Annotated in this window: 106 protein-coding genes, 1 pseudogene and 1 riboswitch (1 of these 108 cut by a window edge); of the genes and pseudogenes, 54 read left to right on the forward strand and 53 right to left on the reverse strand. The window is 57.1% G+C overall.

All coding sequences use genetic code 11. From position 1 onward, the window contains the following. Positions 1 to 8 precede the first annotated feature (8 nt). Positions 9 to 2,222: a heavy metal translocating P-type ATPase gene (locus IFT53_RS15850; RefSeq protein ID WP_192066165.1), complete on the reverse strand. Its 2,214-nt coding sequence runs from the start codon at positions 2,220 to 2,222 to the stop codon at positions 9 to 11. A gap of 210 nt (positions 2,223 to 2,432) precedes the next feature. Next, a riboswitch (FMN riboswitch) is annotated at positions 2,433 to 2,579 on the forward strand. A gap of 112 nt (positions 2,580 to 2,691) precedes the next feature. Between IFT53_RS15850 and ribB the strand changes: the two genes are divergently transcribed. Beyond that, positions 2,692 to 3,333 (forward strand): 3,4-dihydroxy-2-butanone-4-phosphate synthase, encoded by a 642-nt coding sequence (ribB, locus tag IFT53_RS15855; protein WP_192066163.1) that lies wholly within the window; start codon positions 2,692 to 2,694, stop codon positions 3,331 to 3,333. 72 nt (positions 3,334 to 3,405) lie between these two features. Here the strand turns inward: ribB and IFT53_RS15860 are convergent, their stop codons facing one another. Continuing rightward, positions 3,406 to 4,341 carry a dihydrodipicolinate synthase family protein gene (locus IFT53_RS15860; protein ID WP_192066161.1) on the reverse strand — a complete coding sequence of 312 codons (936 nt, stop codon included), beginning with the start codon at positions 4,339 to 4,341 and terminating at the stop codon, positions 3,406 to 3,408. Between the two features lie 147 nt (positions 4,342 to 4,488). Continuing rightward, entirely contained in the window at positions 4,489 to 5,208 is a 720-nt protein-coding gene (locus IFT53_RS15865) for a GntR family transcriptional regulator (protein WP_192066160.1), read from the reverse strand. A 233-nt stretch (positions 5,209 to 5,441) separates the two neighbouring features. On the opposite strand from IFT53_RS15865, the gene ugpB reads away from it, so the two are divergent. The 4 genes from ugpB to IFT53_RS15885 all read left to right on the forward strand — a co-directional run bounded on the left by ugpB (position 5,442) and on the right by IFT53_RS15885 (position 9,671). Further along, positions 5,442 to 6,746 (forward strand): sn-glycerol-3-phosphate ABC transporter substrate-binding protein UgpB, encoded by a 1,305-nt coding sequence (ugpB, locus tag IFT53_RS15870; protein ID WP_192066158.1) that lies wholly within the window; start codon positions 5,442 to 5,444, stop codon positions 6,744 to 6,746. 144 nt (positions 6,747 to 6,890) lie between these two features. Further along, positions 6,891 to 7,772 (forward strand): sn-glycerol-3-phosphate ABC transporter permease UgpA, encoded by an 882-nt coding sequence (gene ugpA, locus IFT53_RS15875; RefSeq protein ID WP_192066156.1) that lies wholly within the window; start codon positions 6,891 to 6,893, stop codon positions 7,770 to 7,772. 10 nt (positions 7,773 to 7,782) lie between these two features. Beyond that, positions 7,783 to 8,631, forward strand: a complete 849-nt coding sequence (gene ugpE / locus IFT53_RS15880; protein WP_192066155.1) for a sn-glycerol-3-phosphate ABC transporter permease UgpE — start codon at positions 7,783 to 7,785, stop codon at positions 8,629 to 8,631. Beyond that, a complete protein-coding gene (locus tag IFT53_RS15885; protein ID WP_192066153.1) occupies positions 8,631 to 9,671 on the forward strand; it encodes a sn-glycerol-3-phosphate import ATP-binding protein UgpC in 1,041 nt (346 codons plus the stop codon). Before ugpE ends, IFT53_RS15885 begins: the two co-directional genes overlap by 1 nt. Positions 9,672 to 9,729: 58 nt before the next feature. On the opposite strand, the gene IFT53_RS15890 is transcribed toward IFT53_RS15885, so the two are convergent. The 6 genes from IFT53_RS15890 to IFT53_RS15915 all read right to left on the reverse strand — a co-directional run bounded on the left by IFT53_RS15890 (position 9,730) and on the right by IFT53_RS15915 (position 19,127). Then, complete coding sequence (locus tag IFT53_RS15890; RefSeq protein ID WP_192066151.1) at positions 9,730 to 12,828, reverse strand: efflux RND transporter permease subunit; 3,099 nt, start codon at positions 12,826 to 12,828, stop codon at positions 9,730 to 9,732. Beyond that, a complete protein-coding gene (locus IFT53_RS15895) occupies positions 12,825 to 14,072 on the reverse strand; it encodes an efflux RND transporter periplasmic adaptor subunit (protein WP_192066150.1) in 1,248 nt (415 codons plus the stop codon). Before IFT53_RS15895 ends, IFT53_RS15890 begins: the two co-directional genes overlap by 4 nt. Before the next feature lie 331 nt (positions 14,073 to 14,403). Further along, complete coding sequence (locus IFT53_RS15900; protein ID WP_192066304.1) at positions 14,404 to 15,384, reverse strand: esterase-like activity of phytase family protein; 981 nt, start codon at positions 15,382 to 15,384, stop codon at positions 14,404 to 14,406. A gap of 52 nt (positions 15,385 to 15,436) precedes the next feature. Then, positions 15,437 to 17,341: a cobaltochelatase subunit CobT gene (gene cobT / locus IFT53_RS15905; RefSeq protein ID WP_192066148.1), complete on the reverse strand. Its 1,905-nt coding sequence runs from the start codon at positions 17,339 to 17,341 to the stop codon at positions 15,437 to 15,439. Between the two features lie 101 nt (positions 17,342 to 17,442). Next, positions 17,443 to 18,432, reverse strand: a complete 990-nt coding sequence (cobS, locus tag IFT53_RS15910) for a cobaltochelatase subunit CobS (protein ID WP_042616868.1) — start codon at positions 18,430 to 18,432, stop codon at positions 17,443 to 17,445. Positions 18,433 to 18,497: 65 nt separating this feature from the next. Then, positions 18,498 to 19,127 carry a J domain-containing protein gene (locus tag IFT53_RS15915; protein ID WP_042616867.1) on the reverse strand — a complete coding sequence of 210 codons (630 nt, stop codon included), beginning with the start codon at positions 19,125 to 19,127 and terminating at the stop codon, positions 18,498 to 18,500. A 113-nt stretch (positions 19,128 to 19,240) separates the two neighbouring features. Here IFT53_RS15915 and IFT53_RS15920 point away from each other — a divergent pair, with 113 nt between their 5' ends. After that, complete coding sequence (locus IFT53_RS15920) at positions 19,241 to 19,522, forward strand: BolA family protein (protein ID WP_192066147.1); 282 nt, start codon at positions 19,241 to 19,243, stop codon at positions 19,520 to 19,522. A 2-nt stretch (positions 19,523 to 19,524) separates the two neighbouring features. Here the strand turns inward: IFT53_RS15920 and aroB are convergent, their stop codons facing one another. Continuing rightward, a complete protein-coding gene (aroB, locus tag IFT53_RS15925; RefSeq protein ID WP_192066145.1) occupies positions 19,525 to 20,658 on the reverse strand; it encodes a 3-dehydroquinate synthase in 1,134 nt (377 codons plus the stop codon). A 3-nt stretch (positions 20,659 to 20,661) separates the two neighbouring features. Further along, entirely contained in the window at positions 20,662 to 21,258 is a 597-nt protein-coding gene (locus tag IFT53_RS15930; RefSeq protein ID WP_042616864.1) for a shikimate kinase, read from the reverse strand. A gap of 172 nt (positions 21,259 to 21,430) precedes the next feature. Between IFT53_RS15930 and IFT53_RS15935 the strand changes: the two genes are divergently transcribed. The 6 genes from IFT53_RS15935 (at position 21,431) to IFT53_RS15960 (ending at position 26,745) form a co-directional block, all read left to right on the forward strand. Continuing rightward, on the forward strand, positions 21,431 to 21,583 hold the full coding sequence (locus IFT53_RS15935) for a hypothetical protein (protein ID WP_042617019.1): 153 nt from the start codon (positions 21,431 to 21,433) through the stop codon (positions 21,581 to 21,583). A 17-nt stretch (positions 21,584 to 21,600) separates the two neighbouring features. Then, positions 21,601 to 22,554, forward strand: a complete 954-nt coding sequence (gene xerD / locus IFT53_RS15940; protein WP_192066143.1) for a site-specific tyrosine recombinase XerD — start codon at positions 21,601 to 21,603, stop codon at positions 22,552 to 22,554. Positions 22,555 to 22,617: 63 nt separating this feature from the next. Next, complete coding sequence (locus IFT53_RS15945) at positions 22,618 to 23,571, forward strand: acetyl-CoA carboxylase carboxyltransferase subunit alpha (protein WP_042616862.1); 954 nt, start codon at positions 22,618 to 22,620, stop codon at positions 23,569 to 23,571. 237 nt (positions 23,572 to 23,808) lie between these two features. Beyond that, positions 23,809 to 25,263: a sensor histidine kinase gene (locus IFT53_RS15950; RefSeq protein WP_192066302.1), complete on the forward strand. Its 1,455-nt coding sequence runs from the start codon at positions 23,809 to 23,811 to the stop codon at positions 25,261 to 25,263. Further along, entirely contained in the window at positions 25,260 to 25,697 is a 438-nt protein-coding gene (locus IFT53_RS15955; RefSeq protein ID WP_042616860.1) for a response regulator, read from the forward strand. Before IFT53_RS15950 ends, IFT53_RS15955 begins: the two co-directional genes overlap by 4 nt. Positions 25,698 to 25,704: 7 nt before the next feature. After that, a complete protein-coding gene (locus IFT53_RS15960) occupies positions 25,705 to 26,745 on the forward strand; it encodes a sensor histidine kinase (protein ID WP_192066141.1) in 1,041 nt (346 codons plus the stop codon). 13 nt (positions 26,746 to 26,758) lie between these two features. Here the strand turns inward: IFT53_RS15960 and IFT53_RS15965 are convergent, their stop codons facing one another. Continuing rightward, the gene (locus IFT53_RS15965; RefSeq protein WP_192066139.1) at positions 26,759 to 27,481 is read right to left on the reverse strand and encodes a L,D-transpeptidase; all 723 of its coding nucleotides are present in this window, start codon (positions 27,479 to 27,481) and stop codon (positions 26,759 to 26,761) included. Between the two features lie 23 nt (positions 27,482 to 27,504). Next, complete coding sequence (locus IFT53_RS15970) at positions 27,505 to 28,500, reverse strand: L,D-transpeptidase family protein (RefSeq protein ID WP_192066137.1); 996 nt, start codon at positions 28,498 to 28,500, stop codon at positions 27,505 to 27,507. 218 nt (positions 28,501 to 28,718) lie between these two features. Here IFT53_RS15970 and IFT53_RS15975 point away from each other — a divergent pair, with 218 nt between their 5' ends. The 3 genes from IFT53_RS15975 to IFT53_RS15985 all read left to right on the forward strand — a co-directional run bounded on the left by IFT53_RS15975 (position 28,719) and on the right by IFT53_RS15985 (position 31,674). Next, complete coding sequence (locus IFT53_RS15975; protein WP_192066135.1) at positions 28,719 to 29,276, forward strand: DNA-3-methyladenine glycosylase; 558 nt, start codon at positions 28,719 to 28,721, stop codon at positions 29,274 to 29,276. 162 nt (positions 29,277 to 29,438) lie between these two features. Then, on the forward strand, positions 29,439 to 30,794 hold the full coding sequence (locus tag IFT53_RS15980) for an aspartate aminotransferase family protein (protein WP_192066133.1): 1,356 nt from the start codon (positions 29,439 to 29,441) through the stop codon (positions 30,792 to 30,794). 139 nt (positions 30,795 to 30,933) lie between these two features. After that, positions 30,934 to 31,674, forward strand: a complete 741-nt coding sequence (locus tag IFT53_RS15985) for an SDR family NAD(P)-dependent oxidoreductase (protein WP_192066131.1) — start codon at positions 30,934 to 30,936, stop codon at positions 31,672 to 31,674. A 53-nt stretch (positions 31,675 to 31,727) separates the two neighbouring features. On the opposite strand, the gene IFT53_RS15990 is transcribed toward IFT53_RS15985, so the two are convergent. After that, the gene (locus tag IFT53_RS15990) at positions 31,728 to 32,051 is read right to left on the reverse strand and encodes a hypothetical protein (RefSeq protein ID WP_192066130.1); all 324 of its coding nucleotides are present in this window, start codon (positions 32,049 to 32,051) and stop codon (positions 31,728 to 31,730) included. Between the two features lie 225 nt (positions 32,052 to 32,276). Then, positions 32,277 to 33,215 carry a LysR family transcriptional regulator gene (locus IFT53_RS15995; protein WP_192066128.1) on the reverse strand — a complete coding sequence of 313 codons (939 nt, stop codon included), beginning with the start codon at positions 33,213 to 33,215 and terminating at the stop codon, positions 32,277 to 32,279. A 271-nt stretch (positions 33,216 to 33,486) separates the two neighbouring features. Between IFT53_RS15995 and IFT53_RS16000 the strand changes: the two genes are divergently transcribed. From IFT53_RS16000 to IFT53_RS16010, 3 genes are all read left to right on the forward strand, one after another. After that, positions 33,487 to 34,566: a maleylacetate reductase gene (locus IFT53_RS16000; RefSeq protein ID WP_192066126.1), complete on the forward strand. Its 1,080-nt coding sequence runs from the start codon at positions 33,487 to 33,489 to the stop codon at positions 34,564 to 34,566. Next, positions 34,563 to 35,405 carry an intradiol ring-cleavage dioxygenase gene (locus tag IFT53_RS16005; protein WP_192066125.1) on the forward strand — a complete coding sequence of 281 codons (843 nt, stop codon included), beginning with the start codon at positions 34,563 to 34,565 and terminating at the stop codon, positions 35,403 to 35,405. Before IFT53_RS16000 ends, IFT53_RS16005 begins: the two co-directional genes overlap by 4 nt. A gap of 61 nt (positions 35,406 to 35,466) precedes the next feature. Next, complete coding sequence (locus IFT53_RS16010; RefSeq protein ID WP_192066123.1) at positions 35,467 to 36,975, forward strand: aldehyde dehydrogenase family protein; 1,509 nt, start codon at positions 35,467 to 35,469, stop codon at positions 36,973 to 36,975. A gap of 4 nt (positions 36,976 to 36,979) precedes the next feature. On the opposite strand, the gene IFT53_RS16015 is transcribed toward IFT53_RS16010, so the two are convergent. Then, the gene (locus IFT53_RS16015) at positions 36,980 to 37,969 is read right to left on the reverse strand and encodes an AraC family transcriptional regulator (protein WP_192066121.1); all 990 of its coding nucleotides are present in this window, start codon (positions 37,967 to 37,969) and stop codon (positions 36,980 to 36,982) included. 242 nt (positions 37,970 to 38,211) lie between these two features. Between IFT53_RS16015 and IFT53_RS16020 the strand changes: the two genes are divergently transcribed. From IFT53_RS16020 to IFT53_RS16030, 3 genes are all read left to right on the forward strand, one after another. After that, on the forward strand, positions 38,212 to 39,660 hold the full coding sequence (locus IFT53_RS16020; protein WP_192066119.1) for an APC family permease: 1,449 nt from the start codon (positions 38,212 to 38,214) through the stop codon (positions 39,658 to 39,660). Positions 39,661 to 39,843: 183 nt separating this feature from the next. Beyond that, entirely contained in the window at positions 39,844 to 40,842 is a 999-nt protein-coding gene (locus tag IFT53_RS16025; protein ID WP_192066118.1) for an FUSC family protein, read from the forward strand. A gap of 119 nt (positions 40,843 to 40,961) precedes the next feature. Beyond that, positions 40,962 to 41,444, forward strand: a complete 483-nt coding sequence (locus IFT53_RS16030) for a MarR family winged helix-turn-helix transcriptional regulator (RefSeq protein ID WP_192066116.1) — start codon at positions 40,962 to 40,964, stop codon at positions 41,442 to 41,444. A 15-nt stretch (positions 41,445 to 41,459) separates the two neighbouring features. Here the strand turns inward: IFT53_RS16030 and IFT53_RS16035 are convergent, their stop codons facing one another. From IFT53_RS16035 to IFT53_RS16070, 8 genes are read right to left on the reverse strand one after another with little or no spacing between them, the layout of a single operon-like run. Continuing rightward, the gene (locus tag IFT53_RS16035; protein WP_192066114.1) at positions 41,460 to 41,978 is read right to left on the reverse strand and encodes a flavin reductase; all 519 of its coding nucleotides are present in this window, start codon (positions 41,976 to 41,978) and stop codon (positions 41,460 to 41,462) included. A gap of 12 nt (positions 41,979 to 41,990) precedes the next feature. Further along, a complete protein-coding gene (locus IFT53_RS16040) occupies positions 41,991 to 42,965 on the reverse strand; it encodes a PDR/VanB family oxidoreductase (protein WP_192066112.1) in 975 nt (324 codons plus the stop codon). After that, positions 42,962 to 43,723 (reverse strand): SDR family NAD(P)-dependent oxidoreductase, encoded by a 762-nt coding sequence (locus tag IFT53_RS16045; protein ID WP_192066110.1) that lies wholly within the window; start codon positions 43,721 to 43,723, stop codon positions 42,962 to 42,964. Before IFT53_RS16045 ends, IFT53_RS16040 begins: the two co-directional genes overlap by 4 nt. Next, on the reverse strand, positions 43,723 to 44,220 hold the full coding sequence (locus IFT53_RS16050; RefSeq protein ID WP_192066109.1) for an aromatic-ring-hydroxylating dioxygenase subunit beta: 498 nt from the start codon (positions 44,218 to 44,220) through the stop codon (positions 43,723 to 43,725). The genes IFT53_RS16045 and IFT53_RS16050 overlap by 1 nt, the downstream gene beginning before the upstream one ends. Then, positions 44,217 to 45,473, reverse strand: a complete 1,257-nt coding sequence (locus IFT53_RS16055) for an aromatic ring-hydroxylating oxygenase subunit alpha (protein WP_192066107.1) — start codon at positions 45,471 to 45,473, stop codon at positions 44,217 to 44,219. Before IFT53_RS16055 ends, IFT53_RS16050 begins: the two co-directional genes overlap by 4 nt. Before the next feature lie 26 nt (positions 45,474 to 45,499). Continuing rightward, the gene (locus IFT53_RS16060) at positions 45,500 to 45,865 is read right to left on the reverse strand and encodes a hypothetical protein (RefSeq protein ID WP_192066105.1); all 366 of its coding nucleotides are present in this window, start codon (positions 45,863 to 45,865) and stop codon (positions 45,500 to 45,502) included. Positions 45,866 to 45,909: 44 nt separating this feature from the next. After that, positions 45,910 to 47,049: an acyl-CoA dehydrogenase family protein gene (locus tag IFT53_RS16065; RefSeq protein WP_192066103.1), complete on the reverse strand. Its 1,140-nt coding sequence runs from the start codon at positions 47,047 to 47,049 to the stop codon at positions 45,910 to 45,912. 24 nt (positions 47,050 to 47,073) lie between these two features. Beyond that, entirely contained in the window at positions 47,074 to 48,207 is a 1,134-nt protein-coding gene (locus IFT53_RS16070) for an amidase (RefSeq protein ID WP_192066102.1), read from the reverse strand. A gap of 438 nt (positions 48,208 to 48,645) precedes the next feature. Between IFT53_RS16070 and IFT53_RS16075 the strand changes: the two genes are divergently transcribed. Next, the gene (locus IFT53_RS16075; RefSeq protein WP_042616840.1) at positions 48,646 to 49,215 is read left to right on the forward strand and encodes a nuclear transport factor 2 family protein; all 570 of its coding nucleotides are present in this window, start codon (positions 48,646 to 48,648) and stop codon (positions 49,213 to 49,215) included. Positions 49,216 to 49,300: 85 nt separating this feature from the next. On the opposite strand, the gene IFT53_RS16080 is transcribed toward IFT53_RS16075, so the two are convergent. Then, entirely contained in the window at positions 49,301 to 49,615 is a 315-nt protein-coding gene (locus IFT53_RS16080; RefSeq protein ID WP_192066100.1) for a Dabb family protein, read from the reverse strand. A gap of 189 nt (positions 49,616 to 49,804) precedes the next feature. Here IFT53_RS16080 and IFT53_RS16085 point away from each other — a divergent pair, with 189 nt between their 5' ends. Continuing rightward, complete coding sequence (locus IFT53_RS16085) at positions 49,805 to 50,188, forward strand: VOC family protein (RefSeq protein ID WP_192066098.1); 384 nt, start codon at positions 49,805 to 49,807, stop codon at positions 50,186 to 50,188. A 19-nt stretch (positions 50,189 to 50,207) separates the two neighbouring features. Here IFT53_RS16085 and IFT53_RS16090 read toward each other — a convergent pair whose 3' ends face one another. From IFT53_RS16090 to IFT53_RS16100, 3 genes are all read right to left on the reverse strand, one after another. Then, positions 50,208 to 51,506, reverse strand: coding sequence for an NAD(P)/FAD-dependent oxidoreductase (locus IFT53_RS16090; protein ID WP_192066097.1), 1,299 nt, complete (start codon positions 51,504 to 51,506; stop codon positions 50,208 to 50,210). Between the two features lie 70 nt (positions 51,507 to 51,576). Continuing rightward, positions 51,577 to 51,999: a RidA family protein gene (locus tag IFT53_RS16095; RefSeq protein ID WP_192066095.1), complete on the reverse strand. Its 423-nt coding sequence runs from the start codon at positions 51,997 to 51,999 to the stop codon at positions 51,577 to 51,579. Between the two features lie 58 nt (positions 52,000 to 52,057). After that, positions 52,058 to 53,197, reverse strand: coding sequence for a tyramine oxidase subunit B (locus IFT53_RS16100; protein ID WP_042616836.1), 1,140 nt, complete (start codon positions 53,195 to 53,197; stop codon positions 52,058 to 52,060). A gap of 368 nt (positions 53,198 to 53,565) precedes the next feature. Between IFT53_RS16100 and IFT53_RS16105 the strand changes: the two genes are divergently transcribed. After that, a complete protein-coding gene (locus IFT53_RS16105; RefSeq protein ID WP_192066094.1) occupies positions 53,566 to 54,606 on the forward strand; it encodes an AraC family transcriptional regulator in 1,041 nt (346 codons plus the stop codon). 58 nt (positions 54,607 to 54,664) lie between these two features. Here IFT53_RS16105 and IFT53_RS16110 read toward each other — a convergent pair whose 3' ends face one another. From IFT53_RS16110 to IFT53_RS16145, 9 genes and pseudogenes are all read right to left on the reverse strand, one after another. Continuing rightward, positions 54,665 to 55,378, reverse strand: coding sequence for an ATP-binding cassette domain-containing protein (locus IFT53_RS16110; protein ID WP_192066092.1), 714 nt, complete (start codon positions 55,376 to 55,378; stop codon positions 54,665 to 54,667). After that, positions 55,375 to 57,144: a branched-chain amino acid ABC transporter ATP-binding protein/permease gene (locus tag IFT53_RS16115; protein WP_192066091.1), complete on the reverse strand. Its 1,770-nt coding sequence runs from the start codon at positions 57,142 to 57,144 to the stop codon at positions 55,375 to 55,377. The genes IFT53_RS16110 and IFT53_RS16115 overlap by 4 nt, the downstream gene beginning before the upstream one ends. Next, the gene (locus tag IFT53_RS16120) at positions 57,141 to 58,187 is read right to left on the reverse strand and encodes a branched-chain amino acid ABC transporter permease (protein WP_192066089.1); all 1,047 of its coding nucleotides are present in this window, start codon (positions 58,185 to 58,187) and stop codon (positions 57,141 to 57,143) included. The genes IFT53_RS16115 and IFT53_RS16120 overlap by 4 nt, the downstream gene beginning before the upstream one ends. Before the next feature lie 87 nt (positions 58,188 to 58,274). Next, positions 58,275 to 59,420, reverse strand: a complete 1,146-nt coding sequence (locus IFT53_RS16125) for an ABC transporter substrate-binding protein (RefSeq protein WP_192066087.1) — start codon at positions 59,418 to 59,420, stop codon at positions 58,275 to 58,277. A 426-nt stretch (positions 59,421 to 59,846) separates the two neighbouring features. After that, the gene (locus IFT53_RS16130; protein ID WP_192066085.1) at positions 59,847 to 62,840 is read right to left on the reverse strand and encodes a TonB-dependent receptor domain-containing protein; all 2,994 of its coding nucleotides are present in this window, start codon (positions 62,838 to 62,840) and stop codon (positions 59,847 to 59,849) included. A gap of 33 nt (positions 62,841 to 62,873) precedes the next feature. Then, positions 62,874 to 63,203 (reverse strand): annotated as a pseudogene (locus tag IFT53_RS24155) (STN domain-containing protein); the annotation flags it as partial. Positions 63,204 to 63,328: 125 nt separating this feature from the next. Continuing rightward, positions 63,329 to 64,300, reverse strand: coding sequence for a FecR family protein (locus IFT53_RS16135; RefSeq protein WP_192066084.1), 972 nt, complete (start codon positions 64,298 to 64,300; stop codon positions 63,329 to 63,331). 77 nt (positions 64,301 to 64,377) lie between these two features. After that, positions 64,378 to 64,878: a sigma-70 family RNA polymerase sigma factor gene (locus tag IFT53_RS16140; RefSeq protein ID WP_192066082.1), complete on the reverse strand. Its 501-nt coding sequence runs from the start codon at positions 64,876 to 64,878 to the stop codon at positions 64,378 to 64,380. A gap of 287 nt (positions 64,879 to 65,165) precedes the next feature. Next, entirely contained in the window at positions 65,166 to 65,816 is a 651-nt protein-coding gene (locus IFT53_RS16145) for a GntR family transcriptional regulator (protein ID WP_192066080.1), read from the reverse strand. Between the two features lie 143 nt (positions 65,817 to 65,959). Here IFT53_RS16145 and IFT53_RS16150 point away from each other — a divergent pair, with 143 nt between their 5' ends. The 3 genes from IFT53_RS16150 to IFT53_RS16160 all read left to right on the forward strand — a co-directional run bounded on the left by IFT53_RS16150 (position 65,960) and on the right by IFT53_RS16160 (position 70,321). Continuing rightward, complete coding sequence (locus IFT53_RS16150) at positions 65,960 to 67,375, forward strand: malonyl-CoA decarboxylase (RefSeq protein WP_192066079.1); 1,416 nt, start codon at positions 65,960 to 65,962, stop codon at positions 67,373 to 67,375. Further along, positions 67,372 to 68,886, forward strand: a complete 1,515-nt coding sequence (locus IFT53_RS16155; protein ID WP_192066078.1) for an AMP-binding protein — start codon at positions 67,372 to 67,374, stop codon at positions 68,884 to 68,886. Before IFT53_RS16150 ends, IFT53_RS16155 begins: the two co-directional genes overlap by 4 nt. 88 nt (positions 68,887 to 68,974) lie before the next feature. Next, positions 68,975 to 70,321, forward strand: coding sequence for an SLC13 family permease (locus tag IFT53_RS16160; RefSeq protein ID WP_192066076.1), 1,347 nt, complete (start codon positions 68,975 to 68,977; stop codon positions 70,319 to 70,321). 118 nt (positions 70,322 to 70,439) lie between these two features. Here IFT53_RS16160 and IFT53_RS16165 read toward each other — a convergent pair whose 3' ends face one another. The 3 genes from IFT53_RS16165 to IFT53_RS16175 all read right to left on the reverse strand — a co-directional run bounded on the left by IFT53_RS16165 (position 70,440) and on the right by IFT53_RS16175 (position 72,637). Beyond that, entirely contained in the window at positions 70,440 to 71,288 is an 849-nt protein-coding gene (locus IFT53_RS16165; protein WP_192066074.1) for a TIM barrel protein, read from the reverse strand. 56 nt (positions 71,289 to 71,344) lie between these two features. Then, positions 71,345 to 71,890: a hypoxanthine phosphoribosyltransferase gene (gene hpt / locus IFT53_RS16170; protein ID WP_042616823.1), complete on the reverse strand. Its 546-nt coding sequence runs from the start codon at positions 71,888 to 71,890 to the stop codon at positions 71,345 to 71,347. A 78-nt stretch (positions 71,891 to 71,968) separates the two neighbouring features. Continuing rightward, positions 71,969 to 72,637, reverse strand: coding sequence for a hypothetical protein (locus IFT53_RS16175; protein WP_192066300.1), 669 nt, complete (start codon positions 72,635 to 72,637; stop codon positions 71,969 to 71,971). A 198-nt stretch (positions 72,638 to 72,835) separates the two neighbouring features. On the opposite strand from IFT53_RS16175, the gene ftsE reads away from it, so the two are divergent. The 4 genes from ftsE to IFT53_RS16195 all read left to right on the forward strand — a co-directional run bounded on the left by ftsE (position 72,836) and on the right by IFT53_RS16195 (position 76,179). Continuing rightward, positions 72,836 to 73,495 carry a cell division ATP-binding protein FtsE gene (gene ftsE, locus IFT53_RS16180; RefSeq protein WP_042616821.1) on the forward strand — a complete coding sequence of 220 codons (660 nt, stop codon included), beginning with the start codon at positions 72,836 to 72,838 and terminating at the stop codon, positions 73,493 to 73,495. Further along, entirely contained in the window at positions 73,488 to 74,492 is a 1,005-nt protein-coding gene (locus tag IFT53_RS16185; protein WP_042616820.1) for a cell division protein FtsX, read from the forward strand. Before ftsE ends, IFT53_RS16185 begins: the two co-directional genes overlap by 8 nt. A 60-nt stretch (positions 74,493 to 74,552) precedes the next feature. Continuing rightward, complete coding sequence (locus IFT53_RS16190) at positions 74,553 to 75,254, forward strand: YdcF family protein (RefSeq protein WP_192066072.1); 702 nt, start codon at positions 74,553 to 74,555, stop codon at positions 75,252 to 75,254. A 133-nt stretch (positions 75,255 to 75,387) separates the two neighbouring features. Then, positions 75,388 to 76,179: a lysophospholipid acyltransferase family protein gene (locus IFT53_RS16195; protein ID WP_192066071.1), complete on the forward strand. Its 792-nt coding sequence runs from the start codon at positions 75,388 to 75,390 to the stop codon at positions 76,177 to 76,179. Here IFT53_RS16195 and IFT53_RS16200 read toward each other — a convergent pair. Then, positions 76,158 to 76,694 (reverse strand): gamma-glutamylcyclotransferase, encoded by a 537-nt coding sequence (locus IFT53_RS16200; protein WP_192066069.1) that lies wholly within the window; start codon positions 76,692 to 76,694, stop codon positions 76,158 to 76,160. The genes IFT53_RS16195 and IFT53_RS16200 overlap by 22 nt on opposite strands. A gap of 46 nt (positions 76,695 to 76,740) precedes the next feature. On the opposite strand from IFT53_RS16200, the gene IFT53_RS16205 reads away from it, so the two are divergent. Then, a complete protein-coding gene (locus tag IFT53_RS16205; RefSeq protein WP_192066067.1) occupies positions 76,741 to 77,742 on the forward strand; it encodes a DUF2125 domain-containing protein in 1,002 nt (333 codons plus the stop codon). Between the two features lie 61 nt (positions 77,743 to 77,803). On the opposite strand, the gene IFT53_RS16210 is transcribed toward IFT53_RS16205, so the two are convergent. From IFT53_RS16210 to IFT53_RS16220, 3 genes are all read right to left on the reverse strand, one after another. Next, positions 77,804 to 78,733: a prephenate/arogenate dehydrogenase family protein gene (locus tag IFT53_RS16210; RefSeq protein ID WP_192066066.1), complete on the reverse strand. Its 930-nt coding sequence runs from the start codon at positions 78,731 to 78,733 to the stop codon at positions 77,804 to 77,806. Further along, positions 78,730 to 79,839: a histidinol-phosphate transaminase gene (gene hisC / locus IFT53_RS16215; protein ID WP_192066064.1), complete on the reverse strand. Its 1,110-nt coding sequence runs from the start codon at positions 79,837 to 79,839 to the stop codon at positions 78,730 to 78,732. The genes IFT53_RS16210 and hisC overlap by 4 nt, the downstream gene beginning before the upstream one ends. A gap of 72 nt (positions 79,840 to 79,911) precedes the next feature. Continuing rightward, complete coding sequence (locus tag IFT53_RS16220; RefSeq protein ID WP_192066062.1) at positions 79,912 to 80,673, reverse strand: class I SAM-dependent methyltransferase; 762 nt, start codon at positions 80,671 to 80,673, stop codon at positions 79,912 to 79,914. Positions 80,674 to 80,767: 94 nt separating this feature from the next. Here IFT53_RS16220 and gloB point away from each other — a divergent pair, with 94 nt between their 5' ends. Together gloB and IFT53_RS16230 are read left to right on the forward strand one after the other, a co-directional pair. Continuing rightward, a complete protein-coding gene (gloB, locus tag IFT53_RS16225; RefSeq protein ID WP_192066060.1) occupies positions 80,768 to 81,538 on the forward strand; it encodes a hydroxyacylglutathione hydrolase in 771 nt (256 codons plus the stop codon). Continuing rightward, complete coding sequence (locus IFT53_RS16230) at positions 81,538 to 81,972, forward strand: cupin domain-containing protein (protein WP_192066058.1); 435 nt, start codon at positions 81,538 to 81,540, stop codon at positions 81,970 to 81,972. Before gloB ends, IFT53_RS16230 begins: the two co-directional genes overlap by 1 nt. 12 nt (positions 81,973 to 81,984) lie before the next feature. On the opposite strand, the gene IFT53_RS16235 is transcribed toward IFT53_RS16230, so the two are convergent. Further along, entirely contained in the window at positions 81,985 to 82,758 is a 774-nt protein-coding gene (locus IFT53_RS16235) for a DUF3108 domain-containing protein (protein WP_192066056.1), read from the reverse strand. 252 nt (positions 82,759 to 83,010) lie between these two features. On the opposite strand from IFT53_RS16235, the gene rpmB reads away from it, so the two are divergent. The 8 genes from rpmB to IFT53_RS16275 all read left to right on the forward strand — a co-directional run bounded on the left by rpmB (position 83,011) and on the right by IFT53_RS16275 (position 88,963). Then, on the forward strand, positions 83,011 to 83,313 hold the full coding sequence (gene rpmB, locus IFT53_RS16240; RefSeq protein WP_042616811.1) for a 50S ribosomal protein L28: 303 nt from the start codon (positions 83,011 to 83,013) through the stop codon (positions 83,311 to 83,313). Positions 83,314 to 83,422: 109 nt separating this feature from the next. After that, positions 83,423 to 84,058 (forward strand): queuosine precursor transporter, encoded by a 636-nt coding sequence (locus IFT53_RS16245; protein ID WP_192066055.1) that lies wholly within the window; start codon positions 83,423 to 83,425, stop codon positions 84,056 to 84,058. Positions 84,059 to 84,245: 187 nt separating this feature from the next. Further along, positions 84,246 to 84,680: a helix-turn-helix domain-containing protein gene (locus IFT53_RS16250; protein ID WP_042616810.1), complete on the forward strand. Its 435-nt coding sequence runs from the start codon at positions 84,246 to 84,248 to the stop codon at positions 84,678 to 84,680. A gap of 113 nt (positions 84,681 to 84,793) precedes the next feature. Beyond that, positions 84,794 to 86,497 (forward strand): hypothetical protein, encoded by a 1,704-nt coding sequence (locus IFT53_RS16255; RefSeq protein ID WP_244656546.1) that lies wholly within the window; start codon positions 84,794 to 84,796, stop codon positions 86,495 to 86,497. A gap of 10 nt (positions 86,498 to 86,507) precedes the next feature. After that, positions 86,508 to 86,732, forward strand: coding sequence for a hypothetical protein (locus tag IFT53_RS16260; protein WP_192066053.1), 225 nt, complete (start codon positions 86,508 to 86,510; stop codon positions 86,730 to 86,732). Positions 86,733 to 86,734: 2 nt separating this feature from the next. Beyond that, positions 86,735 to 87,913, forward strand: coding sequence for a YcaO-like family protein (locus IFT53_RS16265; RefSeq protein WP_192066051.1), 1,179 nt, complete (start codon positions 86,735 to 86,737; stop codon positions 87,911 to 87,913). Then, on the forward strand, positions 87,913 to 88,611 hold the full coding sequence (locus IFT53_RS16270) for a TfuA-like protein (RefSeq protein ID WP_192066297.1): 699 nt from the start codon (positions 87,913 to 87,915) through the stop codon (positions 88,609 to 88,611). Before IFT53_RS16265 ends, IFT53_RS16270 begins: the two co-directional genes overlap by 1 nt. A gap of 115 nt (positions 88,612 to 88,726) precedes the next feature. Continuing rightward, the gene (locus IFT53_RS16275) at positions 88,727 to 88,963 is read left to right on the forward strand and encodes a hypothetical protein (protein ID WP_042616805.1); all 237 of its coding nucleotides are present in this window, start codon (positions 88,727 to 88,729) and stop codon (positions 88,961 to 88,963) included. Between the two features lie 111 nt (positions 88,964 to 89,074). Here IFT53_RS16275 and IFT53_RS16280 read toward each other — a convergent pair whose 3' ends face one another. From IFT53_RS16280 to IFT53_RS16295, 4 genes are all read right to left on the reverse strand, one after another. Then, a complete protein-coding gene (locus IFT53_RS16280; protein WP_192066049.1) occupies positions 89,075 to 90,916 on the reverse strand; it encodes an alpha/beta hydrolase in 1,842 nt (613 codons plus the stop codon). A gap of 80 nt (positions 90,917 to 90,996) precedes the next feature. Next, positions 90,997 to 92,277 carry a glycosyltransferase gene (locus IFT53_RS16285; RefSeq protein WP_192066047.1) on the reverse strand — a complete coding sequence of 427 codons (1,281 nt, stop codon included), beginning with the start codon at positions 92,275 to 92,277 and terminating at the stop codon, positions 90,997 to 90,999. A gap of 80 nt (positions 92,278 to 92,357) precedes the next feature. Further along, positions 92,358 to 93,434, reverse strand: coding sequence for a glycosyltransferase family 4 protein (locus IFT53_RS16290; protein WP_192066045.1), 1,077 nt, complete (start codon positions 93,432 to 93,434; stop codon positions 92,358 to 92,360). Then, entirely contained in the window at positions 93,431 to 94,537 is a 1,107-nt protein-coding gene (locus IFT53_RS16295; RefSeq protein WP_192066043.1) for a glycosyltransferase family 4 protein, read from the reverse strand. Before IFT53_RS16295 ends, IFT53_RS16290 begins: the two co-directional genes overlap by 4 nt. A 288-nt stretch (positions 94,538 to 94,825) precedes the next feature. Here IFT53_RS16295 and IFT53_RS16300 point away from each other — a divergent pair, with 288 nt between their 5' ends. After that, positions 94,826 to 96,061 (forward strand): glycosyltransferase, encoded by a 1,236-nt coding sequence (locus IFT53_RS16300; protein WP_192066041.1) that lies wholly within the window; start codon positions 94,826 to 94,828, stop codon positions 96,059 to 96,061. A gap of 129 nt (positions 96,062 to 96,190) precedes the next feature. Continuing rightward, positions 96,191 to 97,489: an O-antigen polymerase gene (locus tag IFT53_RS16305; RefSeq protein WP_192066039.1), complete on the forward strand. Its 1,299-nt coding sequence runs from the start codon at positions 96,191 to 96,193 to the stop codon at positions 97,487 to 97,489. 2 nt (positions 97,490 to 97,491) lie between these two features. Here the strand turns inward: IFT53_RS16305 and IFT53_RS16310 are convergent, their stop codons facing one another. From IFT53_RS16310 to IFT53_RS16325, 4 genes are all read right to left on the reverse strand, one after another. Further along, positions 97,492 to 98,406: an ATP-grasp fold amidoligase family protein gene (locus IFT53_RS16310; protein WP_192066038.1), complete on the reverse strand. Its 915-nt coding sequence runs from the start codon at positions 98,404 to 98,406 to the stop codon at positions 97,492 to 97,494. A gap of 49 nt (positions 98,407 to 98,455) precedes the next feature. Beyond that, positions 98,456 to 99,721 carry a lipopolysaccharide biosynthesis protein gene (locus IFT53_RS16315; protein ID WP_192066036.1) on the reverse strand — a complete coding sequence of 422 codons (1,266 nt, stop codon included), beginning with the start codon at positions 99,719 to 99,721 and terminating at the stop codon, positions 98,456 to 98,458. A 36-nt stretch (positions 99,722 to 99,757) separates the two neighbouring features. Continuing rightward, positions 99,758 to 101,830: a GumC family protein gene (locus tag IFT53_RS16320; protein ID WP_192066034.1), complete on the reverse strand. Its 2,073-nt coding sequence runs from the start codon at positions 101,828 to 101,830 to the stop codon at positions 99,758 to 99,760. A 319-nt stretch (positions 101,831 to 102,149) separates the two neighbouring features. Further along, on the reverse strand, positions 102,150 to 102,698 hold the full coding sequence (locus IFT53_RS16325; RefSeq protein ID WP_042616796.1) for a cupin domain-containing protein: 549 nt from the start codon (positions 102,696 to 102,698) through the stop codon (positions 102,150 to 102,152). A gap of 145 nt (positions 102,699 to 102,843) precedes the next feature. Here IFT53_RS16325 and IFT53_RS16330 point away from each other — a divergent pair, with 145 nt between their 5' ends. The 10 genes from IFT53_RS16330 to rutD all read left to right on the forward strand — a co-directional run. Further along, positions 102,844 to 104,178, forward strand: a complete 1,335-nt coding sequence (locus IFT53_RS16330) for an aspartate aminotransferase family protein (RefSeq protein WP_192066032.1) — start codon at positions 102,844 to 102,846, stop codon at positions 104,176 to 104,178. A gap of 1,311 nt (positions 104,179 to 105,489) precedes the next feature. Beyond that, positions 105,490 to 106,704, forward strand: a complete 1,215-nt coding sequence (gene repA, locus IFT53_RS16335; RefSeq protein WP_192066031.1) for a plasmid partitioning protein RepA — start codon at positions 105,490 to 105,492, stop codon at positions 106,702 to 106,704. Then, positions 106,701 to 107,714, forward strand: coding sequence for a plasmid partitioning protein RepB (gene repB, locus IFT53_RS16340; protein WP_192066029.1), 1,014 nt, complete (start codon positions 106,701 to 106,703; stop codon positions 107,712 to 107,714). The genes repA and repB overlap by 4 nt, the downstream gene beginning before the upstream one ends. Positions 107,715 to 107,908: 194 nt before the next feature. After that, entirely contained in the window at positions 107,909 to 109,177 is a 1,269-nt protein-coding gene (gene repC, locus IFT53_RS16345; RefSeq protein ID WP_192066027.1) for a plasmid replication protein RepC, read from the forward strand. Positions 109,178 to 109,263: 86 nt separating this feature from the next. Beyond that, the gene (locus tag IFT53_RS16350) at positions 109,264 to 109,878 is read left to right on the forward strand and encodes a biliverdin-producing heme oxygenase (RefSeq protein WP_192066025.1); all 615 of its coding nucleotides are present in this window, start codon (positions 109,264 to 109,266) and stop codon (positions 109,876 to 109,878) included. Between the two features lie 98 nt (positions 109,879 to 109,976). Then, positions 109,977 to 110,966: a Bug family tripartite tricarboxylate transporter substrate binding protein gene (locus IFT53_RS16355; RefSeq protein WP_192066023.1), complete on the forward strand. Its 990-nt coding sequence runs from the start codon at positions 109,977 to 109,979 to the stop codon at positions 110,964 to 110,966. Positions 110,967 to 111,222: 256 nt separating this feature from the next. Further along, positions 111,223 to 112,314 (forward strand): pyrimidine utilization protein A, encoded by a 1,092-nt coding sequence (rutA, locus tag IFT53_RS16360; protein WP_192066022.1) that lies wholly within the window; start codon positions 111,223 to 111,225, stop codon positions 112,312 to 112,314. Beyond that, positions 112,311 to 113,048 (forward strand): pyrimidine utilization protein B, encoded by a 738-nt coding sequence (gene rutB, locus IFT53_RS16365; protein ID WP_192066020.1) that lies wholly within the window; start codon positions 112,311 to 112,313, stop codon positions 113,046 to 113,048. Before rutA ends, rutB begins: the two co-directional genes overlap by 4 nt. 27 nt (positions 113,049 to 113,075) lie before the next feature. Continuing rightward, on the forward strand, positions 113,076 to 113,462 hold the full coding sequence (gene rutC / locus IFT53_RS16370; protein ID WP_042616789.1) for a pyrimidine utilization protein C: 387 nt from the start codon (positions 113,076 to 113,078) through the stop codon (positions 113,460 to 113,462). Between the two features lie 15 nt (positions 113,463 to 113,477). Continuing rightward, positions 113,478 to 113,483, forward strand: partial view of a pyrimidine utilization protein D gene (gene rutD, locus IFT53_RS16375; protein WP_192066018.1) — the beginning only. 783 nt of this gene lie beyond the right edge of the window; 6 of the gene's 789 nt are visible here — the first part of the coding sequence; the start codon lies at positions 113,478 to 113,480; its stop codon lies beyond the right edge, outside the window.

The raw sequence follows: 113,483 nt of genomic DNA on the forward strand, positions 1-113,483 counted from the left end.
CTCACACTTTACGCTGCCGGGTTGCGCAGCAAGCGCAACGCGTTGATCGTGACCAGAACGGTGGCGCCGGTATCTGCAAGGATCGCGGGCCATAGGCCTGTGATGCCGAGAATGGTCGTGACCAGAAACACGGCTTTCAGACCAAGCGATATGGCGATGTTCTGCCTGATATTGCGCATAGTGCGTTTGGAAAGCGCGATCATGTGCGCCACGTCGCTGACGCGGCCATGCAGAATAGCGGCATAGGCCGTTTCCAGCGCCACATCCGTGCCGCCACCCATGGCAATGCCGATATCAGCCGCCGCAAGTGCCGGTGCATCATTGATGCCATCGCCAACCTTGCCGACCACATAGCCTTCAGCCTTCAATTCGCCAACAATCCGCTGCTTGTCCTCCGGCATCAGCTCCGCACGAACCTCGATGCCAAGTGTCTGGCCGATGGCATCCGCCGTGCGCTTGTTATCGCCTGTTAGCATGATGATCTTGACGCCGCTCTCCTTCAGCATCGCCAGACCCTGCACGGCGTCAGTACGAGGCTCATCCCGCATGGCGATGGCACCGGCCAGCTGTCCGCCTGCAATCAGAACAGAGACCGTCTTGCCTTCATCGTTCAATGCGGAGATCGTCTTCAGATGCTGTTGCGGGATGGCAATCAGATCATTGGCAGCTTTTGGCGAACCGAGAAAAATCTCCCTCCCCTCGACAACAGCCGTCACGCCCTTGCCACCCAATGCCTTGGCATCCGTGGCGGATGGAATGGTGATGCCATCTTGCTTGGCCTTTGCGAGAATGGAGAGCGCAAGCGGATGGCTTGAACCTGTCTCGAGTGCGGCTGCCAGACGCAGAATGTCGGCCTGAGCAAACGCGAACGGCACGATATCGGTGACGACAGGCTTTCCTTCGGTCAGGGTACCCGTCTTATCCAGCGCAACGGCGGTCAGCTTGCCAAGCCCTTCCAGCACCGCGCCGCCTTTCATGAGAAGGCCGCGCCTTGCACCTGAAGACAGGGATGCGGCGATGGCGGCAGGTGTCGAGATAACCAGTGCGCAGGGGCACCCGATCAACAGAATGGCCAGCCCCTTGTAGATCCATTCATTCCAGTCACCGCCAAGAAACAAGGGCGGGAGGATGGCTACGAGGGCTGCGATGGCAACGACCGCTGGCGTGTAATAGGTAGAAAAGCGGTCGATGAAACGCTCGGTCGGCGCTTTCTTCTCCTGCGCTTCCTCCACGAGCTTCACGACACGGGCAATGGTGTTGTCCTCAGCCGTGGCTGTTACCCGAACGCGCAGAGCAGCATTGCCGTTGACCGTGCCAGCGAAGACGAGATCATCAGGCCCCTTGTTAACCGGCACGCTTTCGCCGGTCATAGGCGCTTCGTCCACCGCACTTTCACCTGAAAGAATAACGCCATCTGCCGAGATGCGGTCGCCGGGGCGAACGAGAATGACGGAGCCGATCGCAAGGGTCTCAGCCTTCACTTCACGCGTCTGCCCCATTTCTTCCAGAAATGCCGTCTTTGGAACGAGTGCGGCGAGCGACTTGATGCTGTCTCGCGCCTTGCCCGCAGCCACGCCTTCCAGCAGCTCACCCACCAGAAACAGAAAGACAACCGCTGCCGCCTCTTCCGTGGCGTTGATGGCGAGCGCCCCTATCGCCGCAATCGTCATCAGCATTTCAATAGAAAACGGCGTTCCGGCACGAGCAGCCATGAAGGCCCGGCGCGCAATCGGCACCAGACCAACCAGCATCGCCAGCGTAAAGGCATAAAGCTGAATGGCCGGAAACAGATGCCCGACACCATAGGCCACAGCAAGCGTCACGCCTGCCAGAATGGTTGCGCGACCCTTCTTGCTGTTCCACCAGGGTCCGGTGGAAGGCCCATGATCGTGACCGTGCAAGCCCTCGACCGATGCCTGTTCTGGCTTCTGGTGTTCGTGATGGTCATGGGAGCAGGCGGGGCCGTGTTCATGCGGAGCATCAGGCTTTGCGGCGGCACCAGATGGGATTTGCGTCGCGTCATAACCGAGGCCCGTCACTTGTCTGCCGATCGCGGCCAGATCGCTTGTCGGATCATGGCTGACGGTCATGGTGCCTGATGTGACGGAGACGGAGACATCTTCGACGCCCGACAAGCGGCGCACCGCTGTGTCGATCTTGGCTGCGCAGGATGCGCAGTCCATTCCCTCTACCCGAAATCTGGTCTGCAATGACGCGCTCATATCGTGTTTCCCTTGTTCACGACACCAGTGCTACGACCTACAGCCACTAGAGCTGCAAGAGGAAAATTCCGAGATCGGCATCTTTCTGATAAAAAGAAGGCAGGGCGATAAACGGTACGCCACCCTAGCCCGCGCAAATTCATTTCCGTAACGCCGCTTTGCAGGCAATCTTTGCCCCTTGCCTACCGGCTATTTCATGCCATATGCTCGATCTGTTCTCAGGGCGGGGTGCAATTCCCCACCGGCGGTATCGGGATTTTTCCCGGAGCCCGCGAGCGCTTCCGGCCTGGCCGGAAGGTCAGCAGATCCGGTGAGATGCCGGAGCCGACGGTATAGTCCGGATGGAAGAGAACAAGGTGGCATCTCCTGCACGCAGCGGGGGAGCGTTGCGTTGTTCGCCCAAGGGAGATTTGGCGTTTTGAAAAAACGCGAAAGTGCTGGCAACGGCATAACCCTTGAAAGGCAAGACATGACTATTTCTAAAATTGAAGAGGCGGTGGCAGCCATTGCGCGCGGTGACATGGTCATCGTGGTGGATGATGAGGACCGCGAAAACGAGGGCGACATTATCGTCGCCTCCGACAGCATAACCGCCGAGCAGGTTGCTTTCATGATGAACCACGCCCGTGGCTTGATCTGTGTTGCCATGCCCGGCGAACGGCTGGATGAGCTGGATATTCCACTGATGGTGCCGCGCAACACGGAGTTCCACAAAACGGCCTTTACCGTTTCTGTGGACTATATTCCGGGCACCACGACAGGCATTTCGGCCAGCGACCGTGCCAACACGGTTCGTGCGCTGATATCGGCTGACGCAAAACCTGACGATTTTGCCCGGCCTGGCCACATCTTTCCGCTGCGCGCCAATCCCCTCGGCGTCCTCGGCCGCACCGGGCATACGGAAGCAGCGGTCGATCTGTGCCGCCTTGCGGGCAGGTTCCCGAGCGGCACGATCTGCGAAGTGGCCAATGATGATGGGACCATGGCACGGCTGCCTCAACTCAAGGTGTTTGCGGCACGCCACGGGCTTCACCTCGTCACGATCAAGGATCTTGTCGACTATCTGACCGAAAGGGAGCCGGCAGAGTTGTTGGAAATGGCTGTCGCCTGAGCGCACAAGGCTGCATGACGAACAAAAAATGCGCCTCACCGGGCGCATTTTTCGTTTCAAACCATCGAAATATCAGTTCGGATAGCGTGAGGCGTACCAGGCCTTGAACAGCGCATACTGATTTTCCAGCTGGCGGCGCTGCGAAGCGCTGAGTTCGTCGCTCTCGTTGAAATGCAGCGAATATTCCTCGGCACCATTCAGCACCATCAGATATTTGTAGTGAAGCACCAGATCCGGGCCTTCATCATAGGACGACAGCACGGTGAGAGCTTCTTCGAGCTCAAGCGCCTCACGGCGCGCCGCGGCATCGCCCTTGGCGGCTTTTTCGCACAGCGAAACGAGGTGGAGAACCTCACGTGGCAGCGCGTTGCCGATGCCGGTGATGGCACCGCCTGCGCCGCAATTGACGAAACCGTGGTAGACGCCGGTATCCACACCCACCATCAAGGTCAGGTCATCATCGCCTGCGGTGATGTTTTCTGCCGCATAGGTCATATCCGCCTTGCCGCCAAATTCCTTGAAGCCGATCAGGTTGGAATAGCGCGACCGCAGGTCAAAGAACAGATCGGCGCGGGTGGCGAAACCGTAATAGGGGCTGTTGTAGATGACCGCAGGCAGGCCGTTTGCAGCTTCGAGAATGGCCGAGAAATGCGCCTTCTGCGCGGAAGAAGACGAGCCGCGCGACAGAACGCGCGGAATGACCATCAAGCCCTTTGCGCCAACCTTTGCGGCATGGGCTGCATGGCTGACCGCCGATTGGGTGTTGATGGCACCGGTGCCGACAATCACGGGAATGCCCGCTTCGGCAAGCCGACGCACACCTTCCTGGCGCTGCTCATCGCTCAGAAGCGGCCAATCGCCCATCGATCCGCAATAGACAACCGCAGACATGCCAGCCGCGATCAATTCCTTGCCTGTCTTTACCAGGCCGTCGAAGTCCGGTGTCCGGTCCGGGTTGCACGGCGTCATGAGAGCGGGGATGCAGCCGGAGAAGATCGTATCTGCCATGTGTTCAGCCTCGTTTAAACTCAGGCGCGAGCGCCCTATTCATCATGGATAAATGAATTATCACAGGACATCAGCTCTGTCGACAAATAAAATACAAAAGGCGTGAGCACGAGTAAGGTGCTTCGTCATGACCACAGAACGCAGGATTTAAAGCGGCATGTTGGTGGTCTGGCGCGTATCGGCAGCGATATAGGAGCGGATCTGCTGGACGATCTGGTCAGCATGGGCCACGGCGATGCGGTCTGCTTTCTCGATATCACGCTCGATGATGGCGGCGATCATATCCTCATGCTCCGTAACATAGTGGCGCGGCAGGACATCATTGAACGATGAATAATAGAGACGCAGAATGCGTCTGCCCTCATCCAGCAGACGGGTGAACAATTCCGTGTAATGGCGGTTGCGCCCAGCAAGTGCGATGGCCACGTGGAAGTCTCGGTTGGTGGAAATCATGCCAAGTACATCGCGCTCGTTGACGGCGCTTTCGAAAGCCGCCTGAGACGACAGGATGAGCGGAATATCCGCCTCTTCGTGCCGGGCCGCCGCAAGCCGCGTGGTGACCCGGTACATCAGCGTCAAGGCATCGAAAAATTCCGGCAGGCCAAGAAAGTCGATCTGGGACACGATCGTGGCGCGGTTGGTGAGCGTCGTGATCAGGCCCTCGGAAGACAGCTTGACCAGAGCCTCACGGATGGGCGTTCTGGAAAGCTCGAAACGTTCGGAAAGCTGCACCTCGTCAATGGGGCTTCCGGGGGCGAGCTTCAGTTCGATGATCTCGTTGCGCAGCGTTTCATAGACGGTGGAAACACCAAAACCCCGGCGGTGGGTCTGCTTTTCCCTGTCATCAAGTTTTTCTTTCGCAGCCATCTGCCCTGCACCCCGCAACCCTGTCGATGATGTTCACTTACGATATTAGCCGGGATAACAAAACGCCTAAAAAAGAGTGCCTGCCTTTGCATTTCCACCAGTTTCCACTGTCGCGCCTGCTATTGTGACAGTTTTATGACAGAAATCAGTTGCGGCTAATGTTTGAAAGTGATCATGAAGAACGTGGCGATTCATGATCGCCCAAAATCAGTTCATGGTAGGGAGGAAATTCCATGAAAGCCGTCTTCACTTCGGTCACCGTTGCCACATCTGCACTGCTGATGGCGTCCAGCGCCATGGCCGCCACGGAAATTCAATGGTGGCATGCCATGACTGGCGCCAACAATGAGGTTGTCGAGCAGCTTTCAAAGGAATTCAACGAAAGCCAGAAGGATTACAAGGTCCTGCCGGTCTTCAAGGGAACCTACCCGGAAACGCTGAATGCGGGCATTGCCGCCTTCCGCGCCAAGCAGCCTCCAGCCATCATTCAGGTGTTTGATGCAGGCAGCGGCGTGATGATGGGCGCGCAGGGTGCCATCGTTCCCGTGGCGGAGGTTCTGGAAAAAGCCGGTCTGACCTTCAACAAGGCGGACTATCTGCCAGGAATCGTCTCCTATTATTCCAAGCCTGACGGCACCATGCTGTCCTTCCCCTACAACTCCTCTTCGCCGATTATGTACTACAACAAGGACATCTTCAAAAAGGCCGGGCTGGACGCTGAGAACCCGCCAAAGACATGGCCTGCCGTGTTTGAAGCCGCAAAGAAGATCAAGTCCAGCGGTGCAGCGCCTTGCGGCTTTACCTCAACATGGCTGACCTGGATCCAGACCGAAAACTTTGCCGCCTGGAACAACCTGTCCTATGGCAGCAATGAAAATGGTCTTGCCGGAACAGACGTCAAGCTGGCCTTCAATTCCGAGCCATTCGTCAAGCATTTCCAGGCCATTGCCGATCTGGCCAAGGATGGCACATTCCGTTACGGCGGCAGAACATCCGAAGCAAAGCAGCTGTTCACATCAAGCGAATGCGGCATTCTCACGGAATCTTCGGGCGGCCTTGGCGATATCGTCAAGAGCGGCATGAATTACGGCATCGGCCAGCTGCCTTATTACGAAGGCGAAGGACGCCCGCAGAACACGATACCGGGCGGCGCGAGCCTCTGGGTCTTCGGCGGCAAATCCGACGATGAGTATAAGGGCACGGCGGCGTTCTTCCAGTTCCTGTCGCAGACCAAGATCCAGTCTCGCCTGCATCAGGTTTCGGGCTATATGCCGGTTACGCTGGCCGCCTATGAAGACACCAAGGCATCGGGCTTTTATGGCAAGAACCCGGCCCGCGAAACGCCGCTTCTCCAGATGATGGGCAAGCCGCCGACAGCAAACTCCAAGGGTGTTCGTCTGGTTAACCTGCCGCAGGTCCGCGATATCATGAACGAAGAGTTCGAGACGATGCTTGCGGGCAAGCAGGATGCCAAGGCAGCGCTTGATAAGGCTGTCGAGCGCGGCAATGCGGCCATTCAGCAGGCCGTTGGCCGATAACCAACCTGGCTGCTGGTGCTTAAAGGTGCTGGCAGCCATGATACCATTGCGGTGTGCACTGCGCGGCACCGCCTGACTACACAAGCATCCGACTATTGTGAGACATCCGACATGACCTGTCGGATGCTCTAAAGGAGCCCGCCTTTGCAAAGCGTCGTCTTTCCCAACAAGATACTGCCCTATTTTCTGGTCGCCCCGCAAATCGTGCTGACCGTGGTGTTTTTCTTCTGGCCGGCCAGTCAGGCACTGTATCAATCTGCCATGAGCGAGGACCCCTTCGGTCTGCAGAGCCGCTTTGTCGGCTTTGACAATTTCTCCGCCATTCTGTCTGATCCGAATTATCTGCGCGCCTTGCAGGTCACCGTCGTCTTCAGCATTGCCACGGCCCTCGTTTCCATGGGTGCTGCCCTTTTGCTGGCAACGGCTGCGGATCTCGTGGTGCGCGGCAAGGGCTTCTACCGCACCATGATGATCATTCCCTATGCGGTCGCACCTGCCGTTGCCGGCATGCTCTGGCTGTTCATGTTCAACCCGGCCATGGGCACCTTCGCCTATATCCTGCGCAGAAACGGCATTGACTGGGATCCGCTGCTGAATGGCAACCAGGCCATGACGCTGGTGGTTGCGGCGGCCGCGTGGAAACAGATCAGCTATAACTTCCTGTTCTTCGTCGCGGGGCTGCAAGCCATTCCAAAATCGCTTCTCGAAGCCGCCGCCATCGATGGTGCCCGCGGTGCGCGCCGTTTCTGGACCATCATCTTCCCGCTCTTGGCACCCACGACCTTCTTCCTGCTGGTGGTCAACACGGTCTATGCCTTCTTCGATACGTTCGGCATCATTCATTCCGTGACGGGTGGCGGTCCGGCAAAGGCCACGGAAACGCTGGTCTACAAGGTTTACAATGACGGCTTCGTCAATCTCGACCTTGGTTCATCGGCGGCGCAATCCGTTATCCTGATGGTGATCGTCATTGCGCTCACAGCCTTCCAGTTCCGCTTCGTTGAGCGGCGCGTGCATTACGGTTGAGGAAAACAGAATGATCCAGAACCGTCCCATCGCAACTCTCATGGCGCATCTGATGCTGGTCCTCGGCATCGTGATCGTCGCCTTTCCGATCTATTACACCTTCATCGCATCGTCAGCGACATCGACCGACATCCTGCGCCCGCCGCTTTCTCTTCTGCCATCAGGGCACCTTGCGGAAAATTACGGGGAAGCCATTTCAGGTGGTGTCGAGCGGGTGGTTGGCGTCAGTCTTGAACGGCTGCTGTTCAACAGCTTCGTGGTTGCGCTGGCCATTGCCGTCGGCAAGATCATCATTTCGTTCCTGTCGGCTTTCGCCATCGTCTTCTTCCGCTTTCCCTTCCGCATGGGCTTTTTCTGGATGATCTTCATCACCCTCATGCTGCCGGTGGAGGTTCGCATTCTGCCGACCTACAAGGTGATCGTCGATCTTGGCATGTTGAACACCTATGCGGGATTGACCCTGCCGCTCATGGCATCGGCCACGGCAACCTTCCTGTTCAGGCAGTTCTTCCTGACCATTCCCGGCGAGATGGTGGAGGCAGCCCGCATCGACAATGCAGGACCCTTCCGCTTCATGCGCGATATTCTGCTGCCGCTATCGACAACGAACATAGCGGCCCTGTTCGTGATCCTCTTCATCTATGGCTGGACACAGTATCTGTGGCCGCTTCTGGTGACGGATCGCGCGGAAATGAACACGATCATTATCGGCCTGCGCCGCATGGTGGATTTCACCGACGCCTCGACCCCCTGGAATTATGTGATGGTAACGGCAATTCTCGCCATCATCCCTCCGGTTATCGTCGTGGTGCTGATGCAGCGCTGGTTTGTCAAAGGCTTGGTGGAGACTGAAAAATAATGGCAACAATCGAACTCAAGGACGTTCGCAAGGTATATGGCGGCAATGTCGAGGCGATCAAAGGCGTATCGCTGAGCATTCAGGACGGCGAGATGATCGTGCTCGTTGGCCCTTCCGGCTGCGGCAAATCCACCCTGCTGCGCATGGTGGCCGGGCTTGAAAGCATCAGTTCCGGCGATGTCGATATTGGGAGCAAGCGCGTCAACGATCTGGAACCGGCGGAACGGGATATCGCCATGGTTTTCCAGAATTATGCGCTCTATCCGCATATGACCGTGCGGCAAAATCTGGCCTATGGGCTGAAGAACCGCAACACGCCCAAGGACGAGATCGACAGGCGCATCAATGATGCCGCCCGCGCACTCGAAATCGAGCAATATCTGGAGCGCAAGCCCAGACAATTGTCCGGCGGACAGCGCCAGCGCGTGGCCATGGGCCGCGCAATCGTGCGCAAGCCATCCGTGTTTCTGTTCGATGAGCCGCTGTCCAATCTGGATGCGAAGCTGCGCGTGCAGATGCGGGTGGAAATCCGGCGCTTGCAACGCTCTCTGGCAACCACCAGCATCTACGTCACCCACGACCAGATGGAGGCAATGACGCTGGCTGACAGACTAGTCGTGTTGAATGCCGGGCGCATCGAACAGGTCGGAACGCCCATCGAGCTTTACGAGAAGCCGGCGACATCCTTCGTTGCCACCTTCATCGGCTCACCCTCCATGAACCTCTTGCCCCTAGACGGCAAGGTGTGGAAAGCACCCGAGAATGGCAGCATTCCTGCCGGTGCCGCGACAATCGGCATACGCCCTGAGGATCTCACCATTGCAGAGGCATCATCCGCAAGCCCATTCAATATCCCGGTGACTGTCGCCGCCGTGGAGCTTGTGGGCGCGGAAAGCTATGTTCACGCGGAGATGTCGGACGGGAACCCGATCGTCTTTCGTGTTGCCGGTCGCTCGGCAATAGAGATTGGCGACACAATGGCCATCACAGCGGACGCCTCCCGCTTCCATCTGTTCGATGCAGCCGGGAACCGTCTCTAAAACTTTTCAAAGCAACTGGCCCCGATTCGTCAGGGCCAGTTGCCAGTACAGCATAGTCTCAAGCGCCGGTCGGCTCCATTTCCGGTTGATGCCGGTCTTTCCTGAAGAGGAACTTCAGAAAGTCTGAAAACCGCTCGATCTCCACGAAGATTACGGGCGTCATGAACAATGTGAGGATCTGGCTAACAATCAGCCCGCCCACCACGGCGATACCCAGCGGCTGGCGCAGCTCCGAGCTGGCACCCGTTCCCAAAGCGATGGGAAGCGCCCCGAACAGCGCGCAGAATGTTGTCATCATGATCGGGCGCAGGCGACGAACCGCCGCCTCGTGGATCGCCTCAAGCGTCGGCATCTTTTCCTCCCGCTGCAAGGTCAGCGCAACGTCGATCATCATGATGGCGTTCTTCTTGACGATTCCGATCAGCATCAGAAGACCGATGAGGGCGATGATCGACAGGTCGAAACCAAAGAGTTTCAGCGTCAGCAACGCGCCGAAGGCGGCAGATGGCAGACCGGAGAGGATTGTCAGCGGATGCAGAAAGCTCTCATAGAACACGCCCAGCACGATGTAGATGGTGAGGATTGCAGCACCGATGAGCAGCCCGGTGCTGTCACTCGTCTGCTTGAAGATTTGTGCGGCACCGGCAAGATTGGTCGTGACCGTCGATGGAAGCGCGATCTTTTGCTTCAGCGCATCAAGCTGCTGCGTGGCTTGGCCCAACGACACGCCAGCGGGCAGGTTGAAGGAGAGCGTGACCGATGTCAGCTGCCCCGTCTGGTTCACCGTAACAGGCCCCGGCTTGCGGCTGATCGTGGCAAAACTCGATAGCGGCACCAACGCGCCGGATGACGAAGCAACCCGCAAGGAACGCAGCGATTGCTCTGTCCAGTCAACGGACTGATCATATTCCAGAATGACATCGTAGCTGTTGCCCGTCGTTTGAATTTGCGTCGCGACATAGCTGCCAAAGGCTGCTTCCAGCGTCTTGCGCAGGGACTGTGAGGAAACGCCGAGACTGTTTGCTCGGTCCTTATCGACCTCGACATGGGCCTGCAGGGCATTGTCCTGCAAATCCGAGGCGACATCGATGAAGGTGCCGCTCTCTGCCCGCATGGCATCGGCCAGCGTTTGCGACCATTGGCGCGCCGCGTTGGCATCAATGGATTGCAGCACCACCTGATAGAGGCTCTGGGTGCTGCGTCCGCCAAAGCGCAGGCTCTGCTGCGGTGTGATAAAGGTCTTGAGGCCTGCAATGCCTGCCAGAGAGTGTCTCAAGCTGCCAAGCGTCGCCTGAAGGTCCGGGCGCTGGTCGGCTGGTTTGAGCTGAACCAGCAGCGTGCCGGAGTTGAGCGCCGAGCCCCCCGGACCTGAGCCGAGGGTCGAGGTGACGTGGGCGACAGCCGGATCGGCAGACAATATGCTGGCGGCCTGGGCCTGAAGGCCGCTCATGGCCTTATAGGAAATATCCTGTCGCGCCTGCGTGGAGACCGTTAGCAAACCGAGATCCTCGGTTGGAAAGAAGCTGCGGGCAAGGCTTGAAAACATCCAGCCCGAACCGACCAGCGTGAGCAGGAACATGATGATGACCACCGGCCTGTGAACAAGGCACCAGCCAACGGAGCGACCATAGGCATCCGTTGCCCGGTCGAACATGGTCCTTTTGGGGTTCTCTGATGGCGCATGGTGCGGCAGACGCGCGGCCAGCATGGGCGTGACTGTCAGGGACACGATTGCCGATGCCATAATCGCCAAGGTGACGACCACGCCGAACTCATTCAGGACACGTCCGACGATGCCGCCCATGAGGAGGATCGGCAGAAACACAGCAACCAGCGATATCGACATGGAGATGATGGTGCCCGTCACCTCGCGGCTGCCTTCGATGGCCGCCTGAAACGGCGGCATGCCCTCCTCGACCTTGCGGACGATGTTTTCCAGCATCACGATGGCATCATCCACCACAAGACCGACCGAGAGCGTGAGCCCGAGGAGCGATATGTTGTCGATGGAAAAACCCAGCGCATACATGGCGCCAAGGGTGGCAACCAGTGACAGGGGCACGGCAAGGCCGGGAATAAGCGTGGCCCAGACCTGACGTAAAAACAGGTAGATGACCAGAATGACGAGGCCAAGCGTCACCATCAGTGTTGTTTCAACATCATCCACGGCGGCACGGATCGAGACCGATGCGTCATTGACAACATTGATATGCATGTTGGCGGGCAGGCTTGCCTGCAACTCGGGAAGCTTGGCCTTGATAGCATCCACCACCGCCACCGTGTTTGCGCCGGGTTGCCGCTGGACCGACAGAACGATAGCCGGCGTACCATCTAGCCAGCTTCCCTGATTGACGACCTCCACGCTGTCCTTCACCGTTGCCACATCCTGAAGCCGGACGATACGGTTGTCTGGATTGGCAATGATGAGTGTGCGGAACGAAGCCGCGTCGGTTCGCTGCGTGGAGGCATCGAGCGTCAGTGCCTGCGAGGAATTCTGCAGGGTGCCGATGGGGGACTGGTCGTTTGCGGCGGCAAGTGTGCTGGAAAGCCCGTCCAGCGAAAGGCCTCGGCTTGCGAGTTTGGCAGGATCGACCTCCACGCGCACTGCATAGGTCTTCGCACCGAAGATCTGTGCCTGCGCCACACCTGAAATGGTGGACAGAGCCGGGGAAATCACATTCTCGGCAAGGTCGTCCATCTTGGTCAACTCGGCACCATCGCTGGTCAGCGCCAGAATGATGACGGCAGCATCGGCCGGGTTCACTTTCCGATAGCTGGGCGGCGATGTCATATTATCAGGCAATTGCCGCTGCGTTCGCGCAATCGCGGCCTGAACATCGGCTGCGGCGGCATCGATATTGCGAGAGAGATTGAACTGGATGGTGATCTGGGTATTACCGAGCGATGAGCTTGCGGTGATCGTATCGATACCGGCTATCGTTTGAAACTGCTTGATCAGCGGCGTCGCCACCGAACTTGCCATCGTATCCGGTGCAGCACCGGCCAGTTGGGCGGAGACATTGATGGTGGGGAAATCCGCCTGCGGCAGTGCGGCGACGGGCAGGTTTCGATAGGCGGAGAAACCGGCAAGCACCACGCCGATCATCAAAAGGATTGTTGCGACCGGGCGACGGATGAAAATCTCGGAAATGTTCATGGCGCGACACCGATTTGGGAAATTCGGGTCTCGGTTACGGCATCGCCATCCGTCTGCTTGACCGTGACCTGGCTTCCATTGGCCAAGCTGGCCTGTCCTTCGATGACGACCTTTTCACCCTCGGCAAGCCCCGCAGAAACGCCTGCAAGATCACCATTGCTGAGTGCCACCGTTACCTTGCGCTGTTCGACGGTATTGTCGGCCCGCACGACATAGCAAACATATCCACCTGCCTGCGGCTGGAGCGCCACAAAAGGTACAACGGCCAGATTGTCGGCCTTGCCAGCGGTGACTGCCACTTTCAGCGACTGTCCCGGCCAGAAGTCTTCGGCGTTGTTCTCCAGCAGCATTCGCAGTTTGAAGGTGCCAGAGGCTGCATCGACATTGTTATCGATGAAGGCGATGGGTCCGGTTGCACTGTGGTTTTTCGCGTCTGCCTGGGTGGGAGAGACCGTGGCGGACAGGCTCTTGGTGGCCATGGTGGCGCGGATCAACGCGAGGTCCGGTTCCGGCAGCATGAACTCGGCATAGACAGGTTTCATCTGTGTCAGTTGCACAACATTGGCACCCGGCGCGACATAAGCACCTGCAGACAAAAGCACGGCCCCCAGCCTGCCATCAAAAGGAGCGCGGATTTGCGTTTGCGACAGCGTGACATGATCGGCGGCAAGGCTGGCCTGATCGACCAGCAATGTGGCGGCGGCCTGCCGGGCCGTGGCGCTGGCATCGCTGACCTGCTGCTGCGTATCTACGCCGGTTCTAGCCAATGTCTCGGTGCGGCTGAGGGTGGCGTTGGCGGAATCCAGCGTTGCCTGATCCTTGGCAAGCTGTGCCTCATCACGCTGAATATTGGCTTTGATCGTCCGGTCATCCAGCTGAACCAGCAGATCGCCAGCCTTCACTTCAGCACCATCCTTGGCCAGCACATTTGCCACAATGCCGGAGATCGGGCTCGTCAAGGCGGTCGAGGCCACGGGAACGATAGTGCCGATGGTTTCCCGCTCAACCGGCAAAGACCCTGACGTAACGACAGCAATTTTTACGGCCACCGTGCGCGACCCCGACTGCGACAACCCTCGTCTTTCACCATGCCTGGATGGCCCGTCTGCTGATGCGCGGATGCCATCGGATGCTGAGGGAGCCTCGGCCGCCCAGGCCGGAAGGTAGGCTGCAAAGTCACTACGGTAGACGAAGAGGAGGATCGAAATGGCTGCGACCACCACGAGCGTTGAAATATACTTCATGCAGAAGTCCTCTGGAGAGGTTAATCCGGGTAGATGTCAACTGAACTTAGGGAAAACAGGAAATATTAAAGCATCACAGGAACTGTATTTTTCCCAAATTCGGTAAATAAATCCTGCTATGGAAGTATATTCATAGCTCAATAGCCTCGCGTGCTGCGGTAATGCGGAGAACCGATTGCAATCATACATGCACAAACAGCCGATGGCGCGACCGTCACTGTTTCTTGACACACTTAACGCGCCAAACACTGAAAATGGAAGATGATGGGAGATTAAATTACTGTAATACGGCGACAGTGCCTTAGGCGCGGCTGAGACCCTGCGCCATGGCTCAGTCGGCCAACTTGAATTCCAGCATGATGTTTCGCTGCAGGAAGGAGTGGTTATTATCCGAAACGAGGATCAGGCGCGTGGACCCATCTGCCGCCTTGATGACATCGATGCCTTCGATATTGTCGATCTGGTCGGACAAGTCCGCCTGGAGCAAAACCCCACCATCCACGACAGCACCGGGCTTGATCGCATCAGCTTCAATAAGGCGGATGCGCATGCCGACACCGAGCGCCAGATCGAACATGCGCTCCAGGAGCAGCAGATCGCCATTGGGCAGGAACGCCCCGTCTGTGACGGAAAACGCACTGTGCTTTGCAACGGTGAAGAGCCCCTTACGCGGCCCTTCCAGAACAGCGGCAAGGAGATGACCTCTGCTATCGACGCTGGCCTCGGCAATGGTCACCATCGCGCCCTTCAGAGGACCATCGGTTGGCGATAGGGCAAGCGTTTCCATGCCCGCATTGCTGCGGAACTCGCCGTCCGGAATGAGATGCGGCAAGCGTCCAATCGGCTTTGCCGCCGCCCTGCCCTCATAGGGGTAGATATCGATACGGGGCTGCTGTTCGAAGCTGACGAAGGCCTTGCCGGCGCGAAGGGCGAGCCCTTCGGCATCCATATCCACCTTGCGCTTGGCTTCGCGCCCATTTCGGTCCAGCATCGGGTCGATATGAACGTTCGACAGGCCTGAGAGTACACCGGATGCCCCGCGCTCGATAGCGCCACTCATCCAGTGGCCCGTGTCGAGAACAGCCAGAAAGTTCGTTCCATCCGGCAGAAAGCGAATGCTTGAAATGGCCCCGAACAAGGGTTCGGGCGAGCGCATGACAAGCCCACCCACAAATTCCAACCTGCCGAACCGCGTCTCGGTCGAGCCGACCTTGAACACATCAATCGGACGCGATGTGACTGATACATCGACCGTGGCAGCGGCCATGCCGGAGGGGCACAGCGCAGCCACTGACGCGACGGTGGCGACCATTGCACGGCGGAAAAATCTGGCAGACCATATTGAGGCTAAGGCCAGCGTCGACCTAGCTGGCACGGCGCATCCTGCCGGAGCGGCGGGGGGCTGCGCTTGTATCTTCGAACAATGCGGCGAGTTGCTCTGTCATCGCGCCTGCCAGTTCGTCGGCATCCACAATGGTCACGGCGCGGCGATAGTAGCGTGTCACGTCATGGCCGATACCGATGGCAAGCAGCTCCACCGACGAGCGTGTCTCGATCTGCTCGATGACGGCGCGCAGGTGGCGCTCCAGATAGTTGCCGGGATTGACCGAAAGCGTTGAATCATCCACCGGCGCACCGTCAGAGATCATCATCATGATCTTGCGCTGTTCAGGCCGGTTGATGAGGCGGTTATGCGCCCACATCAGTGCTTCGCCGTCGATATTTTCCTTGAGCAAGCCTTCACGCATCATGAGGCCGAGATTGCGGCGCGAACGGCGCCATGGTGCGTCTGCCGACTTGTAGACAATGTGGCGAAGATCGTTGAGGCGGCCCGGAGATGGCGGCTTGCCATTGGCCAGCCACTGCTCACGCGACTGACCGCCCTTCCAGGCCTTCGTTGTAAAGCCGAGAATTTCGACCTTGACGCCCGAACGTTCCAGAGTGCGCGCCAGAATATCGGCGCAGGTGGCCGCAACCGTAATCGGGCGGCCACGCATGGAGCCGGAATTGTCGATGACCAGCGAGACAACCGTGTCGCGGAACTTGGTGTCGCGTTCCTTCTTGAAGGACAGCGGTTGCATGGGGTCGATCACCAGACGCACCAGACGCGCCGGATCGAGATAGCCCTCTTCCAGATCGAAATCCCACGACCGGTTCTGCTGCGCCATCAGGCGACGTTGCAAACGGTTGGCTAGGCGCCCGACGGCACCCTGCAAATGCGCGAGCTGCTTGTCGAGGAAAGCGCGCAGGCGATCCAGCTCGGCTTCGTCGCACAGTTCTTCGGCGGAAATCTCTTCATCGAATTCCTGCGTGAAGATGCGGTAATCCACCTTCTCGTTGAAATCGTCAAATGGGCTGTTGGGACGACGGGTTTCGCCGGGCGTTTCGGAATCTTCATCGAGATCGTCGGACATTTCGTCCTCCGACATCTCGGCACCATCCATCTCGCCGTCTTCCATCTGCTCCTGAGAGGCTTCACTCTCTTCGGCTGGTGCGGCATCGGAACCGGCTTCTTCCTCGACCTGCTCTTCCTGCGTCTCGTTGCTGGCGGGCTGGTCTTCTTCGCTCTCGGTTTCCTGGCTTTCGGGCTGGTCGTCATCGTCGCCAAAATCCTCCGCCATCTGCATGGAGGTCAGCATCTTGCGGATGAGCTTCGAAAAGGCCTTCTGGTCTTCAACGACCTTGGACAGATCCTGAAGATCGGCAGAGGCCTTGTCTTCAATGAATGGCCGCCAGAGATCCAGCACCTGGCCTGCACTTTGCGGAGGCTTCTCGCCGGTCAGCTTTTCGCGAACCATCATGGCGATGGCTTCGGCGAGTGGCGCTTCTTCCTGGGTTTTGATATTGACGAAATTCGCCTTGGCGTATTTCTCGGCATTCATCGCGCTGATGTTGGATGCCATGCCAGCCATACGCATGGCGCCGATGGATTCCACACGTGCCTGTTCCACCGCATCGAAGATCAGCCTTGCATCCGGCCCCTGCGGCGACATGGTGGCGTGGATATCGCTATCGTGGCAGGCCAGACGCAACGCCATGGAATCACCAAGGCCTCGGGTAATGGCGATTTCCTGAACGGTCGGTTTCTTGGAGATTTCCGGCAGGCGCATGCGCTCACCGGCCAAACCGGGGCGTTCATTGGCAAAGACCACTTCGACTTCCGAGTCACCCGCAATCGAGCGCACACATCCGGTAATGGCCTGACGCAGCGGTTCTGCATCGATCACCGTCCCGGATTTGGGTCTCACATTGTCGCCGCGGCCTGCCATGGTCTTTCCTGTCGATTCCTGAACGCTCACCCTCCGCCGGGTGGCGGAAGGACAGTCGTCTTCAACTCACTGGTGACATTCTCCGGAAATGCCGGGGAAAATCAGGCGCTGAGAACGATGTTCGCAGCGCTTTCCTTCAACTCGACGCCAAATGCGCGCTGATAATGTTCAGCCACCAGCGTCCGCTCCAGCTCATCGCACTTGTTTAGGAAGGTAACGCGGAACGCGAAGGCGACATCACCGAAAATATCGGCATTTTCCGCCCAGGTGATAACCGTGCGCGGGCTCATGACCGTGGAGAGATCGCCGTTGACGAAGGCCGAACGGGTCAGATCGGCAACACGCACCATCTTGGAGGCGGTTTCGCGGCCCTTGGCGTTATCAAGGCTTTTCACCTTGGCAACGACGATGGCAACTTCCTGCTCATGCGGCAGATAGTTGAGCGTTGTCACGACCGACCAGCGGTCCATCTGCGCCTGATTGATCTGCTGTGTGCCGTGGTAAAGGCCGGTCGTATCGCCCAGGCCAACCGTGTTGGCTGTTGCGAAAATGCGGAAGGCAGGGTGAGGACGGATAACACGGCTCTGGTCGAGCAGCGTCAGGCGACCTGATGATTCCAGCACGCGCTGAATAACGAACATCACGTCCGGGCGACCGGCATCATATTCATCGAATACCAGCGCTACATTGTGCTGGTAGGCCCATGGCAAAATGCCGTCCTTGAATTCCGTAACCTGCTTGCCGTCTTTCAGAACGATGGCGTCCTTGCCGACGAGGTCGATACGGCTGACATGGCTATCGAGATTGACGCGCACGCAAGGCCAGTTCAGGCGGGCCGCGACCTGCTCGATATGGGTTGACTTACCCGTGCCGTGAAAGCCCGAGACCATCACGCGTCGGTTGTGAGCAAAACCGGCCAGAATGGCGAGCGTGGTATCACGGTCAAACAGGTAGTCCGGGTCAAGATCCGGCACATAGGCGTCACCCTTCGAATAGGCGGGCACGCGCAGATCCGTGTCGATACCGAAAACGTCTCTCACGGAGACTGTGGTATCCGGCAGGTTTGTTATATCAAGGTCAATTTTGCTCATAACGACTCCAAGGCGGGTAGCAGCCACCCGGCCACAATATCTATCAGGCGCTCACAGGAAAGGGCTTAGCAGAATCCTGCTTGCTTTAACAATTGGTAGGCTTGAATTACAGCACGAAAACGCTCCTCCGAACCGCGATCACCACCATTAGCATCAGGATGGTGCTTTTTGACAAGGTCCTTATAGCTCCGTTTTATTTCGTCCTGATTGGCATTCACAGAAAGCCCAAGCGTATCGAAGGCTTTTTGTTCCAGGGTCTTGAGCTTGCGGCTCTGCTGGTAACGGGGGCCACCGGTGCGCCCCTGCCCGGATGCAAAGCCGAACGGGTCGCGGATGCGCGCATTGGTCGCACTGGCTGAACCGGATCGAAGCGTCGAATGCAGCGCACTTTCAGCAGCGCTCTTGTTGACGCCAACCGTCCAGGTGGGGCGATGCCCGGTGATCGCCTCTTTCTGATATCGCGCGATTTCGGCATCCGACAGGCCGGAAAAATAATTATAACCCTTGTTGTAATCCTTCACATGCTCAAAACAGAACATGAAGAATTGCCCTTCGGCATGGCGGCCGACGGGGGCACGGTGAGCGCCCGGCTTTTCGCAGCCATCCCACTGACAGGTCGGGGTCTGAATCTCAGGCTCCCGGTCCTTTCTGCGGCGTGTGCGAATGCGGTCGAAGTATTTCGAATCCAGTTTCATGGTAGCCTGATTATGGTGCGCGAAATCGCGCACAACAAGAATTGACAAAGCAGAATGTTACGGGTCTTTAGATAACCCCCTTTTAGAGGCACGACCCATTGGAGACGCCACACATGACCTTGCGCGACAGCATAGAAAACAAGCTCAAGCAAGCGTTCGCGCCTGAGCGACTCAAGGTCATTGATGAAAGTCATATGCATGCGGGACATCAGCCGGATATGACCGGCGCAGACGAGACGCATATGCGTGTTCAGATGGTGTCAGAAAGCTTCGCAGGCAAGTCCCGTGTTGACCGCCACCGCGCCGTCAACGCACTGCTAAAGCCGGAACTGGATGCTGGTCTGCACGCGCTGGCACTTGAGATCGCAGCACCGGGCGAAAAGACCCGGTTCTGAGATCAGCCCGGATGCTTTTCGCCCAGGAACGACTGCACCTCTGACGCCGCCACATCATCAGCCACGAAGGACTGGCCGATGCCATGGGTAAGGATGAAGGTGAGCTTGCCGCCCTTGACCTTCTTGTCCTGAGCAATCGCGGTTAGCAGCGTTTCAACCGGTGGCAGAGCGCCGGGAATATCCTTCATGGTCGTCGGCAGGCCGACGGCCTTCAGATGCGCTTCGACACGGGCGGCATCATCAGGGCTTGCCAGATTGAGGCGTGCGGAAAACTGGTGCGCGAGCACCATGCCGATGGCAACGCCTTCGCCGTGGACCAGACGCCGGCTATCGTATTCCGTCGCACTTTCGAGCGCGTGGCCGAAAGTGTGGCCCAGATTGAGCAGGGCCCGGACGCCATTTTCCTTTTCGTCGGCGACAACCACATCGGATTTCGCCTGACAGCTGACGGCAATGGCCTCGATACGAGCCGGACCACCCGCAAGAATGTCGGTCCAGTTCTTCTCCAGCCAGCCGAAAAATTCCGGCTTATCGATCAGGCCGTATTTGACGACTTCCGCGTAACCGGCGCGAAATTCGCGCGGGCTCAACGTATCGAGTACCGCAGTATCCGCGAGCACGAGATCGGGCTGATGAAAGACGCCGACAAGGTTTTTGCCGTGACGCGAATTGATGCCGGTCTTGCCGCCAACGGACGAATCGACCTGCGCCAAAAGCGATGTTGGGATCTGCACGAAGCGGACGCCACGACGAACGATGCCTGCGGCAAAGCCCGCGAGATCACCGATGACGCCGCCGCCGAGTGCAATCACCGCATCGTTGCGCTCTATCCGGGCCGCAAGCACGGTATCGCAAACGGTCATCAGATGCTCAAAGCTCTTGGTCTTTTCACCAGCCGGCAGCGTCAGGGAGACGGCCTCGATGCCATCCGTCTGAAGGCCATCCATCAAAGCCTCAAGATAGAGCGGCGCAACATGCTCATCGGTGATGATGGCGGCGCGCTTTCCCTTCAGGCGCGAGGAAATCTCGCCCCCTGCACGGCTGACGAGGCCAGGTCCGATCAGAATATCATAGGCACGGTCCGGCAGCGGCACATGTACGAGGCGTTCATCGGCGGGCATTTCGTGAGATGTCATGGATCAGGCTTTCTGCTCTGCACCGACGATTGCTTCCAGCACTTCGTGCACAATGATTTCCTTGCGGACATCGCGTGACTCGATCGTTATGTCGGCTTCTTCATAAATCGGGTAGCGGCGCTCCATCAGAGCCTGCAATGTGGCTTTCGGGTTTTCTGTCTTCAGCAAAGGCCGGTGTTCGCGTTTGTTGACCCGCTCCCACAACACATCGAGGTCGGCTTTCAGCCACATGGATATGCTGCCGCGCTTGATCTGCTTGCGCGTGCCTTCATTAACGAAAGCCCCGCCACCGGTCGAAACCACCTTCGGCCCGCCTCGCAACAGCCGCTTGATGACCCGCTTTTCGAGCGCCCGGAACTCATCTTCGCCGTAGGCGGCAAAGAGTTCGGAAATCGTCATGCGCGATACGCGCTCGATTTCAACATCGGTGTCGATGAAGGGTATCCTGAGCTGTTGGGCGACCAGCCTGCCAATGGCGGACTTGCCCGCGCCCATCAAGCCCACGAAAACAAGGTTCCGCTTTCCAAGCGCAGCCCGCGCTTTTTCACCGATCGATTTCTCACCTGTAGCAGGGTGAAAACTTGTGTTGGGTTCGCTCATGAATGATGGTCCGTTTGGGATCGGTATCTGCAAATGTTTACCAAGCGTCAAGCCTAATTGCGCCTTATAGAACGAGAATCGCCTCGAAGACCCATGGCAAATGCGGGGTGCGGACCTTGCCTTTGCCACAACTGCGCCCGATATGAAGCGCCAAGACCTCACCGGAGTATGCATGCCAACCCTTTTTCGCTTCATCTTCGTTCTGGTCGCCATCGCTGGCATCATCTATGGCAGCATGCTGTCGCTCGTCATGCTGGTGGAACCGCGGGAGCGGGAAATTACGGTCAGAATTCCATCCGAGCGGCTGAACCCGCCCACCCCTTGAGGACGAAGGCTGCTTCCATGAAGGCTCAGGACAATGCGCGGCTGGAAAGTTTTCTGGAAATGATGAGCGCCGAACGGGGATCGGCCACCAACACGCTGACATCCTATGAGCGCGATCTGAACGACCTTGCAGACTTTCTGACAGAACGCAAAGTTGCTTTCAGCGAGGCGGCTTCATCCGACCTATCGGCCTATCTCACCCATCTCTCGGCACAGGGCTTTGCCGCCTCCTCGCAGGCGAGGCGTCTCTCCTCGATGCGGCAGTTTTACAAGTTTCTCTATTCGGAGGGACTTCGCGGCGATGACCCGACGGGCATACTGGATGCGCCGCGCAAGGGCCGCTCTCTTCCAAAAACCATGAGCGTTGCCAATGTTACCGCGCTTTTGGCGCAAGCCTCCCAAGAAGCAGAAATGGAAGGTCCCGGCCAGCTTGCGCGCATTCGCATGCACCTGTTGCTGGAGCTTCTTTATGCGACCGGCATGCGGGTGAGCGAACTGGTTTCACTTCCGGCCAAGGTTTTGCGCCATGAAGGCCGCTTTCTGATGATCCGGGGAAAGGGCAACAAGGACCGGATGGTGCTGTTGTCGCGCGCGGCCATGGCGGCGATGGACAAATACGAACAGGCAAGAAAAGCCCTGGCACCCCAAAAGGAAGGCCAGCCGGAAAGCACATGGCTGTTTCCGTCCAACGGCAAGGAGGGTCATCTGCCACGGCAGGTGTTTGCCCGCGACCTCAAAGATATCGCCATCCGCGCTGGCCTGACACCATCTACCATATCGCCGCACGTGATAAGGCACGCTTTTGCCAGCCACCTGCTCCAGAATGGAGCAGACCTGCGCGCAGTGCAGGAACTGCTTGGCCATTCGGACATTTCCACGACACAAATCTATACACATGTGCTGGAAGAACGGCTGCAAGAACTGGTACAAACGCACCACCCTCTTGCCAAACAGGCCAAAAACCTTGAATAGAGCGTCCAAAACCGCCGGAATAATCCGGTACAACCTTGCGCAAAACGATCGGAATCGGATCTCATGCACAGCTACCTCGACTTCGAAAAACCTATCTCGGACCTCGAAGGCAAAATTCTCGAGTTGAAAAAACTCGCTGCCGAAGACGAGAGCATAGATACGTCGGAGGAGATTTCCCGTCTTGAATCGCGCGTTCAGGACGCGATGCAGGATATCTACTCCAAACTGAACGCCTGGCAGAAGACGCAGGTTGCGCGTCATCCCCAGCGGCCCCACTTCGTTGACTATGCCAAGGCACTGTTTACAGATTTTACGCCGCTGGCTGGCGACCGCAAATTTGCCGAGGATGCCGCGATCCAGGCAGGTCTCGGCCGTTTCAACGGACAGGCAGTCGCCATCATCGGCCAGGAAAAGGGCAGCGACACCAAATCGCGCCTGAAACACAATTTCGGCAGCCCGCGTCCCGAAGGATACCGCAAGGCGATCCGCGTGCTTGAGCTGGCCGACCGTTTCGGTCTTCCCGTCGTGACCCTGATCGACACTGCAGGCGCCTATCCAGGCGTTGGTGCCGAGGAGCGCGGACAGGCGGAAGCCATCGCCCGCTCAACCGAAATGTGCCTCAACGCGAAGGTTCCGATCATCTCCGTGGTCATCGGTGAAGGCGGATCGGGCGGAGCCATCGCTATCGCTACCGGCAACCGCGTCTACATGCTGGAACACGCCATCTATTCGGTGATTTCACCCGAAGGTGCAGCCTCCATTCTGTGGCGCGATTCCACACGCGCCAAGGAAGCGGCCACCAACATGCGCATCACCTCAGAGGATCTGCGGTCGCTGGGCGTGATTGATGGCATCATTCCAGAACCGATGGGCGGCGCCCACCGTGACCCGGCCAAGGTTATCGCAGCAACCGGCAAGACCATCGACGCGGCCCTGCGCGATCTGGTTCCGCTGGCAGGCACGCAGTTGCGCGCCGAACGCCGCCAGAAGTTTCTCGATATTGGCCGCAGCCTCTAAACCACTGTTGCCGACGAAAATCGAACCCATCCGCCACAGCGGGTGGGTTTTTTGTGTTTAAATCACAGCCAGTGCCCGCGAATGCCACGCGGCATGTTCGACAAAAGTGAACAACTTAACCATTGCTGTAGCAATGCCTTGCATAAGCAACCGCCGCTGGACTATTTACGCGATATCTAAAAAAATACGGGGCTTGCGGTGGCTAAATTATCTGCGTTCATTCAAAGAACGCTTGTCATGCTGGGTGTGGGCGTTGTCCTGCTCGTGGGGATGGTTGCCACATCGCTATGGCTGGTCCAGGCAAACAACAAATATTCCCAGGAAACTGCCGAACTGCGGCGGCTGCGCGCCTCCATTCTCGATGTTCTGACCACCGTACAGGATGCGGAAACCGGACAGCGTGGTTTTCTTCTGACGAGTGACGAGCGCTATCTCGTGCCCTATCAGGACGCATTGGCGACGCTGGCCAACAAGCGTGCCCTGCTCGTTGAACGCGTGGGCGACCGGCCGGAATACAAGCCCGAACTTGGCGCTTTGCAATCCAACCTCGACGCCAAGCTGGCTGAAATCGGTCGCGGCATCGAGCTGGTCAGAAATGATCGGATGCCCGAGGCCATCGAGCTTGTGCGCAGCGATACCGGCCTTGCCTATATGCGCGCCATCCGCGATACGCTCAACCATTTCCAGCAGATGACGGATGACCGCCTTCGCGTCATCGTGGCCGATCAACTATCGGCGGCGGAGAACCTTCGCTGGGTAACGATCGGCGGGGCGATTGCCATTCTGGGTGTGCTTGGCGGTGCGCTGGGACTAATCGTGAAATACATTCGCGAGCTTATGCGCTCTCGCGAAGAGGTGGATGAACTGAACCGTGGACTTGAAGAGCGCGTGGATGAGCGAACCCGCGACCTCATTCGTGCAAACCAGGAAATCCAGCGTTTCGCCTATATCGTGACTCATGATCTGCGCGCACCGCTGGTCAACATCATGGGCTTCCTTTCGGAGTTTGATGCATCGCTGAAGCCGGTTCAGGCATTTGTTCTTGCGGATGGAAAGCCGCTATCCGAGCGGGATGTGCAGGACGCAAGACTTGCTGTGCAGGAAGACCTTCCCGAAGCCATGGGCTTCATCCGCTCTTCTACACGCAAGATGGACCAATTGATCAACGCCATCCTGAAAATTTCCCGCGATGGACGCCGCAAGCTTCAGGCTGAAAAGGTCGACCTCAAGGAAATCCTGACATCGGCAGCAGCAATCGTGCAGCATCAGGTGACCGCCGTGGACGGCACCATCGATGTAGACGTGCAGAATTTTACGGTTATCAGCGACCGCATTTCACTCGATCAGATCCTCGGCAATCTCTTCGATAACGCCGTCAAATACCAGATGCCCGGACGCCCGCTCGAACTGAGCGCCCGCATTCTGCCGCAAGGCCGGGGTATTGTGCGCGTGGATGTGAGCGACAATGGTCGCGGTATTGCCGACGACGATTACGAGCGCATTTTCGAGCTCTTCCGCCGCGCCGGAGAGCAGGATCAGCAGGGCGAAGGTATCGGCCTTGCCCATGTGCGCTCGCTCATTAGAAATTTAGGCGGAGACATTACGGTCGTGTCCGAGCTTGGCAAGGGCAGCACGTTCCACCTGACATTGCCGACAGACCTTAGAAAAATCACGCGAGGAAGCGACATATGAAAGCAACAGGCCAGGAAGTGACAATTGTCATGGTCGAAGACGATGAAGGCCATGCACGCCTCATCGAAAAGAATGTGCGGCGCGCAGGCGTCCACAACGAGATTGTTCCGTTCACGCTCGGCCATAAGGCGCTGGATTTCATTCTGGGGCCGGAGCGCGATGGGCTGGTCAGCAAGGACCGCTATCTTCTCATTCTGCTCGACCTGAACCTGCCGGACATGTCTGGCATAAAGATCCTTGAACAGATCAAGAGCAATGAATACACAAAGCGTCTCCCGGTTGTGGTATTGACCACCACGGACGACGAGACCGAGATTCAGAAATGCTATGATCTTGGCGCCAATGTCTATATCACCAAGCCGGTGGACTATGAGGGCTTCGCGACCGCCATCAGAAATCTCGGCCTATTCTTTTCCGTAATCCAGGTCCCGTGAAAGCCCAATGACCCTGCGAATCCTCTATGTCGATGACGACCCAACGCTCGCAAAGCTCGCGCAGCGGGTTCTCGGTCGTCATGACATAACTGTGGTTCACGCAGCGTCGGTCAGCACGGGCTTGGAAGAGTTCGAGGCCGGGTCATTCGATGCCGTTGTTCTGGATCACTATTTCCAGAACGGCACGGGGCTGCAGTTTCTAGCCGCCATCGGTGAGGCATCACGCCGCATTCCAATCCTCTATGTGACTGGTGCCAGCGAAGCACAGGTCGCTATCGATGCCTTGAAGGCCGGGGCCGCCGATTACGTCATCAAGAATGTGGCGGATGATTTCTTTCCGCTTCTGCTCAATTCCATTCAGCAGGCGCTGGAAAATTTCCAGTTGCGCCGCGAAAAGGAAGATGCCGAACGGCAATTGGTTCAGGCGAAGGAACGCGCCGAACTGATGGCCAAGGAGATGAACCACCGCATCGCCAACAGCCTCTCGCTCGTATCTGCGATGATCCGCATGCAGCTGAATGCTGTCGCGACGGAGGAAGCGCGCACCGCGCTTCTGGAAACCCAAAGCCGTATCTCAGCCATCGCCGGCGTTCACCGCAGCCTCTACACGGCCGATAATGTCGGGGAGGTCGAACTCAACGCGTATCTTTCCTCCATCATCAACGATCTGGCCAGATCTTCTCGCGACAGTGAAAAGATCCGCATCTCCACACGCATGGACACCGTCACGGCAACGCCCGATCAGGCCGTTGCCTTGGGCGTAATCGTGACCGAGCTGACCACCAACGCATTGAAATACGCCTATCCCGGCGGCGAGGGTGAGATACGCATCCATCTGACACGCGATAACGGCACGATCAGCATGGTGGTGGAAGACGATGGCGTTGGCATCAATGGCGAGAACCCGCCCAAAGGCACGGGTCTTGGCACGCGTCTGATTGGCGCGATGACGCAAAGCCTGCGGGCAAACCTCACCCAGTCTGCCACAGCCTCATCGAACGGCGCTTGCATCTGCGTTCAGTGGGAAGAAGACAGTTCCACCCACTGAACACAATGGCGCCTTACATCGTGTCCAACATCGGCGCCATGGCGACAGACTGTGCGGCGGGCGCACCCGACATGACGACGATGGGCGTTCCATTCGGGACGCGATTGTAAAGATCGATAATATCCTGGTTCATCAGGCGCACGCAGCCCGATGAGACCGATTTGCCGATGGTCCACCATTCCGGTGAACCGTGCAGACGATAGATCGTATCCACTCCATCCTTGAAAATGTAGAGCGCACGCGCACCTAGCGGGTTGTTGAGCCCCGGTGCCATGCCGCCATTGGCAGCGCTGTAGGGTGCCAGTTCCGGCTGGCGGCCAATCATTTCATCCGGCGGCGTCCAGCGCGGCCATTGACGCTTGTACTGGATCACGCCTCTTCCGGCCCATTCAAATCCGGCGCGGCCCAGGCCCACGCCGTAACGCATGGCCTGTCCACCCTCATAGGTGAGGTAAAGGAAGTGATTGGCCGTATCGACAACAATCGTGCCGGGGCGTTCGCCGGTCGGGTTGGCGACCATCTGACGATAAAACCGGCGGTCGATTTTCTCGTAAGGGATCGCTGGCAGAGGAAACTGCTCGTCGGGCTTGGCACCGTAGATCTCGGCATAGAACGGGTCGGCCACAGGCTGCACGTTGCTTTCGACCTCGCGCGGCGTGGTGGTGCATCCGGCAAGCGCAGTCAAAGCCAGACCTCCCGTACCGAAGAGGAAAGACCTACGGGTCGTGTCTTGCATCGTCAATTTCTGTCCTTAAGGTTTTATCTTGCACCCGCAAAAGGGTCCGCAAGCGCCGCTTCTGGGCGGCTGATGGGGTATTTTGTACCGGAAACTTTTTCCGCCATGCTTTTCGGGCCGCTGTTTTTCAAAAGCGCCCGGAAGCTGGGGTGCATGCCGCCATCCACATAGGCGCTGACAGCGCTCGGCTTGACCTCATTCAGCGCCAGCGCAAGCTTCTGCTGCTCGGCACTGAGCTTTGCGGCAATTGCCGGGTCCGGCTGTGTTGCCATGGGCGGGCAGCTTGCGAGAGGATCGGTCGGTTCGCCACCGGCAAACTCGGCGTTGAACATATAGCGCCGACCGCAGACCGACACTTTTGGCTGACGTCTTGTCAGTTCGAACGTGTCGTAGCCTTCTTTCATCGTCTTCCAGAACGGGAAGTTCGGGTCATCCTTGTAGGCCGCCATGTTGCGGGCCGTCATGCGGAACGGAAAGGCCTGCACCTGAAACTGGCTTTGTCCGCCCTTCAACGCACGGTCGACAATCGCGTAGATTTCGCCCACCTGCTGATCCGTCATTGCGTAGCAGCCCGAGGACGAACAGGCACCATGCACCATTAGCGCTTCACCGGTGTAACCCAGCGCGGATTCCAGCCTGTTCGGATAACCCAGATTGAACGACACAAAATATTGCGAGTTCGGGTTCAGCATTCCCGCAGAGACGTGGTAAAAACCTTCAGGGGCCTGACGGTCGCCGCTCTTGGTCTTGGGACCGAGCTTTCCAGACCAACGGCACATGGGATAGGTCTTGAACAAAGCGTAGCTGCCGGTCTTGTCGACCTTCCAGACTTCCAGTTCACTTTCCTGCTTGAAGATGCGCACCAGAACCGGGCTTTCAGGCTTCATGCCCTTTGCAGACATGGAAGCCGCAACCCTGGAGGAGAGTTTCGGCGCAGCCTTCTCGTCGCTATCGAGACCCATGGATGTGCAGGCAGCCAGCGCCGCGCACAGACCGGCAACAGCCGCGCCGCGTGCCATCTTTCTTGCAACAGCTTGTAAATTCGAAGGAATGCACCTCGAAAACATCGATTCAATCATTAAAACGCCTTGCCCGCCTCAGTAAGCGATACCTTACATAGAGAAGTTGGCCGCATCGCGGCAACCGACCCAGAGGACAAAGAGTCGTGAATTTGCGTTACAGCTTCGTTAATCATGACTACACAACAAAGTGAGGCCGTGACCGTGGGGTGCGCCCGATGATCCCTCTTTCGCAATCCTTTTACGCAAGAGACGCTGTGCTGGTGGCGCAAGCGCTCATCGGCTGCACATTCCACGTTCATTCAACCGCGGGCATCATTGTCGAAACGGAAGCCTATCGGACGGATGATCCGGCGTCTCACAGCTTCAATGGCCCGACGCCGCGCACCCGCACCATGTTTGGTCCGGCTGGCCATCTCTATGTCTATCGCTCCTACGGGCTGCACTGGTGCGCCAACATTGTCTGCACGCCGGGGTCAGCCGTTCTGATCCGCGCGCTGGAGCCGACCGATGGTCTCGATATCATGGCCGTTCGCCGCAACATGAGCGATCCGACCAGACTTTGCTCGGGGCCGGGAAAGCTCACGCAGGCGCTGGGGATTAAGCAGGAGATGGATGGAGCGCCGCTGACCGGTGACGCAGTCTTCGTCAGCGCCGCCGCATCTCCAGCCGTCACCGTGGCTGGCCCGCGCATTGGCATTTCCAAGGCCATCGACCACCCCTGGCGCTTCGGCATGGCCCAATCGCGCTTTCTTAGCCGGAAATTTCCGGCTTGATGCTGAACATACGCATCTCTCGAAATCGCTGCATATTCGGCACAAAATTGCAGGTTAAGACCACAATGAAGATGGCAGCACCTGCCTGTGCGTGCTTAAGTGACAAGGATACACCGGCCAGCCTCGGACCGGGTGCGAATGCAATTGGACGAAGGACGCAGCATGACCATCATACCGAACTCCATGGAAGGCCGCGATATTGCCTATCAGATGCACCCGAGCGTCAATCTGAGGAAATATGAGAAGACCGGCGGCCTCGTCATCGAATCCGGCGACGGCATCTATGTTTTCGATAATAACGGCAAGCGTTACATTGAAGGTCTTGCTGGCCTCTGGTCGGTTGCCGTGGGCTTTGGCGAACAGCGCCTTGTGGACGTTGCGAAGGCGCAGATGGAAAAGCTGCCCTACTATCACACCTTCGCCTACAAGACCCATGGACCCTCCATCGAGCTTGCGGAAATGCTGATCCAGATGGCGCCGGTACCGATGTCGAAAGTGCATTTCACATCATCGGGTTCGGAAGCCAACGATCTTGCCTGCAAGATGGTCTGGTACCGCTCCAACGCCCTTGGCAAAAAGGACAAGAAAAAGATCATCGGCCGCGTCAAGGGCTATCACGGGGTAACGATTGCGTCTGCCTCCATCACCGGACTTCCCCGCAACCACGAAAGCTTTGACCTGCCACTCGACCGGATGTTCCACACATCCTGCCCGTCCTATGTGCATTTTGGCCATGACGGTGAAAGCGAGGCGGATTTTACCGCCCGCATGCTGAAGGATCTGGAAGACCTCATCCTCAAGGAAGGGCCGGAAACCGTTGCCGCCTTCTGGGGCGAGCCCGTAATGGGCGCTGGCGGCGTGCTTGTGCCGCCGGAGGGATACTGGGAGGGCGTGCAGGCAATCCTCAAGAAATACGACATTCTGCTGGTTGTCGATGAAGTCATCTGCGGCTTTGGCCGCACCGGAAACATGTTTGCATGCCAGACCTATGGCATTCAGCCCGACGTGATGATCCTCTCCAAACAGATTTCGTCGTCCTATATGCCGCTTTCGGCAATCGTGATGAATGACCATTTCTATCAGCCGATTGCCGATGAATCCGACCGGATCGGTATATTCGGTCACGGCTTCACGGCATCGGGCCATCCTGTTGCCACAGCCGTTGGCCTTGAGAACCTGAAGATCATTCAGGAGCGTGATCTGGTGGGCAATGCAGCGCGCCTTTCACCACAGTTCCTGTCGCGCCTTTCGGGGCTGGCAGAACATTCTCTTGCCCATTCTTCCCGTGGCGTGGGCCTGCTTGGCGCTCTGGAAATCAAACCTTTCGCAGACGGCAAGGTTGGCGATGCGGCACTGACCGTGGCAGCAGCACTTGAGAAGGAAGGGGTGATTTGCCGCGCCGTGGGTGACGCACTGTGCTTCTGCCCGCCACTGATCATCACCGCCGAGCAGATCGACGAGATGTTTGACGCAGTTCAACGCGCTCTGGATGCTGTCGCTGCTGCTCGTGCATCATAAGGCTTGGTCAGAATGAGAGAGGCGGTGGTCGCAGGACTGCCGCTTCTTTTGCATGTCAGGTGACTGCGGCTTCACGCTTCGACTTGAATTCGGCACGCTGCACCTTACCTTCTAGTCAGCATCAATGGAGCGTGTCCGAATGAGTGAAGAACGTCGCTACATGTTGTTGACAGGGGCAAGTCGCGGCATTGGCCACGCCACCGTCAAGTTTTTCCAATCGAAAGGCTGGCGCATATTGACGGTCTCGCGGCAGGCCTTTTCGGAGGAATGCGCTTGGCCATCTGCTCGCGAAAGCCACATTCAAGCCGATCTTTCCGATCTGTCGCAGGTTGAGCGTCTGGCTGAAACCGTGCGTGAGCGCCTTCCGCATGGAAGGCTGCATGCACTGGTCAACAATGCGGGCATTTCTCCCAAAGGACCGGAAAAGAGCAGGCTTGGCGTGATGGGCACGGATGCGGATGTATGGACGCAGGTGCTGAACGTCAATGTGATTTCCACAGCGCTGATTGCACGGGCATTGATGCCCGAGCTCGAAGCCGCCAAGGGTTCCATCGTCAACGTAACCTCGATTGCCGGCACGCGCGTCCACCCCTTTGCAGGCGTAGCCTATGCCGCCTCTAAAGCGGCATTGGGATCGCTGACACGCGAAATGGCCCATGAGTTTGGTCGGCGGGGTGTGCGAGCCAATGCGATTGCGCCGGGCGAAATCGCGACATCTATCCTCTCGCCCGGAACAGACGATCTGGTGGCTGCCGAAGTGCCAATGCTGCGACTGGGCGATCCAAGAGAGGTGGCTGAAACCATCTACTTCCTCTGCACCGATGCCTCGTCATACATCAATGGTGCGGAAATCCATATCAATGGCGGGCAACACGTTTAAGGGCTGAACGCCAGCACCGCCCTGACGCTGGCGGTCGAATGTTCTGCTGCAAGTTAGGACAGTCCAAGTCTGGATGCAGCGGCATTCGCCTCATCCATCGATGCATCAAGCGTTGCCTTCAAGATGCGAAGTTCTGCCTTGAGCCGTGGGCTTAAATCGTGTTTTTGCCAGTCGACAAGTTTCTGCTGCCATTCCGCGACTTCAACGATTAACTCACGCGCCTTGTCGTCTGTCTCAGGGTTCACGGTCCGGGCTGCGCGCTCGGCATTTTCGGAAAGCTCCACCAGCTCGACGGTGCTGACAATCCATGTCGGTAGAGCAAGGCGCAAAGTGGCAATTTCAGAGACAACGGATGTGTCCGCGCTGTAGTTGGTCATAAAATGTCTCGATCTGTCATGAGGGTTGCCAACAATTGGCAGATGCTGCGTGGCTAGGCGCTTTTCACGGGTGGTTTCCAGGTGGCGTATGGTGGCGCTCCTTCTCAGAAGCACAACACGACCTGGTCTCATTTGTTCCGCAGGCGCACAAAGACTGTGGGCCACCCTCATGAGGGAGCCCACTCCAAAAGCACGATCAAAGCGTTTTGACGATGGTTGCGCGGCCTAACAGAGGCTCGTCGCAACCGTTGGCAGACGCCACTCCTGCTCAAACCGTTTACGGCCGAAATAGCTGACCAGACTATCGATGAACAGCCGTGTACGGGCAGGCATATGGGTTTTGGAGGGAAAGGCCAGGTTCATAGTGAGCCGTGGAAGTTCCCAATCGGTCAAAACCGGCACGAGCCGTCCGGCCTTGATGTCATCGGAAAGAATGTAGGCAGGCTGCACCACGATGCCGAGGCCATCGAGCGCTGCGCGGCGCAGGATCTGGCCATCATTGCAGACCAATTCTCCCGATACCGGTACTCTCCGCGTTTCGCCGTCGCGGGTCAGGCGCAGGGACTCCCAATCCGCAGACAAATTGTAAAGCAGAAGACTGTGCTTTGCGAGATCCTCAGGCTTTTCCGGCACGCCGCGTCTTTCGATATAGTCGGGAGATGCGGCCATCAGGCGTGAGGTTTCCGCAAGCTTTCGGATCGTGATGCTGATGTCACTTTCCACCGAGCGGGTCCGTACCGCCAAGTCGAGCCCATTTTCGATGATATCGCAATAGCGATTGGATATCTGCAGATCGATGTGGATGCCGGGATAGGATTGTTTGAACTCGGCGATGACGGGCAGCATGTGCAATTGGGCGAAAGACAGGGAACAGCCCAGCTTCAATGTACCCTTGGGTTCTGCCGCATCCTGACAGATCTGTGTTTCCGCCTCGTTCAATCGGCCCAGGATTTCACGGGCACGAATGGCGAACTGTTCGCCCTCGGGGGTGAGTGTCAGCTGCCGTGTCGTTCGGTGAACAAGGCGCACGGACAAGCGCTCTTCAAGGCTGGTCAGGTGCCGGCTGACGCCCGACACCGATAATCCAAGACAGTCTGCAGCGCGCGTAAGGCTGGCTTCCTCTGCCACCCGCGTAAAAATTTCAAGCTCCGCCAGTCGGTCCATTGAGGCCTCCAGTATCGGGCATTATTGCCGGTTGTTCCGCTCTTGTTGCGCTGTTGCGTATTGCGCAATTCTGTTTTTCCAAATACGTGATTTATACCGTAATTTGAGAATGTCAATCTCGTGGAGAGAGCGTGGCTCGCTTTGCCTCTGGAACAGGTCCGTTCCGCCGGCAGAAACAAGGGTCATGAACGGGTGACGGATGGCGGCAGGTAGGCTGAGCAGAGTTGAGCCAGAGCTGGTTGCCACCGATCCATTTATGGGAGGAAATTGAATGCAGCCGCGCAGCTTCATATACACCGGACATCCGGGCCGGGTGATCTTCGGATCAGGGACGATGCAGCAACTGCCTCAGGAGGTGGAGCGGTTGGGCGCGCGCCGGGCGCTTGTCCTGTCGACACCGGAGCAGGAGGCAGATGCGAAAGTGCTTGCAGACCTTCTGGGGTCGCAGACCGTAGGCCTGTTTTCCGGCGCAACAATGCACACGCCGGTCGATATCAGCGATTTTGCCGCAGATCGCGCAAGGCAGTTGAAGGCAGATGTTCTCGTCGCCGTTGGCGGCGGCTCGACGACTGGTCTGGGCAAGGCAATTGCCCTGCGCACAGGCCTTCCCCAGATCGTGTTGCCGACAACCTATGCCGGGTCTGAAATGACGCCCATTCTTGGCGAGACGAGCCAGGGGCGCAAGGTAACGCAGAACACGCCCAAGGTGCTTCCTCAGGTCGTGATCTACGACGTGGACCTGACCATGGGGCTGCCCGCCTCGATTTCCGCCACCAGCGGCGTGAACGCCATCGCCCACGCGATCGAAGCGCTCTATGCGCGAGATCGCAACCCGGTCATCGAAGCCTTGGCCCTGGAGGCCATAAAGGCGCTTTCGAAGGCCCTGCCCCTCATCGTCGCCAATCCGCAGGATAAGGCCGCGCGTAGCGAAGCCCTTTATGGAGCATGGCTGTGTGGCATCTGTCTCGGCTCGGTCGGCATGGCGCTCCATCACAAGCTTTGCCACACGCTGGGCGGCAGCTTCAACCTTCCCCATGCGCAAACGCACACGGTCATACTGCCGCACGCGCTTGCCTATAACGCGCCAGCTATTCCCGATGTCATCGAAAAGCTCGCGGGCATCTTCGGCTCGGACCCGGCTGGCGCCCTGTTTGATTTTGCTCAGCGCCTCGGCGCGCCGATATCGCTCAAGCAGCTTGGCATGCCAGCAGATGGCATGGACACCGTAGTGGAACTGGCGGTTGCCAACCCCTACTGGAACCCGCGCGCGCTTGAAAAGCCCGCTTTGCTCAAACTGATTTCCGACGCTTTTGCAGGCACAAGACCCACCGCTTCCGAGGACAAGCCATGACCTATTTTTCCGAAGAAAACTCGGTTGACAGTGTGAATGATCGCATCGGCACGAAGGTGGACCCACGCTTGGCGCAGATCATGACATCGCTGGTCAGCCACATGCACGCGTTCGTGAAGGATGTGAGCCTGACGGAGAAGGAATGGGAGCATGCCATCGACTTCCTGACACGCACCGGCCAGATGTGTTCGGCAACGCGGCAGGAGTTCATCCTCCTGTCGGATTCGCTTGGCGTCTCGATGCTCGTGGATGCCATCAACCATCGCAAACCGCCGGGTGCGACGGAAAGCACCGTCTTTGGCCCCTTCCATGTGGACGGCGCGCCGGAACGGGAGATGGGAGCGGTCATCAGCCTGGATGGTAAGGGCGAGATCTGTCTCTTCCAGGGCCGTGTTATGGATCTTGATGGCGCGCCCATCGAGAACGCGCTCATCGATGTCTGGTCCGACAATGCCGACGGCTTTTATGACGTGCAGCAGCCGGACATCCAGCCGCCCTTCAACAATCGCGGCATCTTTCGCACCGGCCCGGATGGCCGCTACAGCTTCCGTGGCATCCGCCCCGTTTCCTACCCCATTCCCGATGATGGACCTGTTGGGGACATGCTGGCGGCTCTGGGACGTCACCCCTGGCGTCCGGCGCACATGCATTTCCTCGTCTCCGCCCCCGGCTTCGAGCGCCTGATCACGCACACCTTTGTGGCTGGCGATGATTACCTGACCTCCGACGCCGTCTTCGGTGTGAAGCCATCGCTGATCTGCACTGTGAAGCAGGCGGAAACAGACACGGAAGTGTGGGTCGCAGATTTCGATTTCATCATGGTCCCCGCCACAGCGTAACGGGCGATTGCCAGCAACTTTTATTGTCAGCGGCTAAAGCCCGCGCAGAAGGAAGAATGTCATGAATATTGCACAGCCTGACTCTCCGGTAGAGACCCTTTCGCCCTCAGTCGTGGAATTCCTGCAGGCTCCGAAAATGGTGATCGCTGGCAAGCGTGTTTTCGCTTCCAGCGGCGAAACCTATAGCGTCTACAATCCTGCGACGGGCGAGGCTCTCGCCCAGGTGCCTGCCGCAAATGCTGCCGATGTGGATGCTGCGGTCACGGCCGCCAAACGCGCCTTCGATGGTGAATGGTCGCGCATGCTGCCGAGCCAGAGGCAGAACCTGATGTTGAAGCTTGCCGATCTGATCGAGGCCAATGGCGAGGAGCTTGCGCAGCTTGAGACATTGAACAACGGCAAGTCCATCATGATGGCGCGACTGGCCGAGGTCATCAATTCCGCTGAATATTTCCGCTACATGGCGGGCTGGGCGACCAAGATCGAAGGCTCGACGCTGGATGTATCGATCGCGATCCCGCCGGGCATGCAGTATCAGGCCTTTACCCGCAAGGAAGCCGTGGGCGTTGTCGCGGCCATCACACCATGGAATTTCCCCCTGACGATGGCGGCGTGGAAAATCGCACCCGCGCTGGCTGCCGGATGCACAGTGGTTCTGAAGCCCGCTGAAGAAACGCCGCTGACGTCGATCCGCCTTGCGGAACTGTGCCTGGAGGCAGGCATTCCCGAAGGTGTCGTCAACGTCGTGACCGGCTTGGGACCTGATGCCGGAGCGCCTCTGGTGGCGCATCCGCAGGTGTCGAAGGTTACATTCACCGGCTCGACGGAAACCGGCAAGATCATCGGCATCCAGGCCATCAAGGATATGAAGCGGGTGACGCTGGAACTGGGCGGCAAGGCACCGATGGTCATGTTTGACGACATGGATCTTGATCTTCTTGGGATAGCGGCCGGCATCGGCAGCTTCTTCAACTCAGGCCAGACCTGCTGCTCGGGCGTGCGCATCTATGCCCAGAAGGGTATCTACGAGAAGGCGCTGGAGATCATCGCCAATGTCACAAGAAGCCTTTCGGTTGGCTCGGGACTTGATCCGCGCCACCAGATCAACCCCGTCGTTTCCGCCCGCCACCAGGCCCATATCAAAGCCTGCATCGCCCGGGGTATCGAGGATGGTGCAAAGCCAGTGATCGGCGGATCGGCACCGGACAAGGGATTTTATGTGGCGCCGGAACTGTTTACCGATGTGCGTCAGGACATGTCCCTGATGCAGGATGAAATTTTCGGACCGGTCATTGCCATGACGCTGTTTGACGATGCCGATGAGGCAATCCGCCTTGCAAACGATACAAGATACGGTCTGAGCGCCTCGCTCTGGACGCAGGATCTCAACAAGGTCATGCGCTATGTGCCCAAACTCCAGGCTGGCACGGTCTGGATCAACACCCATAATATTCCAGACCAGAACATGCCGTTTGGCGGCATGAAGCAATCAGGCATCGGGCGTGAGCATGGACGTGGCGCACTCGATAATTATCTGGAAACGAAGGCGGTTTGCATCGCCTATCGCTGAAGGCTCACACAGCATCTGGCGGCTCCTGTTTCCCCTGAACGGGAGCCGCCTCGGGCAGGTCGCTGGCATTTTCACGCAGCCTGCCCGCCTTTGGGCCCTCGCCGGTCCATTTTTTGTAGGCCCTCCAGAGAACGGTTCCATCAGCATAACCAAGCGATTCCGCCACTTCTGCGATCCGCGCCCGCTTCTGGCCTAGTTGCCGTGAAGCCAATTGAACGCGGTGACTGCGAATAACGTCCCGCATGCTTGTTCCCTCTGCCAGCAACTGGCGCTGAAGGCTGCGGGGTGACATTCCCAATTCTCTTGCCACAGAAGCAAGATCGACGGCTCTTTGACCAAGGTTCATCGCCACAAGCGCCCGCACCCGTTCGCTTAGCGTTTCCTCGGCAATATCGGGCGTTTCTCCCATCAGATCGGCAATATGGCGTTCCAGAATGGCGACGAGACCGCCATCTTCCGAGCGGAAAATACGATTGGCATCGTCACGGGCGACAACGAACCTGTTGGCCGTCTGGCCGTAAAGAACGGGTGCCCGGAACACCCGGTGCAGCAAGGCCTTGTCGGCTTCTTCCTCGTGTTCGAAATGCACCTCGACCGGGCGCCAATCCGCAGCAAAGCAAGAGCGGACAAGCTGACAAACCGCCGCCATGGTGTATTCGGCATCCTGACGCCTTGGCCAAAGGCCCATATCGGCAAGACGGTAGGTCCAGATCATGTTGTCGGCCACGTCGAAAAACGATGAATAGGTGCCCCCCTGCAAGGCCCGAACATAGGTGCACAACCGGCCAAACCCATCGCGCATGGTTGGCGATAGGGAGAACAGCACTCCCATCGGTCCCATATCCGCCGGGCGAATGCGCATGCCAAGCTTGAGGCCCAGATTGGGCTCACCGGTTTCTTTTGAAAGATCCTCGAACAGACCGACATAGTGCGCCAATGATACGACCCGGTACGGGTCGTTCAAAAGACTGTGATCGAAACCGTGCCGGCTCATCGATTGGGACGCGGCATCCCCGGAAGACGTCGCAAAATTGAGCATGGGGATTAAAGCGGAGGCACGAATTGCCGCGACTTTATGCAGTGAATTTCTGGCCGGTCCCGCCTTGGACAATTTACGCATCCTCTTTGCAGTCTGGCGCATTTTATCGGAAAATTGGCGGATAATACAGTGGGCGAACGCCAGCGCGCATACATACTCACCCCAATAATTATAAGTGGAACAAATGGGAATTCATCATGACGCACCAATCGGCCGCGGCACAGCCTGCGGAACAACGCCTTGCGCGTAATTCGATCGGCATTTCGCACATTGTCTTTTTCGTGGTTGCGGCCGCGGCACCGTTGACGGCTGTCGTTGGCGCGTCACCCGCCGCATTTGCCTTCGGCAACGGTCCGGGTGTACCGGGGGCCTTCGTGCTTGCGGGCCTGCTCTACATCATCTTTTCCGCGGGCTTCACGGCCATGAGCCGACATGTCGGCGGAACCGGCGCATTCTATACCTATATCGCGCTCGGCCTTGGAAAGCCCGCAGCCGTCGGTGGCGCGCTGATCTCGCTTTTGACCTATAGCTCCGTGCAGCTGGCTGTTTACGCGCTTTTTGGTGTGTTTCTGTCGGATATGATCGGCCAGCTCGGTCTTCACGCCCCCTGGTTCGTGTGGGCGCTCGTGGTGCTGGTGCTGGTTCACCTGGCGGGGCGGCGAAACATTGCCTTTTCCGGCAAGATCCTTGGACTTGCCATGGTGCTGGAATTCGTCATTCTCGCCTTCCTCAATATCGGCATCCTGATGCAGGGCGGTGGGCCGGAAGGCATGACGCTGCAAAACTTCGCACCTTCGGTGGTTTTCACGCCGGGACTGGGTATTGCGCTGGTTTTCGTGATCGGGTCCTTCATCGGATTTGAATCCACGGCCATTTTTGCAGAAGAAGCGCGTGATCCGGCAAAGACCATTCCGCGCGCAACCTATATCGCCGTCTTCCTGATCACGGCTTTCTATGCGCTCTCCACCTGGGCCATCGCGCAGTATTACGGTTTCTCGCAGATCCAGGGTGCCGCTGCCAACAACATTACCGGCATGTATTTCGTCGCGGCGGAATCGATCCTCGGCAAATGGTCTGTCCTGCTTATGAACGGCCTGCTGGCGCTCTCCTTCTTTGCCTGCATCCTCTCCTTCCACAACACATTGAACCGTTACTTCTTTGCGCTGGGACGCGAAGGTTTGCTGAGCAAGGCACTCGCCCGCGTTCACCCCGTTCACGGTTCACCCGCAACAGCCGGCAATCTGCAATCTGCTTCTGCTGCAATCGTTCTGCTTGCCTTTGTTGCAGGTGGTGCGGATGGATTTACGGTGGTGTTCTCATGGATGTCGGCGCTTGCGGTCCTTGGCATCGTCGGTGTGCAGATTCTGGTTTCGTTTGCCATCATCGCCTATTTCCGGCGCAATCACACCCATGACCATAGCGCAATGGTCACGCTTGTGATGCCTGTGATTGCCTTGCTGGGTTTGGTCGTGGCCTTCGGCCTGGTGTGGATGAACCTCACGGTGCTGGCAGGGTCCGAGCATATCGTGGTGAAGTCCTTCCCATGGATTATCGTTGCCACTGGTGCAGGTGGTGCCTTGCTCGCCCACACCATCCGGTCGCGCAAGCCCGATCTCTACCAGAACCTGGGTCGAGTCTTCGAGTAAGTCTCTTCCCGGATGGATTGGAACGATGTTCTCGCGCCCACCGTGAGACGGTTGTTCTACCAGACGCAGCGGTGCTACAGCGCCCATCCATAAAACTACCGGCCGCCCATCGGGGCGGCCTTCCCGTTTCTAAATTGTGGACATCGTGCGCTCGAAGGTCACACACGCCATTAAGGATGACCAATGCCGAGGAGCCTTTCACTCACCCTTCAGCTTTTCCTGGCCGCCGCCTGCGCGCTTGCCTGTGCAAAAGCGCTTGGCCTTTCCAACCCTTTCTGGGCGGCCATGCCGGTATGGGTCGTTCAACAGGCTTTTCGCGAAGATCTCGTCATGCGCGCCATCCTGCGTGTTGCCGGAACATTGGCGGGAGCCCTCATCTCGCTGACAATCCTTTATCTCGATCCATCGCCAGCATGGATGGCGTTCTGGCTGGCGATAGGCGTCGGCGCCAGCGCAGCACTGGCCTACTGGATCGGCAGTGTCATGAGCTATGGCTCCTTCATATCGGGCATAACAATTCTCGTGGTTCTTCTGCCCTATATCTCATCACTCCCCCATGACCAGACTTTGACACCCTTCGCGCTCGCCGTGGACCGCATATTGTGCACGCTCATCGGCGTCGTTTGCGTCACAGCCGTCACCTTCCCCTTCACGCCGCTGCGCCCTCAGCCACTCGCGCCGCGCAATATGAACGGCCGCGTCCAGCAATCTCTCAAACGGTTCGGCCTGTGTGCCGGAATGGCCTGCGTCGCCAGCGCGATTGCCATTGCCTTTCCACGCTTTGACGTGCTGGCTGGCTGCATGACCCTTGTCGTCTATCCGATGATCATGTCATCTGCGCCTGACCCAAGGCCCATCCTCAAATCGCTATTGCCGGGGGTGGCCATCGGCGTCATGGCAGGCATTGCCTATCTTGCGGCCACGTTCCCGCTCGCGGGCGATCCCATGCAGATCATTCTGGTAACAGTGGGCTTTCTGGCTGCGGGGGCATCATTGCGGGCTCATCCGCGAACGGCCCCGATTGGACTGGATGCGAATATGTGCTTCCTGCTGGTTGCCGAAGTTGGCACGTGGCGGCATGGGCTGACGGACGCGGCACTGGCAGGGGTCGGCCTCGCAACCGCTGCCCTGCTATCCTATGTCGTCATCAGATATTCCCTGCTGCGGCCCTCCACCCTTTAAAAAATTACCACTAATGTACGCCTTGCAGAAACGGGAATTTTCATCTAAATCCGCCCTATCAGCCTTCCATTGCCGACATACGGTGTTCGGAAGAGATAACGTCTCAGCGGATTTTACGAATGACTGTTGCCGAAAACCCGGCCTCTACCGGCAAGCGGGGGGACATGACCGAAAAGCGGGTGCGGCGCCAGTGGCCCTTCTACTGGATTTCACAGGTCAACGGTCATTATGTCCGCGTGCTTGAAAGCCGGTTGAAGCCGATCGGGCTTGATATGCCGCGCTGGCGGGTTTTGATGTCTCTTTACGAAGACAATCATCTCAGCGTTTCGGAAATTGCGGATCTGGCGGTGCTGAAGCTGAACACGGCCACCAAGATCATCCAGAGGATGGCTGCCGATGGACTGGTGGAAACCCGCGTCAGGCAGGCTGACCAGCGCGCAACCGAGGTAGCCCTGACAATTCAGGGCGAAAATGCGCGCCAGCTGGCGGTGCAGGAAGCAGACAAGATCCTCGCCGCGTCCTTCATCAATATGAGCCCGGAAGAAGTGGCATCGCTCAATAAAATTCTTGAGAAAGTGTTTCTTCATCTCAAGGAAATCTGAAGGCGCGCCAAGCCTTCAGACCGCCGTTGGCGCAGCCGCAGGCAGAGTGTGGAAATCACGATCGAACCAGATCAGGCCACTGCAATGGTCATCGCGGACGCTTGTTTCCAAGACCTCACAGAAAATGACCGAATGCGTTCCCTTCTCTTCCCGCGAGACGATCTTGCAATCGAATGCAACGCTGGCATCTGCCAGAATGGGCGCACCGCTTTTGAGCGCGATCCAGTCCTCGCTTGAGAACCGCTCCTCACCGGTCCAACGCGCAAAGGAACGGGATAATTCCTGATGCGATGATGCAAGCACGTTGATGCCGATAACGCCATTCTCGATGAAGGCGTCATGCGAAAATGCATTGCGGTTGATGCAGACAAGCAGGGTTGGCGGCGTGTCAGTAACCGAGCAGACAGCTGAAACCGTCAGCCCGTGACGACCGGCAGGGCCATCGGTCGTCACCAGATTGACGGCAGCGCCCAGCCGGCTCATCCCGTTTCGAAAATCCTGGGCTTCCTTGGGAAGCGGAACCGGATTGTTCATGCCTGTCTCCTCCTATAGATCAAGAATGATGGTTTTCGACTTTGCGCGCGAGCAGCAGACGCAGATCATCGTCCCTTCTTCCCGCTCTTCCTCCGTGAGAAACTTGTCGCGATGATCGAGTTCGCCTTCCAGCACGTCGGTCACGCAGGTTCCGCAAACCCCCTCCTCGCACTTCACCTCGACACGGATGCCAGCCTTGGCAAGCACCTTTGAAATGGTGTCGTTCGGCCCGATGCTGACCGTCACACCGGATCGTTTCGCTACGACCTCAAAACTATCGCCACTCTTGTCCACATCGGCGGAAAAATACTCCCGGTGCACATGGCTTGTCGGGTGGCCGGCTGCTTCCGCTGATGTGATGATCCAGTCCATGAAACCTTGCGGCCCACAGACATAGATATGGGTGTCGGATGCTGGCGCGGGCAGGTCGGTCTTGAGGTTGATCTTCTGCGCGTCCGGCTGGTCGTCGAAGTGGAAAACGACATGATGCGCCCACGGTTGTTCACCGATGAGGGCACGAAAGGCCGTCACATTTTCAGACCGGGTGGCATAGTGCAGAACGAAATCACGACCAAGCGCATGCAGGCGCTGCGCCATGGCCAGCATGGGCGTCACGCCGATGCCGCCGCCAAAAAGCACCGAGAGACGGGCGCTTTCTTCCAGCGGAAAATGGTTTCGCGGCCCCTCGACGTCGAGAACGGCACCAATGGTGGCCAGCCGGTGGACGGCCTCGGAGCCACCCCGGCTTTTGGGATCCCGGAGAACACCGATCTCGTAGAAATTGCGTTCTGCGGGATCGGATGACAGAGAATATTGCCGCCAGAGGTCGAGGCCGTCCTCGATCAGGTGAAGATCGAGATGCGCGCCAGCCTCGAAGGCGGGCAAGGCATTGCCATCGGCTGCGGCCAGACGGATACGGGCAATATTGCCCGGCTCCTCCACACGGTCGATGACAGTCAGCTTCATAGGGGTCGCGTTTGTGCTCATCGCATATAGATCCCGCCATTGACGTCCCAGCACGCGCCAGTGACGAAGCTTGCATTGGGCCCGGCAAGAAGGGCCACCAGATCGGCAACGAAACCGGGCTCACCCAACCGACCGACCGGGATGTTGGCCAGAGCCGCCGGAAGCCGATCTTCTGTCAACACGGACCGCACGACAGGCGTGTCCATCGGGCCGGGGGCGATGGCATTGCAGGTCACGCCGAAGGGGGCGAGATCGCGGGCAAACACCTTGGTCAGCGTCAGAATGGCACCCTTGGAGGCGGCATAATGCGCGCCGGTCGCCGTTCCGCCATTCTGGCCTGCAAGCGAGGCCAGGTTGACGATGCGGCCATAACCGCGTTCCTTGAAATGGCGGCCAAAAATCTGGCTGCCGGCGAATGTTCCGCCAGCATTGGTTGCCATGACAGCGTTGAAATCGGCCGGGTCGATCTCCAGCAGCGGCTTGACGGCCGTGCGGGCAGCATTGTTGACCAGCACCTCAACGGAACCCCACCGCTCGATGGAGCGGTCGAGAATGGTCTGGAAGTCTTCGGGCTTGTTGACATCAAGCGTGCCGACGACAGCGGTTTCGCCAGCCAGATCCAGCTCCTGCGCCAATGGCTCGGCATCGGCGCCCGCCAGATCTGTGATGACAACGCGAAAACCTGCGCGATGAAGGGAGCGTGCGATGAGTGCACCCACCCCGTTTGCACCGCCGGTGACGACAGCGGTCTGGATTTTTTCAGGAAGCGGCACACTCATTAGAACAAATAGCTGAACGCGGTCAGCTCTCCCTGGCTGTTGAGAATGCGGGCAACCTTGTGGCGGATCATTAGCTTGCCCTCGCGCCGGACCAGCGTGTATTTGAGGTCAGCCGCATAGAGGCGCTGGCGGTTGAACTTGCTTTCAACGATATGCTCGGCGCAACGCAGGACGATCTCTTCGCCATCTGCGCTTTCCAGTACGAACCGCGAGACGGTGCGAACCGTATCGGCAGGCGGGGCTGAGGAAATCGAAAAGCCCTGCTGGAAACGCTCGATACGCAGCTTGCGCATATGCGCATCGTCATAGGCAAGGTTGAGATTATTGGCATAATCGTCACCCGGCGCGACAGGCAGGACGTAACGTCCGTCGGTCGTCCAGAGCGCAAGCCAGGCATCATAATCGCAACGGTCGAGCAGCTCCGCCTCGTGCCAGACGAATTCCGCCAGTTCCTGAAGACTGACAGCATTGACAGTATTTTGGGCCAGATCGTTCATTGGCTCATCATCCTCTTCCACATCTGATAGGCGGCGCGCATTCCTGTCTCCGAACTCAAATGGCCACGCGGACCATCGACGCCCTCGACTTCGTCCACCATTCCACGGTTGACGAGAACCGGCAGTTCTTCGCCTCCAAGCGTGCCGCGCTGAACGCGCTCCCACACCTCGGCATCATCGGGGGTGCCGAAGCCCATCGGTCCCTGAAAATGCTCCTGAAGACGCATCTTCATCTGGTTCGAGGCTGCGGGGCCACCATCCATTCCAAGACATACGTGGCGGATCGCTGTCTCGCGCACGCCCATCGGGCGCAGAACGCGGAAGAAGGAAAGCGACAGCGAGACATTCGGGAACAGGTTGAGGTTGAAGCCAGCACCGCCTGTTGCGCGAACGATGCGGCGGACCTGATCGTCGCTGAAGCCTTCATCACGCAGCGCCTGCGCGAGTTCGAGATACCGTTCGGGAATGGGATCATCGAGGTTTTCCTCAAGATCGATCAGTTCCGGGATGAACACGGCAACCGAATGGCCGTTGCCCAGATCCTCCACGAAACCGTCCTTGCCGAAGAAGTCGAAGGTCTGTTCAGCTTCTGCGTCGAGCGTCTGGATGAAAGACTTGTGAACGACAGGGAAGTGATAGGCGTCGGTGGTGTTTTCCAGCTGGATCTTCCAGTTCATCGGAACCGTGAACTGGTGCTCGCCCAGCACCTTGATCGGGAAACCACCGCCCTGCTTCATGAACAGGTCGATCCACTTTTTAGCCGCGCCGAGGAAATCGGCCAGCGGCTCGATGTCGTCGTTGAATGTTGCGAAATACATGTTCTGGTAGGATTCGACGCGCAGGCGCTTCATGCCGAGCTGCGACTTGTCGAGGTCCTCGCCATATTGCTCAGGATAGGGCACCGCCCGCAGCGATCCATCCAGACCATATCCCCATCCATGATAGGGGCACTGGAAAGATGAGGTCTTGCCCTTCTTCACCTCGCAGACGGTTGCCGCCCGGTGGCGACAGCGGTTGACGAGAACATTGACGTCGCCCTTCCTGTCACGCACCACGATGACCGGCTGCTGGCCGACATAGGACAGGACGAAGGAACCCTTATCGGGAACTTCCGAGCCATGGGCGACATAGACCCAGGTGCGGTTGAAGATCTTCTCCAGCTCCAGCTGGAACAGCGCCTCGTCTTCGTAAAGGCGCGTGTGAACCCTGTCATCCTCGACAAGATTGGCGACATTGGTAGTGTGGATATTCATACCAAATTCCTTTCGCGGGCTTGATGTCAGGCCTCAGGGTTGGGCAAAGGGCGGCCCATACGGGCTTCGATGCGCTGGTAGCGCCACAGACGGTGGTTCTGGTCGCCAACCTCGATCGTGCGGAACAGATTGCAGGCAGCGACAACCGCATCGCGATCCGGGAAATCGCAGAGCATGTAGCAGGTCCATGGGAAACCGGTGGGCGAGGTGCCGACCATCGTCTGGTCATCATCGAACGTGCCGAGAATGGTCACGCCCGGCATTTTGGCGACGCTGGACATGAAGCTCTTCATGCCGGTCCAGACCATACCGGTCTGATCAAAGGGCAGGTCGAAGAAGTTTTGCAGAACAGCGATGCACAACAGCGTGCGGATCGGTTTTTGCTCGGTCATTTCAGTCTCATCCTTATTGTTAAAAAGCGTCCGACGTCGAAGGTTCAAGGAAATCCGGGCGGTGTTGGCTGATCCAGAAGAGCGGCACCCGCCACCTGCCAGCTGCCAGCACCAATGAAGGCATGCTGGGCAACGCCTGCCGCGTCGATCATGTAGCGTCCAAGCGGATGGCCGGTGTTGATGGATTCGGAACCGCCAAGAACAAAGGCAATGCGCGCCACTTCCGCGCCATCCTGCGCAGCCTTGGAGGCAACCTGGCGCAGGCGAATATGCGTTGGTCGATCAACCGCACCATTGGAAAGCATCTGCTCCCAGCCCTGCTCTATCGTCTCATAAAAGGCCGAGCGCGCGCCGAGCAGCATGGCTTCGGCATGGGCAAAACTGGTCTGGACGTAACCGCGTGATGCGGGGCTTGGCGCTCCCGTCACCGATGTGCGGCCGATGGCGTCATCGCGCAGCCAATCCAGTGCAGCCCGGGCCGTGCCAAGCGCCACGGCTGCCAGAACCTGCGCAGCCAGCGCCATAGCCGGATAGTGGAAGATCGGATCATCCAGCGTGGGTTTGCCACCGCGAATGAAGGTCCAGTCTTCCGAGACGACAACCTTTTCGGCTGAGACATCATGGCTGCCGGTGCCCCGAAGCCCGATCGTGTCCCATGTTTCGATGACCATGACGTCCTCACGCCGCATGATGGCCGTTCGCGGCAAGGGTGTCGTTTCACCCTCGATCTTGATGCCAGCGCCGACGATTGACGCACCCATGACGCCGGAAACCCACGGCCAGCGCCCCGACACTTCCAGACCACCGGCGACACGCCGCGCTGCCTGGGGCGGGAACATACCGCCGGCAAATACGGTGTTGGGGTCGCGGCCATAGATCGCCGCATAGGTTTCAGGTGGCAGCGACGCCAGATAGGTCGCCGAGACGCCGAAGCTTGCGACCCAGCCAGCGGATGCATCGGCCCAGCTGATCTGCTCGATGAGCCGACAGAACTGAGCTGGCGACAACGCATCCCCGCCGAAGCGGGCAGGCACGAAGGCGCGGTAGACGCCGACGTCCTGAAACTTCCGCACGATATCGATCGGGATATGGCGCAGCGATTGAAATTCTTCGCGCCGTTGCCGGATCTCAAGAACGAGGCTTTCCAACGTCTCTGACGGCTTGGCAGGCTTAGTGCAATCCATGGCTATTTGTCCTCTTGGAAAGGGTTACATCATGTCCGCGAACCAGCGGCCGACAGCGCACACATATTCATCGCGCCCCTTGGGGCCGATCAGCTGATAGCCGACAGGCAGGCCCAGCGATGTGAGCGCGGGAACAACAAGGGCCGGGTGGCCAGAAAGATTGAAGGGTCGCAGGTAGCGCGTGATGGACAATATATGGGAGGGGTCTCGGGCCGCCTGCAGGGTGGGCGGCACACAGGGCAGCGCTGGCGTCAGAATAATATCATAGCTCGAAAACACGGCATCGACTTCGGCGGTAAACCGCTCGCGCACGCCTTCAGCCCAGGCAACATCCGCATCGGAGACCCCAGCGGCTGCCGTCAATCTGGCACGGATATCCTCACCAAGCCCATCGGGCCGCGCCAGCAGGTGCCCGAAGGCGAGATAGGTTTCGCGCGCGATGAGCACCATTCCAGCCTTGAACGCATCATCAAGAGAGGGAAGATCAATATAATCAGGAGCGAAATCATGGGCGATGAAGGGTACGGCCAGCGCCTCCATGACAGGCTGGTCAAAGTTCGTGCGCAAACGCGCCAGCCGGGGTGCTTTCTCAAGACAGATCGTCTCGAAGCTCGGATCGATCGCCCGCATGGCTTTCTCGATCATCGATGCGTCACGCGCCAATGGACCTATGCAATCCAGCGAGCTTTGCTCAGGCGATGCGCCGCGGCGGCTGATGCGGCCAAAGGTGGGCTTGAAACCGAAGACACCGCAACAGATTGCTGGCTGACGCACGGAGCCGCCGGTATCGGTACCAACAGCAAAATCCACCAACTCTTCGGCAACAGCAACCGCGCAGCCGGAGGATGAGCCACCGGGAATAAGCTTCGGCCATTTGGGATTGACGGGTGTGCCGAGATGGGCGTTAAAGCCCGTCATGCCATAGGCCAGTTCATGCATGTTGGCTTTGCCAACGATGCGACAGCCAGACGCGAGGAGACTATCGACCACTGCCGCGTTTTCACGTGCTGGCTGTGCATTCGCAAAAGCGGCAGAGCCGCATCCTGTCGGCAAGCCGGCAATGTCGAGACAATCCTTGACCGCGACCGTCGGACCATTGGCATGGCCGAGCGCCAGCGCGGTCACCAACGCTGGTGACTTCGATTGCTGAGGCATCATACTGTTCCCTTTGCGGACTTTGCCCGCTCGATTGATCGCTGCCTGTCGGCAACGTCACCGTGTTTTTGTTGTCTTGTCCTCTATCCAGTGGTGGCCCTGAAGCGCGGTTTGCGCCGCTCGGCCATCGCTGGATCTTCTCCTCTGTCCGAACCATCAGGCCCGGCATGCCCAACAAATAACAGGAATATTCCCGTAATTTTATTGCTAAGTTTGCAAAACAGTTTTCCCTGCGCGGCTTTCCGCCCGGCAGGGCCGCTAACCAACGGAGAAGGAAGATCAAATCGGCATAGGGTCAGGACACTGGAATAATTTACGTGAATATTACCGCTTGACCGGGAGGCCTGCCGACTTAGCATCTGCGCCATCTTGTCTGCCGGGCGGGCGCGTTTCGCGAATGGCCGATAGACAAAGCTTGAAGCCAGAAACGGGAGCCACCGAATGCCGACATCAGAAGAGACCATTGCAGCCCTGACCCGCCGCCTTGAAAGGCTGGAAGCGGAATCCGAAATCCGCCGCCTGGAAGCGCGCTACATGTTTCTGTGCGATACCCCAAACCCTGAATTCGGCGTGGAGAACGACGCTCAGCGCATCGAGCTGATCCTTGATCTCTATACGGAAGACGCTGTGTGGGAAGGCGTTGGCGAATACTACACCAACCAGTTTGGCCGCGTGGAAGGCAAGCCTGCTTTGCGCAAGCATTTCGAAAACTTCTGGGGAAGCCGGCAGGAGCCGCTCCTTATCCTCAACTGTCACTACCTGACATCGGAACAGATCCACGTGCATGAGGATGGCAAGACCGCCGATGCGCAATGGGTGCACATGCAGCCCTGGCTGTTTTCGGATGGCAAGGCACTGCTGCGGTCCTCGCGCCTCAACAACGCCTTCCGCAAGGAGCCGGACGGCCAGTGGAAACTCACACGCACGCGTACGGAAAACGTCTTCGTTGCGCCTCTGCCAGCCACATGGGCTTCCGATTACCCGAGCCGCTCGGTGCTGATGAAGCCTTGATACAGGTTTGAAATCCCGTTGCACGGCACCGGGCTTGCCATGAGAGGCAGACCCGGTGCCGTGTCAGCAAACGGTGCGCGGATGCTCAAACAGGTATTATGTAATCAACCTGATGGCGAGCGATCCGCACGCCCTCCAGCCGATCCCGTACCGCCAGATGCGCGGGGTGCTGACCATAGGCCTGCAGGGCATCCATGCTTTCGAATTCTGTTACCAACACAACGTCGCAGGCATAGGAGATGCCACTGACATCCGCGCCGACTTCGAGTTTCGTCATTCCCGGAACCTGGCCTCTCAGGCCCTCGAATTCCCGTATCACGCGGCTGATCGACACCAACTTTTCGTCCATGCCCTCACCAGCCACGTCCCACATTACGATGTGGCATATCCTGTTCGACATGGTCATACCTTCTGGCTTGCCACAACTCTCAGGCGAATTGTGCAGATTGAAAACAGATGGATGACCTTGTTTCATTTCATTGACCGACAATAAATCGGGGGATCGGAAAATCTCTATTGCACGATATGCAACAAGCCGAACCCTTCGAAGCCCGCCTATCCGGCCTTCGCAAAAACAAAGGAGTCCCCAATGCCCGCGACTGAAGCCTTCCTCGATCATGCTGCTTTCTACGTGCGCGATATCGCGCCGCACATCGTCTTTTTTCGCGATGTTCTGGGAATGACAGTGACGCAGCTGGATGGGCCAGCAGACAAGCCGCGCCAGGCCTGGCTGCTGGGTGGTATCCAGTTGATCGAGGATCCATCATTCAGCGGCACGGAAGGCCGGTTTGGCCATCTGGGTCTGATCTGCGCGGATGTTCCCGCTGCCATCGAAGCAGCACTTGGCCATGGCGCGCGCCAGACGAGCAAGGGTGCTCACTGGCTGGAGCTTCCAGATGGGCTTCTGATCGAGCTTTTGCCTGATAACAAGCAGGCCGTGCAGATCGCGCGGGGCCTTGATCCGAGGATCTAGGATCCTCGGCAATGGCGGATCAGTTGAACCGCTCTAGCGTGTAGGGAGAAGGATCGATAATGGGCGATGAGGCGGCCATGATCAGGTCGGCGGCAAGTTCTCCTGCCGCTGGCGCCGTGCCAAAGCCATGGCCGGAGAAACCCGAGGCGATTGTGAAGCCAGGAATTTTTGCAACGGGTGCCACGACCGGAAGTGAGTCCGGCGTGATATCCATCATGCCCGCCCAGACCTCCTCGACAACGGCATTTCTGAACACCGGCCAGGCCCGTGTCAGGTTCTCCATCGCCTCAGCATTCAAACCGGCATTGGCGGCAGGATCCATCGTTCGAACCTTTTCAAACGGGCTTTTGCTCTTAGCACTCCACCGCCGTGGCAAGGCTATATCGCGCAGAAAATCCTTGCCGAGACTGATGCGCAAGAGCTGACGTTGCCCCCGCAGCATGTGCATGTAGCGCATGCCGATCAACAGATGATCGAGAAGCAGGGGCGCACCCAGCGCGCCGCGTTGCGAGATGGTGTAGCCGCCATCCTGACGCTTACGGAAAGAGAAATCCGGTCCGCCGACGGCAATCTCCGTTGGCCCATCCATCGGCGCAGTGCGGATGACCGACAGGATGAGCGGCAGCGTTGGCAGGGATATGCCAAGATTGGCGAGGAATTTGCGTGACCAGAGGCCACCTGCGAGCAAAGCCTGATCGCAGCGGATTTCACCGCGTTCCGTCACAACGCCCGACACGCGTCCACCCGACAGGGACAGGGTTCGGACAGCGCAATTTTCGATGATGACCGCGCCTTTGCGCCTTGCAGCATTGGCAATGGCGCTTGCCGCAAGCGTCGGTTCGGCACGCCCGTCGGAGGCCGTGTAAATGCCGCCTGCCCATTGTCCGGCTCCGCCCGGCACAAGCCCATCGATATCATTCTGGCTGAGCAGACGGGAATCGAGAGAGAGCCCGGAAACATCGTTCAGCCACTTGCCGTGCATTTCCATCTCGCCCTCGGTGCGGGCCAGATACATGATGCCGGACTGACGATATCCGACATCCATGCCAACCCGTTCGGGCATGGTGGCCCATAGCCGGTCTGACTCAACCGACATCGGCACATCGGCAGGCGCGCGCCCCATCTTGCGGATCCAGCCCAGATTGCGGGACGATTGCTCCGCGCCGACCCGCCCCTTTTCCAGAACCGTCACGGGAATACCTCGCTCGGCAAGTGTCAGGGCCGCAGTCAGCCCGACGATTCCGCCGCCAATAACGACCACCGTGGTTTTGGCCGGCAGGGTAGCGTCGGTCTGTACCGGAAACATCACAGGAGCCATAGCGATAGCCTTTGTTCAAAGATCGAGGGTTACAAAATCTCGAGCGTCGTGGATGGGGCGGCGATAGCCCTTAAAGGGCGATAACCTTGGTTTCGGTTTCTGCCGTTCCCGCGCCGCGATAGGCCGTGACTTCGATCTCGACCTTATAGACGTTCGAGCCAAGCGGTGGGCATGTCACGGTGCTGGCCGGATCGACACCCCGAAACTTGTTGCCAACAATCGTCATGACAGCCTGGGTATCCGCAGGGTCCTGAATGAAGACACGCGACATCACCACATCGCGAAGATCGGCATCGACAGATTTGAGTGCCGCCTCGATATTGGAAAACACCTGCAATGTCTGCTCAGTAATATCCGACGGGATTTCCTTTGTCTGGGGATTGCGGCCAGCGGTGTTGGACACGAAGATCCAGTTGTCCAGCGCAACGAGGCGCGAATAGCTGCCGTGATCTTCGAACTTCGAGCCGGTCTTGATTTTAGTGACCTTGGTCATGGTCTTTCCTTTTCAATGATAAGAGGGGGCGGCGCCAGGCACCGCTGCCCCAGGACGATCAGCGCAGAACAGGCACATCCCACAGGTTCAGTTTGGTGCCGATGCCGTTTGCAATCGCGTTACGGTAAACGACGGTGCCCCAGGCAACGTCTTCGACGGGCATGCCGCCAACCGACATGATGATGATTTCATCATCGTTGGAGCGACCGGGGGCTTCGCCAGCCACGATCTTGCCGATGTCTTCAAGATCTTCCTTGGCCATCTTGCCTTCGGCAATCATGTCCATGAACTTCACGCCAATGATCGGCACATGAACGTGGGCGGGCTTGGGAAGTTCGTGGAACCAGGCTTCGTAAAGACCGGTATTGTCGACCACCTTGCGCACATCACGGGCTTCCATGGCCTCATCGATGTTGCAAAGGGCTGGCATGGCAAGGAAGGCACCGGGCTTCACCCATTCCCGCTTGACCATCGGATAGGTGGATGGATCGCCAACGGCACCGGAATTGCAGTAACTGACCAGATCGGAGCCACGCACCACGTCCTCGATCGTATCCACCACCTGAACCGTGGTGATCTGTGGATAGGTTTCGCTCACCCAGGCCAGGAAACTGTCGAGGCTCTTCTGCCCACGGCCCTTCACCTTGACGGTATCAATATCAGGGCAGGCCGAAATGAAGGCGCTAAGCGTGGTCTTGGCCATGACGCCTGGCCCGAGAATGCCGACAATTCTGGAATCCTTGCGGGCAAGATGACGCGCACCGACGCCAGGGATCGCGCCGGTGCGGTATGCCGACAACAGATTGGCCGACATGAATGCAAGCGGCGCGCCCGTATCGGCATTGTTCAGACAAAACATGAGGATGGACCGCGGAAGACCCTTTTCGCGGTTGGCAATGTTTGAGCCGTACCACTTCATTCCGGCGGTGCGGAAGCTGCCACCCAGATAGGCGGGCATGGCCATGAAACGACGGTCAGCGGTCGGCTTCGGCATATCTGGAAAGGGCGAGTTTTCAGGAAAGCTCACAGCGGCGCCGTGCGAGTCGTTATTCGGACCTGCCATGCGGTAATCACCATGATAAAGCAGCCCGAACATTTCCTCCATCGTGTCAACGCAGGCAGGCATGTCTGTGACACCGGCGCGGATCATGTCCTGCTCGGACAGGTAGATGAAGTCGATTTTGGTATCTTCGCTCATGAAACTGCTTCCTCGATGAATAATAGGCCGACGGCGGAACGCCGCTTCGGGTGTGATGCTGTGGTGATGTTCAGGACGAGGCCAACAGGATAACCGCCGCCGCAGTGATCAGGCAGAGCAAGGCATCCGGCTATGGCACTCGGCAATTACGAGTGTCTGGCGTTGCGCAAAAAGCGACCGGGCGACGGACGCCAACGGCGGAAATACGGTGGAAAATCTGTGCCCATGATGGCAATCAACATAATGAACCCCAGTTCATTTTTATAATTCTTGATCAGGGAAGATAGACAACCTTCCTCACAGGGACATTGCATAAGGTGCCATTTATTTGATATATCACGCCATGGGTGATGTCGTGGGAGGCTGGTTTGGCGAGGCGAGACAATGAGCTGAGGCCCGTCACCTATATCCGCGTTTCCGCCGTGATGCCCTTGATCAAAAAGCTGAAGGTTCACCGCGATGTCATGCCATCGCTTCTATCCCGGCACGATGTTTCAGCCGCAGAACTGAGCGATCCCTACGCGATCATTCCGCTCCATCGCTTCGTCGCTTTGCTGGAGGATGCAGCTCTCCTTCTGGACGATCCGTTTCTGGGGGCAAATTTCGGCGGGGATTTCAAGGCGGCGGATATCGGCCCAATGGGCATTTTGTTCTCGCTGGCGCCATCGATCCGCGCAAGCTTCGACAGGATCAGCCACTATCTGAACTCGCTGCAGAATGCGACGACGTCGGTTCTGGTCGATGAGGGGGAGCGCCTCGTCTGGAGCTACAGAATTACAGACAAGACGATCTGGCCGCGCCGACAGGATGCCGAATACACACTCTCGGCGACCTGCCACCTTGCAAGATCCTGCTTCAGCGCACGCTGGGCTCCGCTTGAGGTTCACTTCGAACATGACGAGCCAGACAATGTAGAGCGGCTGCGCAAGCTGATCCGCGCACCGCTGCTGTTTCGCCAATCCAGCAATCGCATCATTTTCGATGCCCAGAAGGCGGACAAAATCTACCGGGAAGAGGATAAGGCATTAACCGCCCTTATCGAAAGGCAGCTCGGAGACCTTCTGGATCAGGCGCCGCGCGAGATTGATCCGGTCGCGCAGGTCAAGAAACTGCTGGAGCTCTACATCGGCCGCCGGCCGATCACGCTTCGCTTCCTTGCAGAAGAAATGGGGCTGTCCCAGCGCACATTGCAGCGGCACCTGAAAGCGGAAGGAAAAAGCCTGACCGAGTTGACGCGCCTGCACCGCGAAGACCTTGCGGCAAGGCTTCTTGCCGCAAAGAAGACCAAGCTGGCCGACGTGGCGCTGGCGCTGGGTTATACCGATGGCGCGACGTTTTCCCGCGCTTTCAAACTGTGGAACGGCACGCCGCCATCCAAGGCTTCACGCAGCTTGGCCAAAAAGACGTAAGGCGATGACAACGCCATCGCCCGTCCTCTGACGCATTTCGACATGCCCGGCGGACGCTCTAATGCCCACCCAGATAGATCGAAACAAGTCTGGGATCGTCCATCAGACCTTTCGCCTCGCCCTGCTGCACGATTTCGCCCGTTTCCAGCACGTAACCCGTGTCGGCCAGTTGGAGAGCGGCCTTGGCGTTCTGCTCCACCAGAAGAACTGACAAGCCCTGCCCGCGCATCACACCGATCTTGGCGAAGATCTCATGCACGATCAGGGGAGCCAGTCCAAGGCTTGGCTCGTCCAGAATGAGCAGCTTCGGCTTCGACATCAGCGCCCGGCCCAAGGCGAGCATCTGGCGCTCGCCGCCCGACAATGTGCCGGCCTCCTGTTGTCTTCTCTGTTTCAGCCGGGGAAAGAGCTCGTAGATGACTTCAAGCTCTGCCTTCACCGTCTGTCGCTGATAGACACTATAGGCACCCAGAACGAGATTGTCCCTGACGCTCATCTCGGCAAAGAGTTCGCGCTTCTCAGGAACAAGGCAGATGCCCAATTCGACACGTTCCTCGACGGACAGGCGGCCGATGGGTTGCCCGTTGAAGCTGATCGTACCGAGCGACGGCATCATGCCCATGATGGCGGACATCATGGTGGTCTTGCCCGCGCCGTTGGGGCCGATGACTGTTGCCACCTCCCCTTGCCGGACCTTGAAGGACACACCGCGAACGGCCTCGACTTTTCCGTAGGAAACGTGGAGATCGTCGATTTGAAGCAGAATAGTCACGCGACACCTCCCAGATAGGCTTCCTGAACGCGCGGGTCGTTGCGGATCATCTCAGGCGTGCCCTCGCTGATCCGCTGTCCGAAATCCATCACAACGATCCTGTCGACCAGCGACATTACGAAGTCCATGTCGTGCTCGACAATCAGGATGGTGAGGTTGCTCTCGTCGCGCAGCGACCGCAACAGATCAGCAAGCGCCATCTTCTCCTGTCGCCGCAGACCGGCAGCAGGTTCATCAAGCACAAGAAGAACAGGATCCGAGGCGAGCGCGCGGGCAATTTCCAGCACACGCTGGCTTCCCAATGGAAGGTTACCAGCCAGTTCAAAAGGCTTGTCGCCAAGCCCGACACGATGAAGCTCCTGCAGCGCACGGTGCCGAACGATAGCCTCTTCCGCCCTGTTCAAGCGCAAAAACGCGGAAAACAGCCCACTGCGGGTACGGGGATAGGCACCCACCATGACGTTTTCTAGAAGCGTCATCTTGGGCCGCAGCTTCACGTGCTGGAAGGTGCGACCGATGCCAGCGCGCGCAATCGTGCTCTGCCTGCTGCGGGCGATATCAAGCTCACCAAAGCTGATGCGCCCTGACGAAAGCGCAAGTGCACCCGTCAGCAGGTTGAACATGGTGCTTTTGCCAGCGCCATTCGGTCCGATGAGTGCCAGGATTTCGCCAGCCTTCACGTCGAAACTGACTTTGTTGACGGCGACGAGGCCGCCGAAATGACGCTCCGCTTCCTCGACCCGCAAAAGCAGGCTGCCTTTTTCGGGCCTTTGTCGTTCCGGCAGATCGGCAGCCTTTTCGGGCAAGGGCGGACGAGCGCGAGGCAGCAGCGGTGCGAGAACAGGAACGAGCCCCTGCCGGGAATATTGCAGGAAGAGGATGAAAAGAACCCCGAAGGCTACCGTCTCCAGCTGCCCGGCACCGCTGACGAAGTAATGGAGATAATCCTGTATGCCGTTCTTCAACAATGTAACGATGGCTGCGCCAATAATGCCGCCCAGCGGGCTGCCCGCCCCACCGACCATAGCCATCATCAGATATTCGATCCCCATCAGGGGCTCGAAGGGCGCGGGGCTAACGAACCGGCTCATATGCGCGTAGAGCCAACCGGAGATCGCAGCCAGTGCGGCGGCGATGACGAAGCAGCTGATTTTGACGCGGAAGGGATCGATCCCCAGGCTCTCCACCAGAGTATTGCCACCGCGCAACATCCGCATCGCACGTCCCGCGCGGGAATCGAGCAGATTGTAGACCAAGAGAAGCGCAAGGCCGACAATCACCCAGATCAGGTAGAAGATCTGGCCGCTGCTGACCAGCGGATATCCGCCAAGACTGATGGGCGGAATGTTGGCAAGTCCGTTGTGCTTGCCCAGGGTCTCCAGATTGCCGAACAGGAAGCCGATGGCAAGCCCCCAGGCAATGGTGCTGAGAGACAGGAAATGCCCCTTCAGCCGCAATGTCATGGCGCCGAGAATAAAGGCACAGAGGCATGTCAGCACAAGCCCGGCTGCAAGACCCAGCCAGGCCGAGCCACCGGCTGCCGTCGTGACCCATGCGGACGTATAGGCGGCGACGCCGACGAAGGCGGCCTGCCCGAAGGACACAATGCCCGCAACCCCTGTGAGCAGGGACAGCCCGATGGCGACAAGCGCATAGATGCCGATATAGTTCAGAAGCGTGATGGTGAAAGGGTCAAAGACCAGCGGTGCAAAGCCCAAGCATATCAATCCGATAGCAAGGCCGCTCAAGAGATAGGTGCGGTTCATTCTTCGTCATGCTCCTCGCTATGGGCAGTCTTGAAGGACCGGAAAACCAGAATCGGGATCAGCAGGGAGAACACGATCACATCGCGGAAAGAGCTGTCATAGAAGGACGAGAAGCTTTCCAGAATGCCGACGAACAGGCTGCCGACGAGAGTGCCGGGGTAACTGACCATGCCGCCGATAATGGCTCCGACGAAGGCGCGAAGGCCGAGCAGGAAGCCTGAATCGTAAAAGATCGTGTTTACCGGCGCGATGAGGATGCCCGATACACCGGCCATCAGCGATCCGACGATATAGGCAATGGCACCTGACCTCTCCGGGCGGATGCCCATCAGCCGTGCGCCTGTTCTGTTGATCGCCGTTGCCCGCAGCGATTTGCCGACAAGGGTAAACTCGAAGAACAGATAGAGAAGAAGGCTGAAAACGACCGCCGCCATCATGATGAGGATGGCCTGCCCGGTAACGACGACATTGCCCACGAAGAAAATCTCTTCCGTCAGCGGTTGCGTGCGCACGCCTTCTGCACCGAAGAACAGAAGCCCAATGCCGACAAGCGCGAAATGGAGCGCCATCGATACGATCAGCAAAAGAAGAACCGAGCCATCAGCAATAGGCCGATAGACAATCCGGTCCAGCAGGGGCGCAATCGGAACGATGAGGATGAGGGTAAAGACGATGCGCAGCGCCATCGAGCTCTGATAGAGCGGTGCGGAAAGCCAGACGAGGCCCATGAGAGAAAGCGGCAGCACAAGATAGAAAAGTGCCGCGCGCCAGAGCTGGTGGAGCCGCTTCGTGCGGGCAAGGCTCGTCAGTTCAAGCGCAAAGGCAAGGCACGCCAATATCGCAACAAGCCCGATCGTGCCGGGTTGGCGGTTTGATTCCAGCGCCGCCAGCGTAAGCGCGGAAAAGGCGGCGATGTCGCCGAAGGGAATAAAGACCACGCGTGTGACGGTAAAAATCAGGACTGTTCCAATGGCGATCAGAATATAGACCGCACCAGAAGACAGCCCGTCGACAGCGAGGATCGAGGCGGTATCGAAATCCATCAAAGGCTCTCCAAGCGGAAGGTTCGCCCACCCCGATGACGGGGCGGGCACCAAGTCGGGCGCCGGGCTCGTGGCGCTTGGCAGGTATCAGGGTTCGTATTTCCAGGCGCCATCCACCAGCTTGACGACCACAAGCGAGCGATCGTCCACGCCGTAGAAATTGCCCTTCCTGAAATTGTAGACACCATGCACGCCAGCCACTTCCGTGGAGGTCAGGATCGCATCCTTGAGGGCAACGCGAAACTCGGCGGTGCCTGGCTTGTTTGTCTTCAGCGCCTGTTCTGCGGCATTCAGAAAGACCATCCAGGCATCGAAACCATAGGCGGAAAAATTGTCCCGCGTGGAAGAGCCATTGGCTTTTTCATAGGCTGCACGAAAGGCCAAAGACAGTTTTTTGGCGTAATGGTCATCAGGCAACTGCTCGGCAACGACTACAGGGCCGATGGTGACCTTGACGCCCTCGACAGCCTTGCCGCCAACGCGAATGAAATCATCGCTGACGACGGGCGCAAGCCCGTAAATGCCGCCCTTATAGCCGCGTTTGGCCAGTTCCAGCGGCGGAAGGGCAGCCTGCGTGGCCGAAGACCCCAGAAGGATCGCATCAGGCTTGCGGGCCATGATCTTCAGCACCTGCCCCGTTACTGACGTATCAGTGCGGGCGTACCGCTCATCGCCCACAAGCGTAATCTTGCCCGCGGTTTCGGCAGCCTTTGCGCCGGCCAGGCACAGGTCCCCCCACGCATCGGAAAAGCCGATGAGCGCCACATTGTTGCGATTGTCGCGCTTGATGCGGTCTGCGATGACGCTCGCCATCAGCATTGCGGGCTGGGGCAGAACGACGCCCCACTGATCATCGCCCGCCTGCAGGCTGACGGGGGCGACGGCCAGCATCGGAACCTTGAGTTCTTTTGCAACGGTCATCACGGCAGAAGACGATGGCGCGGTCGCGGCCCCGATGACCAGATCGACCTTTTCTTCCTCGATGAGCTTGCGGGCATTGCGTGCCGCTGCCGAGGGATCTGTCCCGTCATCAAGTTCGATCACGGTGATCTTTTCGCCGCCGATCTCGCCCTTATAGGTCTGGGCCGCCTTGATGCCCTTGGAATAGGGAATACCGATGGCGGCACCATTGCCGCTGAGGGAGGTGATGAAACCGATCTTGATCTCTGCGTTCGCCCCCGACGAAAACGCAATCCCGGCCATTAAAACCGTTGAAAACAGACTTGGACGCATATTGTGTTCCCCTTATTGTATCGCAGTTTTCTGCGTTTACGATGCCTGGGCCGTTTCCTATTCACCGCTTGACGTCATCCAGGATGGCTAACCGTCCTTGATCCCGGTGGACGACGAAAAGCGGCAACGGACCGGCGATATCGCCGACAGCCCCAGTCAAATGACAATGTGTCACTGACGGCAGCTTGGCACCGTTGTTGCGTCGTATGAATAAGCGTGCAGGGAAAAGAGATTTGCCCGGTCTGCAAAACTGGCCAATGACTTGGTCGCTTCGAGGGGGCTACCGAAGCCTTTAGGCTCCGGTAGCACGACAAGGGGCTGGGTATGAAAAGCTTAATGCCCTCCGGTTTCAGGAACACCTCAACTCGGTGTCTCCATGAAACCGGTAGTAGGGCTATGCGGCGTAAAAGGCGTCAGTTACACATCTCAAAAATGGTAATTGAGGCCGACGCGCAGGCTGTGGGTCTTCAGCGTATTACTCGCTTCGCGGCCAATGGGTACATTCGCCCCACCTTGGATGTTCTGACTGGCGCGTTCAAAGTCGAATTTCTTGTCGGGGTGATAGCCGAATAAATACTCCGTTCGCAACGAAAGCCTGTCGCTGAAAGCGAACTCCAAGCCGCCACCAAGAACCATACCGGGTCGGATCTTCTCTTCGGTTTCCGAAAAGTAAGGTCTCGTCTCAGAGCCAATTTGACGATACTGGGTTCTTTTTTGCTTTTCTTGCACCAAGCCAACACCACCGGTGCCATAGAGGAGGGTCCTGCCGAACGACTGCCCAAGACGCACACGCCCTGATGTTTCAGCACCATAACTCTGGTGGTATTCTGCCTGTAAAGCCTGGGTAAACGCGGACACCGGCATCGCCTGCTCTCCTCGAGCGCGTGTAAAACCCCCGTCAACTTCAAAGCCCAAAACCGTACCGTTACCAAACTGGTGATTATAACCGGCGTGCAATCCACCCAGAATGGAATTGGCGTCGCGGTCAGTCTTTTCGGAAGCCGCGATGGCACTGCTCACGCCACCGGCAGCGGTCGTGTCTCCATTTGCCGAAAAGTGCTTTCCGCCCCAATCCGCACCGACATAAAAGCCGGTCCAGTTGCCGTCGAAACTGCCCATGGCAGGAGCGGCATCGTCTGACCGCGATGCAACGAGGTTGCGCGCATCTGCAGAGAGGACGGCTTCCCGATTGCCATCACCAAACCGGCTTACAAAGTTGACCCGTATCGTCCGGCCCGGAGAGGGAAGAAGAGCCACTTCCTTTCCAAGGCTAAGCGTATCGACATAATATTTGTCGAATAAATTATCGACTGTGAATGACAGCGTTGCAGTGTCTGACACGCGATAGCTTCCAAACAGGTCAACAAGCTCATAGCCCGGTTCAGTTTCAATATGCGTGTAGCGCGCGCCAAGTGAGAGCTTTTCATCGAAGAAACGGCCACCAATCGTGGCAGAGAAGCTCCGCTTTGGCGGAATATGCTCCTTGAAAAAGGCATAGCTGGTCTTCGGCATACCATCATAGCATAGGGCAGCAGACGCTGGTGACCTTGCGTAGCAACTTTCGATTTCGGTGTATTCGGTACCGCTCAAAGAGCCATAAAACCGTCCCGCATCATAGCTCGCCGATATTTCGACGCCCTGAGTCGAGACCCGTGGAATGTTGCTCATGACGAGCATATCGGTCGAATACCCGGCTGATGTCGTCAATTTCTCACTTCCAAGCGTGATATAATTGGTCACATCGTTTCTGAACCAACCGGCTTTGGCCTGAAAAAGATCGTCTGGTGTGAAGATGCCGTACTTCTGTAAATTCACACCAACTTCAGTGTTGTGGGCGTGTTCAGGCAAGAGATTTGTGTATGGGTTGACCGAGCTGGAAAATCCTTGTGTACCTTCAAAAGAGCTCGCTGCTCGCAGAGCCTCGGCATAACGACCATAAAACTGGATACCCTTTACCGGCTCCACCAATGCGGAGAATGAAGGCGCCCATCCAGAAGCCTCGTCACGATTGAGCCGTCCTTCCTGTACCCAGCTTATGCCCGGATTTTCGTCCTGAACGGTCGAGTCGATATGCCGGAGGCCTGCGGTCAATGTGACCCACTGCTCAGGTTTGTACTCAACGTTTCCGAAGTAACTATCCTGCCTGCGCCAACCCGCCCTCGTATTGTCCCAAGCCCTCCCGGGATATTGAGCATTTAAGGAATTCCAGGATTTCGATTTGCCGAAATCTTCCTGATCATGCGCGAAACCATAACTGACAGCCAGATCCCCGGCATCGCCGGAAAATCTTGACGTGTTGAACACCGTAAGGCCCCATCGCTCGGAAAGAGTGGCTGCGAACATGTCATCATTATACAGTTGGCCTGCCCAAACAGTCCGGACGGGATCAACATTGAAACTGTCAACATTCGTCGCCCAAAGATCGGCGCGCAGATCGATCAACGGATTTTCGGGCTTGTATCTGTAACGCGCCGTATAGGTGTCGACTTCAACCTCAGAGGTGGTCTGGTAAGCAGTGTCAGCCCACATCAGCTGTGACGGCTTCATTTCGCCGAACAGACTCTCATAGCGCATAAAGGAGAGGTCGAGCGTGTGGTTTTCGTTTGGCCGCAGGACCGTTTTCACCATATGGGATGTATTATCCATCGACGTATTCGTGACCTGCTCACCATACGTAAAAGGGTGCGCTCCACCTTTCCAACCACTTGGGTTTATCCCGCTTTCTCCTGCGAAATAATTCCCGTTATCGCGTTCCGCGCGCCCGACAATAATGTCAATCATCTCTGAACGATACGCGGCGGTAACGGAGCCATTCTTTCCCCTTAGATCAAAGGGATCAGGCCTATTATAGTTACGGACGGCTGGCTCGCTGCCGCCTATTGTGGCCGCTTCAGGAGGGCTTGCCGAATTGCCGGAAAGCCCTCCTCTTACGACAACACCCCATGTTCCACCGGGCGCAATGATGTCCCCGGCGTTGAGCGTGCGCGCACGCACGATACCACCGATGGCGCCTGTTCCGTCCGCAGCTGCACTCGGCCCCTTTTCAATGCTCACGCCACCGATGAAATCCGGGTCGACATATGTTCGTCCGGCCATACCCGCATAGCCGCGATAGACCGTGCTTTCCTGCAATGCCCCGTCAATCACCACCGGAGAACGGCCCTGTCCCTGCATGCCGCGAATATTGACGTCGAGCGCACCCGAGTTTCGATTTTCACCGTTCAACACGCCGGGAATTCCCGTCAGCATGTCGCCCGGAGAAGAGCCGCGAAAACGCTGGATATTTTCCTGAGAGATATATCCCGATGTTCCCGCACCCTGATAGGTTCCAGCCTCAAGCTCAGCGTCCGTTGGCACCGTACCACCACGCGCGCCACTGATGGTGATGGTCTCGAGGACTGTTGAGCCATCGGAACCCACATTGGCGGCGCTGACTTGTGGCTTGGAGATCGTCACCGATCCTTCACTGGTAAAGCTGTAGGAAAGGTCGCTCCCGGCCAATAGGCGCGCCAGCGCACTTTCCTTGGTAAAACGACCTTTCAACGCAGGTGCAGATTTATCTTTTGCAAGCGCTGCGGAATAGGCAATCTTGATGTTGCTGGCACGGGCAAATGCGTTGAGGGATCGAGCAAGAGCCTGTGCGGGAATGTCGAATGAAATCTGTGCCGACGTTGTGCTCTTCTGTTCCTGAGCATGCGCGATCGATGTTGCTGTGGGCGGAATGATGGCCGTGGATGCCACCAGAAATCCTCTCAACCACTGCGTCCTAGGTCTTATTCTCATAATAGTCCCCTATCCATATTCAGACGGGACCTTCGTCGTCACACAATTCTTGCGCCCGTCATATGGTAAGACCGGACGAGATGGAAAAAACCTCAATGAAATATGATAAAACTACTCATAATAAACTAACCCATTGAAATTAAAGTTATATAATTGCCTATGTGGCGAACGCGAATAGGCAGGCCGGCTTCAAGAGCGTCGAGAGATCCGAGTGGATCCTTGAGATCCAGCACCGTATTGATGGTCATGGATTGAAGCGAGGAATCCGTGATGAGGATCACGCCCGAGTGCCACTTGGACAAAGCCGCAACCACCTCCGAGAGTGAGCGTCCTTCGGCGACATATTTGCCATCAAGCCACGCCGACGTGATCGACACATCCTGCGCAACGACAGCACCGATTTTCCCCGACGGATCGATTGCCACTTTTTGCCCAGCCTCGATCTGAATTGAAGAGCTGAGACCGGATTTGATGCGCACGGCGTTTTCAACCACGGCGACCTCAACGCCGATATCAGCTTGTTCGAGAGAAACGTCAAAGGCTGTTCCGAGAGCCGTCACCGAAACATCTCCAGCGATCACCTCAAACGGCCTGTTTAAATCCGCAGCAACCTCGAAATAGGCTTGGCCGGTTCGCAACACCACTTTTCGAAGGGCACCTTCAAAATAGACGTCAATCGCAGAGCAGGCATTGAGGGATACCCTCGATCCATCTGGCAGTTCGACGGTACGAGACGAGGCCGTTGACGTCGCGTAGTCCGCAGACAACCGATTGACAACTCCGGAAGACCAAACAGCATGCCCGACGCCGACAGCAGTTCCCAAACCTGCACAGCCCAGCAAAAATTGCCTTCGCGAAACGCTTTTCTTCCCGCGTTCCAGTTTGATGAATCCGCTTGATGCCTCTACCTGTAAGTGAGACATGCTGTCCCACAGCGCCTGCGCCTCAACTGCGGCCCGCTTATGGGCAAGGCTTGTCGCACACCATTCCGCATGGCGGTTCCAGTCGTCCTTGACCGCTGTGCCAGAGTGAAGCCGCACGATCCAAAGCAAAGCTTCATCGGATAGGGTCGTGCCGACATCGGGATCAGGAGACATAGGCGCCACCGATTTTGTTTGACTGCTGGCTGGGTGAGATGTTGGATTTTTAGACATATTTCTCATTTGCCAGCTGCTCAGCTTACCAGATTTCGGCAATGCAGCAGGGCGCGGACAATATGCTTTTCCACCATGCTGACTGAGATTCCGAGTTTTTGTGCTATTTCACGGTGGGTTCGCCCCTCCAGCTTGTTCAGCACAAAAGCTTTCCGGCATGGGGATGGCAATTCGTTGAGCGAGATGGCGATGATCGCAAGCTGCCTGCGCAGTTCATATTGCCGAAAAGTATCATCAGCCACATCGGCATCGGTCAATGAGTCAACATCCACGCGATATTTTCGCTCACGATATTCGCGGGTCGCGAAGTCGATGGCCGCATTTCGGGTGGCGGTGAACAGGTAGGTTTTCGGGTGCAGTATGGGAGTTTCCGCTGTGCGAGCGCAGAGCTTTACCCAGGCATTCTGAACAATTTCCTCACCATTGTCACGGCTACCAACGAGGCGTGTGGCAAATCTGACAGCATCATAATGATGACGTCGGAACAAGCTGGTGAGCCAGCTATTGAATGAGTATGCCATCGTTTACCTTACACGGATGTGCCGCATACCGGCATCTGAGGTCGTGTTCTTTGGAGACCATCCGCCAGGAAAACAGCCGCGGATAAAACCTTCCTCTTTTTCTCATCTTTTTTTATTCTGTCAAGATGCTCGTATCTGGAAAACAACGGCATCTGTCGTCGCATTGTCAAAACACGCCACACAGTCATGCATGAGGAACGGGCCGACGGGTTCACCGTATAAGGGGAATGATATGGCGGCTGGCAAGCAGCAGCGTGTTTTGCTCGGCCAGCGACCCTGTTATGGGCCTATCTGGCTGCCATGCTGGCGACAAGATCACTGAATCGTTCGCCCTGAACGCCCACATGCCCTCTCAGCAGGTTGCGCGCTTGATCTCCATCTCCGGCAAAGATGGCGTCTACGACAGCACAATGCTCCGCAAAGGATGTTGAGAGGCGGTTGCGAACGCGAAGCTGGAGACGGCGGTGTGGGCGCAGCCGACGGTGCAGTTGCAGACATTGCTCTTCCAGAAAGGCGCTGCGGCCCGCTGCGTAGATCGCTTTGTGGAATTCTTCATTGTCGTAATAATAGGCGTCGCTGTCTCCGGCAGAGGCCGATTGCCTGCACTTTTCATGGTTCGCGGTGATCGCCTGCCGCGAGCTTGCGTCCAGCCGCCGCGCGGCAAGCGACCCGGCAAGACCTTCCAGCTCGGCCATGACCTCGAACATTTCGTAGACCCGGTGCGGGCCCGGATCGATGACAATGGCGCCGCGCCTTGGCCTGATCTCGATGAGGCCGATTGCATCGAGCTGCATGAGCGCCTCGCGAACGGGCGTGCGCGAGACACCGAAACGGGTTGCCAGCACGGTCTCGTCGAGACGTTCGCCCGGCTTGAACTCGTTGGAAAGAATAGAATTTTCGATCTCGTCGCGAAGCCAGCGGCCGGTATTCTCTGACATCAGACTGCTTCCTTCATACGTAAATGCTATTCTTGTATACACGATTGCATAATTCGTGTACGAGAAACCTGTTGCTATATACTACCCGTGGAACCGGGGCGTGGGAAGTGCCACTGCCCGGCTGGCGATAGAGGAAATTTTCTATGTCTGAGGCTTCCTTCTTTACCGACATGTTGCAAAGCATCACGGATCGCGGTCGCCAGCTGCTTTTTTCCGGCTCGCGTGCAAACCGCGCTCCTGCGGAACTCGATCTTCAGACACTCTGCGAGATGTTGCTGTCGAGCCGCGGCGAGGCATCGGGCATGGCGCTGGCCGCCGAAATTCTGGACCGCTGGGCGGCACTGGATGAAGAAGGCATACAAAGCTTTTTCCAGATGCTGCATGAAAAATTCGGCCCCGAGGCAGGCGCTCTGGAAAAGGCAATCGAGACGTATCAATCCGACAAGAGCTCGGCCTCGATCATTGCGCTCCATCAAGCAGCAGAGTCACGCCGTCAGGAGCTTCTCCGCCGGCTGAACCACGCGCCCAACGGCACCGCACGCCTTGTGCAGATGCGCCAGCAACTTCTCAGCGCAAAAGACCAGTCCGAGGGATACCGTGCCCTCGACGCCGATTTCACGCATCTGTTCGGCTCCTGGTTCAATCGCGGCTTCCTGACCTTGAGGCCCATTGACTGGTCAACACCTGCCTATATCCTTGAAAAAATTATCAAATATGAGGCCGTCCACGAGATAGCAGGGTGGGAAGAGCTACGCCGCCGTCTGGCGCCCGCCGACCGCCGCTGCTTTGCATTCTTCCACCCTCGCCTCGTCGATGAACCCCTGGTTTTTGTCGAGGTCGCGCTCACCCGGTCCGTGCCCCGCGCCATCGCCGATGTGCTGGATGAGGGTCGCGAGCATATCCGCGCGGACGAGGCAACGACGGCGGTCTTCTATTCGATTTCCAACTGTCAGGATGGATTGCGTGGCATTTCATTCGGCAATTTCCTGATCAAGCAGGTGGTGGATGATCTGCGCAAGGACCTGCCGGGCCTGAAGAATTTCGTGACGCTGTCTCCTGTGCCGGGCTTTGCCCGATGGCTATCGAAACTGCGCGCAGAAACGGCGCAGCCTGCCCTGCCCGAAACAGTCCGCAAGACCCTGACGGTGATGGATGAACTCGGTTGGGACGAAAACGCAGTAGCCACCGCAGAGGTGGAGCGCGTGCTTTTGCCGCTTGCCGCGCGTTACTTCCTTACCGAGCGCACGCCAGAGGGCCGCCCCGTCGACCCGGTTGCCCGTTTCCATCTGGGCAATGGAGCGCGGCTCGAACAGTTGAATTTCCTTGGAGACCGCTCCACCAAGGCCATGCAACAGGCCCATGGGCTGATGGTCAACTATCTCTACAAGCTGGACGATATTATCGCAAACCATGAAGCCATGGCGCAACGCGGCGAAGTGATTGCTTCGACCGACGTCAAAGGCTTTCTCAATCACATCGAAGACGGTCGGACGAAGGCCAGCCAACAAGGGCCTTTCGCCCAGATCATGAACTCAACGCTTGGAGGAGCGCGCAAGTGAGCAACCATCTATTCGACGCAATCAGATCTGCGGCGCAGGAAGACGCATCTTTCATTCGCGTCGGCAAAGACCACACATGGACCTATGGTGACGCGATTGCCCTGTCGGGCCGTTTTGCCAGCGCAATGGACAGATTGGGAATTCAACCCGGCGACCGGGTGGCCGTGCAGGTGGAAAAGAGTGCCGAGGCGCTCATCCTTTATCTCGCCTGTGTGCGGGCCGGTGCGGTCTATCTGCCACTCAACACCGCCTATACGCTGGCCGAGCTCGATTATTTCATCGGCGATGCGGAGCCACGGCTTGTGGTCGTCGCCTCTGCCGCCCGCGATGGCGTCGAGACCATTGCCAAAAAATATGGCGCGATGGTCGAAACGCTGGACGCCGATGGAAGCGGTTCGCTGCTCGATCTGGCACGCGATGCGCCCGCCGACTTTGCCGATACTCCGCGCGGTCGCGATGATCTGGCTGCCATCCTCTACACATCGGGCACCACAGGGCGGTCCAAGGGCGCGATGCTGACCCATGACAACCTCTTGTCCAATGCGCTGACCTTGAAGGACGTCTGGCGCGTCACGGCAGACGATCGGCTGATCCATGCCTTGCCAATCTTTCACACCCACGGCCTCTTCGTCGCCACCAATGTGACGCTGCTTTCAGGCGCATCCATGCATCTGCTGACGAAGTTCGATCCGGAAGAGGTTCTGTCGCTGATGCCGCATTCCACTCTGATGATGGGTGTGCCAACCTTCTACGTCCGACTTTTGCAGAGCCCGCACCTGAACAAGGACGCTGTCTCCAATATTCGCCTGTTCATCTCCGGTTCGGCGCCATTGCTTGCCGAAACCCATAATGAGTTCCACGCCCGCACCGGACACGCGATCCTGGAACGCTACGGCATGACCGAAACCAACATGAACACCTCCAACCCCTATGATGGCAAGCGTATCGCCGGAACGGTCGGTTTCCCCCTGCCCGGTGTCAGCGTGCGCGTAACCGACCCTGCAACCGGAACCGAGCTGCCCACCGGCGAAACCGGCATGATCGAGATTAAGGGGCCGAATGTTTTCAAGGGCTACTGGCGCATGCCGGAAAAGACCGCAGCCGAGTTCACAGCCGACGGCTTCTTCATCAGTGGTGACCTGGGAAAGATCGATGCCGAGGGGTATGTGCACATCATCGGACGCGGCAAGGACCTCGTCATTTCAGGTGGCTACAACATTTACCCCAAAGAGGTCGAAGGCGAAATTGATGCGATCGACGGTGTTGTCGAGAGCGCTGTGATTGGCGTCCCACACCCCGATTTTGGGGAAGGCGTCACGGCCATCGTAGTTCGCCAACCCGGCGCGACGGTAGATGAAAAAGCGATTATCGGTGCATTGAGTGACCGTCTTGCCCGCTACAAACAGCCCAAACGCGTTGTTTTCGTCGATGACCTGCCGCGAAACACCATGGGTAAAGTCCAGAAGAACGTGCTCCGGCAAAACTATGCAGAGCTTTACGCCAAAGGCTGAGGAGCAAGGCGTTCAGCATGATGAGCACATGAAACCGTCTATCTAATTTCAAAACAAGACGACGCGGGGGGCGTCGTCGGGGGGAATTATGGGTATTGAAATTCTGTCTATAGGACTGCTCGTTGCCATGTTCATCATTGCAACGATACAGCCCATCAACATGGGTGCGCTTGCCTTCGCCGGTGCGTTCGTTCTCGGCACTCTCGTCATCGGCATGAAAACCAGCGATATTTTCGCCGGCTTTCCCAGCGATCTGTTTTTGACGCTGGTGGCCGTCACCTATCTGTTCGCCATTGCGCAAATCAACGGCACGATTGACTGGCTCGTCGAGGGTGCCGTTCGCATGGTTCGCGGGCGGGTTGGCCTCATCCCATGGATGATGTTCCTGATTGCCGCCGTTATCACCGGCTTCGGCGCTCTCGGGCCTGCTGCCGTCGCTATTCTTGCCCCTGTCGCATTGAGCTTCGCCGTCCAGTACCGGATCCACCCTGTCATGATGGGCCTTATGGTCATCCATGGCGCACAGGCGGGCGGTTTCTCGCCCATCAGCATTTATGGCGGCATCACCAACCAGATCGTTGAAAAGGCAGGGCTGCCTTTCGCTCCGACATCGCTGTTTCTCTCAAGCTTCTTCTTTAACCTTGCCATTGCCGTGCTGGTCTTCTTCGTCTTCGGGGGCGCAAAGGTGAAGAGCCAGGGCGCTGCCCCGTCCGACTTCCTGCCAGAACTGCATCCAGAGGGCGTAACCGCGGCCATCAGAGGCCATGGCGGCACACCCGCTTCACCCACACGCGAACATGCTTACGGAACCGCTGCCGATACCGCACCCAAGCTGCGCCTGAACAGTAAGCGCATCACGACACTCGTCGGCCTCATTGCTCTGGGTGTCGGCGCTCTGGTCTTCAAGTTCAATGTGGGTCTTGTTGCAATGACAGTGGCCGTCGTTCTGGCCCTGCTATCGCCCGAAACGCAGAAAGCAGCCATCGACAAGGTGAGTTGGTCAACCGTGCTGTTGATTGCAGGTATCATCACCTATGTCGGCGTTATGGAAAAGGCGGGCACGGTAACCTATGTGGCCGATGCCATTTCCAGCCTTGGCATGCCGCTTCTCGTAGCACTTTTGCTATGCTTCACCGGCGCAATCGTTTCGGCATTTGCATCCTCGACAGCCCTGCTCGGCGCCATCATCCCGCTTGCGGTTCCGTTTCTGCTGCAAGGGCATATCAGCGCAATCGGCGTTGTCGCAGCCATCGCGATTTCCACCACCATTGTCGATACCAGCCCGTTTTCGACAAATGGTGCACTGGTTGTTGCCAATGCGCCCGATAGTGAACGGCCCATGGTGCTGCGCCAACTCCTGATCTACAGCGCGCTCATCGCCATCATCGGGCCCGTCATTGCATGGCTCGTCTTCGTTGTGTCAGGCATCGTCTAACACCCGAAACACCTCAGACCAGAGACAATACAGGCCGGGATTTCCCGGCCTGTTACTTTTTGTGGAGTTTTTTGCGAGTCCGCCTCAGTCACGCAGCGATCGTCCTGCGAACCGGGACTTAAACGAGCCCGTACTGTATGGCTTTGTTGCGCAGGAACGACAGGCCGTTATCGAAGACCTCATCCGCATCCCGGGCCACGGGGCGCCAGGTGGAAATTGCGCCGGCCATATGGGCTGGCATGCCGGCGAAGCTTTCCAGCGTCAGGGCACCCTTGAAGCCGATGGCGGCGAGAGACGAAAAGATCGCGTCCCACGCTATGTTGCCATAGCCCGGCGTGCCTCGGTCACTCTCGGACATATGCATGTATTTGAGGTGGTCACGCGCCGCAAGAATGCCGTTGGCCAGACCCTTTTCCTCAATATTCATGTGGAACGTATCGAGATGGACGAAGACATTGTCCATGCCAATGCGCTCGACAAGGGCAACCGCCTGCTCAGCGGAATTGATCAGGTGACTTTCGTACCGATTGACCGCCTCGATGCCGAACTGCAATCCGAGCGATTTGGCATGGCGAGCAACTGCGCTCATCGCGCGGGTTACATTGTCGTACTCGGCCTGCGTAGGTGAAAACCCGGTTCGCTCGTTTGTGCCGCCATAGGTCACGCCTGTGAGTGCCTCGGCTCCCATTTCGGCGGCCTTATCCAGCGCAGTGGTAAGGTGGGCGATGGCCGCATCGGGGCGTACAGACGCCCAGGCTGGCTCCGGCAACACCAGCGAGCAGGCAGCTCGAAGCTTATGCTTTTCGAGCAGGCTGCGGGTGTGTTTCCCATCTGCGGACTTTGGATCGACCAGAGGTATCTCGATCAGGTCCTGTCCGTAACTGGCAGCTCCAGCGATAGCGCGCTCTGCGCCGGCATGGTCCCAGACCATGGTCCACATGGCCCCATGAATTCCAAAAGCTAGCACCTTATGTGTTCCTTTTGCAGGAGTAACGTAATCCGACCAGTCGCGGAAATAGAAGTTTACTCGGCGTCGCCCGTAACAACACCGACAAAGGGAAGTTCGCGGAACGCGTATGCGACATCCATTCCATAGCCGACGACGAAGTAATCGGGGCATTCGAAGCCAACGTAATCAGCCTCAAGCTGCTCCTTCCGCTTGACCTTCTTATCCAGCAGCACCGCGATGGAAACGTTGCGCGCGCCGCGCTCGTAAAGCAGTTCTTTTGCGAAAAGAAGCGTACGGCCAGATTCCAGAATGTCATCGATCAGAAGCACGTCACGATCTTTAACGTCGCTATCGATGTCCTTTACGATCCGCACACCTTGCGAAACCGTACCCGCGCCATAGCTGGACAGGGTGATGAACTCGACCTCGGGTGCGAGCCCGCTGTCGTGCAGAGCGCGGATGAGATCGGCTGCGAAAATGAAGGAGCCCTTCAGCACCGCAATGACGAGAAGGTCATTGGTTGGCCCTGTTGCAATGCGCTTGGCCATGTCACGATTGCGCTCTGCAATCTGCTCGGCGGTGTAAAGCGGCTCGATATTTTTTCCACGAACGACGGGCATGTTCTCTCCTGCGCTTTTCCGATATGTAGCCCTTCAGACTATCGCTCGGATCGAAACGAAGGGCGTCCGGTAGCACAATCAGTGCTCGGAAACACCTGCGCCAGCAAAAGAAAGCTTGATATCTGGCGTTTTTCCACCGGGATGGCGCAGTCTTGCCGAAAATCCGTACTGTCGGCCAGCCTTCATTTCAAGAACAGGAGGCTCGATCAGCATGCTTGCGACCTTTTCTCCCTTGGAGGCGAACAGATCGGCACGAATTGCCGGCACCGTTTGCAGCTCGGCGCTGTTGTTCTCGATGACACCGTTGATGACCAGCACGCCCATGCCGCCCGCATCCTGCGGGGCAATAGAAATATGGGTGATGGCCAGTGGATCAACAGGCGCTGCCGTGGCCGCACTCTGGTGAAGCACCATGGTAAATCCGCCTGATATGAAGAACACGCCGACGACAGCCGCCGCGACAATGGCCGAATAGCCATCGACAGACAGGCCGGACAGTTTCCGGTCAACCCGGTCGATCAGGGAGCGTACTGCACCCAGCGTCGATACGCGTTGCGGCCTTGGCTGTTGAAAAACCCGACGCCTGTTGTCGTTTCCGTAGTCACGAAAAGGCGTTTCCTTTATCGTGACAAACTCGGCGTCTATGATATCGGCATCATGACGTGTGCGCGCGGTTTTACGAATAGGCGCTTCAGGCATCAAAAGGTCGAGATCAAGTGTTGCGTGCCGGCGGGATGAACGGAACATACCCATGAAGTTCCCTCGGTCAGAGTTTCAGCCTCAAGAAACTTGGGCATTGAATGAAATCCTGCCTAGTCGTAAATTTAATTGGTTAATGCTTCGCAAAGATTGTGGGCTTAACATTCTCGACAGGCCTCTCCACGGGGCCAAAGCCCGGCAGTGCCGCACACTTCTCAAGACGAGAAACAAAAGACTGGAAGTTCGTTGATCCATTTTGAAAATGTCGGGTTGCGGTACGGCATGGGCCCGGAAATTTTGCGGGACATGACCTTTGACATTCCCAAAGGCTCATTTCAGTTCCTGACCGGCCCATCCGGTGCCGGAAAGACCACACTACTGCGCTTGCTTCTGATGTCGTTGCAGCCAACCCGTGGCCATATTCGGATGTTCAGCCGCGATGTGTCGCGCATTCCACGCAGTGAGCTGCCGCTGCTGCGCCGCCGCGTCGGCATCGTCTTTCAGGACTTCCGCCTGCTGGACCATCTGACGACCTATGAAAATGTGGCACTTCCGCTTCGCGTTCGGGGCAAGGAAGAGAGTGCCTATCGCAACGACGTCATCGAACTTTTGAAATGGGTTGGCCTTGGGGAACGTATCAATGTTCCGCCAGCCATTCTCTCCGGCGGCGAGAAACAGCGTGCCGCCATTGCGCGCGCGCTGATGGACCAGCCGGAAATCCTGCTGGCCGACGAGCCAACGGGTAACGTCGATCCGCCAATGGCCAAGCGCCTGCTCAATCTGTTTCTGGAGCTGAACCGGCTCGGCACTGCCGTTGTGATTGCAACGCATGACTTTGGACTGATGGATCAGGTGGATGCGCGGCGCATGATCCTGACGGAAGGGCGGCTCGACGTTTATGAATGAAGTAAACCGAAAGACGCTGAAGCCTGAACAGCAGCCAGCGCGCAAACTGCCGCAAATGCGCATCCGGCCGATGGCACCCATCCTGCCGCCCTCCAACATTCAGGGCAATGCCCTGATCGTCGTCATTGCCATCATGGCGTTTCTGGCCTGTCTCACGCTTGGCGGCGTCAGCATGGTCAGGGCAACCGCATCGACATGGCAAAGCCAGATTTCTCGCGAAGTCACCATCCAGATCAAGCCGGAAGAGGGTTTGGATATGGCTGCGGCATTGAACAAGGCGCGCAATCTGGCCCTGAAATTCGTTGGCACAAAGGAAGGCACGATCATGGATGAGGCGGCAACGAGCCGCCTGCTGGAACCATGGCTGGGCGCTGGGCTGGACCTGTCGGAACTGCCCGTCCCGCGCCTTGTCATCATTACGATCGATGAAAACAATCCACCCGATTTCGAAGCCTTGCGGGCCATGCTGAAAGCCGAGATTCCTCAGGCGACGCTCGATGACCACCGCACCTGGGTGGATCGACTGGTTTCCATGGCCCACACCACTGTCATGATCGGCCTTGGCATTCTTATCCTCGTCTTCAGCGCCATGGTCCTCACGGTCGTCTTTGCGACGCGCGGCGCTCTTTCCGGCAATCGCCATATTGTCGAAGTGCTGCATTTCGTCGGTGCAGAAAGCAGTTTTGTGGCGCGGGAATTCCAGAAGCACTTCCTGAAAATCAGCCTCAAGGGTTCCGGCGCTGGCAGCGCGCTGGCAGCTGGCGTGTTTCTGGCGGCAGGTTTCTGGCAAAGCCATACGCTTGCAACGCCCCAGAGCGATCAGGCCAGCGCCCTGTTCGGCACCTTTTCTGTCGGCATTGAAGGATATCTCGGCATTTTCGCAACGATGATCATTATCGCATTGCTGACGACGGTGACCGCCCGCCTGACTGTGATCCGCACCATCGATGACATCGACCGCGTCCGTTCGGACCCCTCAAAAAGCGAGGGTGTCTGAGCGCCTCATTCTGGCATAAACTGCCCGTTCCTTGCCTTAATCCGCGCTTATCGGTATCTGATGATAATGAGTCGAACCGACCCTGATGACCAATCGTCCCACACGCTGAGCAAAGGTTTGCTTTCGCGGCGTGGACGTTTGCGCAGGCTTGTCCGCGGTACACTTTTCATCAGCCTCGTCGTCATGGGCGCTGTCTTCGGCGGCTTTCTGTGGTTTGCAGATTCCGTGGCATCCATGCGCCCGCCATCCGGCGCCAAGGCAGATGCCATCATCGTTTTGACCGGCGGCTACCTCAGGATCGAACAGGCGGTCGGCCTGTTGCGGGACGGCGTTGGCAAACGTCTGCTCATATCGGGCGTCAATCCTGCCACTACGCGCGCGCAGATCCGTAAGACGACACAAAGTTCGGCCGATCTGTTCGCCTGCTGCGTGGATATGGGGTACCGCGCCGTCGATACGATCGGTAACGCCAATGAGGCGGCACAGTGGATCAAGGACAAGGGCTATGCGTCTGTCGTGGTGGTGACGAACAATTACCACATGCACCGCAGCCTTCACGAGCTGAGAAGCTCCAGCCCCGATACCAATTTCATCGCCTATCCCGTCATCAACTCGGATCTTGCCCGCACCAACTGGTTTTCTAACCCGGATGTGGTTCGGATCATGATCTATGAATATATCAAATTCGTCGCCGTTGCTGCACGGGATCTGACCGGCCTTGGAAAAGGTAACGGCTTGCGCAGCAACGTGTCAGCCGGATAATCGGTTACTATGGACAGCAGCGCGGCGGGGTCTTGCTGAAACACCCTGTTTTCGTGTAGGCGTTCAGCCCTGCGCACGGCACAGAAGATTGCTTCCTGTCGATGATACGGATGCGCCGGGAGAAGCTTTTTTCATGCTCAGACTGCGTTCAATCCTGTTCAACACCGCATTCTATATGAACCTCATATTGCGCATGCTGGTGTTGACGCCGATTTATTTCATCGTGCCGCGCAAGCTGGCTTTCGAAATACCCAAGGCCTGGGCCAGATCCAATCACTGGCTGATGGAAAAGATCGTTGGTACCACCTTCGAAATCGAGGGGCTGGAGAACATTCCTGAAACCGGCTGCATCTTCGCGCCCAAGCATCAGTCTTTCTGGGATACCTATGCGCTGCTGCCGAACCTCAAGGACCCCGTCTATATTCTGAAACGGGAATTGATGTGGATCCCGCTTTTCGGCTGGTATGTCGCCAAGCAGCGGATGATCCCGGTCAACCGTGCTGCCCGCGGAAAAGTCATGCTCAAGGTCATGGTTCGCGCCCGGGAAGAAATGGCCAAGGGCCGCGAACTCATCATCTACCCGGAAGGCACACGCCGTCCGCCGGGTGCTGAGCCGGAATATCGCTACGGTATCGCAAGGCTCTACCGCGATCTCAAGGTTCCCGTGGTTCCGGTTGCCATGCATCCCGGACTGTTCTGGCCACGCAGATCGACCCTGCGATATCCGGGACATTTCAAGGTTCGCATTCTGCCACCCATCCAGCCCGGTCTTGATCCCGATGTGTTTTTCAAGCAGTTGATCGAGGTGACGGAGAAGGCAAGCGACGAGCTGTTGCTGGAAGCTGCGCGCGATAATCCTTCCCTTCCAATGCCACCGACAGCGCTAAAGCGTCTCGCTGAGCTTCAGAGCAAGGCCGCAGACTGAGCCTCCACGCTTGCCGCGACCTTTTCCAGACCGACATCCCGAATGCCCATCTCCTGCAGATGCCGAACCGTGTTGAAAACATAATCGACATTGGGACCCGACTGGCCTGATGCGTGGCAGACGATGGTTGCCGCCTCGTTGAGCGCAAGCCCGCCAGCAAATTGCGCATGCGCAGGGTCTGCCACATAGGTCAAGGCCGGTTGCCGCCTGCCATCTGCCAATGCAACGGCAATGACGCGCTCCTTGTAAACATTGTTGATTAGCTCCCGCTCCCTCAAGTAGTGGAGCACGCTGTCCCGCTCGGCGTCCGCAATACGAAACGCAACACCATGGCAGGAGCCTCCCCGCTCCAGACCCAGCACAAGCCCGGGATTGGCGTCTGTTCCCCGATAGACATTCGAGCGAATGCAGAGCGAGCGGCGATAGCCGTGCAGCCGCGCCTGTTGTCGCTCCTCAAACGGGAAGCCGGGGTTCCACATCAACGAACCGTAGCCAAAGACCCAAAAATCGTCCATATCGCAAGCCAAATCAAATCACCTGTGTGTAACATTGGAGATCATCATGGCAGCGTCAAGCCAATCCCGTAGCGGAAGAAAATTCCTTTTTCTCGGGCTAGGGATAATAGTTTTCGTTGCCTTGTACACTGCGGGCTGGTTTTACGCCGCGCAGCGGCTTGAGGAAACCGTTATCCGCACGCTGGCACCGGGCGGTGCCGCAAGCGTTTCCGGCGAATGCAGCGATATCGCGCTGCGCGGCTTTCCATTCCGGATCGGCCTGTTCTGCTCCAAGGTCGAGGTAAAGGACACGCGCAACGACGTCACGGCATCCTTCGGTGCCCTGCGCTCGGCGGCGCAGATCTATGCGCCCGGCCACATCGTCTGGGAGCTGGACGGGCCCGCTTCGATCCAGACCGGCCACGGCCTCGCGGTGACGGCGCAATGGGCCAATCTCCAATCCAGCCTGACCACAAAACTCAAGGGCATTGATCGCACCTCGCTGGTGATCGACAACTTGAAAGCGCAGGCGGTTTCATCCGTCACATCCCAGACCATTGATTTCGATGCGGCCAAAACAGAAGTCTACCTCCGTCAAAACGGCCCCGATCTCGACGGCGCCATTACCCTGACGGACGCCGCAACCGTCATCAAGGACTGGCCTCAGCTTTTGCCACGGCTGAACGCCATTGCAGACATCACGCTTTCGGGCAAGGCCGGCATGATCGACGGCAGCGATGCTACCGGGCTTTATGGCGCGAGCGGTCAACTTCGCCGGGTGATGCTGGATATTGGCGATGGCCGCACCATGCGCATCAGCGGCCCGTTCTCCTTTGACGAAAAGGGCTATCTATCCGGCCAGTTCAAGCTGGAAATTGAAAAGCTCGGCGATTGGGCCAACAATGCCAAGCAGGCCTTTCCGCAACTGCAATCCACCATCGATACAGCCCGCAAGCTGCTCGGCGCCTTGGCCGGCGGCGGGGACAAGGCGTCGGTCGATCTGGTGGTGGACCGTGGCCGCGCGACCGTCAGCGGGTTCATACCGCTTGGAAAAATCCCACCGATCTGACGACCTGATGTGAAATGGACCGGAAAACGTCAGCTTTTCCGGTCCATCTATTCCATTTCGATTATTTTTTCTGGTCCAGCGTGTGGCGTCCGAAATCGGGCGTGTCCACATCCTGTCCGGCCTGCACGATGGAGCGGCGAATATTGCGGGTGCGGCTGAAAAGCTCGAACAGCTTGTCGCCCTCGCCCCAGCGAATGGCGCGCTGCAGATAGGCCAGATCCTCGGAAAAACGTGCCAGCATTTCCAGGATCGCATCCTTGTTGTGCAGGCACACATCGCGCCACATGGTGGGATCCGACGCCGCAAGACGGGTAAAATCGCGGAAACCGGACGCTGAATATTTGATGACTTCCGATTCCGTCACCGTACCCAGATCATCCGCTGTGCCGACAATGTTGTAGGCGATGATATGCGGAAGGTGCGACACGATAGCCAGAACCTTGTCGTGATGCTCCGGGTCCATATCATCGATACGAGAACCCAGCCTTTCCCAGAACTGTCTGAGCGATGCAAGGGCTTGAGGATCGGTGTCAGCCAAGGGCGTAAAAATGCACCAGCGATCTCGAAACAGGCCGGAGAAGCCGGCGTCGGGACCGGACTTTTCCGTGCCCGCCAAAGGATGGCCGGGAATGAAATGGACATGATCCGGCATATGAGGCGCCATTTGCGCGATCACGGACGCCTTTGTCGATCCGACATCGGTGACGATTGCGCCCGCTTTCAAATGGGGTGCGATCTGCTGCGCAACCATTTCCGACGCGCCAACCGGCACAGATACGATGACCAGATCGGCACCGTCGACCGCTTTGGCTGCTGAGGTCGTATAGGCTGTGCCGAGTTCCAGTTCTTCGGCCCGTTTCAGGGTCTCTTCACTGCGCGTGGAAATCACCACCTCGCCTGCAAGGCCCAGTTCCTTGATATCGCGTGCTATGGACGAGCCGATCAGGCCAATGCCGATCAGCGCGATCCGTTCAAACAGAATGTCGCTCATTTTCCCTGGCCCATGAAGTCCTTGAGCGCAGCAATCACGCCGAGATTTGCCTCGGCCGATCCCACCGTCATGCGAAGTGCATTGGCAAAGCCGTAACCGCGCACGGCCCGCAAGATGTAGCCACGACGTGTCAGGAATTCATCGGCATCGGCTGCACGCTTTCCATCCACATCAGGGAAATGGACGAGAATGAAATTGGTAACCGATGGCGTAAACTCCAAGCCAAGTTCGCTGAACGCCTTGGTCAGCGTTTCCATCCATTCCAGATTATGCGCCAAAGCCTGCTGCATGAAAGCCTGATCGCGGATAGCAGCCGCACCGGCGGCAATGGCAGGCGTGTTCATGTTGAAGGGACCGCGCACACGGTTCAGCGCGTCGATAATGGCCGCTGGTCCATACATCCAGCCAACGCGCAGCGCAGCCAGCCCGTAGACCTTGGAAAAGGTGCGAGTCATGACAACATTCTTGCTGCCGGAAACAAGCTCCAGACCTGCCTCGTAATCGTTCTTGCGAACATATTCCGCATAGGCCGCATCCAGAACCAGCATCACATGCGCGGGCAGACCTGCCTGCAGGCGACGAATTTCAGACACAGGAACATAGGTGCCGGTCGGATTGCCCGGATTGGCGATGAAGACCATCTTGGTCTTTTCGGTGACGGCAGCCAGTATGGCATCCACATCGACAGCGCAGTTGGTTTCCTTGACGGTAACCGGCGTGGCCCCCGCACCCATGATCTGGATGCGATAGACGAGAAAGCCGTGCTCGGTGATGATGGCCTCATCGCCTGTGCCCAGATAAACGTGGCAAAGCAGGCCGAGCAATTCGTCAGACCCGTTACCGCACATGATGTTGGCAGGGTTCAAGCCGTGCACATCTGCAATGGCCTGACGCAAAGCCGTTGCCTGACCATCGGGATAGATTTCGAGGTTGGACGCCGCAGCCTTGAAGGCCTCGATGGCCTTGGGGCTTGCGCCAAGTGGGGTTTCGTTGGATGAGAGCTTATAAACCTTCTCCACGCCCTCCGCATGCTCCTTACCCGGAACATAGGCGGCAATATCCAGAATGCCCGGACGTGGAACAGGTTGGCTAAGCTCTACACTCATTTGATCGACCTTTGAAAACACCGCAAATACAATGCCGAAGGCATTAGACAGGAAATGTCCTTTTGTCGAGGGTCACTGTGGCTTTCCGGGACCTTGCGACGTGCGTGTCGTTGGCATGCCTTGCGGCGCAAGCACAGGAACGAAAACGCGTCTCGACGACCTTTGGCTCACCGGCAAGCCCTGATAGAGCCGTTTTTGTGCCTCAACGACGATAACCCCTGAAAAAACCGGCCAGAGCTTGCGCCCGATGCTTTCGAGATAGCGCCGAAATTTCAACACAGACCGGACTTTCGTCGGCGGAAAGAACAGGGCTTCAGCCGAGGCACCCGGGGTAAAATTCGTTTCCCGCAACAGTGTCGTCAATTGCCCACGCGAATAGGGACGACCCGAGCCGAATGGCGTGTGCTCCACGCGTGCCCACACACCACGCCGGTTGGGAACAACGATCACCAGCCGCCCGCCGGGCGCCAGAACGCGCCAGAGTTCCTTCAGCGTTTCACGCGGGTTTTCAGCAAATTCCAGCGAGTGGACCATCAACACACGGTCGATGGAGGAATCGGGCAAGGGCAGCTCTTCGTCAAACACCAGCGCCGTCGAAGACACCTCGCCTGCGGGCCAGTTCACTGCCCCTTGGCCGGCGGGCATGAAGGCAAATGTCCGCTCCGTATCGTGACGAAAGCGATCCAGAAAAGGCACGGCATAACCGACACCTACCAGCCGCTCGTCCGGCAGCGGCGGCCACAGCGTCGATAGCGCCATGGTGATGGCCTGCTCGGCAGACCGGCCAAGCGGGGAATGGTAGAATTCGCGCAGATCGACAATGTCAGTATTCATTGTCAGAATGTAGCAGTCCCCGGTTGGACTTCAAGGCGTGGTGGCCTACATTGGGGAACCTATGGTCGATAGCGCAGCAATGATGGAGAAAAACATGAAGCCTTTGGAGATAGAGGTCTTTTTGTGCCGCAGCGATAATTTCGGTGTTTTGCTGCATGATAGCGAGACCGGTGCCACTGTTTCAATCGACGCACCGGAAAAAGCGCCCATCCTTGAAGCACTCAACCGGCGCGGCTGGAAGCTCACGCATATCTTCACCACGCACCACCATCAGGACCACGTCGAGGCCAATCTGGCGCTGAAGGAACGGTTTGACTGTGAAATTCGCGGGCCGCTGGATGAAGCCATTGCCATACCCGGCCTCGACCAGTCGGCATCCGATGGCGATGAGTTCGAATTTGCCGGTCGCCGCGTCAAAGTCATTGCCACGCCCGGCCATACCGCTGGACATATCTGCTTTTACTTCCCGGATGACGCCCTTCTGTTTGCAGCCGATACGCTGTTTCCCATGGGTTGCGGCCGCTTGTTCGAACGCCCGGCTGCCGACATGTGGCACTCCTTCCAGAAACTGATGGCGCTGCCCGATAATGTCAGCGTCTATTTCGGCCATGAATATACGCTGGCCAATGCGCGCTTTGCGCTGACCGTCGATCCCGATAACGCAATCCTCAAACAACGCGCCAGCGATGTGGAAGCCATCCGCAGCAAGGGCGAGTTCACCATTCCCACCACTATCGGAATGGAGAAGCAGACAAATCCTTATATGCGCGTGGCAGACAAGAATATCCGCGCGCATCTGGGCACGGTGGATGCAAGTGATGCGGACGTGTTTGCGGAGATCAGAACACGGAAGGACAACTTCTGATGAACCGTGAACCAGTCTCTGCAGCGGCCATTATTAAAGAACTTGACCTCAAGCCGCATCCAGAAGGCGGATTTTATCGACAGACATTTCGCGATGGCACGGGCGATGATAGAGGGCACTCGACGGCCATCTATTATTTGCTGGAAAAAGGCCAACGCTCCCACTGGCACCGCGTGACGGATGCGGCAGAGGTCTGGCACTATTATTCCGGCGCGCCGCTAGCGCTTCATATCAGCACAGATGGAAAGGCGACCGAAAAAGTCATCCTTGGTGCGTCGGTGCTGACAGGTGAAAGACCCCAAGCCATCGTTCCTGCCAATGGCTGGCAATCAGCCGAAAGCCTTGGAGATTTCACGCTTGTCGGCTGCACCGTCTCGCCGGGCTTCACATTCGACAGCTTCATCTTGGCAGAGCCCGGCTGGGAGCCGGGCTAAGCGGGATGGGCATTAGCGTCCGTATTTGGTGGCGGTGATGTAAACTTGGCCAACCTTGGTGGGTATGCGTGCATAAACCGGCGCATAGACATCCATGTTGCTGGCCTTCGCAAACCAGATCTCCATGGAAATCGATTTCAGATATTCGATATCCTTGCGTCCCTTGCGAAAGCCCGATTTCGGTACATAGCGTGCATTGCATACGATTGCGTCGCCGCTAAAGCCGTCGGTTGCAAACGGCTTGGTGCCGCCGGAACTCAACACCAGATCCAGCCGCGACTCGCCGTCATAAATCGGCAGACGGCTCGGGCAGATGCGTCCTCCGACGGGAAAGATAAGCCCTGAAATAGGGTCCAGCACCGAGCGCAGGTCGCGATCCTTCACATCGACCCAATTTTCGGGGCGTTGCTTCGGCTCGGGCTTTACCGTCGTGGAGGTCACATTGCCATTGCGGTATTGCACATCATAGGTGCGCGTCCGCTTCCCGTCCTTGTAAACCAGCGAATATTCGTTGGCCTGCATGCGGTTTCCACGCTTGGCACCGGATACGACGGTACGGCCGGAAATATCCTTCAGCACACTGGCAATGCCTGCCGAGTTGAACGAGCCTGAGATCGAATAGGTCGAGCCGTTCATGCGTGTGGAGAAGTTTGCCTTGGCAATCGGCAAAATGCCGAGATTGATGCTGTATTCGCTATCGTGCTGCGTTTCAGCAGCCAATGCAGGGGACAGGCTTACCAATGCAAATGCAGCGGCTGCGAAAAACCTTTGTGTCTTCACATTCATTCAGGTAACACCTCGACGAGCCGGGAAAGTTGTGCTCTGCGCCGATCATATACCCCTACTTATGGCAATAAAAAAGCGGAGTGACGTGGAAAACCAGCGAAATCGCTCACAAATGAGAGCGAGCGGCTTGACTGGAAGTCCCTGCCTGACTATAGAACCGCAACTTTCCAATCATTGCCAGTTGGATTGCTTACCGGATTTTGCCGGATAGTGAGCCACTGGTGAAACAGACGATAACAAATAGGTGTACCCATGTCCCGTGTATGCGAATTGACCGGCAAGGGCGTCCAGACGGGCAATAACGTCAGCCACGCCAACAACCGTACCAAGCGCCGGTTCCTTCCGAACCTCTGCCAGGTTACGTTGATCTCCGATTCTCTTGGCCAGCGCTTCCGTTTGCGCGTTTCTGCTGCTGCTCTGCGCTCTGTTGAGCACCGTGGTGGTCTTGACCTGTTCCTTCTGAAGTCTAGCGAAAGCGACCTTTCGATGCGCGCTCGTTTGCTGCGTCGCCAGATCGCCAAGAAGACCGTTGAAACAGCTGTTGCCGCTGCTTAATAGCAACGTCAGTATAACGAACTTTCAGAAGGCTTGAATGGCAATTGCCGCTCAAGCCTTTTGCTTGTTTCCGATCGCTCCAACTGGTGGCATCACCCAGGATAAAAAAATGCCCAATCTCAGATCTATGTTTGTTTACGTGGCACTGATGACACTCGTTGTCGTCGCGTCCAATGTCCTCGTCCAATACCCGCTCTCGGGTAACCTGTTTGGAATCAACCTCGCTGATCTTCTGACCTGGGGCGCATTTACCTATCCCATAGCCTTCCTGATCACTGATCTGACCAACCGGCAGTTCGGGCCATCCGTTGCCCGCCGCGTCGTGCTTGCTGGCTTCGTCGTTGGCGTGACCCTGTCCTTCTGGACATCCATGCCACGCATAGCCGTTGCGTCAGGGACGGCCTATCTTGTCGGGCAGTTGCTCGATATTTCAGTGTTCAACCGGTTGCGGCGTCAAAGCTGGTGGCGGGCGCCACTGGCAGGCTCCGTACTCGGCTCCATGTTGGATACAGCACTGTTCTTCTCGATTGCCTTTGCGACCACCTTCGCATTCATCGGTCCCAATGATGTGTTCGCAATCGAGCAGGCACCAGTTCTGGGTCTCTTCGCATGGGAAGCGCCACGCTGGATCTCCTGGGCACTCGGAGACCTCGCCGTGAAGGTGCTCATCGGCGTCATCATGCTGCTGCCCTACGGCGCATTGATGAGCAGCCTCAAACCGATGCCCCTTGAAAAAATGCGATAGAAAAAGCTGGCGCGCCAGCGCCACTTTGCAAGCATATCGGCCTTAATCTTGCTGGTTTTGTCGATATTCATTCTTTTCTTTAAGCTTATGCATAAATACTCGCCATAATTGCACTGTCACCCAGTTGCGAACAGTTCAATTTTCCGGCAATCTCGTCACAATTACAGGATTTGGAGTTCACGACATCATGAAGAAGTCACCCAACGCAACAGATATACACGTCGGCTCACGCATACGGTTGCGCCGCGTTATGTTGGGCCTGAGCCAGGAGAAGCTGGGCGATGGCCTCGGCATCACGTTCCAGCAGGTTCAGAAGTATGAAAAAGGCACGAACCGCGTCGGCGCAAGCCGGCTGCAGCATATTTCAGAACTTCTGGATGTGCATATTTCCTATTTTTTCGAGGGAACACCTGACGCGGCTGAAGATCGACCGGTGTCACCCCCCAGCATCTTGTCTCAGTTCCTGAATTCCAAGGAAGGCATTTCGCTTGCCAAGGCTTTTGCAGGCATTGAAGACAGCCGCGTGCGCCGCAGGGTGCTTGAGCTGGTTCAGTCCTTGAGCACCGCAAATGTGACGGATGCCCAGAAGACGACAGAGACCTCTGCCTCTATAGCTCACTGAGAGATATGGCCTTCCGCTTAGCGACTTTGGGGCGATGCAATCTTGAAGACGAGAGTGGGAACGTCATTAGCGTACCCACTCAATCCCTGCTACTCGCCGCTTACCTGTTCGATATGGGAAGGCCAGTTCAGCGTCGCGACGTCGCCAATTTTCTGTGGCCGGGCAATGCTGAAGTCGCATTGACGAATTTGCGATCGACATTGCGCCGGTTTCAGCTTGCGACCGGGCAATCACCATCACCTTTGATGAGCATCGACGCCACCACCGTCTCTCTCAACCGCGAGGTGGTCAGCTGTGATCTTGATGTGATGGCCCTGCCGACACCAGCGGAAAGGCTAGAGGCAGCGTGCAGTGCCGTGGCGATGCAGTTCCTGCCGTTGAGCGGAGCGGGTAAAACGCCTTTCGATGTCTGGGTTCGCGATGTCCGTTCAAGGCTGCTCGGCATCCTTCGGTCTCTCTTCATGCAAGGCGCTGGCTCGCAGGGCTCCAACGCAGATATCAATCCGGTCCTCAGACGTGCCGCCGTCCTGCTTCTGGAAGCAGACCCTAACGATCATGACATCAGGCGCATTGTGGCCTCTGGCCTCACCAATGCACCGGCAACCCCGCTGCCTGCCGTGCCGATATCGCACGAAGAACCCGAACAGACACCGTTTGTCGCTGGGAAACTCACCGCACATCCTCGCATTGCGCTTCTTCCTCCTCTGACGTCGAAAGAAGCCAATAAAGACGGATCGATTGCAAACGCCCTGATCGAGGATTTGACGATCGGCCTTTGCAGCAGCCGCACAGTCTCTGTCGTTGCGCCTTACACGTCCGAGCGGATTCAGGCATCCAAAGACAAGGCGGCAGTGCTTGAAAAACATAATGTTGTCTACGCGCTGGATAGCCGAAGAACCGACACGCACCTCTTCCTGCAGCTGATCTTTACTCCTACCGAAGAAATCATCTGGGCTGAGCGATTTGAACTATCGCCATTTTCCATTGCTGCCCACCGCGTCGAAATCGCATCTGCGGTTCAGGGGGCTGTAATGTCGCAAATCGGCATGCACCAGAACGCCTTCGGTGACTTCTCCAGTCGTCCCGAAGCATACTTCCTTTATCTCAAAGGCTTGCAGTCTCTCTCCAGCATCAATCTGCCATCCATCCGGCGCGCCAGAAAATATTTCAAAGAAGCGCTCGATCATGGAAATGACTTCCCCGAGGCGCTTGCTGGCATGTCGCGAACGCTTAGCATGGAGTGGGTGCTGACGGCCCGTGGCGACACCGAACTTCTGACCAAGGCGGAAGGCTTCGCCAGCACCGCCATAAAAGCCAGCGAGGTTTCCGCCAGCGGCTTCAAGGAACTAGGCGTCAGCCGCATGTTCATGGGCAGGATCGATGAAAGCCTCGATGCGCTCACGCAGGCTGAAATTCTCAGTCCGCAATATGCAGATGTGCTGTGCAGCCTGTCCGATAGCCTGATCCATGGAAGCGATCCTGCAAACGCGATGATCAAGATCAAGCAGGCCATTGCCCTCAATCCCATGGCTCCAGATCTTTATTACTGGGTTGCAGCCGGTGCCAGCTACTTTCTTCATGAGTTCGAACTTGCGCTCGAATACCTCAATCGCATGGCCCACAAGCGACCCGCAGCAAGGTTGGCAGCGGCTTGTCATGGCATGCTCGGTGATATTGACAGAGCTCGCGCTTTTCGGGCAAAGGTCTTTGAAGACAACCCAAGTTTTGATTTGGAGCGTTGGCTGGCGGTCCTCCCGCATAAGGAGCCGTGGCAGACTGAATTATATCGCAAAGGCCTCGAGAGAGCCGGATTTTAGGCAGGAATTTATGGCAAAAACAGTTATTCTTGGCATTACAGGTGAAACCGGCCTCTGGGTTGCCGATTTGCAGTCGGGAACCATCACGCCAGTCAATGGACAACTCTCAGGTGAGCTTTCCAATGCAGCATCCCTGCGCGGCGCGGGCGTTTCCCTGACCAAAGGCGTTGATCTGGCTATCGCGATCTCCACGTCGGACTTGCCCGCCACCGGCATCCATGAAGGTAACGACTAATCTTGCAGCTCGACAATTATCGGGCCTGCTCTCCTGGCGAAACTCTGACAAGGGTTTCGCCTTTTCTCTCTAGGCTGGGCATTACGCGGCTGGCACGCCAAACGGGCCTGGATAACATCGGCATTGCGGTGTGGTGCGCCTTTGCGCCCAATGCCAAGGCCATCGTGATCGCCCAGGGCAAGGGCATCGATGACAAGGCCGCCCAGACTTCGGCAGCAATGGAAGCCATAGAAAGGGCCGTGGCGACCAATCCCGCCTGTGAACGCATCATCACCAGCCGCGAAAAGCTGGAGGGAGCGGAGGATCACGTCAATACGCTCGATATTCTGCTTTCACCGCATGCGCCGCCCGTTGCGGCTGCCGAGGAGATCAAATGGACGCGCGCGCGTCATCTCTTGACCGGCGAAAGCCTGTGGCTTCCTTTTGCCGCTGTTCACCTTGACCGCACCATCGAGACACCTCGCTATTGGCAATCTTCTGACGGCCTTGCATCTGGAAACACGCGCAACGAAGCCATTCTCCATGCCACGCTGGAGCGCGTTGAGCGCGATGCCCTGACCCTGTGGCAAATGACCCCGGCCTCCAGGCGCTACCAGTCCGCCATCGATATTGAGGCGGCGTTAGAACCCGCTTTTCAGGATGTGCTCTCAAAAATTGCGCAAGCAGATCTCGATATCGCATTGTTCGATATCACCACCGATCTGGCCATTCCCTGTGTAGTCGCCTTGCTCGGCCCCAGGAAGAGAACGCCGCCCCGCGCCGTTCGTCACGTGGATTTGACCTATGGCGCAGGTGCCGCGACCTCTCCAGCAGTTGCCGCGATGCGTGCCATCACCGAAGCTGTGCAATCGCGGATGACATTCATTGCAGGTGCGCGTGATGATCTTTTGCCGGCTACCTTCTCCCGGCAGGCGGATGCAACCATGCTGGATGCGCTGGGTACAGCTCCGCGAAAGCGATTAGAAGACCTGCCGTCTCTCAGTACGACATCAACCGAACAGTCACTTGATATGGTGCTCGAGCAGCTGGAAAAATCAGGCATAGACCAGCTTTTTGCAGTTGATCTCAATCCCGAATGGCTTCCCGCTGCAGTCGTCAAGGTCTTTGCGCCGCAATTGGAAAACCCGGACGGCGAGCGGCACAGGCGTTTCGGCCCCCGCGCACTTTCGAAAGCATTGTGATGAAACTTGTCTTCGTCGGACCAAGCATGCCAAACGCACGCGACCTTGCTCCAACAGGCATCGAGATCCGCCCGCCCGCTTGCCAGGGGGATGTGATGCAGGCGTTGCAAGACGGGGCGACCGCCATCGGCTTGATCGATGGTCAGTTCGCAACGGCGGCACCGGTCTGGCACAAGGAATTGCTGTTTGCACTCTCGAGAGGCATTCCGGTCTTCGGTGCGGCCAGCATGGGTGCGCTACGCGCAGCGGAATGTGCTGCTTTCGGCATGATCGGCATTGGCCAGATCTACGAGGACTATGCATCCGGTGCGCGCGTGGACGATGCGGATGTCGCCTTGATCTATGGGCCCTCCGAACTCGGCTATCCACCCCTCAGCATTCCCCTTGTCAATGCAGAAGCCACAATCAGCAATATGTTGAGGGAGGGCGGGGTGAATGCCGAGCAATGTGAGGCGCTCCGTACAGCCGCGCAACGTCTTTTCTTCAAGGACAGGACGTGGAAAGCCATTGCTGCACTTTCTGGCATCGCGGTTGAAACGCTCGATGCCGCGCTCAAAGCGTGTTGGGTCGATCAGAAAAAACTCGACGCCATGGCGCTCATATCAGCGATTGAAAACAACGTGCCCGAGATGGCGCCCAGAGACTGGGACTTCAACGCGACGCCACTGTTTCGAAAGATGTATCTGACCGGTTACTAAGATGAGTAACTCTGCACGAAATCAAGCACTGCGTGTGCAACGGTTTTGCAACGCGCACATTGCGTCAGCACTTCGTAAGGTGGATCATCGCAATCCATACCAGATGAGCTCAATGATGACATCCTTCAGAACTGACGCCGAGATCAATGAACGCCAGGAAGATTTTCTCACTCTCATCAACATGTTGACCTACGCAGAAGGTGTTGCCGAGACATTGGGCGCGCCCTCTGCAAGCTGGTACATCGATGTTGCAAAACAGGCGTTGCAATCGGCCCTGCAAAGCGAAATCGAAGTCGACATGACAAATGCCGAGATCATCAATCTGGCATCGGTCCGCGCAGGCCACTGCTAGTTCGAAGCGTCCAAGACAAGCCTCCAGCACCAGAACAAGAGAATCCCTCTCGTTCTGGTTTTTTTTGATCAAATGAAAGCGGCCCTACACAGCCGCTGCCACGCAAATTTGTCAGGCAGTGGGCGCAGGGGGAAATTGAAGCGCGATGGCTCTGACCTCATCGGCCCAGGCGTGACGAGCTTCCGCCGTCGTCAGATTGTGGTCAGCATTCTCGATGAAAGCGATGCGGGGGCTGCCGTATCGAGACGTCAAAAGGCGTCCACGCGGCCCGAAGTTCGTTTCCAGCATGGCCGCACCAATATCGCCCTCAGTGAAAACAATCGACATCCGCGTGTCATTCGCCGCGATGGCGTTAAAATCCTGCGACAATTGATGGAATCGCGCTGACAGAAACGGAAAGCGCACCATGATGGGTGTCGCAAAAGACAGGGCCTTACCCATAATCATGGCCCAGAGATTGACGATGCCGTTTCGGACCCGAACCTCTCCCTTCAAGACCCTGCGCCAAAAGCTGCCGCGCAGAAGCTTTGCCCCGTAGCTGGCAAGCGGTTGCCGCGATGAAATCAGCAGCGCCTCAACATCCGCGTCCTGCGGAATGTAGAAGTCGAACACGTTGACGGGCACCACGCCGCTGAAGCGCCTGTCGCGCACGCCGCTTCGGAACGCTGCCCATCCGCCGCTGCAACGCCCCGTCACGACGACGGGCAGAAGCTTCTTCTCTGTGAGAAAATCCATCGCAGCATCGACATCTGCAAGCTGACCGTCGCCATAGATGATCTGATCCGGACGACCAGGCACCGCCGGACTGTCGGCAATATTGGCCATGTCGAAGCGAAGGCTCGCAATGCCGCTGCGCGCAAGATCCCGGCACAGATTGGCGGATATGCGGCCCCAGCCGGATGCCCGTTCATAACCCGTTGGCAGCACAAGAACCGTAGCACCCCGGCGGGGGCCCTCCGGCTCGCAAACAATCCCGTAAAGCCTGTCGCAATCGCCAAACCGGACAGGCGTTTCGGTAAAACCATCGCCCTTCTGACACGATGGCAAAGCCGCAGGCCATGCGGCACTCCCATCAGCACCGACAGCAACCCTGGTTGACATACTGCTTGCCCATTCAGCGATCGTGTTGATGGAAGCCGTTGGCGGCACCGAAAACAGCACGTCACGAATAAAGCGGTCATAGCCTTCGAATAGTTGGGCCTGAACATTCAGCCCCAATGTCTGGAGATGCTCGGCAAAGGCCGCGTCAGCAGGGCGATTTTCCTGCTGGAGCAAAAGAATATTTGCGACGGGTGCAGATGTGGCAGACGCGATGTTGAGCGTCTTCAACCCTTCCGTGACCGTCCGGGGTATCACCTGCTCGCCCATTGCGGGGCCACTTGCCGCAGTGCTGGTCGCAATAGCACCCTGATTGGCGATGCGGCTCAATGCCACGAATTCACGCAACCAGTGGCGACCCGAAAGAGCAGGCGCCGCAAGAACCAGACCCGAAACATCGTTCAGCTTTTCCGCTGCGCGCCAGGAAAGCGCGCCACCTATACCGTGTCCCACCAGCAGCAAGCGCTTTGCGCCGGAAAGATCCTTCAACGTTTTGCCAGCGGCAATGATGGTGTCGAGCCACACATCCAGACCCGCCGCGTAATCCGCGTGATCAAGTGCATCACCCGTGCCGGGATAGTCGAAACGCATGCTAGCAAGTCCGCGCTTCGATAGCTCGACCGCCAGCTTCTGCCAAAATTTTCGCGCACAAAGCTCCTCGAACCCCCAGGAGCCGACGAAGAGAACAGCCTTATCCGCAACGGTTGCAGGCACCTCACTCGCAGATGATTTGTTGTGCACCCATGCATTGGCAGGCCGGAACAGACCAATCGTTTCTGCAAACGCGACGGGGTAATCGGCAGAAAACTGCGCGGTGTCACCCTCCTCGTTCAGCAGTTTAAAACCGGCATTCATGTCCCACCCCCAAGCAGTTTTCTCAAGCAACAGCGGCGCACCATGACCTATTGGCGTTAAACAATGCTTGCAACGGGACTTTACTTCTCCCCCAACGCAAGTTTTGCGTTAGTTTTCGCTGTAAGGCTTTTAGCTTTTGCTGCGATGAGGATATCATTGAGCTTATGATAATATCCCGATACTTCAGATGTTCCGGGAAAATCATTGATTCCGGGAAAATGCGTATCCCTCTCATCCCACCAATTCGCACGCCCGATTGCAAGCGCACGCCCCATGGTCTGGATCAACGCATCCTCATGGTCAGGATCATAGCACCAGCCCGTTCCCATATCCCGCAGGATTTCAGGCGTGCCGCCTCGCTCGGTTCCGATCACCGGCACACCATAGGACGCCGCCTCCATCAGGATAAGACTTTGCGGTTCGTGCCAGCGCGATGGCAGAACAACGACATCGGCCCGCTTGTAAACCTCTTCCGGGGCGACAAAGCCGAGAAACTTGATGGGTGCGTTGCCCACAAGCGATTTGAGGTGCTGCTCATAATCCTGCCTGCCCCTTCCGGCAACCAGCAGGGTGGCGGGCTCATTCTGGGGAAGCTGCAGAAACGCCTTGATCAGGTCTTCGATACCTTTTTCTTCCGCAAGCGCGCCCAGATATCCAAAGGTGAAGATGTCACTGTTGCCAGTCCTTCGGCCCATCAGCCCTGCATCAAACAGGGTTTTGCTGCGGTTGGCATTCAAAAGAACATGCCAATCCGCCTGGGGTAGAACGTCATTGCGCACAAATCTCCGGCGCAGGGCATCGCTGACGGAAATCGCCGTGACGCCCTCGCCCTTGCTGGATTTGATGCGCGCGGTCAGAATGCGGCATTCGATACAGGGGTTTTCACAATTGCCAGTGCTTCGGAACATGCTCGATTTGGGGCAGAGCAGAGCGTAATCGTGCAGATGCAGGCAAAGCGGAATTCCCAGCGTGCTGGTGGCCTCAAAGATTGCAGGCTGCATTCGTGCTGAATTATGCGCGTAGACGAGATCGACCTTCTCGCGCTCCAGCAAAGCCTTGACCTCGTTGGCAGAGGTTGCACCCAGCGCGCTGCGAATATGCCAGGCCAGTTTGGTCAGCTTGCCAACCGATGGCTTGCGCGGACCGGGGAGATAGGAGTTGTTCCAGTTGACACGCACAACCCGGATGCCATCGGCATTGGTGCTCTCGCCGGGCGGCGCGATATCATCACCTTCCAGCCCCAGCGAAAGAATGAAAACCTCATGGTAGCGCGAAAGCTCCAAAGCGCACATACGAGCCACGATTTCGGCCCCCCCCTCCTCCTGGGGCGCAAATGTCTGTGCGACGATACAGATTTTCATGCTTCTCATTGTCTCCATTCGGCAGATATCACCGCCAAGATATTGGATGCCACTTTATTTCAGCAGGAGTAAACATAGCATCAAAGACCTGAAATCGCTTTGAGAAGGGAGTTTGCGCTCCGATCCCAGGAAAACTCTGCGGCACGCAGGTGACCCTGCGCAATCATGTCACCCCGCAATTGCGGATTCGCTGTCAGATCCCTTATCGCCCGCACAATATCATGGGCGTTGTGCGGATCGAAATACAATGCGGCGCGCCCGCAGACTTCCTGCGCAGGCTCTATGCTGGATGACAGAACCGGGCATCCGAGAAGCATCGCTTCAAGCGGCGGAATGCCAAAACCTTCGTAAAGGCTTGGAAAAAGCAGCGCTGCGGCATTTGCGTAGAGTGCGACAATTTCTTCATCGGTCAGGCGTCCAGTAAAGATGACGCGGTCAGTTCCGGGGCTGTTGCTTGCATCCTGCGCATCCCCGTTGAAAACGCTCGATGCCGTCGCACCCACCACCACAAATTGAGGTGCCTCGCCACCCATGCTGCCGATGGCCTCAACGGCACGGTGAATATTCTTGTTCGGGGTCGGCGACCCCACAAACAGCAGATAGGTTTGCGGTACGAGATTCAAGCGGTTCAACACCGTCTCATCAGACTGGATAGAGGCCAGATGTTCACAGCTATTGGGAATGACCGAGACGTTTTTTGCGCCGATCGTCTCCGCCAGTTCCCGTTTCGAAAATTCCGAAACGGTTGCGATGCGTCCGCGCCTGGAAAGAACGTGTCCGAGCGTTCCGTGCACGGCCCGATAAGGACGCGAGAAATTCTCGGGCGTTCGAAATATCATGGCATCGTGAATAACGGTCAGACTTCTGCCATGCAGCACAGGCCCGCTATTGCACAGATTGATAAGCCGTCCCCGCCGAGATGCGGCATAGAGCTGGGTCTGTTCCCAGATGTGACCGGAAAGCCCACCAGTGTTTTGCTGCCTGATAGCCGAAAGGTCGAGATCGCGAGGTGCATTCTCTGGCGCGAGCAAGACCCAGTCTTCGGAAGCTTTCTGGCTTGCCAGATGCCGATCGAGCGCCTTGACGATCTCGCGTGCGAAACGCTGTACACCACTGGTTTTCTGGGTCAGGAACCGACCATTGATAAATGTCGTCATGCGATCCTGCGTCTTTCAGCGGGCAAATCATCCATGATGCGCTGATAAACCTCCATCAGCTCCCTGTTGGTACGCTCGCTTCGGTAACGGTCGAGAAAGCGGACGTGACCAGCCTCGCCCATCTGCGCCCACTCATCCTTGTCGCGAGACAGGATGGCGACGGCCAGTGCCTCATCGTTACCTGGCGGAAAAAGCACGCCGGTTTCACCGTGGCTGACAACGGTTTGCAGCCCGCCGACAGCCGAAGCGATGACGGGTTTTCTAGAACGCATCGCCTCCAGAGCCACCAGTCCGAAACCTTCCCAGCGCGATGGCATGGCGACAACATCGCAAACGGCCAGATGACCGGCGATGTCTTCCGCAGATTTCCAGCCCAGAAACTCGACATTGGGCGGCATGGAGGTGGTGAGATCATTTTTCGTCGTGACATGCGACCCGATCACCCGAAACACGGCCTTGTCTTTCAGGGATGCAGCCGCTTTCAACAGGATATCGACGCCTTTTTGCCGGTCCAGCCGGCCGATAAACAGCACTCTTATGCGCGCATCGCTCCATTCTACTGGCGTTGCGACAGGAATTTTTGTCGATATCCCGTTTTCAACCACCTGCATTCGCGCGGCAGGAATACCGGCTTCAATGCCCTGCCGATATTCATGGCCTGAAATGGCGACGATTACTTTTGCCAGAGGTGACAGAAGCCGCTCCGCCCAGCGAACGGGGTGGCGCATATAGAATGGCGTTTCCATTTCAAACGCCCAGCCATGCGGACAATAGACGACAGGTGGAAATTTGCCCGGTAATAAGGTGAGCAGGCGCACGACGCCACCTGCCAGCGTGGAGTGCGCGTGAATGATGTCAGGCTGAAATGTCTTGACCTCATTCCACACGGCGCGCGCCAGACCCGGCAAAACGGTTGACCGGCTTCGTCGCGCGAAGGTGGCCACGCAGGCCTGCGGAATGTCGCGGAGAAAGCCGCTATGATCATCGGGCACAAGAGCCCGCACATTATGAGCGCCCAGCGCTTTGATCTGCTTGGGAGCTATCTCGTTAAAATAGGTCGCAGGTCCACCCGGCAGGGTCTCAAAAACATGCAGAATCCTCATGATCCACCTCTTCAACGGCATTGGATCAAAGATGTCCTGCCCTATCCCAGAGACTTAAAGCGCAATTTTCTTAATCAAGACGAAATATCGACGGGGAAAAAGGCATTCGCTTCACTCCACTGAAGATTGCGGTAAACGTTTCCCGAACACAACGGCTGATCATTTTATTGTGTTGGGCGAGGAAAAGAGAAAATCTGAGGCGGCGCTGTTCAATATATCTCAATCGTTGTGACCCATTACTGCCAATATGTCAGTAACCACGGGTATCGCGGCTAGAGGTCAGCGGATTTGAAAATCTGCATCGTATCGCAAATTTTTGCTCCACAAGAAGAGGGCGGCGCGGAAATCTCCGCGCGCCTTGGCGCGATGGAGCTTGGCCAGCGGCACGATGTCACCGTACTCGCCCTTGGCAAGGAAGGCGATGCCATCGCCCCGCCCGGTGAAGCCCGTCTGCAAGGCGGCATTCGTGTCGTTCGCCTGCCCTGGAACAACAGCTATCTGCCGATGCCGCGAAAATCATCCGCTGGCCTGCTGCACAAGGCAAGCTGGCATCTGCGCACCGCAATGGGCGCAATCTGTGCGGACCAACTGACGCAGTTCCTGATCAGCGAGAAATTCGATCTGATCTATGCGCAAAATTCGGCCTATATGCAGCCCGCCCTGTTTTATGCAGCGCAAAGGGCCAATGTGCCGATCTGTCTGCATCTGCGCGATTATGCCCTGCTCTGCCCCAGATCCAGCATGTTCAGAAACAGCGACAATTGCGAGCGCCCATGCTTTGATTGCTCGATCCTGAACCGGCGGATGCGCGAGATTACGGGCGAAAACATGACGGTGATTGCCGTCAGCGATGCCTTGCGCCAGAGCTTCATACGCAATGGCGTGCTTCTCAAGGCCACATGGCATGTGATGCACAACACCAACATGCCGGAAAACAGCTTTGACGCAACGCTGGTCGGGAGAGATCAACCGAACGCGCCGGATTTCACATTTGGCTATCTCGGTGCCCTTGCGGAAGAAAAAGGCGTGCATGATGTTATCAGCACATTCAAGTCTTTGCCCGGCAGAGACAAAGCGCGGCTTGTCATCGCCGGTCGAGGCCGTGAAAGCGATGTGGCGCGTCTCAAAAAACTGGCGCAGGGCGCGCCGATCGAATTCAAGGGGTTCGTGCGGCCTGAAGATGTCTACCGCGTTGCCGACGCCATGATCGTTCCATCCCGCTGGCATGAACCGCAAAGCCGCATCCTGGTCGAAGCTGCTGTCTATGGTATCCCCGTCATCGGCACCATGCGTGGCGGCACCACCGAAATCATCCGCGACCATCAGACCGGCTGGAGTTATGATCCGGACAAGCCCGATGCCTTGGCTGGACTCATGTCAAAGGCACTCGAACTCGGACAGACCCAATGGTGGGGAAAAAGAAACGAGCATTTTGAGGGGCTTGCCGGGTTCAAAGGCACAGCCGAAAAATCCGGTTATTACGCACGTCTGGAAACTGTCCTGACGGCCGCTGCCGGTCGCTGACATACGGCCCCTCACTCCTTTGTCCCGCCGCGTCGAACATAGCTAACAGGTTCTTAACTGGTTTCTGCGACGCTCATTCCACCGGTTTCTTGCCGCATCCTGCACCATGCGTGGGCTAAAAGGTTTGATATGTCCCATCTCGCTTGGCTGATTTTCATTTTGGGCTGGCTGATTTTCACGCTCTATTATGTCAGCTCGTTCTTCAAATGGGGTGTGCTGACATTCTCATCCTATTTCTGGATTCGCTATAACGTCCTGCCCATTCTGGTCATGTCGCCCTTCGCGTCTTCGGACCAAAACATGGAAGCGGTAGGCAATTCGATCTACATCATCCGCGATTATATCAACGAAGCCTTCTACCTCTCTGTTCTCGGCGTCGTCTTTGTGCTGGTCGGCATGGGGCTCGCGACCTTCAGCTCGGGAAAAAGCGCGATGTTCACCTTCGTGGAGAAGGGCTACGCCTTCTGGCAAACAAAGCCGGGGGTCTGGATTTCGCTCGTGGTCATCATTTTTGCCACCATGGGCCTGATCGCGCTGGGTGTCAGACCCTTTGAAGGACGGCAGTTTTCGTTTGAAAACACGTCGCTGCGCCCTGCGATCAATCTTTATTCCGTCATCCTGCCAACGATAACGCTCAGTCTTCTGGTCTACGGTTTCGGCCACAACAGATTTTTTGTGTTCGCAGGATTGATGTGCAGCGGCCTCGGCCTGATGATTGGCACACGCGGCGCCAGCATTGAGACGCTATTTATCTTCGTGGTCTGCCTCATCATTGCCTATCGCTACAAAAACCTTGCCGCCTTCACCCTTTCCATCGCAGGCTTCGTAACGGTCGCCATCGTCATCGGAATTCTACGATCCACCGCCGATGGTGATAACAGCGTCGATATTCTGCAAACCGTTTCCTTCCAGATCTTCTTCGGCAACAACTTCTCCGACTTCCGCGATTATGCCTGGATTCTGAGCGGCTTTGACGGGCGTTTCTACAATGGCATGACCTATCTCGCAGGCTATATGGCGCTGGTGCCATCCTTCATCAGCGAGTTTCGAAACGATTTCCGCATGGGCATCATCACCAGCACATTGGCGGGGCTTGATCCGCAGTTTCACGCTGGCCTTCGCCCGACTCTGTTTGGGGAAGCCTATCTCAACTTTGGCATATCAGGCGTCGTTTTCATCGCGACCCTGTTCGGCTTTTACTTCGGCAAGCTGCAAATGTGGGTCCACGACAATTTGCAGCCCAACCGTTTAGGGCTACGCAAAGTGGCCTGCGGCTATATTGCCTTCCTGTTTCTGTTCAACGCGGTGTTCACACCCGGATTTTACTATGTCTACGTCGTCGTCGCATGGCTGACGGGCGGCATCGTGATGTCATACCTTCTCGCTGCACCACTGCCGTGGAAGAAACCAGCGGCCGCCAAAAGCTAAGCTCACTCCGCGCCGGTGCGAAAGCGCCCTTCCGGCTGGTCTTTCCAGAATGTCCCCAGCCACACATCAGTGGATGGTGGCCTGAAAGCGCCGAAACCGGATGTGGGGCTAAACGTCATCTCGCCAAACAACGGGCCGGACGGTTTGTCGTAGAAATCAATCCGAACGAATTCGAACCCCTGCGCCAGCGTTCTGGCCGCAGCAAGAATCCGATCCAGATGGGGTGGACGCGGCAGTTCCTCGGTTTCCAGCGGATAATAATGTCCGAAATCGAGCTTCTTCCAATGCTCGTCATAAAAGCAGCGACGGTGATCGGTGAAGCGTGCGGTATCGATCTGAATGCAGGGAATGTCGTTTTCGAAGCAGAACAGTTTGTAATCCACCGGCGCCTGCCCATCATCGCCAATAAAGGGTTCGATGAAGATTTCAGGGTCTATGTGGTTGTACCATTCTTCCGCCAAGCGCCAGGCGGTGCGCCCGGCAAGCCAGATATCGCATTGTTCTTTCGCGCCGATCAGATCGTCAGGCCCATAGACGAAAATGTTGCGATCCGAGCCATGATTGACCTTTATGACATAGGGAAATGGCAGCGGCGGGCAATCATTGAGGTCTTTTCCACGCCAGAGCGTGGGCGTAACCCATTCCTGCCCCAGCACCCTTGCCACATGATCTTTCACGGCAATCTTGTCGCTCAGCATAATGAGGCGCGGGTCTGAGTGCGGACCGGTCCATGCAATCTTGCGCGCGGCGAGATGTTCATTCAGCGTCTTGGGATTATCGAGATTGGCCCAGAGCTTATGGTAGCGATAATATTGCAGCTGCGTCGCCTGCTTGATGGGCAAGCTGTGAATAGCTGCATGGTAAAGCTTCTTAAAAATGCGGCGTCCCAGAGAATGTTGGGGCTGATCGGATGCCATCAGTTCAATCGCCTTCCTGCTGAAAATGAGTCGTCGGAAATGTCTGTCTTTATGATCTCGAAGCGCGCCAGAGCAACGAGCTGGATATGGACGCGGTGACCAGCGCCGTGAAAAATGCGGAAAGGCCAGCGCCGATGAAGCCAAAGGTGCTGATCAGGAGGAAACTCATGCCGATCGACAGGAGCACACTGGAGAGATTGACGAAGGCATAATGGCCGTCCTTGCGCAAACTGTTCAGGCCAAGACCCATCAGGTCGGTGCAGGAGCGAACGACAGCGGTTAAAAGCAACAGCGCAAACATGCCCTGATGCTCGCCCAGTTCCGGCATGTTCATGAGATGGACGAGAATGTTGCCGCTGACGAAAATGGCAATGCCCAATCCAAAAGCCACAGCGGCCGTCTTGGTGAACTGCCAGATCATCACCGAGCGCCATTCCTTCATGGAGCCGGTATTGTAAGCCTTGAACAAGGCAGGGATGGCAACCTGCAGCACCGCAGTTGAAATCAGCGTCTGCAGGGCATTGGCCAGAGACCAGTAGAATGTGTAGACGCCCGTCAGCGAAAGCGAGAGCAGAAGCGAGACGATATAGCGGTCGGCATAGACAAGTCCGACATTGCTGATGTCGCTGATATAGATCAGCCATGCCTTGCGCATGCGCTTTCTAACCCAGCGCAACCGCATGCGTGAGCGGTAAATACGCCGGAATGGCCATTGTCTCAGAAAGGCGGCGAGGCCGATAAACATCACGATGTAACCCAGGCTCCACGCGACCATGATGGTCTCGATGTTGCGGAAGCCCTCAAACAGAAATCCGAGACCGATAACCGGCAATATCCACGATGACGTTCGCAGGAAAAACAGCACATTCGCCTGGCTGGACATTTCCTGTGCAATGAGTGGCACATGGATATCGCAGGAGATCGTCTCCAGCCAGACGACGAGAAGAATGAGAAAATAAAGCGGTACGACCGCGTGGCCCATGAAAGACGCAACCAGAAGGGCAATCGCCGTCATCGCCGCAAGCGAGGACACCGTCACCAGCAGACGCGTCTTCATGTACACGCCAGCGATACCGGATGTTTTGCCGCTCACATCGCGTGCGATGAAATAGTTCAGGCCCCAGCCGAGAGCAGCCGGTGCCGCATTCACAACCCCCAGCGCCAGCCCGTAAATACCAGCGGCCTCAAGGCCCATGAATTTGACGATATAGAAGGAAAGCGCAAAACGCAGGACAAGCGTGGAGCCACGAAGCCCCATATTGAAGATAACGTTGAGCCCACCGATGGAGCGACCTTGTAGAAAAGGGATGCGCATGGCTGTCCTGTTGTTGTTTTCAGCCAAAATCAGCCCTCAATATTGCAGGCCCGAACGCGTCATCCGAACGACCTTGATATTGTCCACGCCGCGCTCTTCCAAACTCACAAGCGCAATCACGACGCTGCCGGCATCGTCTTCATGCTGCATGAGGAAGACTTCATCGACGTCAGAACGGGTCGGGACATCAAGCTGGGATTTTGTCGCCACACCGCCATCGATGACGATAAGATCAAAAGCAGCACCTTCATCATCCACCACAGCCTTCGGCGTATCCCCCGCATTCAACCCACCCGCAGGTGAAAAACGCAAAAGCGGCAGTGTTTCCACATGGTAGAAGTCTGACGACGCCGCAGTGTCGTTGTCCCTGTCTGGCAAAAGCATGGCTGTTGTCAGCGGATCATAGGTCGCTGCATCCAACAGAAGAACGCGCTGCCCGAGCCGCGAAACCTCAGCCGCCAGATTGAAAGCACTGTAAGGCGACCGATTCTTTGGACCCGTCGATACCACCAGTATCGTATGTTTGCCCGCAGGCGTCAGGCCAGTTGATACGAAACGCGCGAGGTCATCAAACCCCTCATCGTCAGCAGCGCTCAGCGCCTCAACTTCCTGCTGGCGCACCATGCGCCGTGACCGCTTGGGCGTTGCGGCTGCGGCAACAGGTTTTTCCGTTGCTGCTGGCAGCAAGGCTGTCTCTGGCGGTGCAGTCTCTTTGCTTGAGCCAAGCGCATTTGCCGGTGTCCGGACCATGCGCAGCTCGCGCGGCTGGCCACGAAATTGATCGCGCAAAATGAGAATACCTGCGCCCAGGATCAGACCAAAAATACCACCACCCGCAAGCATAAGGGTGCGCGGAGGCCCGGCCTTGCGCAAAGGTGGCTCCGCACTGGAAATGATCTGCGGGTTTTCGTTTGAGGTGCCCTGCTGTTCCGAAAGCTGCTTGGTCCGCAACAGGAACGCTTCATACACCGCCCGGTCGCTTTCCAGCTTTCGCTGCAATTCGCGCAGACGCACCATGGTCTGCTCGTCACTGTTCAGGTTGGTCTTCAGCGCATCGGCGTTCGATGTGGAAAGCGCCAACTGGTTCTTCAACCGCGCCAGATTGCTCGACGTCGCCGTAGCAAAATTGCGCAATTGCTCGTCAAGGATATTGGCAAGCGATTGTGTGCGGGCACGGGCCGCCTGCAAGGCCGGATGCTGGGCGCCGAGCGACGTTGCCTGAACCGCCTCCTCTTCACGGCTTTCCTGATAGCGCGCGCGCAACGAAATGATCGCAGGCGTCAAAGACGTGTCGGGAATGGAGCGCAAATATTGGCGGTCGTTTCTGGCGCGCGTGAGTTCAGCAACCAGAGCCTCGTTTTCAGACACGGATGCCTGTAGCCGTGATATTTCCGTATTGGCGTCAGCAATGCGTTGCTCGACATCGGGGCGGCCCTGAATATCGGCCAGATTGTGCTCTGCCCTGTAGGCCTGAACGGCGCGGTCGCCATCTTCCACGGCGGTGCGAAGCTGATCCAACTGCGCCGACAATCCGCCGCCGGTGCGCTTGAGCACATCGCTGTTCATCTCCATCCGCACCTGGGAATAGGTGGACGCGATGAGGTTTGCCAGATCGGCCGCCCGCTGCGGGCTCTCAGACTTCACGGAGACATTAACAATGAAGCTTTTTCCGACGGCAGATACGGAGGTCACCTTGCGCAACGTATCAAGCGCCATGTTCCTGCGGCTGACCTCGTCAGGATAACGGGGGGCGGCAGCGCCAAAGTCCGGATCGTCGTAAAGCTTCTCACTGTCTACGATGCGCGACAGGACCTGTGCCGACGTAATAATATATTGCTGGTTGAGGACGTGGGAATCGACAGCCCTTGGCTGGCCCGGCAGGTCACTTTCCAGAACGCGAGAGCCTTCCGGGTCAAGCAGGATCTGCGATGTGGCGACATAGTAGTTCGGGATCAGCAGCGACGCGCCAAAGGCAAGTGCCGCGCACAGGATGCCGATCAGCAGGATAAAGAAGGCATTTCGCCACAGCAAGGCGGCAAGGCGGAGCAAATTATTGGGCTCACCTGCCTGCTCCCGATATTGCGGCTCATAGGACGTGGTCTCGTTCATCGCCATTTCGTTTTACGATTCCATGTTCTTGCTGCCTGTCTTTTGGCCGTTTCCTGACATCGTCATGCTCTCGAACGTTCAATCGCTGCGTTGCGCTCGGCATAACAGCTGTTCCAAATTGGACCATCCGTTAAACTAGGGCCGACCCGTTAATATACCGTATTGCGAAGAACATCATGTGAAACACACGCAGGATGGACATAAGATAACGTGCTACATCCGGCAATTTTTGGCGCGATTTTGCCGCCGTCATCAATGAGAAGCGGTGCGCCGCAACTCGGCGGCAATGAACGGTCATTTCATTACCCGGCTACCGATATCAGAAACTCGGCGGTGTGCAGGCACTGATCACTTCACACGGCACCGGTCCGACACACCTGAAGGAATGGGGTCTGCGGCTTTCGAAATAATATGCGTCACCGGGACCGAGGATTCGCCGCTCGTCATCAATGGTCACTTCCAGCCGCCCAGACAACACGATACCGCCCTCCTCTCCCTCATGCACCAGCGGCACCCGCCCCGTCCCGGCGCCAGGCTGATAGCACTCTTTCAAGATTTGAAGGCTTCGGCCAAACAGGTTATCTCCGATCTGGCGGTAGGAAATCGGCCCCTTGCCAATCTCGACCAGTTCTTCCGCAGCATAAAAAGCCTTGCTGGGTTTGCCGGGCTCAAACGCGAAGAACTCGGCAAGACCTATGGGGATGCCATCCAATATGCGCTTCAATGCTCCAACCGACGGATTGGTCGAATTCGATTCAATCAGGGAAATTGTTGAGTTGGTGACACCGGCCCGCTTGGCCAGTTCCCTCTGCGACATCTTGTGAAGAGAGCGCAAGTGCCTCAACCTGTTGCCAATATCCACAACCATCTCGGATCTTTCATTGCATGTGTTCGATATATCGCAACTCTTCGCATCACCTGCCATAAAAATCAATGGTTTAAGACATGCAAGAAAAGGACTTGTTCTGATATGCGAAGTTCTGGAATGTGGTGCTTTCAACATGGGGACCCCAATGGAAGACCACAGCAAATCCAACGCGCCTGACCTCTCCAATTTCTGGATGCCGTTCACGGCAAACCGTCAGTTCAAAGCCGCGCCGCGCCTTCTCGCCAGTGCCGAAGGCATGTATTACACCGATATTGACGGGAAGAAAATTCTGGATGGAACGGCCGGCCTCTGGTGCGTCAATGCCGGTCATGGCCGCCGACGCATTAGCCAGGCGGTTGAGCGACAGCTCGCGACTCTGGATTTCGCACCAACATTCCAGATGGGTCATCCGATTGCGTTTGAATTTGCCGAGAAGCTTGCCGCCATGGGCCCCGGTGGCCCAGACGCTCAGCTTGATCGGATTTTCTTCACCGGTTCAGGATCGGAATCCGTCGATACCGCGCTCAAAATCGCAATTGCCTATCAGCGCGCAATTGGGCAGGGAACGCGCAGCCGGATCATCGGGCGTGAAAAAGGCTATCACGGCGTTGGTTTTGGCGGCATTTCCGTTGGCGGCCTCGTCAACAACCGCCGCGTCTTCCCGCAAATCCCAGCGGACCATATGCGCCACACGCTGGATCTGGATCGAAATGCCTTCTCCAAGGGTCTTCCGGCGCATGGCATTGAACTGGCTGAAGACCTTGAGCGTCTTGTGGCCTTGCACGGCGCAGAAACCATTGCGGCCGTCATCGTCGAACCCCTGTCCGGTTCAGCTGGCGTCGTCCTTCCACCAGAGGGATATCTTCAGCGGTTGCGCGCTATTGCCGATAAGCACGGCATCCTTCTGATCTTCGATGAAGTCATCACCGGCTTCGGTCGCCTCGGCAAACCTTTTGCAACGGATTATTTCGGCGTTGTTCCCGATCTCGTCTGCACCGCGAAAGGCATCACCAACGGCGCAATTCCGATGGGCGCCGTTTTTGCCAAGCGTGCGGTTTACGAAGGCCTGATGCACGGCCCTGAAAACCAGATCGAGCTTTTCCACGGCTACACCTATTCCGGCCATCCAGTGGCCTGCGCCGCCGGCATCGCCACTCTGGAAATCTATCAGGACGAAGACCTTCTGACCCGAGCAGCATCTCTTGCCACAACATGGCAGGATGCTCTTCACTCGCTGAAGGGCGCGCCACACGTGGTCGACGTTCGCAATCTTGGCCTCGTCGGCGCCATCGAACTCGCTAGCCGCGACGGTGCGCCTGGAACCCGGGCTTATGATGTCTTCGTGGAGTGCCTGAAGAGAGGCCTGCTCGTGCGCGTCACCGGCGACATCATCGCACTCTCTCCTCCACTCATTATCGAAGAGAGCCAAATCGACGATATCGTTTCGATCATCACTGACGTCATCCACCACACCGCCTGATGTTTGAATACTCCAGAGCGGCCAACCCGGTCGCTCTGGAACCCGGCCTTAGCCAACAGCGCCACCGGGCCGGACACCCCTCTGCGCCTCAAGCGGGCCGCACAAAGAATCGACCCCGCATTCATCGCGCTCAGCAAAGCGTTCAGCGCCGTCAGCGCAATCCCAAGAAAACCGAGCGCAGACCTCACCTCCCTGGCTCTCCACACGCCAACGCATCAAGACCTCGCCACCTACGGCGTAAGCGCCCTTTTTCTGCGGGCCAATATCGCGCCAATAACGTTTGTGGGTAACGCGTGAGGTGCGGTAGGCGAGTGCGGCGCGTCCGCCGCTAGAACAACCGAAATATGCAGCAGTTAGACTTAAAACGCGCTGAACCTAGAGACCTGATTTCGCTTGTAAAAATCACCCATAGCAAAGCTAATCGCCATTTTGCTTTCGATACTTCGTATGGCAATTTATGAGGTTTTATTATTGATGCGTCGCAGGCGTCACCGGCTAAATTCGCATATTGCTTTGCATCTACGGCGTGCCGCTTCAGAGCTAGCACCCCATTCATTTCGCAATACACACCTCCTGTCAAGCGGTCTTCTGCAAACATCTTTGCATGCCCGAAGGGCCAATGAGGCGCCGATGCAAACGCATAAGCAGACCCAAACTTCACCAACTCGGGCCCGCCATATCCTAATTGAGCTATGAGAAGAAACTGCTCTGCCAATTGAGTGCAGCATTATGGGGATGGACCGACTCTAGTAATGAGGGCGATAGGATCCGCATGACTAAGCTGTATTCAAAGTACGTTGAACAGAACGCGATACGGATTGAGTGAAGCCAGACGCCTTCATTGATCGCACGTCCGGGAGGATTGTGTCTATGTCGCTACCCGAAAAAGCTCTGCGTGAGGAGATGTCTGGTAGCTTGCAGCAGGCGCCGCTCTTCGATCGGACATTCCAATGTTGCCTCCACCAAAATTCTGCGATCCCGTCGAGACCAGAGATGATTCAAAAGTTAGCCGCGGCAAACTGGTGATGTCAGACGTCAATCGGAAGAACGCAACTCGTAGCCCACTTGGCTCACTAAGGATCGGTTAGCCGCGGCTAACCAACTAACAACGGAGAGGGGCGGCGATCGATGAATCCCTGAACTCTCCAATTTCAAAGGAAAAACCGTCGTTAGTCGGCTGAAAAGATTCATGTTTAGTCGTTCCGAATGCCTATTGCGCGAAAAAGAGAATCGGCGCTTATATCTCAGTTGCGGAAAAAACCGATTTCAGCGGAAAAAAACGCAACTGATCTAGCAAGTGGAAAAAGCCGAATGACTCAAATTGCCGACATGACATCTGCTGAGAAAGCGCCCGATCTGACGGCCCTTATCCTTCAGCATTCGGCCGCGCTGTCGGCACAGCTGCAAGCGCACAACGCAAACACCTTCGCACCACTTGCAGAAAAAAGCATGCGAAATTTCTCGCCATCAGAAACGGCCAAGCTCATTGGCATTGGCGAAGCCTATCTTCGCCAGATCGCCGCCGAGCAGCCGGAGTTGAGCGCCTCGCAAAGCGGAGGGCGCCGCAGCTACTCTGTCGAAGATATTCATGAGATCCGAAAGTTTCTCGATCAGGGTGCCCGAGGCACGCGCCGGTACCTGCCTCATCGTCGCGAAGGCGAAGACCTTCAGGTTATCGCCGTGATGAATTTCAAAGGTGGATCCGGCAAGACGACCACGTCTGCCCACCTTGCACAATATCTCGCATTGCGCGGCTACCGCGTGCTCGCCATCGATCTCGATCCTCAGGCCAGTCTCTCGGCTCTGTTCGGCCATCAGCCCGAACTCGATGTCGGCCCCAACGAAACGCTTTATGGAGCGATCCGCTACGACGGCGAACAACGCCCAATCGCAGAAATTGTTCGTGGCACCTATATTCCTGACCTCCATATCATTCCGGGCAATCTTGAACTGATGGAGTTCGAGCATGATACGCCACGCGCCTTGATGCGGCGTGCACCCGGCGACACATTGTTTTTTGCCAGAATCGGTCAGGCCATTGCGCAGGCGCAGAATTTCTATGATGTCGTCGTCATCGATTGCCCGCCACAGCTCGGCTACCTCACTCTGTCGGCGCTGACTGCCGCCACATCTGTTCTCGTCACCGTCCACCCACAAATGCTGGATGTGATGTCCATGAACCAGTTCCTCGCCATGACAGGCGATCTTCTGGCAGAAATCGGAAGAGCAGGCGCCCGTTCGGATTATCACTGGATGCGTTATCTCGTCACTCGTTTTGAGCCCAGCGACGGCCCACAAAACCAGATGGTCGCTTTCCTACGTTCGATCTTCGGGGAGCATGTGCTCAATCATCCAATGTTGAAGACGACAGCGGTGTCGGATGCGGGTCTAACCAATCAGACACTCTTCGAAGTAGAGCGGACGCAGTTTACCCGGTCGACCTATGATCGGGCACTGGAATCCATGACGAACGTCAACGGCGAAATAGAAGCCTTGATCAAGAAGGCCTGGGGTAGAACAGCATGAGCAGGAAAGAAATCTTTGCAAATCTCGGTGGCAAGAGCACGGAGGCGTCTGACGGTTCGCCAGAGCGTGCGCGTCCTCGTATCCGCCCCATTCTTGGCTCTCCAGAACTCGTCACCGATGTGATCAACTCGCCAGTTGGCATGATCGGTCAGTCGCTCAACGAAGTGTCTGAACGTTCCAAGCGCGCTGAAGAGATTGAGCGCAAGCTGGCTGAGGGCCTCACTATTGTTTCGCTGGATGCGAAGGACATTGATCCGTCCTTCATTCCGGATCGCATGCCATCTTCTCTGGAGGCCGATGCCGGTCTGATAGAGGCGATCAGAGAGCAGGGCCAGCAGGTACCTATCCTTGTGCGCCCTCACCCTGAACATCCCGGTCGCTATCAGGTAGCATTCGGTCACCGCCGTCTGCGCGCCATAGCTGAGATCGGCATTCCCGTTCGTGCGGTTGTCCGTAACCTCACCGATGAGCAGCTCGTCGTTGCTCAGGGCCAAGAAAATAACGAACGCCGTGACCTGAGCTATATCGAAAAGGCACGGTTTGCACAGAAGCTGCAAATGCGGTTTTCGCGTGAGACGATCATGGCAGCGATGTCCCTCTACAAGGGCGACCTGTCGAATATGCTTTCGGTTGTCGGTCGTATTCCAGATGATATCGTCGATGCCATTGGCCCTGCCCCCGGTGTCGGCCGTCGTAACTGGATGGATCTTGCCGAGCAGCTATCGTCTTCCAAGGTGAATGACGCAGCACGCGCCTATCTCAATGATGAGGGCGTTGCTAACCTTCCATCGGAAGAGCGCTTCAAGTCCATTCTAGAATTTCTGAAGCCGAAACCAGAGCCAAAGAAGACCGGTGTGCTTTCGAGCATGACTGGCCAGAAGCTGGCGAAAATCGTCGAGACTGACCAGAGAGTCGATATCTCCATCGACCGCAGGCAGGCACCGGAATTCGCAGACTTCGTTCTCGAACATCTGCAAGCGTTGTTTGAAGAGCACCGCACCAAGCAGTAATCCAACACTTATCCATCAACCCCGAACAGGAGCAGCAGGCCAAAAAGAAAAAAGCCCCCGAACGTTGCCGCACGGAAGCCTTTCTTTGATCTAAGCACCCAAAGAATCTCATTTCCGCGAATCATAGTCAAGAGTCTTGGCATCGATATTTCTTCGGTGAGCGATTTTCTTTTGCCTTTTTGAAGGTGAAAGACATGAATAGAGATATTGTAACGACGTCTTTCGGGCGGCGAAGGGGATCCCTTGGCCATCTGGCAAGTCAGTTCGCATCCAGAACAGTTAATCCGAATCATAGCATCGATAAGTGGAAGCTTTTTCGCGCCATTTGCGAAGCACGTCCCATGCTGGGTATAACGGATCGGTCCTTGGCTGTGCTCAATGCACTCATCAGTTTCTATCCAAAGGCGGAGCTTTGCGAGGAAAACGGTCTCGTCGTCTTTCCATCGAACCAGCAGCTTTCACTACGCGCCCATGGTATGCCGGAACAGACGTTGCGTCGCCACCTCGCAACACTCATCGATGCCGGTCTGATCCTGCGTAAGGACAGTCCCAACGGAAAACGCTATGCGCGAAAAGACCGTTCCGGAACTATCAGCGACGCCTACGGTTTTTCTCTCGCACCCTTGATCAATCGCGCAGATGAAATCCAGACGATTGCCACACATGTCATCGAAGAGCGTTTGTACCTGCAAAGCCTGCGCGACAAAATCAGCATCTGCCGTCGCGATATCATTAGATTTTCCGAAATCGCCGTCGAAGAACAAGCCGCGGGTAACTGGGAACAGGTGCAGCAACGATATCTGGCGCTAAAATCGACCTTGAACAGGAAGTCTACAGCGACACATTTGACGCTCGTACTCGATACATTGACCGAAATGCGCCAGGAAATGGCTAACTGGTTGGAAAATCACATAGAAAACAAAAAAATAAGCGCCAATGCCTATCAAAATGAGCGGCTTATACATAGTTCAGAATCCGAATCTCTATTTGAAACGGCAGCTGTTGATGACACAGGCCATAAGCAACCAACACCACCTGCAGAACCGAAAGCATCTGAGAACGTTGGACAGAAACCTTGCGGAGAAAGAACGACCGGAAAGGCAATGTCGGAGGGTTTTGATCTGCAAACCGTTATCAAAGCATGCCCAGAGATCGCACTGTATGGACCAAACGGCGCTGTTAGGAGCTGGCACGAGATGAAACAGGCAACGAGCGTTGTCAGAACCATGCTGTCCATCAGCCAATCTGCCTATGATGAAGCGGAAAAGGCGATGGGAATACCTGTTGCGACAACAATCATAGCGTGCATACTTGAGAAATCGGCAACCATCCAATCTCCGGGCGGTTACCTGCGAAACTTGACTGAAAAAGCTCTTTCGAAGCAGTTCTCGATTAAACCGATGCTGATGGCACTGTTGCGAGCCCGCCTCTCGCCTGCACGCTCGCAATACGCAATGTCATAAGCGCTAAGCCTCTAGAATAAAACTTGACTCAGGTATGAAAGATTTTTATGTCGCCTGAAATAATACTTCATGCCAAAGGACAGACGATGAACGCCCAAGCCGCGACGGTGGAAAACAACGAGATTGAACTAAGCCGCACCAAGCGCTTGAAGGCCGCCACACGCGCTGCCCACGAAGAACTCGACGGCTTCATCATGTCCGCAAAGCCATTCGAGAACCGTGAGAATTTCGGCAAGTTCGTTCAGACACAGCATCTGTTTCACAGCGAATTGGATGCGTTGTTCGGCAACGAGACACTCGATGAACTTCTGCCGGACCTCAAAGGCCGCAGACGTCTGGCTCTCATCGAACAGGATCTCGAGGATCTGACCTTTGCCAAGCCTGACATCGAGAACCGACACTTCAACGACAGTGCGGAAACCCTCGACTTGCCCGAGGCTCTTGGCTGGCTTTACGTGGTCGAAGGGTCAAACCTCGGTGCTGCATTTCTTTTGAAGGACGCTGCGAAACTCGGACTTGGCGAAACATTCGGCGCTCGCCACCTAGCTGGAGCACCAGAAGGACGCGGACTGCACTGGCGCACCTTCGTAGCGGCTCTGGATGCCATTGACCTGACGCAAGAGGAAGAAGACCGTGTGATCGCTGGCGCCAAAGCCGCATTCAGCAAGGTCCATGAACACGCAAAGCGCATGATGTCTTGAAGTCATGCCGGGCAAGCGTTCCGATATCCTATCGCTTGCCCTCAGATATCGTTGAGCTAGTATGCAGAGTGGCGGGGAGGCCATTCCTTGGAGGTTCAATGACATATCGAGACATCAAACGACGTACAGCATTTAAACTGGCTGCATCGGCCATCTCTCTTCTCGCCATGAGTGGCGCAGCTCATGCCCAGAGCTTTCCCGAGAGATCGATAACGCTTGTTGTTCCTTTCGCAGCGGGCGGCTCCACGGATGTGGTTGCTCGCGTCATCGCGCAGAAAATGGGCGATGATCTTGGCCAGCAGATCGTGGTCGAAAACGTCGCCGGTGCCGGAGGCAATCTTGGCGCGGACCGCGTGGCACGCGCAGAGCCTGACGGCTATACGATCCTCATGGGGACGGTCGCCACCCACGCCCTCAATCCACTTATTCTCAAGACAAAACCCTACGATCCTGAAAAGGATTTCGCGCCGATCTCTCTGCTTGTCGTCGTTCCCAATGTTCTGGTCGTCAATCCGCAGCTACCCGTGAATACAGTCGCCGAACTGGTGGCTTTGCTGAAGGCTGAGCCGAATAAATATGCCTATGCGTCTTCCGGCAATGGAACGCCGCTTCACCTGTCTGGAGAACTGTTCAAGAGCATGGCGGGCGTCAGCATGCAGCATGTGCCTTACAAGGGTTCCGGTCCTGCATTGAACGATCTTCTTGGAAACCAGGTTTCCATCATGTTCGACAATCTTCCCTCATCCTCGGGACACATCAAATCCGGCACATTGCGAGCGCTAGGTGTTACGACAGCCGAAAGAGCAACGTCCTTCCCGGATGTGCCGACCATCGCAGAGACGGTGCCGAACTATGAGACCTACACCTGGAATGCTCTGTTTGCGCCCGCAGGCACACCGGCGGAAGCGGTCGATAGATTGAATGCGGCTGCGAAAAAAGCGCTGGCAGACCCAAGCGTTGCCGCTCGCATGGCTGAGTTCAGTGCGAAAATTGTCGGCTCGACGCCGGATGAGTTGAAAACCCATGTCTCGCAAGAGATCGCGAAATGGGCTCCCGTCGTCAAAAATGCCAATGTTCAGATGGACTGATTGATCCCATCCTTGGCGGTAAAGCTGACCGCAAAAGATCCAGCCGGCCTGACAATGTGGGCCGGCACCAACACCCCTCCAAAAATGATGACAAAATGAGCATAAAATTTATCATCCGATAAATTTTTTATCATTTGATAAAACTATCTCCCAAGCCTTCCAGCAAGTCATTGATTTCATAGAAGATCACAAACTGGCACGAAAACTGCTTTTCCTTTTCCGACACTCAATATGAGAAACTGAACTGGAGGTCGTGATGGAAATAGGTGTTTTTATTCCAATCGGAAACAATGGCTGGCTCCTGTCGGAAAATGCTCCGCAATATAAGCCGAGCTTTGAGCTGAACAAGCAGATCACGCTTGCCGCCGAGAAATATGGCTTCGATTTTGCGCTATCGATGATCAAGCTGCGGGGCTTTGGCGGGAAAACGGAATTCTGGGACTATAATCTCGAATCCTTTACCCTGATGGCGGGTCTTGCAGCCGTTACATCGAAGATCAAGCTATTCGGCACGACAGCCACTCTGGTCATGCCGCCAGCCATTGTCGCACGCATGGCCACGACCATTGATTCCATTTCCGGTGGCCGCTTCGGCATCAATCTGGTCACGGGCTGGCAAAGGCCGGAATACAGCCAGATGGGCCTGTGGCCCGGCGATGATTATTTCGGCGACCGCTACGAATATCTCAGCGAATACAGCACTGTTCTGAAAGACCTGCTTTCCACAGGCCAATCGGATTTGAAGGGCAAATATTTCACCATGGACGATTGCCGGATGAAGCCGGTGCCGGAAGGAGACGTGAAGCTCATCTGTGCCGGTTCGTCCGACAAGGGCATGGAGTTTTCGGCGAAGTTTGCCGATTACAGCTTCTGCTTCGGCGTTGGCGTCAACACACCGAAAGCCTTCGCGGCTACCAATGAACGCCTGCTGGCTGCCACGCAAAAGACGGGTCGCGATGTCCGCTCCTTCGTGCTGACCATGGTTTTGGCCGAGGAAAAGTCAGAGGATGCCTGGGCAAAGTGGGAACACTATAAGGCGGGCGCAGATCAGGAGGCGATCAAATGGCTTGGTCTGCAAAGTTCGGCTGATAAAAAATCGGGTGCGGATACCAATGTGCGCCACATGTCCAACCCCGTTTCCGCCGTCAATATCAATATGGGCACGATCATCGGCTCCTATGAGGAGGTGGCGGCGATGCTGGACGAGATGAGCGAAGTGCCCGGCACCGGCGGGGTCATGCTGACCTTTGATGACTTTGTTGAAGGTATTGAGAAATTCGGCCGGTTCGTGCAGCCGCTTATGAAAAGCCGAAAGCACGTTTGCGACGCTTTGGAGGCCGCTGAATGAGCCAAGTGGTTGCAGGTTACGAGCCACCGGAAAGCCGCTCGAAAAACGTAACGCTGCCTGCCCGCCCTGAGCCAATCTCGCTAAAACCGAGCGAGACGGCGGTTGTCGTAGTGGATATGCAGAATGCCTATTCCACGGAAGGCGGTTATGTTGATCTCGCTGGGTTTGACATATCCGGCGCAAAATCCACCATCGCCAATATCGACAAGACGTTGAAGGCGGCGAGGGCAGGGGGCGTTCAGGTCATTTATTTCCAGAATGGCTGGGATAGCGATTATGTCGAGGCGGGGGGGCCGGGCTCCCCCAACTGGCACAAATCCAATGCGCTGAAAACCATGCGAGCACGCCCTGAGCTTCAGGGCAAGCTGCTTGCCAAGGGCACCTGGGATTACGCCATCGTCGACGAGCTGCAACCGCAGCCGGGAGACATTGTGGTGCCGAAGACCCGCTATAGCGGCTTCTTCAACACCAATATGGACAGCGTTCTGCGTGCCAGAGGCATCAGAAACCTCGTTTTTGTGGGCATCGCGACCAATGTCTGCGTGGAAAGCTCGCTGCGGGATGCGTTCCATCTCGAATATTTCGGCGTGATGCTGGAGGACGCCACCCACCATCTGGGCCCTGACTTCATTCAGCAAGCGACGGTCTACAATGTCGAGAAATTCTTCGGCTGGGTTGCGACGACGAATGATTTCTGCGCCGTGATCTCGCAAGCTGAACCGATAGACGCTTGATCCATCATCCTAGAGGAGAACAAAACCATGCCGAAGACCATCATCGTCCCGGAAGGCACATCAAAACCCATCGCCCCCTTTTCGCCAGGCACATTGGCAAATGGCGTTGTCTATGTTTCGGGAACGCTGCCATTCGACAAGAACAATGACGTTGTGCATGTGGGCGACGCTGGTGCGCAGACCCGGCACGTTCTGGAAACCATCAAATCCGTGATCGAAACCGCTGGCGGCACCATGGACGATGTTACCATGAACCACATTTTCATCACGGATTGGGCGAACTACCAGGCGGTCAATGCTGTCTATGCCGAATACTTCCCGGGCGACAAACCCGCGCGCTATTGCATTCTGTGCGGGCTGGTCAAGCCGGACGCTTTGATCGAGATCGCGACCGTCGCCCATATCGGCGCATAAGACCGAGGCGGCACAATGATG

The sequence above is a fragment of the Rhizobium sp. CFBP 13644 genome (assembly GCF_014842165.1).
Lineage (GTDB): Bacteria > Pseudomonadota > Alphaproteobacteria > Rhizobiales > Rhizobiaceae > Agrobacterium > Agrobacterium tumefaciens_C.

What these genes read in the sequence shown, in the direction of transcription:
- IFT53_RS15850 (WP_192066165.1), bottom strand. Translation starts at nt 2,222, where the DNA reads ATGAGCGCGTCATTGCAGACCAGATTTCGGGTAGAGGGAATGGACTGC.
- ribB (WP_192066163.1), top strand. Translation starts at nt 2,692, where the DNA reads ATGACTATTTCTAAAATTGAAGAGGCGGTGGCAGCCATTGCGCGCGGT.
- IFT53_RS15860 (WP_192066161.1), bottom strand. Translation starts at nt 4,341, where the DNA reads ATGGCAGATACGATCTTCTCCGGCTGCATCCCCGCTCTCATGACGCCG.
- IFT53_RS15865 (WP_192066160.1), bottom strand. Translation starts at nt 5,208, where the DNA reads ATGGCTGCGAAAGAAAAACTTGATGACAGGGAAAAGCAGACCCACCGC.
- ugpB (WP_192066158.1), top strand. Translation starts at nt 5,442, where the DNA reads ATGAAAGCCGTCTTCACTTCGGTCACCGTTGCCACATCTGCACTGCTG.
- ugpE (WP_192066155.1), top strand. Translation starts at nt 7,783, where the DNA reads ATGATCCAGAACCGTCCCATCGCAACTCTCATGGCGCATCTGATGCTG.
- IFT53_RS15885 (WP_192066153.1), top strand. Translation starts at nt 8,631, where the DNA reads ATGGCAACAATCGAACTCAAGGACGTTCGCAAGGTATATGGCGGCAAT.
- IFT53_RS15890 (WP_192066151.1), bottom strand. Translation starts at nt 12,828, where the DNA reads ATGAACATTTCCGAGATTTTCATCCGTCGCCCGGTCGCAACAATCCTT.
- IFT53_RS15895 (WP_192066150.1), bottom strand. Translation starts at nt 14,072, where the DNA reads ATGAAGTATATTTCAACGCTCGTGGTGGTCGCAGCCATTTCGATCCTC.
- IFT53_RS15900 (WP_192066304.1), bottom strand. Translation starts at nt 15,384, where the DNA reads ATGGTCGCCACCGTCGCGTCAGTGGCTGCGCTGTGCCCCTCCGGCATG.
- cobT (WP_192066148.1), bottom strand. Translation starts at nt 17,341, where the DNA reads ATGGCAGGCCGCGGCGACAATGTGAGACCCAAATCCGGGACGGTGATC.
- cobS (WP_042616868.1), bottom strand. Translation starts at nt 18,432, where the DNA reads ATGAGCAAAATTGACCTTGATATAACAAACCTGCCGGATACCACAGTC.
- IFT53_RS15915 (WP_042616867.1), bottom strand. Translation starts at nt 19,127, where the DNA reads ATGAAACTGGATTCGAAATACTTCGACCGCATTCGCACACGCCGCAGA.
- IFT53_RS15920 (WP_192066147.1), top strand. Translation starts at nt 19,241, where the DNA reads ATGACCTTGCGCGACAGCATAGAAAACAAGCTCAAGCAAGCGTTCGCG.
- aroB (WP_192066145.1), bottom strand. Translation starts at nt 20,658, where the DNA reads ATGACATCTCACGAAATGCCCGCCGATGAACGCCTCGTACATGTGCCG.
- IFT53_RS15930 (WP_042616864.1), bottom strand. Translation starts at nt 21,258, where the DNA reads ATGAGCGAACCCAACACAAGTTTTCACCCTGCTACAGGTGAGAAATCG.
- IFT53_RS15935 (WP_042617019.1), top strand. Translation starts at nt 21,431, where the DNA reads ATGCCAACCCTTTTTCGCTTCATCTTCGTTCTGGTCGCCATCGCTGGC.
- xerD (WP_192066143.1), top strand. Translation starts at nt 21,601, where the DNA reads ATGAAGGCTCAGGACAATGCGCGGCTGGAAAGTTTTCTGGAAATGATG.
- IFT53_RS15945 (WP_042616862.1), top strand. Translation starts at nt 22,618, where the DNA reads ATGCACAGCTACCTCGACTTCGAAAAACCTATCTCGGACCTCGAAGGC.
- IFT53_RS15950 (WP_192066302.1), top strand. Translation starts at nt 23,809, where the DNA reads ATGCTGGGTGTGGGCGTTGTCCTGCTCGTGGGGATGGTTGCCACATCG.
- IFT53_RS15955 (WP_042616860.1), top strand. Translation starts at nt 25,260, where the DNA reads ATGAAAGCAACAGGCCAGGAAGTGACAATTGTCATGGTCGAAGACGAT.
- IFT53_RS15960 (WP_192066141.1), top strand. Translation starts at nt 25,705, where the DNA reads ATGACCCTGCGAATCCTCTATGTCGATGACGACCCAACGCTCGCAAAG.
- IFT53_RS15965 (WP_192066139.1), bottom strand. Translation starts at nt 27,481, where the DNA reads ATGCAAGACACGACCCGTAGGTCTTTCCTCTTCGGTACGGGAGGTCTG.
- IFT53_RS15970 (WP_192066137.1), bottom strand. Translation starts at nt 28,500, where the DNA reads ATGGCACGCGGCGCGGCTGTTGCCGGTCTGTGCGCGGCGCTGGCTGCC.
- IFT53_RS15975 (WP_192066135.1), top strand. Translation starts at nt 28,719, where the DNA reads ATGATCCCTCTTTCGCAATCCTTTTACGCAAGAGACGCTGTGCTGGTG.
- IFT53_RS15980 (WP_192066133.1), top strand. Translation starts at nt 29,439, where the DNA reads ATGACCATCATACCGAACTCCATGGAAGGCCGCGATATTGCCTATCAG.
- IFT53_RS15985 (WP_192066131.1), top strand. Translation starts at nt 30,934, where the DNA reads ATGAGTGAAGAACGTCGCTACATGTTGTTGACAGGGGCAAGTCGCGGC.
- IFT53_RS15990 (WP_192066130.1), bottom strand. Translation starts at nt 32,051, where the DNA reads ATGACCAACTACAGCGCGGACACATCCGTTGTCTCTGAAATTGCCACT.
- IFT53_RS15995 (WP_192066128.1), bottom strand. Translation starts at nt 33,215, where the DNA reads ATGGACCGACTGGCGGAGCTTGAAATTTTTACGCGGGTGGCAGAGGAA.
- IFT53_RS16000 (WP_192066126.1), top strand. Translation starts at nt 33,487, where the DNA reads ATGCAGCCGCGCAGCTTCATATACACCGGACATCCGGGCCGGGTGATC.
- IFT53_RS16005 (WP_192066125.1), top strand. Translation starts at nt 34,563, where the DNA reads ATGACCTATTTTTCCGAAGAAAACTCGGTTGACAGTGTGAATGATCGC.
- IFT53_RS16010 (WP_192066123.1), top strand. Translation starts at nt 35,467, where the DNA reads ATGAATATTGCACAGCCTGACTCTCCGGTAGAGACCCTTTCGCCCTCA.
- IFT53_RS16015 (WP_192066121.1), bottom strand. Translation starts at nt 37,969, where the DNA reads ATGAGCCGGCACGGTTTCGATCACAGTCTTTTGAACGACCCGTACCGG.
- IFT53_RS16020 (WP_192066119.1), top strand. Translation starts at nt 38,212, where the DNA reads ATGACGCACCAATCGGCCGCGGCACAGCCTGCGGAACAACGCCTTGCG.
- IFT53_RS16025 (WP_192066118.1), top strand. Translation starts at nt 39,844, where the DNA reads ATGCCGAGGAGCCTTTCACTCACCCTTCAGCTTTTCCTGGCCGCCGCC.
- IFT53_RS16030 (WP_192066116.1), top strand. Translation starts at nt 40,962, where the DNA reads ATGACTGTTGCCGAAAACCCGGCCTCTACCGGCAAGCGGGGGGACATG.
- IFT53_RS16035 (WP_192066114.1), bottom strand. Translation starts at nt 41,978, where the DNA reads ATGAACAATCCGGTTCCGCTTCCCAAGGAAGCCCAGGATTTTCGAAAC.
- IFT53_RS16040 (WP_192066112.1), bottom strand. Translation starts at nt 42,965, where the DNA reads ATGAGCACAAACGCGACCCCTATGAAGCTGACTGTCATCGACCGTGTG.
- IFT53_RS16045 (WP_192066110.1), bottom strand. Translation starts at nt 43,723, where the DNA reads ATGAGTGTGCCGCTTCCTGAAAAAATCCAGACCGCTGTCGTCACCGGC.
- IFT53_RS16050 (WP_192066109.1), bottom strand. Translation starts at nt 44,220, where the DNA reads ATGAACGATCTGGCCCAAAATACTGTCAATGCTGTCAGTCTTCAGGAA.
- IFT53_RS16055 (WP_192066107.1), bottom strand. Translation starts at nt 45,473, where the DNA reads ATGAATATCCACACTACCAATGTCGCCAATCTTGTCGAGGATGACAGG.
- IFT53_RS16060 (WP_192066105.1), bottom strand. Translation starts at nt 45,865, where the DNA reads ATGACCGAGCAAAAACCGATCCGCACGCTGTTGTGCATCGCTGTTCTG.
- IFT53_RS16065 (WP_192066103.1), bottom strand. Translation starts at nt 47,049, where the DNA reads ATGGATTGCACTAAGCCTGCCAAGCCGTCAGAGACGTTGGAAAGCCTC.
- IFT53_RS16070 (WP_192066102.1), bottom strand. Translation starts at nt 48,207, where the DNA reads ATGATGCCTCAGCAATCGAAGTCACCAGCGTTGGTGACCGCGCTGGCG.
- IFT53_RS16075 (WP_042616840.1), top strand. Translation starts at nt 48,646, where the DNA reads ATGCCGACATCAGAAGAGACCATTGCAGCCCTGACCCGCCGCCTTGAA.
- IFT53_RS16080 (WP_192066100.1), bottom strand. Translation starts at nt 49,615, where the DNA reads ATGTCGAACAGGATATGCCACATCGTAATGTGGGACGTGGCTGGTGAG.
- IFT53_RS16085 (WP_192066098.1), top strand. Translation starts at nt 49,805, where the DNA reads ATGCCCGCGACTGAAGCCTTCCTCGATCATGCTGCTTTCTACGTGCGC.
- IFT53_RS16090 (WP_192066097.1), bottom strand. Translation starts at nt 51,506, where the DNA reads ATGGCTCCTGTGATGTTTCCGGTACAGACCGACGCTACCCTGCCGGCC.
- IFT53_RS16095 (WP_192066095.1), bottom strand. Translation starts at nt 51,999, where the DNA reads ATGACCAAGGTCACTAAAATCAAGACCGGCTCGAAGTTCGAAGATCAC.
- IFT53_RS16100 (WP_042616836.1), bottom strand. Translation starts at nt 53,197, where the DNA reads ATGAGCGAAGATACCAAAATCGACTTCATCTACCTGTCCGAGCAGGAC.
- IFT53_RS16115 (WP_192066091.1), bottom strand. Translation starts at nt 57,144, where the DNA reads ATGAACCGCACCTATCTCTTGAGCGGCCTTGCTATCGGATTGATATGC.
- IFT53_RS16120 (WP_192066089.1), bottom strand. Translation starts at nt 58,187, where the DNA reads ATGGATTTCGATACCGCCTCGATCCTCGCTGTCGACGGGCTGTCTTCT.
- IFT53_RS16125 (WP_192066087.1), bottom strand. Translation starts at nt 59,420, where the DNA reads ATGCGTCCAAGTCTGTTTTCAACGGTTTTAATGGCCGGGATTGCGTTT.
- IFT53_RS16135 (WP_192066084.1), bottom strand. Translation starts at nt 64,300, where the DNA reads ATGTCTCCTGATCCCGATGTCGGCACGACCCTATCCGATGAAGCTTTG.
- IFT53_RS16140 (WP_192066082.1), bottom strand. Translation starts at nt 64,878, where the DNA reads ATGGCATACTCATTCAATAGCTGGCTCACCAGCTTGTTCCGACGTCAT.
- IFT53_RS16145 (WP_192066080.1), bottom strand. Translation starts at nt 65,816, where the DNA reads ATGTCAGAGAATACCGGCCGCTGGCTTCGCGACGAGATCGAAAATTCT.
- IFT53_RS16150 (WP_192066079.1), top strand. Translation starts at nt 65,960, where the DNA reads ATGTCTGAGGCTTCCTTCTTTACCGACATGTTGCAAAGCATCACGGAT.
- IFT53_RS16160 (WP_192066076.1), top strand. Translation starts at nt 68,975, where the DNA reads ATGGGTATTGAAATTCTGTCTATAGGACTGCTCGTTGCCATGTTCATC.
- hpt (WP_042616823.1), bottom strand. Translation starts at nt 71,890, where the DNA reads ATGCCCGTCGTTCGTGGAAAAAATATCGAGCCGCTTTACACCGCCGAG.
- IFT53_RS16175 (WP_192066300.1), bottom strand. Translation starts at nt 72,637, where the DNA reads ATGTTCCGTTCATCCCGCCGGCACGCAACACTTGATCTCGACCTTTTG.
- IFT53_RS16185 (WP_042616820.1), top strand. Translation starts at nt 73,488, where the DNA reads ATGAATGAAGTAAACCGAAAGACGCTGAAGCCTGAACAGCAGCCAGCG.
- IFT53_RS16190 (WP_192066072.1), top strand. Translation starts at nt 74,553, where the DNA reads ATGATAATGAGTCGAACCGACCCTGATGACCAATCGTCCCACACGCTG.
- IFT53_RS16195 (WP_192066071.1), top strand. Translation starts at nt 75,388, where the DNA reads ATGCTCAGACTGCGTTCAATCCTGTTCAACACCGCATTCTATATGAAC.
- IFT53_RS16200 (WP_192066069.1), bottom strand. Translation starts at nt 76,694, where the DNA reads ATGGACGATTTTTGGGTCTTTGGCTACGGTTCGTTGATGTGGAACCCC.
- IFT53_RS16205 (WP_192066067.1), top strand. Translation starts at nt 76,741, where the DNA reads ATGGCAGCGTCAAGCCAATCCCGTAGCGGAAGAAAATTCCTTTTTCTC.
- IFT53_RS16210 (WP_192066066.1), bottom strand. Translation starts at nt 78,733, where the DNA reads ATGAGCGACATTCTGTTTGAACGGATCGCGCTGATCGGCATTGGCCTG.
- hisC (WP_192066064.1), bottom strand. Translation starts at nt 79,839, where the DNA reads ATGAGTGTAGAGCTTAGCCAACCTGTTCCACGTCCGGGCATTCTGGAT.
- IFT53_RS16220 (WP_192066062.1), bottom strand. Translation starts at nt 80,673, where the DNA reads ATGAATACTGACATTGTCGATCTGCGCGAATTCTACCATTCCCCGCTT.
- gloB (WP_192066060.1), top strand. Translation starts at nt 80,768, where the DNA reads ATGAAGCCTTTGGAGATAGAGGTCTTTTTGTGCCGCAGCGATAATTTC.
- IFT53_RS16230 (WP_192066058.1), top strand. Translation starts at nt 81,538, where the DNA reads ATGAACCGTGAACCAGTCTCTGCAGCGGCCATTATTAAAGAACTTGAC.
- IFT53_RS16235 (WP_192066056.1), bottom strand. Translation starts at nt 82,758, where the DNA reads ATGAATGTGAAGACACAAAGGTTTTTCGCAGCCGCTGCATTTGCATTG.
- rpmB (WP_042616811.1), top strand. Translation starts at nt 83,011, where the DNA reads ATGTCCCGTGTATGCGAATTGACCGGCAAGGGCGTCCAGACGGGCAAT.
- IFT53_RS16245 (WP_192066055.1), top strand. Translation starts at nt 83,423, where the DNA reads ATGCCCAATCTCAGATCTATGTTTGTTTACGTGGCACTGATGACACTC.
- IFT53_RS16250 (WP_042616810.1), top strand. Translation starts at nt 84,246, where the DNA reads ATGAAGAAGTCACCCAACGCAACAGATATACACGTCGGCTCACGCATA.
- IFT53_RS16255 (WP_244656546.1), top strand. Translation starts at nt 84,794, where the DNA reads ATGGGAAGGCCAGTTCAGCGTCGCGACGTCGCCAATTTTCTGTGGCCG.
- IFT53_RS16260 (WP_192066053.1), top strand. Translation starts at nt 86,508, where the DNA reads ATGGCAAAAACAGTTATTCTTGGCATTACAGGTGAAACCGGCCTCTGG.
- IFT53_RS16270 (WP_192066297.1), top strand. Translation starts at nt 87,913, where the DNA reads ATGAAACTTGTCTTCGTCGGACCAAGCATGCCAAACGCACGCGACCTT.
- IFT53_RS16275 (WP_042616805.1), top strand. Translation starts at nt 88,727, where the DNA reads ATGACATCCTTCAGAACTGACGCCGAGATCAATGAACGCCAGGAAGAT.
- IFT53_RS16280 (WP_192066049.1), bottom strand. Translation starts at nt 90,916, where the DNA reads ATGAATGCCGGTTTTAAACTGCTGAACGAGGAGGGTGACACCGCGCAG.
- IFT53_RS16285 (WP_192066047.1), bottom strand. Translation starts at nt 92,277, where the DNA reads ATGAAAATCTGTATCGTCGCACAGACATTTGCGCCCCAGGAGGAGGGG.
- IFT53_RS16290 (WP_192066045.1), bottom strand. Translation starts at nt 93,434, where the DNA reads ATGACGACATTTATCAATGGTCGGTTCCTGACCCAGAAAACCAGTGGT.
- IFT53_RS16295 (WP_192066043.1), bottom strand. Translation starts at nt 94,537, where the DNA reads ATGAGGATTCTGCATGTTTTTGAGACCCTGCCGGGTGGACCTGCGACC.
- IFT53_RS16305 (WP_192066039.1), top strand. Translation starts at nt 96,191, where the DNA reads ATGTCCCATCTCGCTTGGCTGATTTTCATTTTGGGCTGGCTGATTTTC.
- IFT53_RS16310 (WP_192066038.1), bottom strand. Translation starts at nt 98,406, where the DNA reads ATGGCATCCGATCAGCCCCAACATTCTCTGGGACGCCGCATTTTTAAG.
- IFT53_RS16315 (WP_192066036.1), bottom strand. Translation starts at nt 99,721, where the DNA reads ATGCGCATCCCTTTTCTACAAGGTCGCTCCATCGGTGGGCTCAACGTT.
- IFT53_RS16320 (WP_192066034.1), bottom strand. Translation starts at nt 101,830, where the DNA reads ATGAACGAGACCACGTCCTATGAGCCGCAATATCGGGAGCAGGCAGGT.
- IFT53_RS16325 (WP_042616796.1), bottom strand. Translation starts at nt 102,698, where the DNA reads ATGGTTGTGGATATTGGCAACAGGTTGAGGCACTTGCGCTCTCTTCAC.
- IFT53_RS16330 (WP_192066032.1), top strand. Translation starts at nt 102,844, where the DNA reads ATGGAAGACCACAGCAAATCCAACGCGCCTGACCTCTCCAATTTCTGG.
- repA (WP_192066031.1), top strand. Translation starts at nt 105,490, where the DNA reads ATGACTCAAATTGCCGACATGACATCTGCTGAGAAAGCGCCCGATCTG.
- repB (WP_192066029.1), top strand. Translation starts at nt 106,701, where the DNA reads ATGAGCAGGAAAGAAATCTTTGCAAATCTCGGTGGCAAGAGCACGGAG.
- repC (WP_192066027.1), top strand. Translation starts at nt 107,909, where the DNA reads ATGAATAGAGATATTGTAACGACGTCTTTCGGGCGGCGAAGGGGATCC.
- IFT53_RS16350 (WP_192066025.1), top strand. Translation starts at nt 109,264, where the DNA reads ATGAACGCCCAAGCCGCGACGGTGGAAAACAACGAGATTGAACTAAGC.
- IFT53_RS16355 (WP_192066023.1), top strand. Translation starts at nt 109,977, where the DNA reads ATGACATATCGAGACATCAAACGACGTACAGCATTTAAACTGGCTGCA.
- rutA (WP_192066022.1), top strand. Translation starts at nt 111,223, where the DNA reads ATGGAAATAGGTGTTTTTATTCCAATCGGAAACAATGGCTGGCTCCTG.
- rutB (WP_192066020.1), top strand. Translation starts at nt 112,311, where the DNA reads ATGAGCCAAGTGGTTGCAGGTTACGAGCCACCGGAAAGCCGCTCGAAA.
- rutC (WP_042616789.1), top strand. Translation starts at nt 113,076, where the DNA reads ATGCCGAAGACCATCATCGTCCCGGAAGGCACATCAAAACCCATCGCC.